The 115,343-nt window shown below is 67.5% G+C and carries 91 protein-coding genes and 1 tRNA gene (2 of these 92 running past the window's edge); 58 read left to right on the top strand and 34 right to left on the bottom strand.

Annotated elements, in window-relative coordinates; translation table 11 throughout:
- Nucleotides 1–1,104 carry the 3' portion of a protein kinase domain-containing protein gene (locus ACTWPB_RS27110; protein ID WP_446223320.1) on the top strand. It extends 444 nt beyond the left edge of the window, so the window shows 1,104 of its 1,548 coding nt (coding positions 445–1,548); its start codon lies off the left edge, out of view; it ends in the stop codon at nucleotides 1,102–1,104.
- A gap of 67 nt (nucleotides 1,105–1,171) precedes the next feature.
- On the opposite strand, the gene ACTWPB_RS27105 is transcribed toward ACTWPB_RS27110, so the two are convergent.
- The 3 genes from ACTWPB_RS27105 to ACTWPB_RS27095 all read right to left on the bottom strand — a co-directional run bounded on the left by ACTWPB_RS27105 (nucleotide 1,172) and on the right by ACTWPB_RS27095 (nucleotide 6,200).
- A complete protein-coding gene (locus ACTWPB_RS27105; RefSeq protein WP_446223319.1) occupies nucleotides 1,172–1,546 on the bottom strand; it encodes a hypothetical protein in 375 nt (124 codons plus the stop codon).
- A gap of 555 nt (nucleotides 1,547–2,101) precedes the next feature.
- Entirely contained in the window at nucleotides 2,102–4,150 is a 2,049-nt protein-coding gene (locus ACTWPB_RS27100; RefSeq protein ID WP_446223318.1) for a GmrSD restriction endonuclease domain-containing protein, read from the bottom strand.
- Nucleotides 4,151–4,196: 46 nt separating this feature from the next.
- Nucleotides 4,197–6,200 (bottom strand): hypothetical protein, encoded by a 2,004-nt coding sequence (locus ACTWPB_RS27095; protein ID WP_446223317.1) that lies wholly within the window; start codon nucleotides 6,198–6,200, stop codon nucleotides 4,197–4,199.
- 144 nt (nucleotides 6,201–6,344) lie between these two features.
- Between ACTWPB_RS27095 and ACTWPB_RS27090 the strand changes: the two genes are divergently transcribed.
- Nucleotides 6,345–7,652, top strand: a complete 1,308-nt coding sequence (locus tag ACTWPB_RS27090) for a protein kinase domain-containing protein (RefSeq protein ID WP_446223316.1) — start codon at nucleotides 6,345–6,347, stop codon at nucleotides 7,650–7,652.
- 40 nt (nucleotides 7,653–7,692) lie between these two features.
- Nucleotides 7,693–12,951: an AAA domain-containing protein gene (locus ACTWPB_RS27085; RefSeq protein ID WP_446223315.1), complete on the top strand. Its 5,259-nt coding sequence runs from the start codon at nucleotides 7,693–7,695 to the stop codon at nucleotides 12,949–12,951.
- A 214-nt stretch (nucleotides 12,952–13,165) separates the two neighbouring features.
- On the opposite strand, the gene ACTWPB_RS27080 is transcribed toward ACTWPB_RS27085, so the two are convergent.
- Both ACTWPB_RS27080 and ACTWPB_RS27075 read right to left on the bottom strand, forming a co-directional pair.
- Nucleotides 13,166–14,329: a hypothetical protein gene (locus ACTWPB_RS27080; protein ID WP_446223314.1), complete on the bottom strand. Its 1,164-nt coding sequence runs from the start codon at nucleotides 14,327–14,329 to the stop codon at nucleotides 13,166–13,168.
- Between the two features lie 537 nt (nucleotides 14,330–14,866).
- On the bottom strand, nucleotides 14,867–15,055 hold the full coding sequence (locus ACTWPB_RS27075; RefSeq protein WP_446223313.1) for a hypothetical protein: 189 nt from the start codon (nucleotides 15,053–15,055) through the stop codon (nucleotides 14,867–14,869).
- Between the two features lie 548 nt (nucleotides 15,056–15,603).
- Here ACTWPB_RS27075 and ACTWPB_RS27070 point away from each other — a divergent pair.
- The 3 genes from ACTWPB_RS27070 to ACTWPB_RS27060 all read left to right on the top strand — a co-directional run bounded on the left by ACTWPB_RS27070 (nucleotide 15,604) and on the right by ACTWPB_RS27060 (nucleotide 17,650).
- Nucleotides 15,604–16,146 (top strand): hypothetical protein, encoded by a 543-nt coding sequence (locus ACTWPB_RS27070; RefSeq protein ID WP_446223312.1) that lies wholly within the window; start codon nucleotides 15,604–15,606, stop codon nucleotides 16,144–16,146.
- Nucleotides 16,147–16,296: 150 nt separating this feature from the next.
- Complete coding sequence (locus tag ACTWPB_RS27065) at nucleotides 16,297–17,037, top strand: glucose 1-dehydrogenase (RefSeq protein WP_446223311.1); 741 nt, start codon at nucleotides 16,297–16,299, stop codon at nucleotides 17,035–17,037.
- Nucleotides 17,038–17,116: 79 nt separating this feature from the next.
- Entirely contained in the window at nucleotides 17,117–17,650 is a 534-nt protein-coding gene (locus tag ACTWPB_RS27060) for a hypothetical protein (protein ID WP_446223310.1), read from the top strand.
- A gap of 47 nt (nucleotides 17,651–17,697) precedes the next feature.
- Here the strand turns inward: ACTWPB_RS27060 and ppnP are convergent, their stop codons facing one another.
- From ppnP to sucB, 8 genes are all read right to left on the bottom strand, one after another.
- The gene (ppnP, locus tag ACTWPB_RS27055; RefSeq protein WP_446223309.1) at nucleotides 17,698–18,009 is read right to left on the bottom strand and encodes a pyrimidine/purine nucleoside phosphorylase; all 312 of its coding nucleotides are present in this window, start codon (nucleotides 18,007–18,009) and stop codon (nucleotides 17,698–17,700) included.
- Between the two features lie 28 nt (nucleotides 18,010–18,037).
- A complete protein-coding gene (locus ACTWPB_RS27050) occupies nucleotides 18,038–18,550 on the bottom strand; it encodes a hypothetical protein (RefSeq protein WP_446223308.1) in 513 nt (170 codons plus the stop codon).
- The gene (locus ACTWPB_RS27045) at nucleotides 18,537–18,836 is read right to left on the bottom strand and encodes a nucleotidyltransferase family protein (RefSeq protein ID WP_446223307.1); all 300 of its coding nucleotides are present in this window, start codon (nucleotides 18,834–18,836) and stop codon (nucleotides 18,537–18,539) included. The genes ACTWPB_RS27050 and ACTWPB_RS27045 overlap by 14 nt, the downstream gene beginning before the upstream one ends.
- Before the next feature lie 64 nt (nucleotides 18,837–18,900).
- Nucleotides 18,901–19,923: a lipoyl synthase gene (gene lipA, locus ACTWPB_RS27040; RefSeq protein WP_446223306.1), complete on the bottom strand. Its 1,023-nt coding sequence runs from the start codon at nucleotides 19,921–19,923 to the stop codon at nucleotides 18,901–18,903.
- Nucleotides 19,920–20,669: a lipoyl(octanoyl) transferase LipB gene (lipB, locus tag ACTWPB_RS27035; protein WP_446223305.1), complete on the bottom strand. Its 750-nt coding sequence runs from the start codon at nucleotides 20,667–20,669 to the stop codon at nucleotides 19,920–19,922. The genes lipA and lipB overlap by 4 nt, the downstream gene beginning before the upstream one ends.
- Nucleotides 20,670–20,714: 45 nt before the next feature.
- Nucleotides 20,715–21,218, bottom strand: coding sequence for an N-acetyltransferase family protein (locus ACTWPB_RS27030; protein ID WP_446223304.1), 504 nt, complete (start codon nucleotides 21,216–21,218; stop codon nucleotides 20,715–20,717).
- 4 nt (nucleotides 21,219–21,222) lie between these two features.
- Nucleotides 21,223–22,116: a TIGR01777 family oxidoreductase gene (locus ACTWPB_RS27025; RefSeq protein ID WP_446223303.1), complete on the bottom strand. Its 894-nt coding sequence runs from the start codon at nucleotides 22,114–22,116 to the stop codon at nucleotides 21,223–21,225.
- A 12-nt stretch (nucleotides 22,117–22,128) separates the two neighbouring features.
- Nucleotides 22,129–23,844 carry a 2-oxoglutarate dehydrogenase, E2 component, dihydrolipoamide succinyltransferase gene (sucB, locus tag ACTWPB_RS27020; RefSeq protein WP_446223302.1) on the bottom strand — a complete coding sequence of 572 codons (1,716 nt, stop codon included), beginning with the start codon at nucleotides 23,842–23,844 and terminating at the stop codon, nucleotides 22,129–22,131.
- A 233-nt stretch (nucleotides 23,845–24,077) separates the two neighbouring features.
- Here sucB and ACTWPB_RS27015 point away from each other — a divergent pair, with 233 nt between their 5' ends.
- Nucleotides 24,078–24,428 (top strand): oxidoreductase, encoded by a 351-nt coding sequence (locus tag ACTWPB_RS27015; RefSeq protein WP_446223301.1) that lies wholly within the window; start codon nucleotides 24,078–24,080, stop codon nucleotides 24,426–24,428.
- On the opposite strand, the gene ACTWPB_RS27010 is transcribed toward ACTWPB_RS27015, so the two are convergent.
- Nucleotides 24,429–25,937, bottom strand: coding sequence for a leucyl aminopeptidase (locus ACTWPB_RS27010; protein ID WP_446223300.1), 1,509 nt, complete (start codon nucleotides 25,935–25,937; stop codon nucleotides 24,429–24,431). It lies immediately after the preceding gene.
- A gap of 137 nt (nucleotides 25,938–26,074) precedes the next feature.
- On the opposite strand from ACTWPB_RS27010, the gene ACTWPB_RS27005 reads away from it, so the two are divergent.
- The 4 genes from ACTWPB_RS27005 to ACTWPB_RS26990 are packed head-to-tail and all read left to right on the top strand — an operon-like array spanning nucleotide 26,075 to nucleotide 30,733.
- Entirely contained in the window at nucleotides 26,075–26,860 is a 786-nt protein-coding gene (locus ACTWPB_RS27005) for a hypothetical protein (RefSeq protein WP_446223299.1), read from the top strand.
- A complete protein-coding gene (locus ACTWPB_RS27000) occupies nucleotides 26,857–27,942 on the top strand; it encodes a hypothetical protein (RefSeq protein WP_446223298.1) in 1,086 nt (361 codons plus the stop codon). The genes ACTWPB_RS27005 and ACTWPB_RS27000 overlap by 4 nt, the downstream gene beginning before the upstream one ends.
- Nucleotides 27,939–29,420, top strand: a complete 1,482-nt coding sequence (locus ACTWPB_RS26995) for a hypothetical protein (protein ID WP_446223297.1) — start codon at nucleotides 27,939–27,941, stop codon at nucleotides 29,418–29,420. Before ACTWPB_RS27000 ends, ACTWPB_RS26995 begins: the two co-directional genes overlap by 4 nt.
- Nucleotides 29,417–30,733 carry an AAA domain-containing protein gene (locus ACTWPB_RS26990; RefSeq protein ID WP_446223296.1) on the top strand — a complete coding sequence of 439 codons (1,317 nt, stop codon included), beginning with the start codon at nucleotides 29,417–29,419 and terminating at the stop codon, nucleotides 30,731–30,733. The genes ACTWPB_RS26995 and ACTWPB_RS26990 overlap by 4 nt, the downstream gene beginning before the upstream one ends.
- 113 nt (nucleotides 30,734–30,846) lie before the next feature.
- On the opposite strand, the gene ACTWPB_RS26985 is transcribed toward ACTWPB_RS26990, so the two are convergent.
- Together ACTWPB_RS26985 and ACTWPB_RS26980 are read right to left on the bottom strand one after the other, a co-directional pair.
- Entirely contained in the window at nucleotides 30,847–32,802 is a 1,956-nt protein-coding gene (locus tag ACTWPB_RS26985; protein WP_446223295.1) for a GMC family oxidoreductase N-terminal domain-containing protein, read from the bottom strand.
- A 112-nt stretch (nucleotides 32,803–32,914) separates the two neighbouring features.
- Nucleotides 32,915–33,412: a hypothetical protein gene (locus ACTWPB_RS26980; RefSeq protein ID WP_446223294.1), complete on the bottom strand. Its 498-nt coding sequence runs from the start codon at nucleotides 33,410–33,412 to the stop codon at nucleotides 32,915–32,917.
- A 138-nt stretch (nucleotides 33,413–33,550) separates the two neighbouring features.
- Between ACTWPB_RS26980 and msrA the strand changes: the two genes are divergently transcribed.
- The gene (gene msrA, locus ACTWPB_RS26975; protein WP_446223293.1) at nucleotides 33,551–34,066 is read left to right on the top strand and encodes a peptide-methionine (S)-S-oxide reductase MsrA; all 516 of its coding nucleotides are present in this window, start codon (nucleotides 33,551–33,553) and stop codon (nucleotides 34,064–34,066) included.
- A gap of 108 nt (nucleotides 34,067–34,174) precedes the next feature.
- The gene (locus ACTWPB_RS26970; RefSeq protein WP_446223292.1) at nucleotides 34,175–35,185 is read left to right on the top strand and encodes a hypothetical protein; all 1,011 of its coding nucleotides are present in this window, start codon (nucleotides 34,175–34,177) and stop codon (nucleotides 35,183–35,185) included.
- 55 nt (nucleotides 35,186–35,240) lie between these two features.
- On the opposite strand, the gene ACTWPB_RS26965 is transcribed toward ACTWPB_RS26970, so the two are convergent.
- Nucleotides 35,241–35,489 carry a hypothetical protein gene (locus ACTWPB_RS26965; RefSeq protein WP_446223291.1) on the bottom strand — a complete coding sequence of 83 codons (249 nt, stop codon included), beginning with the start codon at nucleotides 35,487–35,489 and terminating at the stop codon, nucleotides 35,241–35,243.
- Nucleotides 35,490–35,601: 112 nt separating this feature from the next.
- Here ACTWPB_RS26965 and ACTWPB_RS26960 point away from each other — a divergent pair, with 112 nt between their 5' ends.
- On the top strand, nucleotides 35,602–36,639 hold the full coding sequence (locus tag ACTWPB_RS26960) for a hypothetical protein (RefSeq protein WP_446223290.1): 1,038 nt from the start codon (nucleotides 35,602–35,604) through the stop codon (nucleotides 36,637–36,639).
- A gap of 65 nt (nucleotides 36,640–36,704) precedes the next feature.
- On the opposite strand, the gene ACTWPB_RS26955 is transcribed toward ACTWPB_RS26960, so the two are convergent.
- Together ACTWPB_RS26955 and ACTWPB_RS26950 are read right to left on the bottom strand one after the other, a co-directional pair.
- Nucleotides 36,705–37,361, bottom strand: a complete 657-nt coding sequence (locus ACTWPB_RS26955; protein WP_446223289.1) for a nucleotidyltransferase domain-containing protein — start codon at nucleotides 37,359–37,361, stop codon at nucleotides 36,705–36,707.
- An 83-nt stretch (nucleotides 37,362–37,444) separates the two neighbouring features.
- Nucleotides 37,445–39,124: a bifunctional phosphatase PAP2/diacylglycerol kinase family protein gene (locus tag ACTWPB_RS26950; protein WP_446223288.1), complete on the bottom strand. Its 1,680-nt coding sequence runs from the start codon at nucleotides 39,122–39,124 to the stop codon at nucleotides 37,445–37,447.
- 199 nt (nucleotides 39,125–39,323) lie between these two features.
- Between ACTWPB_RS26950 and gcvT the strand changes: the two genes are divergently transcribed.
- Together gcvT and ACTWPB_RS26940 are read left to right on the top strand one after the other, a co-directional pair.
- Nucleotides 39,324–40,424 carry a glycine cleavage system aminomethyltransferase GcvT gene (gene gcvT, locus ACTWPB_RS26945; RefSeq protein WP_446223287.1) on the top strand — a complete coding sequence of 367 codons (1,101 nt, stop codon included), beginning with the start codon at nucleotides 39,324–39,326 and terminating at the stop codon, nucleotides 40,422–40,424.
- Between the two features lie 54 nt (nucleotides 40,425–40,478).
- A complete protein-coding gene (locus tag ACTWPB_RS26940; RefSeq protein WP_446223286.1) occupies nucleotides 40,479–41,576 on the top strand; it encodes a branched-chain amino acid aminotransferase in 1,098 nt (365 codons plus the stop codon).
- A gap of 253 nt (nucleotides 41,577–41,829) precedes the next feature.
- Here ACTWPB_RS26940 and ACTWPB_RS26935 read toward each other — a convergent pair whose 3' ends face one another.
- The gene (locus ACTWPB_RS26935) at nucleotides 41,830–43,485 is read right to left on the bottom strand and encodes an ISAzo13 family transposase (protein ID WP_446221582.1); all 1,656 of its coding nucleotides are present in this window, start codon (nucleotides 43,483–43,485) and stop codon (nucleotides 41,830–41,832) included.
- Nucleotides 43,486–43,697: 212 nt separating this feature from the next.
- On the opposite strand from ACTWPB_RS26935, the gene ACTWPB_RS26930 reads away from it, so the two are divergent.
- The 8 genes from ACTWPB_RS26930 to ACTWPB_RS26895 all read left to right on the top strand — a co-directional run bounded on the left by ACTWPB_RS26930 (nucleotide 43,698) and on the right by ACTWPB_RS26895 (nucleotide 54,244).
- Nucleotides 43,698–45,023, top strand: a complete 1,326-nt coding sequence (locus ACTWPB_RS26930; protein ID WP_446223285.1) for an IS4 family transposase — start codon at nucleotides 43,698–43,700, stop codon at nucleotides 45,021–45,023.
- Nucleotides 45,024–45,077: 54 nt separating this feature from the next.
- Nucleotides 45,078–46,733, top strand: coding sequence for an ISAzo13 family transposase (locus ACTWPB_RS26925; RefSeq protein ID WP_446221582.1), 1,656 nt, complete (start codon nucleotides 45,078–45,080; stop codon nucleotides 46,731–46,733).
- A 310-nt stretch (nucleotides 46,734–47,043) separates the two neighbouring features.
- Nucleotides 47,044–49,200, top strand: a complete 2,157-nt coding sequence (locus tag ACTWPB_RS26920; protein WP_446226502.1) for a magnesium chelatase subunit D family protein — start codon at nucleotides 47,044–47,046, stop codon at nucleotides 49,198–49,200.
- 197 nt (nucleotides 49,201–49,397) lie between these two features.
- Nucleotides 49,398–50,012, top strand: coding sequence for a cob(I)yrinic acid a,c-diamide adenosyltransferase (gene cobO, locus ACTWPB_RS26915; RefSeq protein WP_446223284.1), 615 nt, complete (start codon nucleotides 49,398–49,400; stop codon nucleotides 50,010–50,012).
- Between the two features lie 160 nt (nucleotides 50,013–50,172).
- The gene (locus ACTWPB_RS26910; protein WP_446223283.1) at nucleotides 50,173–51,708 is read left to right on the top strand and encodes a cobyrinate a,c-diamide synthase; all 1,536 of its coding nucleotides are present in this window, start codon (nucleotides 50,173–50,175) and stop codon (nucleotides 51,706–51,708) included.
- Nucleotides 51,709–51,733: 25 nt separating this feature from the next.
- Nucleotides 51,734–52,237 (top strand): cobalamin biosynthesis protein, encoded by a 504-nt coding sequence (locus ACTWPB_RS26905; RefSeq protein WP_446223282.1) that lies wholly within the window; start codon nucleotides 51,734–51,736, stop codon nucleotides 52,235–52,237.
- A 67-nt stretch (nucleotides 52,238–52,304) separates the two neighbouring features.
- Nucleotides 52,305–52,370: transfer RNA gene (locus tag ACTWPB_RS26900), tRNA-Arg, on the top strand.
- A gap of 275 nt (nucleotides 52,371–52,645) precedes the next feature.
- The gene (locus tag ACTWPB_RS26895) at nucleotides 52,646–54,244 is read left to right on the top strand and encodes a TROVE domain-containing protein (RefSeq protein ID WP_446223281.1); all 1,599 of its coding nucleotides are present in this window, start codon (nucleotides 52,646–52,648) and stop codon (nucleotides 54,242–54,244) included.
- Nucleotides 54,245–54,307: 63 nt separating this feature from the next.
- On the opposite strand, the gene ACTWPB_RS26890 is transcribed toward ACTWPB_RS26895, so the two are convergent.
- Together ACTWPB_RS26890 and ACTWPB_RS26885 are read right to left on the bottom strand one after the other, a co-directional pair.
- Complete coding sequence (locus tag ACTWPB_RS26890) at nucleotides 54,308–55,399, bottom strand: hypothetical protein (protein WP_446226501.1); 1,092 nt, start codon at nucleotides 55,397–55,399, stop codon at nucleotides 54,308–54,310.
- A gap of 14 nt (nucleotides 55,400–55,413) precedes the next feature.
- Nucleotides 55,414–56,544: a phosphotransferase family protein gene (locus ACTWPB_RS26885; RefSeq protein WP_446223280.1), complete on the bottom strand. Its 1,131-nt coding sequence runs from the start codon at nucleotides 56,542–56,544 to the stop codon at nucleotides 55,414–55,416.
- Nucleotides 56,545–56,736: 192 nt separating this feature from the next.
- On the opposite strand from ACTWPB_RS26885, the gene ACTWPB_RS26880 reads away from it, so the two are divergent.
- A complete protein-coding gene (locus tag ACTWPB_RS26880; protein WP_446223279.1) occupies nucleotides 56,737–58,092 on the top strand; it encodes a DoxX family protein in 1,356 nt (451 codons plus the stop codon).
- A 13-nt stretch (nucleotides 58,093–58,105) separates the two neighbouring features.
- Here the strand turns inward: ACTWPB_RS26880 and ACTWPB_RS26875 are convergent, their stop codons facing one another.
- Complete coding sequence (locus ACTWPB_RS26875; protein ID WP_446223278.1) at nucleotides 58,106–58,552, bottom strand: nucleoside deaminase; 447 nt, start codon at nucleotides 58,550–58,552, stop codon at nucleotides 58,106–58,108.
- Nucleotides 58,553–58,660: 108 nt separating this feature from the next.
- Here ACTWPB_RS26875 and cobA point away from each other — a divergent pair, with 108 nt between their 5' ends.
- The 3 genes from cobA to ACTWPB_RS26860 all read left to right on the top strand — a co-directional run bounded on the left by cobA (nucleotide 58,661) and on the right by ACTWPB_RS26860 (nucleotide 62,259).
- Entirely contained in the window at nucleotides 58,661–59,902 is a 1,242-nt protein-coding gene (gene cobA, locus ACTWPB_RS26870; RefSeq protein ID WP_378912326.1) for a uroporphyrinogen-III C-methyltransferase, read from the top strand.
- A gap of 78 nt (nucleotides 59,903–59,980) precedes the next feature.
- Entirely contained in the window at nucleotides 59,981–61,441 is a 1,461-nt protein-coding gene (locus tag ACTWPB_RS26865) for an MFS transporter (RefSeq protein WP_446226500.1), read from the top strand.
- 233 nt (nucleotides 61,442–61,674) lie between these two features.
- Entirely contained in the window at nucleotides 61,675–62,259 is a 585-nt protein-coding gene (locus tag ACTWPB_RS26860) for a DUF1345 domain-containing protein (RefSeq protein ID WP_446223277.1), read from the top strand.
- A 51-nt stretch (nucleotides 62,260–62,310) separates the two neighbouring features.
- On the opposite strand, the gene ACTWPB_RS26855 is transcribed toward ACTWPB_RS26860, so the two are convergent.
- Nucleotides 62,311–63,648, bottom strand: a complete 1,338-nt coding sequence (locus ACTWPB_RS26855; protein ID WP_446223276.1) for an aminotransferase class III-fold pyridoxal phosphate-dependent enzyme — start codon at nucleotides 63,646–63,648, stop codon at nucleotides 62,311–62,313.
- Between the two features lie 132 nt (nucleotides 63,649–63,780).
- Nucleotides 63,781–65,271, bottom strand: a complete 1,491-nt coding sequence (locus ACTWPB_RS26850) for a CoA-acylating methylmalonate-semialdehyde dehydrogenase (RefSeq protein ID WP_446223275.1) — start codon at nucleotides 65,269–65,271, stop codon at nucleotides 63,781–63,783.
- Between the two features lie 109 nt (nucleotides 65,272–65,380).
- Between ACTWPB_RS26850 and ACTWPB_RS26845 the strand changes: the two genes are divergently transcribed.
- Nucleotides 65,381–67,000 (top strand): PucR family transcriptional regulator, encoded by a 1,620-nt coding sequence (locus ACTWPB_RS26845; RefSeq protein WP_446223274.1) that lies wholly within the window; start codon nucleotides 65,381–65,383, stop codon nucleotides 66,998–67,000.
- An 89-nt stretch (nucleotides 67,001–67,089) separates the two neighbouring features.
- Here ACTWPB_RS26845 and ACTWPB_RS26840 read toward each other — a convergent pair whose 3' ends face one another.
- Together ACTWPB_RS26840 and ACTWPB_RS26835 are read right to left on the bottom strand one after the other, a co-directional pair.
- Nucleotides 67,090–67,437: a hypothetical protein gene (locus ACTWPB_RS26840; RefSeq protein WP_446223273.1), complete on the bottom strand. Its 348-nt coding sequence runs from the start codon at nucleotides 67,435–67,437 to the stop codon at nucleotides 67,090–67,092.
- A gap of 22 nt (nucleotides 67,438–67,459) precedes the next feature.
- Complete coding sequence (locus ACTWPB_RS26835; RefSeq protein WP_446223272.1) at nucleotides 67,460–68,104, bottom strand: LysE family translocator; 645 nt, start codon at nucleotides 68,102–68,104, stop codon at nucleotides 67,460–67,462.
- 141 nt (nucleotides 68,105–68,245) lie between these two features.
- Between ACTWPB_RS26835 and ACTWPB_RS26830 the strand changes: the two genes are divergently transcribed.
- A complete protein-coding gene (locus ACTWPB_RS26830; RefSeq protein ID WP_446223271.1) occupies nucleotides 68,246–68,923 on the top strand; it encodes an NADPH-dependent F420 reductase in 678 nt (225 codons plus the stop codon).
- Between the two features lie 156 nt (nucleotides 68,924–69,079).
- Nucleotides 69,080–69,712, top strand: coding sequence for an HD domain-containing protein (locus tag ACTWPB_RS26825; RefSeq protein WP_446223270.1), 633 nt, complete (start codon nucleotides 69,080–69,082; stop codon nucleotides 69,710–69,712).
- A gap of 133 nt (nucleotides 69,713–69,845) precedes the next feature.
- Here the strand turns inward: ACTWPB_RS26825 and ACTWPB_RS26820 are convergent, their stop codons facing one another.
- On the bottom strand, nucleotides 69,846–70,535 hold the full coding sequence (locus tag ACTWPB_RS26820) for a type 1 glutamine amidotransferase domain-containing protein (RefSeq protein WP_446223269.1): 690 nt from the start codon (nucleotides 70,533–70,535) through the stop codon (nucleotides 69,846–69,848).
- A gap of 108 nt (nucleotides 70,536–70,643) precedes the next feature.
- Here ACTWPB_RS26820 and ACTWPB_RS26815 point away from each other — a divergent pair, with 108 nt between their 5' ends.
- Together ACTWPB_RS26815 and ACTWPB_RS26810 are read left to right on the top strand one after the other, a co-directional pair.
- Nucleotides 70,644–71,585: a LysR family transcriptional regulator gene (locus tag ACTWPB_RS26815; RefSeq protein ID WP_446223268.1), complete on the top strand. Its 942-nt coding sequence runs from the start codon at nucleotides 70,644–70,646 to the stop codon at nucleotides 71,583–71,585.
- A gap of 38 nt (nucleotides 71,586–71,623) precedes the next feature.
- Complete coding sequence (locus ACTWPB_RS26810; protein ID WP_446223267.1) at nucleotides 71,624–72,253, top strand: hypothetical protein; 630 nt, start codon at nucleotides 71,624–71,626, stop codon at nucleotides 72,251–72,253.
- A gap of 53 nt (nucleotides 72,254–72,306) precedes the next feature.
- On the opposite strand, the gene yaaA is transcribed toward ACTWPB_RS26810, so the two are convergent.
- The gene (yaaA, locus tag ACTWPB_RS26805; RefSeq protein ID WP_446223266.1) at nucleotides 72,307–73,050 is read right to left on the bottom strand and encodes a peroxide stress protein YaaA; all 744 of its coding nucleotides are present in this window, start codon (nucleotides 73,048–73,050) and stop codon (nucleotides 72,307–72,309) included.
- 392 nt (nucleotides 73,051–73,442) lie between these two features.
- Between yaaA and ACTWPB_RS26800 the strand changes: the two genes are divergently transcribed.
- From ACTWPB_RS26800 to ACTWPB_RS26775, 6 genes are all read left to right on the top strand, one after another.
- The gene (locus tag ACTWPB_RS26800; protein ID WP_446223265.1) at nucleotides 73,443–75,191 is read left to right on the top strand and encodes a proline--tRNA ligase; all 1,749 of its coding nucleotides are present in this window, start codon (nucleotides 73,443–73,445) and stop codon (nucleotides 75,189–75,191) included.
- Nucleotides 75,192–75,399: 208 nt separating this feature from the next.
- Entirely contained in the window at nucleotides 75,400–75,969 is a 570-nt protein-coding gene (locus ACTWPB_RS26795) for a YbaB/EbfC family nucleoid-associated protein (protein ID WP_446223264.1), read from the top strand.
- Nucleotides 75,970–75,977: 8 nt separating this feature from the next.
- On the top strand, nucleotides 75,978–76,304 hold the full coding sequence (locus ACTWPB_RS26790) for a type VII secretion target (RefSeq protein ID WP_446223263.1): 327 nt from the start codon (nucleotides 75,978–75,980) through the stop codon (nucleotides 76,302–76,304).
- Between the two features lie 9 nt (nucleotides 76,305–76,313).
- Entirely contained in the window at nucleotides 76,314–77,225 is a 912-nt protein-coding gene (locus tag ACTWPB_RS26785; RefSeq protein WP_446223262.1) for a WXG100-like domain-containing protein, read from the top strand.
- A gap of 108 nt (nucleotides 77,226–77,333) precedes the next feature.
- Nucleotides 77,334–78,113, top strand: coding sequence for a hypothetical protein (locus ACTWPB_RS26780; RefSeq protein ID WP_446223261.1), 780 nt, complete (start codon nucleotides 77,334–77,336; stop codon nucleotides 78,111–78,113).
- A 129-nt stretch (nucleotides 78,114–78,242) separates the two neighbouring features.
- Nucleotides 78,243–79,994 (top strand): acyl-CoA dehydrogenase family protein, encoded by a 1,752-nt coding sequence (locus ACTWPB_RS26775; protein ID WP_446223260.1) that lies wholly within the window; start codon nucleotides 78,243–78,245, stop codon nucleotides 79,992–79,994.
- A gap of 269 nt (nucleotides 79,995–80,263) precedes the next feature.
- Here the strand turns inward: ACTWPB_RS26775 and ACTWPB_RS26770 are convergent, their stop codons facing one another.
- Nucleotides 80,264–80,695 carry a ferritin-like domain-containing protein gene (locus ACTWPB_RS26770; protein ID WP_446223259.1) on the bottom strand — a complete coding sequence of 144 codons (432 nt, stop codon included), beginning with the start codon at nucleotides 80,693–80,695 and terminating at the stop codon, nucleotides 80,264–80,266.
- Nucleotides 80,692–81,447: a hypothetical protein gene (locus ACTWPB_RS26765; RefSeq protein WP_446223258.1), complete on the bottom strand. Its 756-nt coding sequence runs from the start codon at nucleotides 81,445–81,447 to the stop codon at nucleotides 80,692–80,694. Before ACTWPB_RS26765 ends, ACTWPB_RS26770 begins: the two co-directional genes overlap by 4 nt.
- A gap of 183 nt (nucleotides 81,448–81,630) precedes the next feature.
- Here ACTWPB_RS26765 and rimP point away from each other — a divergent pair, with 183 nt between their 5' ends.
- The 9 genes from rimP to ACTWPB_RS26720 all read left to right on the top strand — a co-directional run bounded on the left by rimP (nucleotide 81,631) and on the right by ACTWPB_RS26720 (nucleotide 89,297).
- Nucleotides 81,631–82,263: a ribosome maturation factor RimP gene (gene rimP, locus ACTWPB_RS26760; RefSeq protein ID WP_446223257.1), complete on the top strand. Its 633-nt coding sequence runs from the start codon at nucleotides 81,631–81,633 to the stop codon at nucleotides 82,261–82,263.
- Nucleotides 82,260–83,288, top strand: a complete 1,029-nt coding sequence (gene nusA / locus ACTWPB_RS26755; protein WP_446223256.1) for a transcription termination factor NusA — start codon at nucleotides 82,260–82,262, stop codon at nucleotides 83,286–83,288. Before rimP ends, nusA begins: the two co-directional genes overlap by 4 nt.
- A 69-nt stretch (nucleotides 83,289–83,357) precedes the next feature.
- Entirely contained in the window at nucleotides 83,358–83,669 is a 312-nt protein-coding gene (locus ACTWPB_RS26750; protein WP_378912298.1) for a YlxR family protein, read from the top strand.
- A gap of 108 nt (nucleotides 83,670–83,777) precedes the next feature.
- Nucleotides 83,778–86,804, top strand: a complete 3,027-nt coding sequence (infB, locus tag ACTWPB_RS26745) for a translation initiation factor IF-2 (protein ID WP_446223255.1) — start codon at nucleotides 83,778–83,780, stop codon at nucleotides 86,802–86,804.
- 92 nt (nucleotides 86,805–86,896) lie between these two features.
- A complete protein-coding gene (locus ACTWPB_RS26740; protein WP_056811534.1) occupies nucleotides 86,897–87,190 on the top strand; it encodes a DUF503 domain-containing protein in 294 nt (97 codons plus the stop codon).
- A 13-nt stretch (nucleotides 87,191–87,203) separates the two neighbouring features.
- Entirely contained in the window at nucleotides 87,204–87,650 is a 447-nt protein-coding gene (gene rbfA, locus ACTWPB_RS26735) for a 30S ribosome-binding factor RbfA (RefSeq protein ID WP_101466563.1), read from the top strand.
- A gap of 113 nt (nucleotides 87,651–87,763) precedes the next feature.
- Nucleotides 87,764–88,762: a DHH family phosphoesterase gene (locus tag ACTWPB_RS26730; RefSeq protein ID WP_446223254.1), complete on the top strand. Its 999-nt coding sequence runs from the start codon at nucleotides 87,764–87,766 to the stop codon at nucleotides 88,760–88,762.
- A complete protein-coding gene (locus ACTWPB_RS26725; RefSeq protein WP_446223253.1) occupies nucleotides 88,759–89,046 on the top strand; it encodes a hypothetical protein in 288 nt (95 codons plus the stop codon). The genes ACTWPB_RS26730 and ACTWPB_RS26725 overlap by 4 nt, the downstream gene beginning before the upstream one ends.
- Nucleotides 89,043–89,297, top strand: coding sequence for a hypothetical protein (locus ACTWPB_RS26720; RefSeq protein ID WP_446223252.1), 255 nt, complete (start codon nucleotides 89,043–89,045; stop codon nucleotides 89,295–89,297). The genes ACTWPB_RS26725 and ACTWPB_RS26720 overlap by 4 nt, the downstream gene beginning before the upstream one ends.
- Before the next feature lie 61 nt (nucleotides 89,298–89,358).
- On the opposite strand, the gene ACTWPB_RS26715 is transcribed toward ACTWPB_RS26720, so the two are convergent.
- Complete coding sequence (locus ACTWPB_RS26715) at nucleotides 89,359–90,522, bottom strand: MFS transporter (protein ID WP_446223251.1); 1,164 nt, start codon at nucleotides 90,520–90,522, stop codon at nucleotides 89,359–89,361.
- Between the two features lie 372 nt (nucleotides 90,523–90,894).
- Here ACTWPB_RS26715 and ACTWPB_RS26710 point away from each other — a divergent pair, with 372 nt between their 5' ends.
- From ACTWPB_RS26710 to truB, 4 genes are all read left to right on the top strand, one after another.
- Nucleotides 90,895–92,247 carry an MATE family efflux transporter gene (locus tag ACTWPB_RS26710; RefSeq protein ID WP_446223250.1) on the top strand — a complete coding sequence of 451 codons (1,353 nt, stop codon included), beginning with the start codon at nucleotides 90,895–90,897 and terminating at the stop codon, nucleotides 92,245–92,247.
- A 190-nt stretch (nucleotides 92,248–92,437) separates the two neighbouring features.
- Nucleotides 92,438–93,379 carry a metallophosphoesterase family protein gene (locus tag ACTWPB_RS26705; RefSeq protein ID WP_446226499.1) on the top strand — a complete coding sequence of 314 codons (942 nt, stop codon included), beginning with the start codon at nucleotides 92,438–92,440 and terminating at the stop codon, nucleotides 93,377–93,379.
- Nucleotides 93,380–93,649: 270 nt separating this feature from the next.
- Nucleotides 93,650–94,321, top strand: a complete 672-nt coding sequence (npt, locus tag ACTWPB_RS26700; protein WP_446223249.1) for a 4'-phosphopantetheinyl transferase Npt — start codon at nucleotides 93,650–93,652, stop codon at nucleotides 94,319–94,321.
- A 20-nt stretch (nucleotides 94,322–94,341) separates the two neighbouring features.
- The gene (gene truB / locus ACTWPB_RS26695; protein ID WP_446226498.1) at nucleotides 94,342–95,253 is read left to right on the top strand and encodes a tRNA pseudouridine(55) synthase TruB; all 912 of its coding nucleotides are present in this window, start codon (nucleotides 94,342–94,344) and stop codon (nucleotides 95,251–95,253) included.
- A gap of 45 nt (nucleotides 95,254–95,298) precedes the next feature.
- Here truB and ACTWPB_RS26690 read toward each other — a convergent pair whose 3' ends face one another.
- The gene (locus ACTWPB_RS26690; RefSeq protein ID WP_446223248.1) at nucleotides 95,299–95,727 is read right to left on the bottom strand and encodes a nitroreductase/quinone reductase family protein; all 429 of its coding nucleotides are present in this window, start codon (nucleotides 95,725–95,727) and stop codon (nucleotides 95,299–95,301) included.
- An 81-nt stretch (nucleotides 95,728–95,808) separates the two neighbouring features.
- Between ACTWPB_RS26690 and ACTWPB_RS26685 the strand changes: the two genes are divergently transcribed.
- Nucleotides 95,809–96,396 carry a TetR/AcrR family transcriptional regulator C-terminal ligand-binding domain-containing protein gene (locus ACTWPB_RS26685; RefSeq protein ID WP_446223247.1) on the top strand — a complete coding sequence of 196 codons (588 nt, stop codon included), beginning with the start codon at nucleotides 95,809–95,811 and terminating at the stop codon, nucleotides 96,394–96,396.
- A 191-nt stretch (nucleotides 96,397–96,587) separates the two neighbouring features.
- Complete coding sequence (locus tag ACTWPB_RS26680; protein ID WP_446223246.1) at nucleotides 96,588–97,418, top strand: hypothetical protein; 831 nt, start codon at nucleotides 96,588–96,590, stop codon at nucleotides 97,416–97,418.
- Nucleotides 97,419–97,453: 35 nt separating this feature from the next.
- Here the strand turns inward: ACTWPB_RS26680 and ACTWPB_RS26675 are convergent, their stop codons facing one another.
- Nucleotides 97,454–98,215 (bottom strand): metal-dependent transcriptional regulator, encoded by a 762-nt coding sequence (locus ACTWPB_RS26675; RefSeq protein ID WP_446223245.1) that lies wholly within the window; start codon nucleotides 98,213–98,215, stop codon nucleotides 97,454–97,456.
- Nucleotides 98,216–98,316: 101 nt separating this feature from the next.
- Here ACTWPB_RS26675 and ACTWPB_RS26670 point away from each other — a divergent pair, with 101 nt between their 5' ends.
- The 4 genes from ACTWPB_RS26670 to ACTWPB_RS26655 all read left to right on the top strand — a co-directional run.
- A complete protein-coding gene (locus ACTWPB_RS26670; RefSeq protein WP_446223244.1) occupies nucleotides 98,317–99,285 on the top strand; it encodes a bifunctional riboflavin kinase/FAD synthetase in 969 nt (322 codons plus the stop codon).
- A 127-nt stretch (nucleotides 99,286–99,412) separates the two neighbouring features.
- A complete protein-coding gene (gene rpsO, locus ACTWPB_RS26665; RefSeq protein ID WP_056811493.1) occupies nucleotides 99,413–99,682 on the top strand; it encodes a 30S ribosomal protein S15 in 270 nt (89 codons plus the stop codon).
- Nucleotides 99,683–100,097: 415 nt separating this feature from the next.
- Entirely contained in the window at nucleotides 100,098–102,371 is a 2,274-nt protein-coding gene (locus tag ACTWPB_RS26660; protein ID WP_446223243.1) for a polyribonucleotide nucleotidyltransferase, read from the top strand.
- A 594-nt stretch (nucleotides 102,372–102,965) separates the two neighbouring features.
- Nucleotides 102,966–115,343, top strand: the 5' portion of a protein-coding gene (locus ACTWPB_RS26655; protein WP_446223242.1) for a non-ribosomal peptide synthase/polyketide synthase. The gene runs 11,979 nt beyond the window's last position; only the first 12,378 of its 24,357 coding nucleotides appear in the window; its start codon is at nucleotides 102,966–102,968; its stop codon lies beyond the right edge, outside the window.

Below are 115,343 nucleotides of genomic sequence, written 5' to 3'. Positions count from 1 at the left end.
GACGGCTCGGTGAAGGTGATCGACTTCGGGATCGCCGCCATTCTGGATCAGAGCGCGGCCAAGATCACTCGAACCGGTCAGCAGATCGGCACGCTGCGCTATATGTCGCCGGAACGCATCCACGACCATCCGGTGACGCCGCGCTCGGATCTGTACTCGCTGGGGTGCCTCATGCACGAAATGGTGGTCGGCAGACCGCTTTTCGAAGCCGTTTCGCCCTACGAGGTGCAACGTATGCACATCGAGGTCGCTCCGTTGGGCCTGCGTGAATTTCGCGACGATGTTCCCGTGGACCTCGAGCGGCTCGTGCTGGCACTGGTGGCCAAGGATCCGCGCGACCGTCCTGCCGATGCGTACGCGGTCTATGAACGCCTGCTGCCATTCCTGCCCGCGCCGGGAGCACCGATCCCACCCGGTGAGCTGTACCTGCCGGGACTTCCCGACCCCACTCGGATCTTCCGCCGCCCCAACGCCCCACTGGAAACCTCGCAGGTCGAGCCGACCCAGGTGTCCACCGCGCCCGCACAGCCCACCGCGCCACTGACCCCACTGCACCTGCGCACTGCGATCGACACCGCCCTGCACCGATACGAGGAACTGGTCGAGGCCGACCGTTTCGCGCAGGCCGCGGATGCGTTGGTGGCGGTCATCGACAGTGCTGCCGACGCTCGGGGCGCCGACCACGTCGATGTGCTCGAGCTCCGCCGAAAGGTGGCAGGCGCATGGGTACTCGGTGGCGAATACCGCCGGGCTCGAACAGAATTGGAATCGCTAGCCGAAGCCTACCGGCGCACCGAAGGCCGGTTCAGCGAGTCGGCGTGGGAGATGCGTTCGATGGCTGCGAGTTGTCGCATGCAGATCGGCGATATCGACGGTGGTTTCGCGGTCATGAACCAGCTGCTGAGCGACATCGTCGTCGCGGGCGGCGACTGTAGCGAGGCGGCTCTGGAAATGCGGCTGTCGCTCGGTGAGCTGTACTTCGATGCCGGTGTGTCTGAGGACGCGCGCCGGATACTCGAGCCGCTGCGCGATGATCTGCTGGTGTTGCGTGGCCCGGATGATCCATTGTCCGCTCAGGTTGCGGCGTTGCTGAATGACTTCTAGAGATAATCGATCGTGACTGTTCGCTCCCAACCGGCGACACCGAGGCGAAAGCGGACGATCCTCGCGTCTAGCATTTCAGGAAAGTTGAGAACTTGTTCCTGGCTATGCTTCTATCCAAAATCCAGAAGGTCTCATCATGTTTCACCACGCCCACCTTGATCTTTCCGCTGACGAGGTAGGGGCACTGGGCAACAATTTGCCAGTTGCTACTCTCGAGAACCATCCGGCTCCGACGTCCATTTCCTAGGACGTCATTGGCAATATCGGAGACATCGAATGATCGAAATTCTTGCAACTCGGCATCGCTGAGGGTGAGAGCGAGAACTGTCGGTGCCGCAGTCTTGCCCGGCGGCATAGTAGTGGCGGCAGCAGGAATTGGGTCCGTCGGCCTGTAGAGGGCAACGAGGGTAACGCAGGCGCCGACAATTGTAATGGCGAACACGATCCCATACCGGCGCCAAGGTGACGGTGTCGACCTCGGCTTGGCATCCAAGAGGCGAGGAACGATGCAAAATAGCGCAATTATGTACGCGGTCTCGAAGGCGACCCCGATCGCAACGCGAGTCCATGAATCTAGGTCAACGTTCCACCAGTCCACTGCGATCCACGTCGACAGCCAGTACGGCCATGCCAATGCGGCATATATGGCAAGGAAACTGACCACGACGAGTGTTAATCCAGCCAACACACCGCCACCCGACTCCCGGCCGACAACGCCTGATTCGGGGCCGGCAAAGCCGGATGTATCCCGTGGTGGGCGAGGACTCCAACGGGCCGCACGGCGGTAATGAGCCCTGACCGGGTATCCGTTTCTCATGTGCGCGCGAACTCTAGGCATTTCGGTGACGACCCTTTGCTGGGTAGGTATGTTCGGAGGGCTCCGTCACATCGCAAACCGACAGCAGGACCCTCGGGTTTGTCGCTGGTCAGGGCGCAACGAAGGCACGGGATGATCGTGGCTTCTGCCCGTGATCGTCGAACGCTGTTGTTGCGCGTGTCAGACCGGGACCCCGTCGGACTGCAGCTGCTTCAGCTCGGTGGGGCTGAGGCGCTGGGTCGAGTCGGCGCGGCCGTACGAGGAGAATCGGACTCCCTCGGTTTCGAGGAGTTGACGGGGGTCGTCGGTGCAGTGCGGGTCCGGCCAGCTGAAACCTTCGGATACGGTGCCCAGGGAACCGAGAACTCGGTGAGCGTTGGGGGCCGGGTGGGACTTGAGGCGGTTACCGAGCGGCTGTGGCGCGGTGCCGAGTAGGACGGCGAGATCGCCGTAGGTCGTCCAACGTCCGGCGGGGATCGCCGTGAGCAGCCGGTTGAGTTCGGCCCAGGTGGGGTTTTCCGGGAAGACTGATTCGTCGGCGGGGCCCGGCCAGAACTTTGTGATCCGCTCGGCCAGCGCCAAGCTCCGCTTCTCGATTTGACCCGGGCCCCAGGATTCGTGGGCGGCGATGTCTTGGTTCATGCGGATGCTGCTCGCGCGCAGGGTTTCTCGTTTGCGGGCGAACTCGTGGTTGCTCAGGCTCTCGTTGTAGCCGGTGAGGGTGAGATTTCCGAGGGTGTGGACGTACTTCTCGTGCAGGGTGTCGATTTCGTCCACGCCGTATTCGGCGCTCAGGTCAGCACGCCATTTGGCCGAAAGAGATTGGGGCATCACATGTTCGATGGTCAGGGAATCCGGTGACACCGCTTCCTTCGACAGAAACATGCCTTCGATCCACGTCATCAGGATCTTGCGGTGCGCGCTGCGCCCGGTGAGGTAGAGGGGGCTCGAGACGATGGCCTCGGTCAGTTGCTTGTCGGATGCGTAGTGCTTGCGGCCAACCGAGAAGTAGACGTGCACGGCCGTGTCGACGGGCAAGCTGGGGTCGAGTTGGTGCGCGGCGTCGGCGAACAGTCGGTTCAGGCTCTGAGTGGAGCGGCCGATCAGGAAGCGTCGTACCAAAAGGGATTCGATGTACAGCAGGGCTCGGGCGACCTGTTCGCTGGTGGCTTCGTCGCGATCGCGCACAAGGAGCAGGTGCAGGATCAGGGGTGCTGGGGAGATCGAATCCCATTCGGCGAGGCGGGTAAGGCGCAGCCGCACTTCGGGATCGGACTCGAGTTGGGGTTCCAGCAGGAGCCGGTAGAGCTTGCCGAGTCGGGCGATGCGTTCGATCTCTGCGACGATATCGGACTCGGTGGTCAGCTTCTCCAGCCTGGCCTGTTGCGCGGCAAAGGTCTGGCCCTGCTTAACCCTCGGACGCTTGAGAACCATATCGAGCCAGAACAGGGTTTCGATGCGTTCGTTGTCCAGTGAGTCCTGCATCGGCGTCCAACGCGTGCGGTACACCTCGTCGCTGCGGGTGGGCAGGCGCATGAACAGGTAGTTGCGCAGCAAGTCGCCCTGGGTGAGCTTGAGGCCGGTGTTGTTGAGGGACTGAAAGATTCGGTGCACATTGTCGTTCGGGTGGGCGCTGATCGATACCACCGACAGGCCGGACAGGACGGCGTCGACGATCTGGGTGAGCCCGAAGGTGATGTCGTCGTTGTCGGCGAGCTCGGTCAGACGTGCGCGGAAGAAGCGGTAGGCGTGGCCGACCCGACTGTTGTCATCGGGTGTGGCGCCGTCGATGACCGCGACATAGGCCGCGCGATCCACCTGGGTTGGCAGGAGTTTCAGGCGATCCGGGTCGTCGTTGTACTGATTGGTCAGCATCTGGTTGTGGATGCGGTTGGTGTCACGGCTCTCGGCACCGTCGATCTCGCGCAGATAGTCGCGGATAGCGGCGAGCAGCAAGGTGAGGGTCGTCAATCGCTGCTGGCCGTCGACGACGAGGAAGCGCGTCACCGCGCCGGCGACACCCGCGGGAGTGGGGGCCAGTACCAGCGAGCCGATGAAGTGCGTCGCCTCCGGGCCGTCGAGTCGATCCTCGGCTAGCTGGAGGACATCGCTCCACAGCTCCTGCAATTGCTCATCACCCCAGCCGTACGGGCGCTGATACAACGGCACGAGGTACTGCGAGCTCCCCTCGAGGATTCTCTGCAGACTGGTTTCCTGTGCCGCTACCACTTACTTCCCCTTTGATTTGATGCTGCCGGACACCGATGGGTGCCGGTTACTCGAAGACGACGCCCTGCTCGGCTGCCGCCGCATCGATCAGCCGTGCCACATCTGTCAGTAGCGCATTCGATTCCAACGCACGTCCCGTTACCGGAAGGGGCGCACCGCGTTCCAGTATCCGGACATCGAGTGCGTGGGCTCGGCGGCTGACGGAGCCGTTGCCCGACATGGCGTACGCCTCGACCCACTCCGAGTGCGGTTCTTCGACGATCCGGCTTTCGACGAGGTCGGTGAGGCGGCTGGTGACGGCGATCATGAAGTTGTCGATCAGGATCTGGCGTTCTTCGTCGGTCGGCCTCGCGCCCAACCAGCGCTGGGGGTTCTGGACCACGTTCCAGACCTGTTCGTTCAGGGATTCGCGGAGTTCGGCGACCGGCTTGAGGCTGTCGTATTCGTTGTTGTCCCAGCGGTTGGCGACCCTGCGGGTGAGGGCTTTGATGCGGCTGCCGTGTTCGGGGAGGATCGAGGCGTGGTCCTTGAGTTTGAGGACTGCCTGCCACTTGTCGCGGAACTCGACTACAGCGTGTGAGATGCCTTGGGACAGCACATCTTTGCGGTAGACCGGGCGGGATTCACCTGCGCGGTTGGCGATCTCGGGGTCGGCGATCAGGGCAAGAAGCTTGTTGAGTTCGTCGATCGTGCGCCTGCCCGCGTTGTTCGTCGGCCTCAGCTGTTTGTGGATGCCGCCGACGAAGAAGGCGCCGTGTTCGAGGCGAAGTTGCAGGACACGCTCGGCTGATTCCAGAGCGGGGTTCACCTGGCGGCCTTCGGCGCGGAGCTGGCTGAGGACGTTGTGCAGGGACTGGCGGACGTGTTCTTCACGTTCGGTGAAGGTGTCGAGGTTGTCGCCCTTGACCTGGTCGAAGTGGGTGAACAGGAAGTGCAGTTTCGCCGAGTGACCGGAGATAGCAACGCTTTTCAGGGCCGCGGCAGCGGATGCCTGCATGGGCTGTTGGGCATTGTCGACGAGGAGGACAGCGTCGACTTGGTCGAGCTGGCGTGAGATGCGGGTCGACAGGGGAGAAGCGTGTGATTTCGCGTGGCCGAGGCCTTCGCCGTCGATGAGGACCAGACGGGGTGGGGTGTCGGCCCATTTGGGGAGGAAGGGGCCGCTCACGCGCACGGCGTTCACCAGCGGAGTGAGGAGGCGGCCGAAGAGTTTGGCGTTGTTGCCGGTGAATCGGGTGACGGTGGTGAGGAATTCGGCGCGGTCGGTGCTGGTCAAGGTCCACAGGATGGGCCAGCCGCGGGAGTCGTGGCGGAGTTCGCCGATGTCGAGGGCGGCGAAACGTTGCATCAGCTCAGCGAGCAACATATCGACGATCTGGGTGTAGCGAGGGTTGCGCGGCAGGTCTGAATCGGCGTTGCGCTCTACGTATTTCGCTACCTCGTCAGCAGGGAGCTGGAATCCGGTTTCGAGCGTGTACTCCTCGACCATCAGCCGGATCGACTGCACGGCGGACTTCAGCACGCGGGCCGTGGCGGCCTCGTCGATCGCGCCGAAGTCGTCGGGATCGATGTCGTCGTCGTCCTCGTCATCTTCGTCGTCATCGATGACATCGTCGGCGGTCACGGCCTGGATTCGGCCGAGGGCGTAGCTGAAGCGGAAGCGCTGGTTCACATGGTCGAGCAGTTTGCGGCCGACAACGGCATCGTCCTTGTCCGCGAAAGCGGCCAGTGCTGCTTCGACGACGTTCTCCTGGAGGTGGCCCTCGATAACGTCACGTGGTGCGAAGGTGACGGCGGCACGGAAGACCGGTTCGTCGCTGACGATCACCTCCATGTCGGCGACGGTGGTTTTCGCGGTCGAGGTCGACGGGAACTTCTCCGTCGTGGGGTTGGTCCCGAGCAGCTGGCGGACGACGGTGGTCTTGCCCGCACCGGTTGTGCCGAGTAGCAGCACCTTCCGGTAGCCGTCGGCGCTGCTCGGCAACGGTATGGACCGTTCGCGCAAGGCCAAGGAATCGGTCTTGGAAAGGTCTACGCCCCCGTTGCCCATGTGTAATGCCACACCTATCTCGACTGTTCCGGCGCCGTGAGTTTGCCCGAAGTGCACCCAGGGTACTCAAATGCGCCGACCAACCGCGCGCCGAAGTCCTTTCATCCGGTATTTTGAGCATCCAACACAGGGGCGGAGGCAATCGTGGGGCGGCAACCACAGGTCGTCGGCGGTCGGTACGAGCTGACCGGCCAGATCGGCGCGGGTGGGATGGGCCAGGTGTTCGCGGGCTACGACCGACACCTGGAACGGCCTATCGCGGTGAAGCTCACGCGGGCCGACCTCGACGCCGACCCGCAATGGACTCAGCGATTCATCCGCGAGGCCAGGTTGATGGCGCGATTGGTCCACCCTGGACTGCCCGCGATCCATGACGCAGGGGTCGAGCCTGGTCCGCAGGAGCGGCCTTACCTGGTCATGGATTTCGTGCAGGGGGTGACCCTCGACCACCTCGCGGAGTTTCGCAGTGAGCTGCCGGTGGGTGTTGTCGCCTCGATCGGAGCACAGGTGGCGGCGGTCTTGGCCGCGGCACATCGGCAGTTGATCTATCACCGTGACCTCAAACCGTCGAATGTGATGTTGTGTCCGGACGGCACTGTGAAGGTGCTCGATTTCGGGTTGGCCGTGCTGTTGGACACCGACGTCTCACGGCTCACCTCGACCGGAAATACTCTCGGCACACCGGCATACATGGCGCCCGAGCAGATCAACGGCGACCCGGTTGTCGCGCAGACGGACCTGTATTCGCTGGGCCTGGTCCTCTACGAACTGCTCACCGGGACTCAGGTGATCACCGGCAGCACTCATTTTCTGGTGTGGCGCAAGCAGATCGAGATGATGCCCGCGGAGATATCCTCGCGGCGTCCGGATATGCCGCGCGATTTCGCCGCGCTGGTGATGGACATGCTGGCCAAGGACCCGCGCCAGCGGCCACGTGACGCCGACGCCGTGCACCGGACCTTGGTGCGGCATGTGAGCGCTCTCGACGAGCTGGCCGACGTGCGTGAACCGAACAGTCCGTCGCGGATGTATGCGCAGGCGACAGTCTCGGAGCCCGGCTACCGGACGGCGGCGACACTGATCGCGCCGTCGATGGACTATGCGTTCGTCGACACAAGGCCGAGGGTGGGTCCGATGGTTCGTGCGGTGCCCGACTCGGGTCTCGAACGGCTCCAGATCGCCGACCGCCACTTCGATTCGGGCGAGTTCGAGACAGCCGGCGAGCTCTATCGGGAGCTCGCCGACGAGCTGTCCGAGGCCAATGGGCCCTATGACGAGCAGGCGATGTACTGCCACCAGCGGTTAGCCATCTGTCAACTGCGCCTGGGCAATCCGAAGGCGGCACTGAATCGGTTGAAGCGGTTGCACCAGCAGATGTCGGTTCGTTTCGGTGCTCGAGACGTCCGAGTCGTCGAACTGGCGACGCAGATCGACGGTATCCGCGTTCGCTGAACGCAACACACAGATCCACGCACACTGGAGGATTCGGGTAATGAACACGCCGGACGGGAACGCCATCCCCGCCGTTTCCGACGACCTGGCCGGTCGCGGCGCGCGCCTGTTCGACTTCCTCGCGCACGCGCAGCAACTGCGCGCGAGCCGGATCAAGGAACTGAGCGCATACCAGCGCGATGGGCAGGTTATCTGGATCGCTGATCTGCCGCAGGACCCGGCGGTCACCTATCGGTCCGCCGAGCCGGGAACCCCGTTCCTGGTTGTGGAGAAGGTTCAGGTGCCATCGGCGCCGGAGCCTTCGCAGCTGGTGCGCGAGTGGCTCGACGGTGCGATCGACGATCCCTATCGGGAGCCGCAGTTAGCTTCGCGCCGGCTCGACGCCGACGGCGCCGAGCTGCTGCTCGACGATCACCCAGACGTCGCCGAGGCCTATCCGCTGTGGTTGGCACGCTGGCGTGAGTGGGCCCCGGTCGCGGAGCGAAAGCTAGCCGCGCTCACGCTGTATCAGACTCTCTACGAGGTATATACGCGCTACGAAGGGGAGCGGGAAACACTCGAGGTCGTCTTCGGGATTGGCTTGCTGACCTGGCAGCACGGTACCGTCGGCTCGGTGCGCAGGCACGTGCTGACCGTGCCTGCGTCGGTGCGATTCGACTCGGGTTACGGTGCGCTGTCGGTGGCCTTGGACGCGACCGCCACCGGCTACACCCCGGAACTGCAAGAATTCGTCGATGCCGGGCTGATGTCGGCGCCCGGAGACCTGCAGCGCGCCGAGGAGGAAGCGCGCACCGGCAATGTCGGACCGTTCGAACGTGAGGACTTCGCGGCGCTGGTGCGCATGTTCGTCAACTGCATCAACCCCGACGCCGAATATCGCGACGTACTGGAACCTGGAACTTCGAGCAAGCACCCTCTCGCACACTATTCCCCGGCCATCATCTTGCGCAAGCGTTCCAATCGCGGGATGGTGAACGCGTTGCGGGCGATCGCCGAGAACATCCGCAGCACCGGCGCGGTTCCGACCGGGATGCTGAATCTGGTCGACCCCAACCATGAGTCGGTCGTTTCAGCCCCGGATACGGCGGGCGCGATCGTGCGTGACGGAGCCGACCAGTTCCTTCCGCTGCCGCTCAACCCGCGGCAACTGCAGATCCTGAACCATGTCGACAACCACGCGCACACCCTCGTGCAGGGGCCGCCCGGCACCGGCAAAACCCATACCGCGGCCGCGCTCATCACCCACCTGTTGGCGCAGGGCAAGCGTGTGCTGATCACCGCGCACACCGATCGCGCGTTGCACGAAGTGCGGCATCGACTGCCGGAAGACATCAAACCGTTGTGCGTCACGGTGATCGGCGATTCGCGCACCGAACTCGAAGAGCTCAAGATGTCGGTGAATCGGATCAATCTAGCTGCCACCGAACATGATCCGGCACGCAGTCACCGCACCGCCAACGCCGCCGCCGCGCGGATCGACGAATTGCGGCGCACTCGTGGCCAGTTGCACGCCGAACTTCTCGGGCTGCGCGAACGCGACATCACCGAGTTCCGAATTGGCGACTACCCCGGGTCGAGCGCGGCGATCGCAAGCCAATGGCGTGCCGACCGCGCGGAATTCGCCTGGTCGGTCCCATTGCTCGCGCCCGCATCGGATGAAGTCTGTCCGGTCGGTGCCGCCGAGCTGACCGAATGGCTCGGGCTGCTGCGAAACCAGGAGCTGGTCGACCCTGAAGTAGCCGCGCCGGACCTGGTGGCTTCAGCCGAGCTGCCCTCCGACGACGAGTTCACCAGGTGGCACACCGCAGAACGCCGCGCCGACGCGCGCAGGCACTCGTTCGAACACTATCGAGGTACTCAACTCGCCGGTCAGGTAACGGCGTTGGCCCCGTCGACGCGCGCGGACTTGGCCGCGATGGTGTCGTCGCTGGACCTCGCCGCCCGTGAGTTCGGCGGGCGGCACGAGGAATGGGTGCGCACCGCCGCGGAGGCGATGCGCGCTGAGCGGCCACACAGCTGGCAGGTGGCCGCGCAGTCGATCGACGCCTTGTTGCCGCAGGTCGACGCCGCGCTCGCGATAATCGGCTTCGCCGAGGTCGAAGTGACCGCGCCCGACCTCACGCCACTGCTCGGCCTCGCCGAGACCCTGCGCGTGCACATCGAAGCGCGCGGTGACCTCAAGCTCAAGGCCGACGGCACCCCGAAAATGGGTCTCACCACGGCGCGGGCAGTCAAAGACGCACAGCCGCTGTTCGATCAGGTGCGTGTCGACGGTCGGATCCCCACGCGGGTAGACCAGCTGACGGTGTTCCTCGAATCGGCGAACTGTCGCCGTCTGGTTCGTCAACTCGACTCCTCCTGGCCGCTGCCGATCCTGCCGCCCGGCGACGGCCCGATGCGTGACCGGGTAGCCGCACACCGCGCGGCCCGCGAGCTGCTCGACCGCGTTCTTGCCTATGGCGACCGACTACTCGCCGCGGACGCTCGGCTGTGCGAGCACGGCTTCGTGGCGCCCAACTGGGCGAAATCCGATGAGGTCACCTACTTCTCGGAGGCTCTCGCCGCCGCCGATGCCGAGTCGGCGTGGCAGCACGCGAACGCGCCGTTGGCTGAGCTGGGTGAGCGGCTCGCCACGTGGTGCCGCGATCCCCGGGCGACCGGCAATCTGCACGATCTGGCAGCGGCGGTGGCCAACCGGGACACGGCCGCTTATCGGTTGGCAAGCGAACGACTCCTCGAACTGCACCGACTGCGCCACGCTTTCGCTCGTCGACGCGTACTGAGCGCGAAGATCGCGCCGCTGGCCGATCTGCACGACGCCGTTTCAGCCGACCCGAATAATCCCGAGTGGCCCGCGCGACTCGAGCGCTTCGACGCGGCCTGGCAGTGGAGCGTGGCGGGGAGTTGGTTGACCGGCCAGAGCGTGGGCGCGGTCAACGACCTGTGCCGCAAGCTCGACGATGTCGAGGATCAGTTGCGGCGGCAAGCAAGCATCATGGCCACGACCAAGGCGTGGGACTGCGCGGTCGGTAGGTTGACCAATAAGGCGCGGTCGGATCTGCAGGGCTACTCGCAGTTGGTGAAGGATCTGGGAAAAGGCACCGGCCGGTTCGCTGACAGCAAACGAGCGTCCATCCAGCGGGCACTCGCCGACTGCCGCCCCTCTGTGCCGGTGTGGATCATGCCGATTTATCGCGTGGTCGAACAGTTCGAGATCAAACCGGACATGTTCGACGTGGTCGTGGTCGACGAGGCCTCGCAGGCCGGTGCCGCGGCGGTATTCCTGCAGTACCTGGCGCCGCGCATCGTGGTGATCGGTGACGACAAGCAAGTATCGCCCTCGGCGGTCGGCGCGAAAAAGGAGGAACTCGACAGCCTCGCCAAGCAGTATCTTGCGGGTAACCGGTCCGCCGACTACTGGAAGATGGCGACACGCAGTCTCTTCGACGAAGCGGTCATGCGTTTCCCACACAGGCTCACGCTGGTGGAACACCGTCGGTGTGTCCCGGAGATCATCGGGTTCTCCAACAAGATCGCCTATGAGGATCAGGGTGTGTCGCTGATTCCGGTGCGCCGCTACGGCAGCGACCGATTGCCGCCGGTGCGTACGGTCCATGTACCCGATGGACAGGAGGTGCGTTCGAAGGTCAACGAGGTCGAAGCCGACCGCGTCGTCGCCCAGATCGCCGCCTGCATCACCGACCCCGCCTATGACGGCAAGACGTTCGGGGTGATCTCGCTGCTGGGTCCGGAACAGGCGAAGGTGATCTTGCGCAAGCTGATCGCGGTGGTGCCGCCCTCGGAACTCGAACAGCGGCACCTGCACTGCGGTGCCGCCGCGGACTTCCAGGGCGCCGAACGTGACGTGATCTTCCTGTCCCTGGTCGCGGCCCCACGCGAGGGCGGGAAGTTGAGCGCGCAGGTCACCGATGTCACCGTGGAACGCTACAACGTGGCGGTTTCGCGGGCGCGAGACCAGGTCTGGCTGTTCCACTCCGTCACTCTCGACCACCTCGGCAATAGCGAGGATCTGCGGTTCAGGCTGCTCGACTACTTCCTCTCGGTCGAGGACTCCATCGACACCGGCGACATCGTCAGTGAGCGCTTCAGCGATGACACCCTCGTCGACCCTTTCGAATCGCTCTTCGAGCAGCAGGTCTACAACGGTCTGGTCGATCGCGGCTACCGAGTGCAGGCCCATCACACCGAAACGGCATGTGACCTTGACATCGTCGTGACCGGGCGTGGCGGTCAGCTCGCCGTGCAATGCGATAGTGATCGATGGCAGGGTGCCGAGGCGTATCGCGCGGAACTGGATCTGCAGCGGGATCTGGAACGGTGTGATTGGCCGTTCCATCGGATTCGGCAGGCGGAGTTCATTATTGATCCGGTGGGGTGCCTTGATCGGCTGTGCGATGTGCTGGAAGCGCAGGGCATCCGACCGATCGGAGACGATCCGGTCCCGGACGAGCCCGCCGAACTGGCTGCCACTACGCAGGTCGATGCTGTTGAGCCTGAGTTCGATTCGTCAGCTGAGGATGTCGTTGCCGATGCGGTCGGTGAGGAGTGGCCCGCAGCGGATCCGATCCCCGAGTCGATGGATCCGGGGATCGCTGTGCTCGATGAATTCGATTGGGAAAGGCCGCAACTGCCTCCTCCGGCGGGACCGATGCGCGATGCGGTCGGCGGGGATCTGGGCGCCGATCAGCTTGACCTCGACGACGAGGCGCGGTGGTTGAAACAACCCACTCCGGCGCGGTCGGAGGCCGAAGCGGGCGAGGGAGCGCCGGGTGAGATGGGCGGATACTCCGCTTTCGCCGCCGAATTGGAGAGCCCGGCCAGAGCGCCACACCACACCATCGTCGAAGATCTGTGCGGTGTTGTCGCGGCGGAAGGGCCGGTGACCGGACTCCGGTTGCGCGCGGCGTATGTCAGCGCGGCCAAAACACGAGAACGCGACAACGTGAAAGGTGCCATCGACCGTGCCCTGCACGCTGCGGTAGCGCATGGTCGCCTGCTCGTCGACGACCCACTCGACCTGGGTGATCCGGGCCTGATGGCCTATCGCACACCCCAGCAGCCGTTGTCGCGGCGGCGGGTGCTGGGACCGCGATCCATCGAGCAGGTGCCGCCTCGTGAGCTGGCCGAAGTGATGGCCCACCACGCCGAGACGCTCGGCTGGCGCAATCGAGTCGACCTTTTCCGTGCGGTGATCAAGGACTTCGGTCAAACTCGACTGACCGGCAATACGGCCGCGGCTCTCGATCGGGTCATCGGGTTGGCGCAATCTTTGAGGTGATCTCGGTCGGGTGCGGAAGGAGTTCTCACCGGGTCGAGGTGCTTGCAGGATCATCCCGAGAATCGGGTGAGTGGCGATCGATGCAGGACGATCCGCCGATTGCCCCGAATGCGTCTGTATGTACCAGTTGCGAGTTGCCAGGTCCCGACGAGTCGAGTGGGAGGTCCGCATTTTTCTGAGGTGGCGACCTCAGCGAGCGCGCGGCATAGCGGTTCTACGTGAGAAGGAAAGCCAAGAACGGGAAGATGCCAGCGGTGAAGATCGCTACGACCAGAGAGACCATTTTCCCCCTGGCGAGGCGGTGGAATCGGGTTGTCGCCCAGCAGTAGAGGCCGACTGAGATGAAGGCTGTGCCCCAGTAGATGAGGGCGCGGCTGGCTGGTTTTCCCAGCGGGACGAGAGTTCCGTCATCGAACATCAATGCCAGGAAGATGATGGTGAGACCGGCCGCAAGGCCCATGCCGAAGATCGCCCCGCCAGCGGTGCTGTTCATTCGGACCGCTGGCAGCTTGGAGGGAGAAATGTTCTGTGGGTCGGTGTGGTGGCTGCTGCTGGCGTCGCACAGCATGTCGAAGACGGTGCCGGGGTTGACTCGCTGACGTACCTCGGCGTTCACCTGGATCAAGGCGTGGATTGATTGGGCGGTTGCGTACGACGTGATGATGCCGCCACGCGAGGTTTTGAATCCGCCGTGGTCGCGGTGGGTCGGCGAAAGTTGCTGGTAATCCAGTAGTTCGGTGAAGCCGCTGCGGAATGCTGGGTGGAAGATCAACTGCTTTCGCGAAGTCGACAGCGCCATGATCGATTGTGGAAGTGTCGCGTGATACCACGTCTGGGTGACGTTGCCGCGACGGATCGGCTCCTCTTCGAGGGTGCCTGGTGCGGTCTCCAAATAGCGCAGTACATGGTCGACCGCCCGCGCGTGTGCCCGTGCGATGCGGGGATTGCCCATTTCCGCGAGTGGCCCGGTGCCGAGGAGACACGCAATTTTCGCGGTTGCGAAGTTGGTGGTCGCTTGCGGATCGTCATGTAGGAGCGCGTTGATGAGGAAGTCGCAGCCGCGGCGGATTGCGATGGTTGCTTCGGTGTCGGTGTCTGGGAGTTCCAGCAGTGCTCGGATCGCTGCCGTAGTAGACGTGACCGAGATGGGGGCAAGCCCGTCGGACATGGTCCAACCGCCCGAATGCTGGTCCTGTGCGGTGAGGAGGGCTTGGCGATAGGGGTGTACGTCAGGGAAGACTCCACCCGCGCTCAGCGCGACGAGTGCGCGCAAGCGCCAGGCCGCGTCGACAGGTGAGTCGAACGTCCACTCGCCCTGGGTGGCGTGGGTGACGCTGCCCAGACGTAGTAGGGACCTCACGCTGGACGGCTCCGGCACGTCATAGAACGGGGCCAGGAGGTGGACCGGGGTGTGTACCCGCGCGGCAGTCAACGCGCACACGGCTTCGGCTGTGTCCTGGGGGTTGGGGGACACATCGGGCGACCAACCCCAGCCTGCGTGCGCATCATCGACGCGTACAAGGTTTGCGTGCAACCAGCCAGCTGCTAGCACAATCCTGTCGTCGACTGTAGACACGCGGCCCCCTACTTCGCTACGGAACATGCTGTCCCGCAATGTATGCCCCAAACGAGCGTCCCTCACGACTGTACGTCGTGAGGATGGTGGCGGGTCCCCGGACGATCAGGTGGCAGTCAGGTTGTCCGCGAGTTCTGGTTGACCGCATTGAGTCGCTTGCGCGGCGAGCAGGCTGCGGAGCGGTGAGATCGGTGAGCTGGTCGCGGAATTCGTGTAGGGCGGCGGGTGGGAGGGGTGGCGAGGAAGTCCAGGTCGGCGGGGTCGCGGTCTAGAGCGCGGGCCAGTTTGGCGAGTTCGACGGTGGTGTGGTGGGACGCGGTCACAGTCCGAGCACCTTCTTCACGGCGGGGCGGGCCAGGCGGGGATTAGGCGCATGCCTGAGTCGAGGGCGCTGTCGAGGGCTGCCGTGCGGTGGTCGAGGGCGGCGCGGACGTAGTCGTCGAGGTGGGTCAGCTGGTCGGGGGGTGAGGGTGGCGAAGTCGGGTGGTGGTGGGACGCCAAGTGTTGCGGTGATCTGATCCAGAGCATCCGGCACGACCGACTCCTTCGACGCGGTGTTCAGCGTTCCGTACCGCTGGTCATGATCACGATACTGCCGGTACCGGTATGTCGTTGCGATCGTCGGGGTGATGAATCGTGCTGTGCGGTTTGTCGATGACCTGAGCAAGCGACAGGCGAATTCGATTGCAGAAGAGTGGAATTGGTGCCGGATACGGTTGAGCTGTGCTGCGCGGATCCGAGCTGGCGGCGGCCCGAGGGGTCGATCGTTGCGATCCTGGCGGCTCTGAAGGAGGGTTTCGGCGACGTTCGAGTGCATGAGGAATCGACGGCGCCGTACCTTCGCGTCCGCGACACGCGGGTGAGGGATTGCGCGAACGTTCTCGGTGATAGATGCTGGTCCAACTGTTGGCGTGTGTCTGGGCGTGACTTTTCCGCGACCATTTCGTAATCTGACAGTGACCTGCTCTCGACAATGACTGGTGATTGACAACGTGACTGCTTCGCATCGCAAACCGTCGGCTCCCAAGAGCCGGCTGCCGCTGGCCGTATGCAGTCTCGCGGCGACTGTTCCCGGCATGTTGCTGATGGCGTTGCGGCCCAGCGCTGGCATCGAGACTGTCGCTTCGGTGGAACCGCATGCGACCTCGGCCATCGAGCCCGACCCGATCGCCGCCGCGCCGACGCACGATGCGCCGCAACCGGGGCCGATTGTCAGGGCGGATGACGAGCTGGCGGCGTTGTCGGCGCTGAAGGTGAAGGTGTTGTGCGGGACGGAGTTCAACGGGACTCTGCCGCATGTGGCGCAGGTCGGTAACCTGCTGCAGAAGATGTTCGGGGTCAGCGACATCGGCGGCGCCAACGGCCGCTATGACGGTGACCATGGCGCGGGTCAGGCCCTCGACGTCATGACGCCCAACGCCGCGTTGGGCAATACGATCGCTGATTTCGTGCTGGCCAACAAGGCGCGCTTCGGCATCACCTACGTGATCTGGCAGCAGCGCTACAACGACGGTAACGGCTGGTCCTACATGGAGGATCGCGGCAGCCCGACGCAGAATCACTATGACCACGTGCACATTTCGTTCGAATCGTCGGGCGCGGCCAACATCGCCTGCTGATTCCAGCTCGCGGTCGGCTTGGTCGGCGCTCCCGTGAGCGCATTGCCGTCCATCGGGAAAAATTGGAACGTGTTCTAGCAATACTGCCCATTCGAGGGGCCGTCCTCATACGGTGTGAGGGGTTTCGGTTCTACGAAGGAGTATGCGGACATGGGACGGTTGGCCGGCAAGGTCGCGGTGATCAGTGGTGGGGCGCGGGGGATGGGAGCGGCGCATGCTCGGCGGTTTGTCGCCGAGGGGGCGTCGGTGGTGATCGGGGACGTGCTCGATGACGAAGGGGCCACCGTCGCGAAGGAACTCGGTGATGCGGTGGCGTACCGGCATCTCGATGTTCGTGAGCCGGAGCAGTGGGCGGGGAGCGTGGCGGCGGCGGTCGAGGAGTTCGGTGGGCTGCATGTGCTGGTGAACAATGCGGGAATCGTCAACGGGAATCTGCTGGTGGACTTCGCGTTGGATGAGTGGCAGCGGATCATCGATATCAACCTGACCGGGACGTTTCTCGGGATGCAGGCGGCCGTTCCGGCGATGAAGGCGGCTGGTGGTGGGTCGATCGTGAACATCTCCTCGGTGGAGGGGATGCGGGGCAGCCCTGGTCTGCACGGGTACACGGCGACGAAGTTCGCGGTCCGTGGGCTCACCAAGTCGACGGCGTTGGAGCTCGCGCCGCAGGGGATCCGGGTGAATTCGGTGCATCCGGGGTTCATTTCCACGCCGATGACCGAGGGGATTCCTTCGGACTTCTTGCAGATTCCGCTCGCGAGGGCCGCCGAGGCGGACGAGGTGTCGGCGCTGGTGGCGTATCTGGCCTCCGACGAGTCCTCGTACTCGACCGGCGCGGAGTTCGTGGTCGACGGTGGGCTCACCGTCGGTGTACCGCACAAAAGCTTCTGACCTGGCGCGCAGAGCGTGATGGGCGATCAGCTCACCCGAACGTGTTATCTCGGCGCGCGAAAGCGAGGAAGATGGAGGGATGGCCCCCAACAGTGCGAAATATCTGATCAGCAACGGCACCGACGACCGGGTGTCGCTTTTCGATGACGGGCGCGTGAAGGTTTGGTCGACCACCCACCTGTGGACCGAAGAAGGTCGCGAGCGGCACAACGCTCTCGGCGAGACTGTGCTGCTCGGCATCGGGCGCACGCTCGGTGAGCCCGGCCCTGTGGATCGGCGTCAGCAGTGCGATGCGGAGTTCGAGCTCGACCCGGAAAAGGGTCACACGATCGCCGCGACCGTTGGCGCGGATAACGGGACGTTCGTGCAGTTCTTCCATGACGGCCAGATCGCGGTCGGCAATGACGGGCGCGATGTGGCGACGGTGTTCAACGCGGGCCGGGAAACGATTTCAGCTCGTGGCACGACCGGTGTCGGCGGGTCGGTGATGGTCACCTTCGGTGGCAGCTACCGGCCGAGAACCAAGCGCGAGAGCGACTTTCAGGTGGAATTGAGCGAGGCCACCGCCCCGCGGCCCAACCGGCTGTACAAGGACGAGTTCCTTGTGAAGTAGATCCGGCGATCCGGGGCGACCGATCTGGTCGCCCCGGCTCCGGTTCGTCAGCCGTAGTAGCAGACGTAGTGCATGGTGTCGACGACCTCGATGTCGAACGAGCTGTCGCCGGGGATCTTGAACGACTCACCCGCACGGTAGGTGATGGCCTCGGTCGTCCCGGCCAATGTCACGTTGGCCTCACCCGCGACCAGCTCCATGATCTCCGGAGCATTGGTGGTGAAGGTGAGCGACGACGGCTGGATCACGCCGACCGACACCGAGGCGCCATCGGGCAACTCGAGGCTGTAGCTGACGCATTTGCCGTCGAAGTAGACGTTGGCCTTCTTGCTGACGGAGACGTTCTCGAACTTCGACATGGGTCCTTCCGAGGGGGTGAGGGGACCCTTAGTCTAGTTGAGGCGCTGCGGTCACATAGCGCACGACCCGATCGGCGCGGGGCTCGTAGCCGAACACCGGCAGACCTGCGGCGAGCTCCAGCGTGAGCACCGTGGGCTTGACGAGGTGCCGACCTACTGCGGCGACGAAGTCGCAGACGACATCCAGACGGGCTTGATCGAGAATCTCGCGGCCATCCAGGTCGAACTCGATCCAGGACGGCGCGAACGGCCGCACGATCACCAGGATATCGGGTGAGGGGTGGACCCGTACTTCGCGAGTGAGGTCATCCGAGGTGTCAAGAAACTCGGTGGCGGTCGGCCAACTATCCGCGGACGAACCATGGATGAACTCAGAGTCCCATGTCGACGCTGCGATCAGCGCCAGGAGCGAACCCCAGTCGGCCTCCGATGTGTCGGTGATTGTGACGTCCGGCAGGTATCCAAATGCGTCGGAGTTGAGATACTGGTGAATGTTATTCCAGCGAATATCATCGCAGGGCGGTTCATTACGACGCGTCATAAATGACCCTGGCTTCCGCGAGGACGGCATCACGAATGATCCGTTTCAGGTACTTCTTGGGACCCACGTCGACTATGCGGTGAAGCAACTCTTCGAGGTCGTCCTGGAACCCGAAGAACTCGATGCCCATGCGACTGCCCGGCTCACGCACATAGAGAAGGTCGACGTCACTATCCGGCCCGTCAGTACCTCGGGCAACGGATCCGAACACTGACAGTTCGATGACGTCGTACTTTTCGCACAGCTCTCGAAGTTGCGGCATCAGCGCGTCGAAATCAATCGCCATCGCGTCTCCTCGAACGACACCTCGCCAGCGTGGTTTCCCAGCTTAACCTGGCGGGCAAGCGCTTTCAGCTGCCGTAGCGGGCCAGGACCGAGCTGGCTTCCTGGGAGGCGGTGCCTTCCTGGGCGAGGTGGGCCATGGCTTCCGGGATCTCGCGGCCGTGGTGGGTCATCGCCTGGGCGTAGAGGCGGCCTGCCCGGTAGGAGGAGCGGACCAGGGGGCCTGCCATGACGCCGGCGAAGCCGAGTTCTTCGGCGACCTTGGAGTGTTCGACGAATTCCTCCGGCTTCACCCAGCGGTCGACCGGGTGGTGGCGGGGGCTGGGGCGCAGGTACTGGGTGACGGTGAGGATGTCGCAGCCCGCTTCGTGCAGGTCGCGCATCGCCTCGGTGACCTCTTCGGGGGTTTCGCCCATGCCGAGGATGAGGTTGGACTTGGTGACCAGGCCTGCCGCGCGGGCGGCGGTGATCACCGCGAGGGAGCGCTCGTAGCGGAAGGCGGGGCGGATGCGCTTGAAGATGCGCGGCACCGTTTCCAGGTTGTGCGCGAGGACCTCGGGACGAGTGGAGAAGACCTCGGCCAGCTGGTCGGGGTCGGCGTTGAAGTCGGGGATGAGCAGTTCGACGCCGGTGGCGGGGTTGATGGCCTTGATGGCGCGCACGGTCTCGGCGTAGAGCCAGGCGCCGCCGTCGTCGAGGTCGTCGCGGGCGACGCCGGTGATCGTGGAGTAGCGCAGGCCCATCGACTGGACGCTCTCGGCGACACGGCGGGGCTCGTCGCGGTCGAGGGCGGCGGGCTTGCCGGTGTCGATCTGGCAGAAGTCGCAGCGGCGGGTGCACTGTTCACCGCCGATGAGGAAGGTGGCCTCGCGGTCTTCCCAGCATTCGAAGATGTTGGGGCAGCCCGCTTCTTCGCACACGGTGTGCAGGCCTTCGGATTTCACCAGGCTCTTGAGCTCGGTGTATTCGGGGCCCATGGTGGCGCGGGTGCGAATCCACTTGGGTTTGCGCTCGATCGGTGTCTCCGCATTGCGCGCTTCGATGCGCAGCAGCTTGCGTCCGGCGGGGGCAGAGGCGTCTACGGAACTCACCGGACCGACTCTACGCTCGGGGCCTGCGCGTTCGCCGGTGCGGTGGTGCGATCAATGTCATGGGGCGTGACGGGAATTTCGCCGTCGAGCGCGGCAACAATCGCGGCGGCGACGAGGGGCTCGAGTTCGGCGACGGTGACTTCGCGGCCGAGTTCGCGGGTCAGGGTGGTGACACCGGCGTCCTTGATGCCGCAGGGCACGATCGCCTGGAAGCCGTCGAGGGCGGAATTGCAGTTCAGGGAGATGCCGTGCAGGGCGACACCGCGCTGCACACGCACCCCGATCGCGGCGATCTTGCGTTCGGCGAACAGATCGGTGGCGGGCAGCCACACACCGGAACGGCCTTCGATGCGGCCGCAGGTGATGCCGAGTCCGGTGACGACCCGGATCAGTGCTTCCTCCAGGCGCCGGACGTAGTGGACGACGTCGACGGGCTCGGCGAGGCGGATGATCGGGTAGCCGACCAGCTGACCGGGACCGTGCCAGGTGATCTTGCCACCGCGGTCGACCTGCACCACCGGACTGCCGTCGATCGGCAGATCCTCGGCCTCGGTGCGGCGGCCCGCGGTGTAGACCGACGGGTGCTCGAGCAGGAGCAGCCGATCGGCGCCTTCGCCTGCGGCGCGCTGATCGGCGATCTGCCGTTGCAGCTCCCAGGCGGTGTGGTAATCGATGAGTCCGAGATTCTCGACCACGATCGGGGTCGAATCGAATCGCGCGGACGCGGTGGAGCGCGTGTCGTTCACCGTTGCGACGTTACGCCGGGGGACCGACGAGTCCAAAGGACGGTGTCAGGGTTCGACCGGGAAGGTGCGCTGCATCAGGGTGAGGTCCATCCAGCGGCCGAACTTGTGGCCTACCTCGGGGAGTTCGCCGACGGTGTGGAAGCCGAAGCGTTCGTGCAGGGTGATGGACGCGCTGTTGCCGGCTTCGATGGCGGCGATCATCGCGTGGACTCGGCCGGAATCTGTTGCGCGCGCGATCAATTCGGTGAGCAGGGTGGTGGCTACGCCGCGGCGCTGGAAGTGGTTGTCGACGTAGACGGAGTTCTCGACGGTGAAGCGGTAGCCGGATTTGGGGCGCCACTGGCCGTAGGAGGCGTAGCCGGCGATCTCGCCGTCGATCTCGGCGACGAGGATCGGCATGGCGGCGGCGGTGCGGGTGGCGAACCAGGTGAGGCGGTCGTCCAGGTCGACTTCGTCGGTGTCCCAGATCGCGGTCGAGGAGGCGATGTTGGTGTTGTGGATGGCCAGCACGGCGGGGAGGTCGGCCTTGTCGGCGTCGCGGATCAGCATCGGCTCACCCTCGGCCGACGGCGGCGGCCAGCGCGGCGCCGATGGTCGGGTGCTGGTAGGTGTACCCGGCGTCTTCCAGCACCGAGGGGATGGCGCGTTGGCCGTGCAGGATCGAGTCGGCCAGCTCGCCGACCAGGGCATGTAGGGCGAAGCCGGGGACGATGAACGGGGTCGGCCGGTGCAGCGCACGGCCGAGGGCGCGGTTGAATTCCGCGTTGGTGACGGGGGCGGGGCCCGTGGCGTTGATCGGGCCGGAGATCTCGGGGTTGGTGAGCGCGAAGACGATGGCGCCGACCTCGTCGTCGAGGGAGATCCACGGGAAGTACTGGCGGCCGCTGCCGAGGCGTCCGCCCAGGCCTGCCCAGTACAGAGGGTGCAACGTGCGGAGCATGCCGCCGTTGCGGGCCAGCACCACGGCGCTGCGGATCAGCACGGTACGAACGCCTGCCTCGGATGCCGGTTCGGTCGCGGCTTCCCAGTCCCGGCACAGCGTGGCCAGGAAACCTGTTCCGGCGGGAGAGGTCTCGTCGACGATGGCGTCACCGGTGTCTACGCCGTAGTAATGCGCGCCGCTGGCATTGACCAGCGTCGGCACTCCAGCGGCGGCGACCGCGGTGGCCAGAACGTCGGTGGGGGTGATGCGGCTGTCGCGCAGCAACTGCTTGTAACCGCCGTTCCAGCGACGATCGGTGATGCCGGCACCGCAGAGGTTCACGACCGCGTCGGCCCCGCGCAACGCCCGCTCGTCGAGCTGGGCGCGCGCGGGATCCCACGCGAATTCGTCCGGTGCGGCGGGGGTGCGCCGCACCAGACGGGAGACCTGGTGCCCGTCGCGGCGTAGTGCCGCGACGAGCGCCGTCCCGATCAGGCCGGACGAACCGGCGATGACCACCTTCATGGAATTCCTCGGCTACAGGCCGAGATCGGCCTCGAACGCCGAATCTTCCAGCCGGTGCTTGATGGTGGAGACGAACCGGCCCGCGTCGGCACCGTCGATGAGACGGTGATCGTAGGTGAGCGGCAGGTACACCATCGAGCGCACGCCGATGGACTCGCCACCGGCCTCGTCGGTCACCACTACCGGGCGCTTCACGATCGCGCCGGTGCCGAGCATGGCCGCCTGCGGCGGAACCAGGATCGGGGTGTCGATGAGCGCGCCCTCGCTACCGATGTTTGTGATGGTGAAGGTGCCGCCGGAGAGCTCGTCAGGCTTGAGGCCACCGGTGCGCGCGCGGTTGGCGATGTCGGCGATCGCGCGGGCCAGACCGGCCAGCGACAGGTCGCTGGCGTTGTGGATGACCGGCGAGAGCAGACCCTGCTCGGTGTCGACCGCGATACCCAGGTGCACCGACGCGTGGTAGGTGATCTCCTTGGTGTCCTCGTTGTAGGACGCGTTCACGTTCGGGTGCACACCGAGCGCCTCGACGACGGCCTTCGCGAAGAACGGCAGGTACGTCAGGTTGACGCCCTCGCGCGCCTTGAACGAGGCCTTAGCGAGCTGACGCAGCTGCGCGATCTTGGTGACGTCGGCCTCGTGGACCTGGGTCAGCTGCGCGGTGCTCTGCAGCGATTCGCGCGTCTTGGTCGCGGTGATCTGACGGATCCGGCTGGCCTTCTGCGTGGTGCCGACGAGAGCGGCCAGCTTCGGGGCGGCGGACTGCTTGGCCGCGGGCGCGGCAGCAGCGGCCGGAGCCGGTGCGGCGGCGGGCGCCTTCTTGGCCTCGGCGGCGGCGAGCACGTCCTGCTTGCGAATGCGGCCGCCGACACCGGAACCGGTGAGGGTCGACAGGTCGACGTTGTTCTCGTCGGCCAGCTTGCGGACCAGCGGAGTCACGTACGGGGTGCTGCCGTTGGCCGAAGCCGGGGCAGGAGCGGACGCGGGCTTGGGAGCCGGTGCCGGAGCGGGCTTCGGCGCGGGTGCCGCGGCGGCGGGCGCGGGAGCCGGGGCGGGCTCAGGTGCCGGGGTGGGCTCGGGCGCAGGTGCGGGAGCCGGTGCCGGGGCGGCGGCCGCGGGCTGACCGCTACCGATCACACCCAGCTGACCACCCACATCGACGACGTCGTCTTCCTGCGCCGTGATCTCGAGCAGCGTGCCCGCGACCGGCGAAGGGATCTCGGTGTCGACCTTGTCGGTGGACACCTCGAGTAGCGGCTCGTCGACGGCGACGGTGTCGCCCACGGCCTTGAGCCAGCGGGTCACAGTGCCTTCGGTGACCGACTCGCCCAGTTCGGGCATCGTCACGGGCGTGCCGGATCCGGCGGACGCGGCAGCCGGGGCGGGGGCCTCGGCGGCAGGGGCCTGCGCGGCGGGCGCGGACTCGGGTGCGGGGGCCGGCTCGGGGGCGGCGGGTGCGGCAGCAGGCTCAGGTGCGGTGGCGGGGGTTTCGCCGGCATCGCTGATCACGCCGAGTTCACCGCCGACCTCGACGATGTCGTCTTCCTGGGCGACGATCTTGGAGAGCACGCCCGCGGTCGGCGACGGGATCTCGGTGTCGACCTTGTCGGTGGAGACTTCGAGCAGCGGTTCGTCGACCTCGACCGTGTCTCCTTCCTGCTTCAGCCACCTGGTCACCGTGCCCTCGGTGACGCTCTCACCAAGGGCTGGCATCTGGACGGAGAAGGCCATGTCCTCTGACTCCTGTCGAGTGTGTACCCGGCGGACATCCGTCGCGGGTCGCGGCTTTCGTCCACCCCGCCGGTCTCGGCGGAGCACCCGGGAAACGTTGGTTCTTGTTCCGGCAACCATCCTTGCACTCGTCCGTCGCGGGTGTAGCGCAGGGCGGCGATCCGGGCGAAGCTGGCACCATGGAATGTACGGCGGTGAGCAGAATTCCGCCGGAATGGAGGAGGTCGAGCCTGATGGGTTTGCTGGATCGTTTCCGTGGTGGGCGCGGTGCGCGCAGGTCAGTCGCTCGCGAGAGCGCGTCGGAGGTGAGCGCCCTGGCGGACTGGGCGCGGACGCGGCGTGGAGTCGAAGCGTTCATCGAACCCAAAACGACTGTGACTGATGTCACAGCGGTGCTGGTGGCCGCCGACGGTGAATGGACCCGCCGCATCGTGGGTGAGAAGGGCGCGCGCCGGTTGGCCGGTGTGTTGAAGATTCCGGTCTACGACGTCAACCGCACCGGATACCCGCAACGCATGCGCGACTTCGATGCCCGCCGCCGCATCGAGGAGCGGCGGGCTCGCGAAGCCGAGCTGGGGGAGTGACTACTCCGCGCCGATCTCCTCGATCACGGTGATCAGTGTGCGCACCGGGACCCCGGTGCCGCCCTTGCCGATATAGCCGAACGGGCCACCGGTGTTGTAGGCCGGACCTGCGACATCCAGGTGCGCCCACGGCAAGCCCTCCGGCACGAATTCCTTGAGGAACAGTGCGGCCGAGAGCATGCCGCCCCAGCGGTGCGGTGCGACATTTGCCAGGTCGGCGACCTTGGAGTTGATGTCGGCGCGCAGCTCCGCGGGAAGTGGCATCGCCCAGCCGTTCTCACCGACCGAACGCGAGATCGCGGCGACGCGGTCGCGGAACTCCTCGGTGCCCATCACGCCCGGAGTGCGGGTGCCGAGCGCGACCATCTGCGCGCCGGTGAGGGTGGCGACGTCGATCAGGTAGTCGGGCTCGTCCTCGACCGCGCGCACGATCGCGTCGGCCAGGATGAGGCGGCCCTCGGCGTCGGTGTTGATGACCTCGACGGTGGTGCCGCCGTACTGGGTGAGCACATCGCCGGGGCGCTGCGCGGTAGCCGATGGCATGTTCTCGGCCATCGGGACGGTCGCGGTGACGGTGACCGGCAGGCCGAGGCGCCCGGCCAGCAGTACGGTCGCGATGACCGCCGCGGCACCTGCCATGTCGGAGGTCATGTTCTCCATGTTGGCGGCGGGTTTGATCGAGATGCCACCGGTGTCGAAGGTGATGCCCTTGCCGACGAGCGCGATCTTCTTCGGGCCGCCCGCGTAGGTGATCCGGATCAGTCGCGGCGGGCGCGAGGAGCCCTGGCCGACGCCGATGATGCCGCCGTAACCGGCTGCGGCGAGAGCGTCTTGCTCGAGTATCTCGACCTCGAGGCCCGCTGCCTCGGCGAGTGCCCGGGCCCGCTCGGCGAACTCGGCGGGGTAGAGCGCGCTCGGCGGGGTGTTGACGAAATCGCGTGCGGTGGCGATGGCTTCGGCGACCAGCTGGGCGCGCAGCAGGTCGAGGGTGCCGAATTCCGGTGCGGGAACCAGCAATTCGAGGCGGACCACCGGGCGCTCGTCCGGCTTGGGCGCGCTCTTGGACTTGAAGGTGGAGAAGGTGTACGCGCCGAGGTAGAAACCTTCGGCCGCGGCACCCAGATCGATACCGGACAGGGTGGTGGCGACGAGTTCGGTACCGCTGAGCGCGCGCCCGGCGACACCGGCACTGCGGCGCACCTGTTCGGCGTCGATCTTGTCGGCCGCGCCGAGTCCGACCGCGAGCACGCTGGTGACGTCGGCAAGCGCCGACGGCGCGGGCACCCTGGTCAGTTCCTCGGGCTTGCCCTTGGCGCCCACCGAGCCCAGAGCGTCCAGCAGTTCCGCGCGAACCTCGGCGGTGAGCACGTCGCCGAACAGGTCGGCGGGGACGATGGCCGGTCCGTTCTCCGACGAGGTCAACCCGATCACCAGCACGTCGGTGTCCGGGGCGATGGTTTCGGTGCGCGCCAATTCCGGTCCGAGCGAACGATCTGCAGCAGCTGTCATTGCCCCAGGTTATTCGGTCGCTATCGGTGCTCGCATCACGAGTCCGGGTGTGCGGGTGTGCGGTGCGCATGGTCGGCGGTCGCAGGAATACCGGGAATTACTGGACAATACTGGTAGCTGTGGATACGCTCCGACTCGTGACGGACTCGGCCGAGGAGCTGGAGGTGCGCATCTCCGGTTTGCGGGCGCAGGTGCGACGGGCCGCTGCCGGTGGGGATCGGGCGGGGGCTCGGCAATTGCGCGCGGAACTGCGTCGGGCCGAATTCGCTTGGGATGCCGCGGTTCTCGGGTCGATGCCGGACGAGGCCGCCCAGGCGCCCGGGGTGCCGGTGCGCGAACACGTGCATCGCGCGTTGACCTTGCTGTCGGTGCCGTCCTCGCCGAAATTGGTACTCGCGACGCATGACGCGTTCTTCTCCGGCGAGCTGCTGCCCGCTCGGCTCACGAGTCTGCGTCGGGACGAGGAACGTTCCTTCCGGTCGGCACCGTATGCGCGCCCGTACTACCTGTGCGCCGCGCTCACCACCGATCTGCTCGCGCCGGCCCGTGGGTTGATGGCGGTGAGTTCGTGGCCACTGGAAAGGCGGATGGTCGGTCCGTTGAGTCCGCGGGTGGGGCTGCTGGTTTCGGCTATTCGCTTGGCCGAACATCTTTCGGCGCAGCCTGCGGGGGAAACGGCTGGATTGCGCGTACTGTGGCGGCTCGCCGTGTCGATTCCTGGCATCTGCACCGCCCCGGATTCGCTCGACCCGGTGACAGTGATCGAGGCCGCGCGGCGTGAGCTGGCGGTGCACGAGGACGAGGACGCGCGGCAGCGCCGCGCGGCCGCGCGACGGGCAGCGGATCAGCTGGCGGATCCGGCCGCACAACTATTCGGTGTTCGGCTCGGCGTAGCCGATCGGCGACGAATCGAGGTGGAATGAGCACTCTCGCAGCACAGTTGGACCGGTTGCGCGGACAAGCCCCCGCGACCAGGCACAATGCCCGCACCATCGCCGCGCTGACGGCCAATCCCGGCTGTGCCCGCCGCGCCCTGCTCGACGCGGCCGCGGTGGATAAGACCGTGATCGCCCAATCGCTGGGATTCCCACCACAATTCGGTCAGTCCCAGTTCGCCATCACGCGCGGCAATGCTTTCGAGTCGATGGTCAAAGCGAACGGTTGCGCGGAATTGCTCGCCTTGTTGCGCGAGAAACTGGGCTTCACGATTCCCGAAGTCGCCTACCACGACCTGAATTCGGTGGGGGAGAACACCGGCAACGCGGTGCGCTACCAACGCACCAGGCAATTGCTGAAGAGCACGATCGCGGCGGGCGAGGGCACCCTGTTCGATCACCCCATGCTGCGGCTCGATATCGCCGGTGCCACCGCCTATCTCGAACCCGATGTGGTGGCCGTGCAGTTGGACGGCAAGTTCCATGTGGTGGAGGTCAAGGCATTCCCGGTGATCGACGGGCAGGCCGATCCGGCACAGGTGGCGGCGGCCGCGCGACAGTCGGCGGTGTATGTGATCGCCTTGCGCGAGTTGATGGCCGAGATCGGCGAGCCGCCGGAGATCGTGTCGCACAATGTGATTCTGGTCTGCGCGAAGGACTTCTCGAATCGGCCGACCGCCGAACTCGTCGATCTGCGCAAGCAGCTCGCCGTGGTCTCGCGTCAATTGACCAGGCTCACCGCGATTCCCGATTTGCTCGACCTGTTGCCGCCCGAGGCCACGTTCGCGCCGGGGGAGAACCTGGAGAAGACGATCGCCGCGATTCCGGCTCGCTACGCGCCCGAGTGCATGTCGAGTTGTGAGCTCGCGTTCGCCTGCCGCGACGAGGCCCGCACCTGTGGCTCGGTGGACGCGCTCGGGCGCGGGGTGTGCGATGTGGTGGGTGGCATCGACAACATCCACACGGTCCTCGGCCTGGCCGACGGGACACTGGAACCGGGCCCCGAGCACGCCGACATCACCGCGATGCTGCGGACCGCGCACCGGCTGCGGTGGGAGATCGCCGGATGAGCGTGCTGGCGGCCCTGGCCAAGGCCGAGGCCGTGCGAGCGGGCCGTGCGCAGGCGACCGCGGCGGTGCGCCACCTCCATCTCGCCGAGCGGCCGCTGGTCGCCGTGCCGTTGCGGCTGGCGGGCGAGGCGGCGGCGCCGGTGGCGATCATGATCGGCACCTCGCCCGGCGACCAGAACGTCTTGACGGTGCCCCAGCCTCGCGACCGGGTACTGCGATTGCGGTTCATCGAGCAGTTGGCTGATGTTGTGCTGCCCTATCTTTCGACGTTTCTCGTCGACACCGAGGAACTCACCAGCAAGGCGGGCGAGACCTACACGCGGTGTCTGGACGCTCCGCAGATATGGACGCCCAATCCCGGTGGCGTGAATTTCCTGAAGCTGCTCGGGCGTTCGGTGCGGTTTCACCGTGTCGACGGGGACAACCCGGTGCCGGAGTCGATTCCGCTGCTCGGGCGCTGGCTCACCTGGTTCGGTGATCGGGCCGAACATCCCGGTTCGGCGGTGCTGCCCGCGATGACGTCGGCGCTGTCGGCGCACTGGGCATCGGGCCAATCCACGCTCGAAGACGGCAATCTCGCGGCGCTGCTCGGTTGGATCGATCCGCCGCCCGGGTTCACCGGCGCGCAGGCCGCCGCCCTGGCCGAGGATCCGCTGCTGTCGCCGCCCGCGGGTCCGGCCACCGATCCCGGATTCGACAACGAAGAACTCGCGCCGTTGATCGCCGCCTACAACGCCGCACCCGACGACTCGGCCAGATCTGTCGCTGCCGAACGGCTCGAGCGCTCCCTGCGTGGCCAGCTCGAACCCACCTGGCAGCTGATGTGGCGGTCGATCGAGCTGCTGAGCGCACTCGGGGAAGGTGCCAGCGTCGAGAACCGGTGGACCGACGATCGCGGTGCCTTCTCCCGCTTCGCCGCCGATGTCGCAGAGGGGATTCCGCAGGCCCGCCGCGATTCCGCCGTCCCCGCGGTGCGCAGGCTACTCGAGCGGGAACGGGCTTTGGAAGCCTTGCGGGGGCAGTGTGCTTTCGATGATCCGCTGCTCATGCTCGAACATCGCGTGAGTGGCGCCGCTTTTCGCGGCACCGTCGTGCACAGTGAACCGGAGCGCCTCGACCGGTCGGGGTCGCGTCCGAAACTGCGCCCGCACATCCACCTTCGCACCACCGATCCGTTCATCGCGGTGGTCGGTGAGGAACTGACGTGCGTCGAACGGCCGAAACAGACCGGACTTGTTGTCGAAATCGATGGCGACACCATGATTCTCGAACTGTCCGGCGGGATGGGACGCAAACTCATCGCCGAACCGGGCAGTGTCCCCGCCGAAGGCGATGACCTCGGTTTCGCCCGCTTCACACCGGCGCCGTTCAACGGGATGCTGAATTTGCCCGCGCGCGAGGAGACGCCGTGGACGCACGGTGGTCCGCCGCCGGAATGGACGCCGCCGACCGACGACGAGGGGGAACAACTCCAGTGACCACACCGGACGAGGCCGTCGCGGGAATTCTCACCGACCTGCGCGACGAGAGCCATCGCGCGATCGTGGTCGACTCCCCACCGGGAGCGGGCAAATCCACGCTGGTCGTGCGCGCGGCCCGCCAGCTCGCCGAGGACGGCGATCAGCGGATGATCGTCGCCCAGACCAACGAGCAGGTCGACGACCTCATCGACCGCTTGGCCATCGCCGACCCCGAGCTGCGGATCGGGCGGTTGTCCAGTGCCGCCTACGTGGTGAGCGACCGTGTCGACCGGCACGGCAATGTCCGGGTCGCCAAGCAGCCGGGCGACCTCGAGGATCGAACCATCGTCATCGGCACCGCGGCCAAGTGGGCCACCATCAGCGAGGGCAGCTGGTCGCACGCGATCATCGACGAGGCGTACCAGATGCGCTCGGACATGTTGTTGCGCATCGCGAATCGGTTCGATCGTGGCCTGTTCGTGGGTGATCCTGGCCAGCTCGATCCGTTCGCGACCGTCGAGACCGCGCGCTGGGCCGGTCTCACCTGGGATCCGACCATGAGTGCCGTCAGCGTGATGCTGGCCAACAACGACAACATCCCCACCCACCGGCTGCCGGTGTCCTGGCGCCTGCCCGCCACCGCGGCGCCGGTGGTGTCGACAGCGTTCTATCCCTTCACCGCATTCCAGTCCGGCACCGGTTTCGGTGACCGGCGCATGGACTTCACCACCCGCGGCATGGGTGGACCGATCGACTCGGTGCTGGAGGAGGCGGCCGAATCCGGCTGGGGCTGGTACGAATTGCCCGCCCGGCACACCCTGCGCACCGACCGGGAAGCCGTTGCCGCGATCGCCGCGATCGCGGCCCGGCTGATCGAACGCGGCGCTAACGCCCACTCCGAATCCGGCAGCCATCCGGTGACCACCGACCGGGTCGCGATCGGCACCGCACACCGCGACCAGGCCGACGCCATCCGCACCGCCCTGCGCGGTACCTGCGCCGAACCTGTCACCGTCGACACCGCCAACCGTCTCCAGGGGCGCGAATACGACGTCACCCTGGTGCTGCACCCACTCTCGGGGCGCCGCGACGCCAGCGCCTTTCACCTGGAGGCAGGCCGACTCTGCGTGCTGGCTTCCCGGCACCGCCACGCCTGCATCCTCGTGGGCCGCGCGGGAATTCCGGAACTCCTCGACGCGCACCCCTCCGCCGACCCGGTCCATCTCGGGGTCCCGGTGAAGTTCCCCGACGGCTGGGAGGCGAATCAGGCTGTGCTGAGCCACTTGTCGAGCCATCGCGTCCGCGCGGCGGCGCAAGAGAGACACGCGTGACGCCGCGCTGAATCCCGACGGTTCCCGCGAGGATATGGCAGCGTGTCCGCTACACAGTCACCCTGCGTCGCGGCGCTCGACGAGTCGCCCGGGTGGTGCCGACGGCGCGGGTCCTAGCTCAGCTTGGCCGCGAGCCGTTTCGCGTTCATGTAGCCGATCGCCTCGATGGTGACCATCGGGTTCACGCCGGGCGCGGTGGGGAAGCTCGATCCGTCGGCCACCACGATGTTCGGCACATCCCAGGTGGCGCCGTCCGGGTCGGTCGCCGAGAGCTCCGGCGTGCCGCCCATCCTGGCCGAGCCCATGATGTGCAGGGCGCCCATCGAACACCGGCCGGGCCCGTAGCCCGCCTTCGCGGCGGCGGCGTCGAACTCCGCCAGCGAGCCGCGCGTACCCGGCTCGAACGAGACACCCGCCTGGTGTCCCGAGTAGATCCGTTGCGCGCCAGCGGCTTCGAGCACCGAGGCCGCGCCGACGATGCCGGTGTGCAGATGGTGGGCGTCGTAGCCGGACAGCCGGTACCTCACCACCGGTTCACCGCTGCCGTCGATCGACACGGTGCCGGGATCCCGGTCGCGGGTGATGACGCCGACCGAGCTCGTTCGCGCGAAATCGAGCAGGCGGGTGCGATATTCGGCCGCGCCACGCCAGCTCATGAACCCGGTCGCCAGGCCGGGGTGATTGGGCCCGGTCTCGTAGATGACGCCGTACCCGTTGCCGTCGAGATTCGCGTGATGTCTGCTGATCCGGGCCTGCAGCGCGCCCTCCCACGGCCTGATCTCCTCCTCGAACACCCCGAACACCGCGGCGGCCGGATGCAGCCGCAGATGCTGTCCGATGTTGTTGTTGCGCAGGCCGGATCGTCGCAGCAGCGCGGGCGTCTGGATCGCGCCCGCGGCGACCACGACCGCCTTGGCACGGACGGTGATCTCGACTCCGGTGGCGGTGAGCGCCGAAACAGATTCGGCCCGACCAGCTTTCACGGTGATCGCGCGGACATCGGCGTCGACCACAAGGCGCGCGCCGTGCTCGGCCGCATCGGCGAGCCAGGTCTTGGTCGCCGACTGCTTGGCGCCGAGCCGACAGCCGTAACCGCAACGTCCACACTCGATTCCGGCATCGCAGGCATCGCTGACATTGCGCGGCAACGTATCCACATCCCAGCCGAGCGCACGCGCGCCGCGTTCGAGAATGCCGTCGCGCGCCGAGAGCGGCGATTTGCGGTCGGTGACGCTGATCCGCTTCTGCACCGCGGCCAGCGCGTCACCGAATTCGTCGGAGGCGAACTGCGCGAGGCCGGACTCGGCCCATTCGGCGCGGACCGAGTCGGGGGTCGGCAGCGAGGTGCTCCAGTTGACCACGGTGCCGCCGCCGAGGCAGGTGCCCGCGACGAGGGTGATCTGGCCTTCCGCCGACGCGGCGGGGCCGGGTGCGTACAGGGTGGTCAGCGCGTCGAGTTCGCCGTTGCCGAAATCCTCGTCGTCGTAATAGTTTCCGCGTTCGAGCACGATCACGTCGAGGCCCGCTTCGGCCAGCACCGCCGCCGCGGCGCCACCACCGGCGCCGGAGCCGACCACCACGACATCGCAGTCGAGCGCGGTGGATTCGGCGAACCGCAGTGGCGAGAGCGGCGGTTTCGGGGCGGTCTCGAGGCGCCCGACCGGCGCCGGGTAGCCGATCTCCTGCCACAGCGGATTCGCCCCGGTGGGACCGGGACTCACGGTGTAGGCGAGCAGCGAAGCCTGCTTCAGCGCCTGGAAGATCGCCCGGGCCGGGGCGAGACCGGAATCGGCGAGGCGCAGCAGGGCTGCCTCGCGCTGCTGCGGCGAGAGCGTGGAGAACCGGCGCGGGCCGCTGCCGGTGAGCAGGCCGAAGACGCGAGAGTCCCACAGTCCCAACAACATTGCCAGCTGCTTCGTTTCGGCTTCGCGGAGATTGCGCGCCAGGATGCGCAAGATCGTGTCGACCGCGCCGATCTCGGTCGCGGCGGGCAATCCGAGTCCGTCGCCGGGGAGAAACGTATCGCAGATCATGCCCAGCGCGGCCCGCTGTTCGGCTGTCGGATCCATGCGGAAACCACCCCTTTTCACTCTGGGGTGAGTTCTATCACGGGACACGTGACCGCGCTGGGAGTCAACGGGTTTCGGGCTCGGCAGCGTTTACCCCGCCCGACCGTCGCGATCAGTCGGCGGTGAATTGGATCGTTTTCAGCGACGGAGTCGCCAGGTCGATATCGGCCTTGATGATCGACCGCGCCGCCGAGTCGTTGCGGTACGCGGTGAGCTGATAGCGGCCGGGTTGCAGTCCGCGGAAACTCACCTGGCCGTTGGCGCCGGTGGACATGTGCCGGTGAACAGTGTCGCCACACGCGTCGAAGCCGGTGAGGACGATCTTTCCGCCCGCGATCGGCTTCCGGTCGGTCGCGGTGATCAGCACCGCGTCGATCTGGCCCGCTGCCGCCGGGGTAGCCGCGCGGACTCCCCGGTCGTTCTGACGCGCCTGTCGTACCTGTTCGCAGGGCGCCGCGTCCTGCGCGATCGAGTCGTCGGCGCCGGGGTGCGCCACCGCGCTGCCCACCGCCGACCCCATCAGAGCTGTTGCCGCCAAACCGATCGCCAAACACTGGGAAATGACAAACCGTGGCATCGCGCCGTCTTCCTCCTGCTTCTCGCCGGACATGAAAGTGCACTTCGACATTGCTGAGGTAACGCTGCGGCGGCAACAATACTGACGGGAATTCCGTCGCTGAAACCGGTGTTCCATAGAGGCGGTTGTGGCCGATCTGTGCGACCGTTGAGCCCTCATGAAGGAGGATGTGTGAGCGACACTCGTAAGGCGATTCTGGCCGGTGGATGCTTCTGGGGCATGCAGGATCTGATCCGTCGCAGGCCCGGCGTGCTGGCCACCAGGGTCGGCTACACCGGCGGGACCAACGACAATCCCACCTACCGCAATCATCCGGGCCACGCCGAGGCCGTCGAGATCGAATACGACCCGGCGCAGACCGATTACCGCGCGTTGCTCGAGTTCCTGTTCCAGATCCACGATCCGACCACCAAGGATCGCCAGGGCAACGATCTCGGTGACAGTTACCGTTCCGCGATCTTCTATCTCGACGACGATCAGCGCCGTATCGCGCTCGATACCATCGCCGATGTCGACGCCTCGGGGCTGTGGCCGGGCAAGGTCGTCACCGAGGTGACCCCGGCGAGCACGTTCTGGGACGCCGAGCCCGAGCACCAGGACTACCTGATTCGCTACCCCGACGGCTACACCTGCCATTTTCCGCGCCCCGGCTGGAAACTCCCGAAGCGCGAGAACACCGGCAAGTAGCGTTTTCCATATGTCATGATCGGCTGTGTCGGCGTGACCGTGACGTCGGATCGGAGTACTCATATGAGCGGCATCGGCCGTCTCGAACGATGAGGGGAAGCGATTCGGATGACATATGGACAGCAGCAACCCGGTTATCCCCCGGCAGGACCGACGCTCGGTGTCGGTGACGCCATCGGATACGGCTGGACGAAATTCAAAGACAACGCGCTCGTGTGGATCGGGATGGTGGTCATCGCCTTCCTGATCCAGGCGGTGATCAGCTTCCTGTTCGGGCTCGGAAACACCGGCGACACCGATTCCGACGGCGGTGTCAGTTTCGGGTTCGGGCTCTGGCAGATTCTCGGCACCATCGTGAGCACCGTGATCGGATATCTGATCTCGGCGGCGTTCGTGCGTGGCGCGCTGCACGAAACCGATGGGAACAAGCCCGGATTCGGGTCGTTCTTCAAGTTCACCAATGTGGGTGCGGTGATCGTGGCCGGCCTGCTGGTCGGTCTGGCGACCGGTATCGGCCTGCTGCTGTGCATTATTCCGGGCCTGGTCGTCGCATTCTTCACCTGGTGGACAATGCAGTTCGTGATCGACCGCGACCAAGACGGTGTCACCGCGATCAAGTCGAGTTTCTCGGCGATCTCGAGTAACGCGGGAACGTTGCTGCTGCTGGCACTGGCGCTGTTCGGTATCAATATCGTCGGTGCGCTGCTCTGCGGCCTCGGCCTGCTCGTCACCGTCCCGTTGACGATCATCGCCTCGACCTATGCGTACCGGGTCGTCACCGGTGGGCCGGTCGCTGGTGCGCCGACCACTCCTGAGCCGGGCTACCCGCAGCAGTACGGTGGGCCCGCGGGCGGATTCGGTGGGCAGCCGGGGTACGGCGGTCCGGAAGGCGGGCAGGGTTTCGGCCCCGGGTACGGCGATCCTCGAGGTGGACAGGGTTACGGCGGGCCGGGTTACGGCGGCCCCGCTGGTGGGCCGGGTTACGGCGGCCCCGCTGGTGGGCCCGGTTACGGTGGTCCGGGCGCTGGTGGTCCGGGTTCCGGTGGTCCCGGGTACCCCGACGGTCCTGATCTGGGCAAGCCCGGTGATCAGGGCTGGGGACCCGAAGGCAACCGCTGAGGGGTTGATCGGCGAGGGGCGTGCGATGTCGTTCATCGCACGCCCCTCGTGCTGTTCACTCGCAGCCGATGCCGTCCCCGTCGCGGTCGAGGCCGTAGTCATCGGGGCCGATCACCTTCACCCGGCCCGTGTAGACGGGGCCGTTGCCGTTGCCACCCTCGCAATCGACATCGCTGACGATGGGCAGGCACGGGGTGTAGGAGTCGTGGCAGTTCGAGGGCTGCGCTGCTGCCACGGTCGGTGTGGCGATCGCGAACGCGAAGGCCGCGATGGCGGCGGAACCCAGGGTTACGGCGAATTTCATTGTGCTCCATTCAACTGTCTAGCGGCGCACAGTGTTTCACGGGTAGGTGATTTGTCGGAAATTTGCTTGTCGGTACCTGTCGGTAGCATCGGGGGATGTCGAACGAGGGGGAATGATGCGGGGGAAATGGCGGGCGTGGTCGTGGTGGGTGCGTGGTGCGGTGATCGCGCTCGTGCTGGTTGTCGTGGTGTCCTTACCGGTGGCGGGGGTGGTGACGGCCCTGCTGGTGTACAACATCGGCGATCAGTCCGAACAGGCGCGGACCCGAGGCAAAGACGCGGTCTGGCTGGGGCATGCCTGGGTGGACGGGCGCAAGACCGATGCCGATATCGACGGGCTCGTGAAGTTGCTGGCAGGTACCGGAGTCCGGGATCTGTATGTGCACACGGGGCCGTTGGAGCACGACGGGAGTCTGCGCGACGAGCTGGCGCCGCGGGCGCAATGGTTCGTCGATGCGGTGCACGCGCGATTACCGGGGATTCGGGTGCAGTCGTGGCTGGGTGACGTCGTCCAGCCCGAATTCGATGGGCTGGACGTGGAATCGGCGGCCTCGCGCGAGCGAGTAGTGGCATCGGCACGGCGGGTGCTCGCCTACGGATTCGACGGCGTGCACTACGACCTCGAACCCGTTCGGTCGGGGTCGCCGGGGTTTCTCGCGTTACTCGACGCGACGCGGGCCGTGACCTCGGCGGCGCGCGTTCGGCTGTCGGTGTCGGCACCGGTGATCGATCCGCTGCCGGGTTTGCATTCGGTGGGGCTGGCGGTCGCCGATCACGGAAAATGGTGGAGCCAGGCTTATTTCGCTGAGGTGGCGCGTCGATCCGATCAGGTGGCGGTGATGTCCTATGACACGGCGATGCCTACGCGGGCGCTGTACAGCGGGTACGTGGCGCAGCAGACTCACCTGGCCGCCGAGGTGACCCCCGACGGTGTCGACCTGCTGATGGGCGCCCCCGCGTTCTGGGCCGACGACCCGGGTCATCACGGAGCCGCCGAGACCGTTGCCGCGGCGGTGCGGGGAATTCGCCTCGGCCTGACCCGGACCGACGTGAGCCGAACGAACTTCGGCGTGGCGATGTACGTGGATTTCGCTGCCACACCGCAGGATTGGGCCGACTATCGAAGAGAGTGGTGTCGGATGGCCGACTGAATTTCCGATCGCGCCGAGCTACCGGATCGGGCTGGGCCGCAGCCGCCTGGTCGTCGCGCGCCGAACTATTCCGTGGGAGAGGAGCTGATGGCGGGCGCGCAGATCTCGGTCAACCATGGGTGGTCGGGGTGGAGCTGGGTCAGCCACGAGTTCAGGCGGGCGAGCCGGTGCTCCGGGAGCAGTGGGACGACGCGGTGGAAGTCGCTGTCGTCCTTGGGCCGGTTGGCTTTTGCCTTGAACAGCAGCACGACCTCGGGAATCAGATACGGAATCCCAGTGGTCGTGGTGCGGATGAGTTCGGTGTACGGGAGGGTGATGGCTGGGTCGCGGCGGCAGATCCAGGTCTCGCCGTCGTGCGGCTCGCGGAACACGTCGAGGTGGAACGCGCCGGTGAAAGGGTCACGGAGCCAAGTTTGGTGGAGGTCGGGGCGGGTTGCGGCCGAGGAATAGGGCCAGAGCCTGCCCTCGCCCACGATGTCCCACTCGTACTCGGGGAACGCGGCGGCGATCTGCGGGAAATCCGTTCGGGGAACGGTGATTTCGATGTCGTCATGGGCTCGGGAGATGGCGCCGGCGAACAGGTCGAGGGCCCAGCCGCCCGCGACGGCCCACGGTGCGGGACAGGTCGCGAGGCGGGCGGCGACCACGCTCGGGGTCCACGGGTCCCAGCGACGGTCGGCTTCGGTTGCGGTGATCGGACGTCCACCGTCCGGCGAGCTCATCTCTCCATCCTCGGCACCGGTGGCTCGGGGCGCAAGGTTGTTGTGGGCGATGGTGATCGAGACGAGACGGGTTTGTGAGGAAGTCAGCGGCGGCGATCGGTGAGCCAGGCCAGTGGCCTGCGGTGGTGGGGGCGTGGCCGGCTTTCCCAGCGGGGGTTGTCCTCGTCGCGGCGGTAGACCGGGATGCGGCCTGCTATGGCGAAGCGGAAAGTGGTTGCGATGCCGACTACTTCGCCGTCGGCGGCTACGGCGACGGGGGTTTTCGAGGTGACGGTGAGTGCGTGCATCTGGCGTTCGCCGTAGACGCGGCTGTGGCCGATGGCGGCGAGCATCAGGGCGATGACGGCGCGGGTGCGGGAGAAGCGGACGTCGGCGCGTAGCCAGCGGACGTCGAGGAGGCCCTCGTCGAGGTGGGAGCGGAAGGCGGGCACAGCGCCGTGCGGGTGGTAGGGGCCGTTGCCGATGAACAGGAACCACATGTCGTGCCAGCGGTCGTCGAGCCGGATGTGGATCGGTTCCGCGCGGTGCAGGGTGACGACGAGGGCCGCGGCGAAGGCGGGCCACTTGCCCCAGCGGTCTTCCCACTTCTCGCGCAGGCGTACCAGCTCAGGGTAGGCGCCGATGCTCGCGGTGTTGATCCAGTGGTGGGTGTGCGGGCCGTCGGAGGTGTCGAATTCGACTGCGGCGATGTCGACTTCGACAGCCTCGCCGGTGCCGGTGGCGTCGGCTACCTCGCGCAGGTCGTAGACGCCGAGGTCGCGGGCGAAGTGATTCAGGGTGCCCGCGGGGATGACGACCAGCGGCAGGTTGTTGCGGACCGCGACGGCGGCTGCCGCGGCGATGGTGCCGTCGCCGCCCGCGGCGCCGACCGCGAGAACCGAGGTGCGGCCATTTGCCGGGCGGGCCGCGATGTCGTCGGTCGGGAGGTCTGAGGCGTCGTCGCCGATCGCCCCGCCGGCAGCGACCGCCCCGCCGGCAGCGGCGTCGTCGCCGATTGCCCCGCCGGCAGCGGCGTCGACGGCTTCCTGTAGCAGTTCGACGGCGTCACGGCCGGGCTCGGTGCGCACCAGCGTCGCCGCTGGCAGTGCCTCGGCGATGTCGTCGGTGGGGTCGTAGCTGGAGTCACCCGAGCGCGGATTCACCAGCAGCAACAGACCTTTGCCATCGGCGAGGATCGGGGCGTCGTGCACGACGTGCGCGTCGGCCTCATCGGATTCGCGGATCGGCCACCAGCGGCGGGTAGTGAGCGCCACCGCGGTGCCGACGCTCGCGCCGACCAGCACGTCGGACGGCCAGTGCGCGCCGGTGTGGATGCGTGAATAGGCAACAGCGGCGGCCACCGGCGCCACGGCGAGCGCGGTGCGCGGACTCTCCAGGGCGACGGCGGTGGCGAAGGCCGCGGCATTGGCGCTGTGGCCGGACGGGAAGGACGACGACACCGGCGCGGCGACCAGCCTGCGGCCGAGCGGCATCAGTTCGGCCGGCGGCCGCCGGCGCGGGATCAGCGTCTTGAGCACGAGGTTCACGACGAAGCTGCTGCCACCCAGCGCGATGACGCCGCGCAGGGCGGCCCGTCGTGGCGGACCCGGCTTCACCGCGAGCGCCGCTGCGACGGCCAGCCACAGGCCGCCGGTGTTGGCCGATCTGGTCAACCGCAGCATGCCGCGATCGGCTGCCGATTCCGGTATGCGGGACACCGCTCGGCTCATCGTGTCGTCCATCCGGGCGACATGGCCGAACCGGGCGCGGGGCAAATCACTCACAGACAGAACCCTACCGCCGTTGAGCGTCACTATCTTTCGACGCGGACAGCGTGAGCCATGCACCCCTCGACGGCGGGGTGGCGTGGTCCATGTCGACAGGCCATACTGTCGCACCGGGATCGAGGGCGGGTTGCAGTCCGCGGTGGCGAGCAGCGCGGGGGCAGGATGCGGCAGCGACGCCGCCCGATAAACTCGGCCCATGACCGACACCGCGCTGCTCGAGGGCCCCATCCACGCTGTTCATGTCGAGCTCGGAGCCACCTTCGCGCCGTTCGGCGGGTGGGAGATGCCCGTGCAGTACGGCGGCACGGTCGGCGAGCACACCGCGGTCCGCACCACGGTCGGGCTGTTCGATGTGAGCCACCTCGGCAAGGCGACGGTCGCGGGGCCGGGTGCCGCGGCGTTCGTGAACTCGGCGCTGACCAACGACCTGAGCCGGATCCGGCCGGGAAAGGCGCAGTACACGCTGTGCTGTGCCGAAGACGGCGGCGTGATCGACGACCTGATCGCCTACTACGTCAGCGACGACGAGGTGTTCCTCGTGCCGAACGCGGCGAACACGGCAGCGGTGGTCGCGCAGCTGCGGACGGTGGCGCCGGCGGGGATCACCGTGACCGACCAGCATCGCGACTACGCGGTGTTCGCGGTGCAGGGACCCAAGGCCACCGAGGTGCTGGCCGCCCTCGGCCTGCCCACCGAGATGGAGTACATGGCCTACGCCGACGCCGAGTGGGAGGGCAGGCCGGTGCGGGTGTGCCGGACCGGCTACACCGGCGAGCACGGCTTCGAGCTGCTGCCGAAGTGGGCCGACGCGGAGCCGGTGTTCCGCGCCCTGATCGCCCGGGTCGAGGCGGCCGGTGGCCAGGCGGCCGGGCTCGGCGCGCGCGACACACTGCGCACCGAGATGGGCTACCCGCTGCACGGGCACGAACTGTCCCTCGACATCAGCCCGAACCAGGCCCGCACCGGCTGGGCCGTCGGCTGGAAGAAGCCGGAATTCTGGGGCAAGGCCGCGCTGGAGCAGGAGAAGGCCGACGGCCCGCGCCGCACGCTGATGGGGCTCAAAGCGCTCGATCGCGGCGTGCTGCGGCAGGGCCAGACCGTGCTGCGCGATGGCGAGCCGGTGGGCGAGACCACCTCGGGGACGTTCTCACCGTCGCTGAAGGTCGGCATCGCGCTGGCACTGCTCGACACCGACGCGAAGCTGGAACCCGGCGACGAGGTGGAGGTCGACGTGCGCGGACGCAAGCTGCGCGCGACGGTCGTCAAGCCGCCGTTCGTCGACACCAAGACGAAGTAACTCCTCCGTAGTGGGGGCGAGACAGCACCGAATCGGCCCGGATAGGATCGCATCATGACAGTCGCCGCACAGTTCACCCGTATTCCGCACCCCGCGCCCACTCCGGCGCAGCAGCGGGAAGAGGTACTGGCGGCCCCCGGTTTCGGACGGTTCTTCACCGATCACATGGTGTCGATCGACTACGCCGACGGCCAGTGGGGCAATGCGCGCGTCGAACCGTACGGCCCGCTCTCGATGGACCCGGCGACGATGGTGTTCCACTACGGGCAGGCGATCTTCGAAGGGCTCAAGGCCTACCGTCAGCCCGACGGCGAGATCGCGACGTTCCGCATCGATGCCAACGCCGCGCGGTTCCGCCGCTCGGCCGCGCGCATGGCGATGGCGGAGCTGCCCGAGGAGCTGTTCGTCGAATCCGTGCGCCAGCTCCTCGACGTCGACGCCGACTGGGTGCCCGCCGCCGGTGGCGAGGATTCGCTGTACCTGCGGCCGTTCATGTTCTCCACCGAGGCGGGCCTCGGCGTGAAGCCCGCTTCGGCGTACAAGTACTTGCTGCTCGCGTCGCCCGCCGGTGCCTACTTCCCGCGCGGTGTGAAGCCCGTGCGGGTGTGGCTGTCGACCGAATACGTGCGCGCGGCACCCGGCGGCACCGGTGAGGCGAAGGTGGCGGGCAACTACGCCGCGTCGCTGCTCGCGCAAGCCCAGGCCACCGACGAGGGCTGTGACCAGGTGGTCTGGCTGGATGCCTGCGAGCGTCGCTACGTCGAGGAGATGGGCACCAACAACCTGTTCTTCGTGTTCGGCACCGGCTCCGAGGCACGACTGGTGACCCCCGAACTGTCCGGTTCGCTGCTGCCCGGTATCACCCGTGACTCGCTGCTCACCCTGGCCGCCGACTCCGGCTACCAGGTGCAGGAGCGCAAGATCTCGGTGGAGGAATGGCGCAAGGGCGCCGAATCCGGTGAGATCAGTGAGGTTTTCGCGTGCGGGACGGCCGCGGTGATCACGCCGGTCGGGTGGGTGAAGTCGGCTGAGGGCGAATTCGCCATCGGCGGTGGGGAGCCCGGTGAGGTGACGATGGCGCTGCGCGACACGTTGACCGGAATTCAGCGCGGTACGTTCGCTGATACGCACGGGTGGATGCGGACGCTGTAGTCGGAGCGCTTCTCGGGCTGGTCGGGGACCGGGGTTCGGTAGTCCCAGACGGTTTGAGGCTGTGTTTGTTGGCGCGCTGGCGCGCGCGTGTCCGCGGCCCTGAGGGGCCGCCGGTTAGCGCTCGAGACTAGAGCCTTCGGCTCTGCGCTTTCGAGCGCTAACCGGCGGCCCGGCCGCGGACCGGCCACTTCGTGGCCGTCCCTCCCTAAGGGCAATGCCGCGCAGTTAGGGCCTGTAATTAATTAACCCGAAATTACTCGGATTCGGTTGTGGTGTCGTGGTATTGGATGACCGATTGGGCGTCGGCGAGGGTGATTCCTGTCGGCCCGGTGGTGTGTGCGGCCAGGTCGAGCAGAGGTCGGGTCTGCTGGATCGTTGTGTGGATGGATTGCTGGGTGACGTCGAACAGCACGGCCAGGGCTCGTTGGCGTGTGGCGAACCGCAGGTGAAGTAGGGTGATGGCGACACGATCCTCGAGAGTGAGGACGGATTTGCGGCCGGTTCCGGGCGCGGCCTGGCGGGTGCCTCCGCGTCGCTGATGCAAGTGGAGTTCGCGTTGGGCGTGACGGGTCACGGTCAGTTTGTTGATGAGCGCGTCCCACTGCGGGGGAGTCAGTCCGGTCAGTGCTGGGGTGCGCAGCCAGGCGGTGTCGGGTCGAGTCGGTTGGGGTGCGCTGTCGCCATCAGCCATGATGAGGCGGACGGGTTCGGGGCCGATGGTGTAGTTCCAGTCGCCGTGCCAGTCGTGGCGGGTGATCGACACGGCGGCGAACTGGTCGTCGGTGATCTTCACACCCTTCGGGTACTCGCCCTGGTCGAGTTCGGCGTGAACCCGTAACCCGGTGCGGGTGGTGGTGGCCGCGATCGAGTTGACGACGACCTCGTGGCTCGTTAGTGGTTGTCCCCGCCAGTTCATCGAGATGTGTGAGAACAACCGGTGTTCGATTGTGTTCCATTTGGAGGTGCCGGGCGGGAAATGGCAGACCGTGACCTTCAGGCCGGTCTCGGCCGCGAACCGGGCGAGTTCGGTTTTCCAGGCCCTGGTGCGATAACCGTTGGAGCCCCCGGCGTCGGCCGTGACCAGCAGTTCGGTAGCGCCGGGATAGGCGGCGGCACCGACACCGCGCCACCAGCGGCGCACCGACTCCACGGCGAACGCAGCGGTGTCGTGGTCGGTGCCGACATTGACCCATCCCGTGTTGTTGGTCATGTCATAGACCCCATAGGGCGAGACCTTGCCCGAGTCACCGGGAAAGTCGTGGTCGTTGACCTCGACCGGATGGCCCTTGCGGCGCATCGTCTCACCGGCGTTCTTGTACTGCCCGATCAATTCCTTCTTCTTGGTGTCCACGCTGATGACCGGCTGTCCCGCCGCTTGGCGGGCCTTGACCTGCTCGTTGATGTAACGGAACTGCGCGTCACGATCCGGGCTCTGCTTGCCCTCCAACGTCTTCGCGTTGGCCTGCAAACTGAAACCCAACGCCCGCAACAGATTCCCCACCAAATCTGCCGCCGCCGGATGCCCGCGGGCCGTCAACTCGTCGGCAAGGTTGCGGGTCGACCGGATCGTCCACCGCAACGGCGACATCGGATCCCCCCGCATATCGGGCTCCACCAACTCCAACAACGCCGCGACCAACCCCTCGTCAACCACCGTCGCGGGCTTGCGGCCGCCCCCGACCCGACGAGCCCGCTCCAACGGAGCCTCCCCGGACTCCAACTCCTTCGCCCCCAGCGATACCGTCGCCTCTCGTACCCCGGCCGCACTGGCGACCAACCGGCCCCCACCCCGCCCGAGCATCCGGGCATCCGCACCCAGAAGCAACCGGCGCTGCCGCTCATTCAGGTGCGGAAACAACACCTCATACTTGAACGCGAGGTCATCGACGGTCACCACGAAATCACCCATACCACAACATCTTTCAAAATCTCGGGATGTTACGGGTTGATTAATTACAGGCCCTTAGCGGATGGATAGACCTGTCAAGCGAGTTGCCCTGTCAGACTTGACCATTCACCAACTAGAACAGCGGAACCACTGGTAGAGAGGTTTTGTCCTCCAAGACAAACCACTCACCAGGAGTTCCGCTGCCTACTCAGTCTGCCATCAATCCTGTGTCCATGGTCGCGTCCGGGGCATTCGCGCCCGGACATGTGGGCGAGCTGACCCAGATCGTGCCCTTCGAGATGGTCGATGCCGCGTTGGAATCGACCACGACCGGCCCCACCCGAGTCCGCGAGCTGCCCTCCCGAGTCGTGGTCTATCTGCTGATCGCCGCAGCACTGTTCGCCGAGCTCGGATACACGCAGGTATGGGCGCGGATGGTCTCGGGTCTGGACGGGCTGACTGTCGCCAACCCAGGGTCCTCGGCGCTGGCTCAGGCCCGACGCCGAGTCGGGCCCACTCCGCTACGAGAGTTGTTCGGTCTACTCGCCGGTCCAGTCACGGGCGCGACACGCTGGCGGGGATTGCTGGTCTGCGCCATCGACGGCACCTCCATGTCGGTCCCCAACAGCGACCCCAACCGTGGCGCCTTCTACCGACTACACAGCGGCGATCTCGATTCGGGATATCTGATGATTCGATTGGTGACCGTGGTGGCGTGTGGCACCCGCACCGTGATCGATGCCGTGTTCGGTAGTTTCGGTGTCTCCGAGATCGCCTACGCCCCAAGACTTTTCGCCTCGTTACGCGAGGGCATGGTGGTGCTGGCCGACCGGAACTTCGCGGTCGCGGCGTTGATCGGGGCGATCGCGGAAACGAAAGCTGACCTGCTGATCCGTGGAAAAGCAGGACACACGATGCCCATGATCGAGCGGTTAAGCGATGGTTCATGGCTCAGCGTGAAAGGACCAGTCGTGGTGCGGGTCATCGACGCCGAGATCGTCGTGGATACCGGCGGAGCCGCCCGCACGGTGCGGTACCGGTTGCTGACCACTCTGACCGACTACCGCCGCTATCCAGCGATGGAGTTGGTGCGGCTTTACCACCAGCGGTGGGAGATCGAGACTGCCTACGCCGAACTCAAATCGAGCATGCTCGGTGGTCGGGTGCTACGCGCTCGGACTCCCGCCGGAGTCGAGCAGGAGGTCTATGCGTTGTTGATCGCCTATCAAGCGTTACGGATCGCTATCGCTGATGCCACTCTCACCGATCCCGGTGTCACACCGTTGCGGGGTAGTTTCGGTATCGCTGTCAATACCGCTCGTGACCAGCTCGTTCACGCGGCCGGTGTCGTGGCTGGAACGAGCATCGACCTCGTCGGCAAGATCGGCGCGGCGGTCTTGGCCGAGCTATTGCCGCCGCGACGATCACGCCAATGCCCGCGCGTGGTGAAACGGGCATTGTCCAAACACCGGGCTAAAGGCGCCCTCGATCGCACCAACTACTCGTCTGTCTCGATCTCGATCAGCTTGTGTGAGTTGACATCGACCATGGCGCCTTAAGGGCCTGTAATTAATCAACCCGTAACATCCCGAGATTTTGAAAGATGTTGTGGTATGGGTGATTTCGTGGTGACCGTCGATGACCTCGCGTTCAAGTATGAGGTGTTGTTTCCGCACCTGAATGAGCGGCAGCGCCGGTTGCTTCTGGGTGCGGATGCCCGGATGCTCGGGCGGGGTGGGGGCCGGTTGGTCGCCAGTGCGGCCGGGGTACGAGAGGCGACGGTATCGCTGGGGGCGAAGGAGTTGGAGTCCGGGGAGGCTCCGTTGGAGCGGGCTCGTCGGGTCGGGGGCGGCCGCAAGCCCGCGACGGTGGTTGACGAGGGGTTGGTCGCGGCGTTGTTGGAGTTGGTGGAGCCCGATATGCGGGGGGATCCGATGTCGCCGTTGCGGTGGACGATCCGGTCGACCCGCAACCTTGCCGACGAGTTGACGGCCCGCGGGCATCCGGCGGCGGCAGATTTGGTGGGGAATCTGTTGCGGGCGTTGGGTTTCAGTTTGCAGGCCAACGCGAAGACGTTGGAGGGCAAGCAGAGCCCGGATCGTGACGCGCAGTTCCGTTACATCAACGAGCAGGTCAAGGCCCGCCAAGCGGCGGGACAGCCGGTCATCAGCGTGGACACCAAGAAGAAGGAATTGATCGGGCAGTACAAGAACGCCGGTGAGACGATGCGCCGCAAGGGCCATCCGGTCGAGGTCAACGACCACGACTTTCCCGGTGACTCGGGCAAGGTCTCGCCCTATGGGGTCTATGACATGACCAACAACACGGGATGGGTCAATGTCGGCACCGACCACGACACCGCTGCGTTCGCCGTGGAGTCGGTGCGCCGCTGGTGGCGCGGTGTCGGTGCCGCCGCCTATCCCGGCGCTACCGAACTGCTGGTCACGGCCGACGCCGGGGGCTCCAACGGTTATCGCACCAGGGCCTGGAAAACCGAACTCGCCCGGTTCGCGGCCGAGACCGGCCTGAAGGTCACGGTCTGCCATTTCCCGCCCGGCACCTCCAAATGGAACACAATCGAACACCGGTTGTTCTCACACATCTCGATGAACTGGCGGGGACAACCACTAACGAGCCACGAGGTCGTCGTCAACTCGATCGCGGCCACCACCACCCGCACCGGGTTACGGGTTCACGCCGAACTCGACCAGGGCGAGTACCCGAAGGGTGTGAAGATCACCGACGACCAGTTCGCCGCCGTGTCGATCACCCGCCACGACTGGCACGGCGACTGGAACTACACCATCGGCCCCGAACCCGTCCGCCTCATCATGGCTGATGGCGACAGCGCACCCCAACCGACTCGACCCGACACCGCCTGGCTGCGCACCCCAGCACTGACCGGACTGACTCCCCCGCAGTGGGACGCGCTCATCAACAAACTGACCGTGACCCGTCACGCCCAACGCGAACTCCACTTGCATCAGCGACGCGGAGGCACCCGCCAGGCCGCGCCCGGAACCGGCCGCAAATCCGTCCTCACTCTCGAGGATCGTGTCGCCATCACCCTACTTCACCTGCGGTTCGCCACACGCCAACGAGCCCTGGCCGTGCTGTTCGACGTCACCCAGCAATCCATCCACACAACGATCCAGCAGACCCGACCTCTGCTCGACCTGGCCGCACACACCACCGGGCCGACAGGAATCACCCTCGCCGACGCCCAATCGGTCATCCAATACCACGACACCACAACCGAATCCGAGTAATTTCGGGTTAATTAATTACAGGCCCTAACTGCGCGGCATTGTCCCTAGGGGTCGGGAGTGCGGGGCTGGTAGTGCGGTCATGGCGGGCTCGGGGTGTGGGGTGTGGCTGGTAGTGCGGTCATGGCGGGCTCGGGGTGTGCGGTGTGGCTGGTAGTGCGGTCATGGCGGAATCAGGGTGTGGGGTGTGGGTGGGGGAGTGTGGTCGTTCACCTCGCTGATGCCCGAGGGGTGGTGGGGTTTGCGGCCCGCATAGAGTTGGGGGGTGCCTGGTTTTGCTGATGTTGCCGCTGGTCCGCACACCGTCGCGCGTGTGGCGGGTGAGGCGGGGTTCCCGTTCTCCGCTGTGGTGGGGCAGGAGCGGCTGCAGCTGGCGTTGATCTTGTCGGCCGTGCATCCCGGGATCGGGGGGGTGCTGGTGCGGGGTGAGAAGGGCACGGCGAAGTCGACCGTGGTGCGCGCGCTCGCGCAGTTGCTGCCGCCCGTGGTCGACGAGACCGGAGCTCGGCCGGCTCGGCTGGTGGAGTTGCCGGTCGGTGCCACCGAGGACCGGGTCGTCGGCTCGCTGGATCTCGAGCGGGTGCTGCGCGACGGGGAACAGGCGTTCCGTCCGGGGTTGCTGGCCGCGGCCCACCACGGCGTGCTCTACGTGGACGAAGTGAATCTGCTGCACGACCATCTGGTGGACGTGCTGCTCGACGCGGCGGCGATGGGGCGGGTGCACGTCGAGCGTGACGGTGTCTCGCACTCGCATCCGGCGCGATTTGTTCTGGTCGGGACGATGAACCCCGAAGAAGGGGAGTTGCGGCCGCAGTTGCTCGACCGGTTCGGGCTCACCGTCGACGTGGCGGCCTCGCGCGAGGTCGACGTGCGGATGGCGGTGGTGCGCCGTCGCCTCGACTACGAGGCCGACCCCACCGCGTTCGCCGCCCGCTATGTCGACGCCGATCAGGTTGTGGCCGAACGCATTCTGACCGCGCGCGACCGGTTGCCCCGGGTCGCGCTCGACAACTCGGAGCTGCGCCGGATCGCGGCGCTGTGCGCGTCCTTCGATGTCGACGGGATGCGCGCCGACCTCGTGGTCGCCAGGACCGCGACCGCGCACGCGGCGTGGCGCGGACGGGATCGGGTCACCGAGGACGATGTGCGGATCGCCGCGGAACTCGCGCTGCCGCATCGTCGTCGGCGGGATCCGTTCGACGAGCCAGGGATCAGCGAGCAGCAGCTCGACGAAGCGATGGATGCCGCGGCCGCTGAGGTCGAGAAGGCTTCGGGGGATGAGGAATTCGACGGTCCGCGTGGATCGGGCGAGCAGGGGAACGGTCGTCGGGACGAGGACGAACTCCAGGCCGACGGCAGTGATTCGGGCCGCCCGGATGGGGTGGACCCCAGTGATCCGGGCGATGAGAGGTCGCGGGGCAGCGGCGGCGATGGTGGCGGACCGGATGGCGAAGGTCCGGACGACCAGGGGCCTGATGGTGGTCCCGACGACCACGGTCCCGGCGGCGGACCGGACGGCGGCGGACCGGACGGTGGTGGACCGAGTGGTGGTGGACCGAACCGTGCCGGTTCCGGCGGCGACCGGTCGGACGGTTCCAGTCCTGACGGCGCAGGCAACGGTTCGCGACCCGGACCCGAAAGGTTCTCGGGCACACCGACTTCGGCAGCGAAGCCCGCCCCACGCTGGGAAGTCCCCGGTATCGGCGAGGGTGCACCCGGCCGACGTTCGCGCGCCAGGACCAGAACCGGCCGCACCGTCCGCCCCGACGCGGACCCGTCCACGGGCTTGCACCTGCTCGGCACGGTCTTCGCGGCCGCACCGAAGCAGTTCGAGCGTGGCAGGTTCAGTGGTCCGCTCGCCCTGGAAACCGAAGATCTGCGCGGCGCGTATCGCGAAGGCCGAGAAGGCAATCTGGTCGTTTTCGTGGTCGACGCGTCCGGCTCGATGGCCGCCCGCGACCGCCTCACCGCCGTGACCGGCGCCATCGTCACCCTGCTGCGCGACGCCTACCAGCGCCGCGACAAGGTGGCCGTGATCAGTGTCCGCGGCAGTGAAGCAGACCTGGTCCTGCCGCCCACCTCTTCGGTCGACATCGCGGTGCGCCGCCTGGCCGGGATGCGCACCGGCGGCAAAACGCCACTCGCCGCGGGCCTGCTGAAGGCCCGCGAGGTGATCGCCCGCGAACACGTCCGCGACCCCCGTCGTCGCCCGATGCTGGTCTTGCTCACCGACGGCCGTGCCACCGGCGGCACCGACCCGCTGCCACGGGCTCGCACCGCCGCCAGGCTGCTCGCCGCGGAAGGCCACACCGCCATGGTGATCGACTGTGAGCGCGGCATGATCCGCCTCGGCCTCGCCGCCGAACTCGCCCATGACCTACGTGCCCGCTACCTGCGTTTGACCGAACTCACCGGCGACACGGTCGCCGATGTAGTCCGCGCCACCGGCCTGCCCGCCCGCGCGGCGTAGCGCTTCCCCGCCTCGTCCGCTGCGGGGGTCGAGCCCTGCGCGTGTCTCGGGCGCACCCTGATAGAAAGGGTCACGAACCGGCACGCGCGGTCGACCCCGGTGTTGGTTGCGGGCCCCGAGATCCGAGCGTGCGACAGATATAGACCGCGAGGTCGTGCAGAACGCGCACACCGCGTGCGTCGAGAAGAGGAGTTTCCGTGCCCAAAGGTGTTCCGGAGAGCGTCCCCGAGGACGGTCTGACCACCCGGCAGCGGCGTAATCAGCCGGTGCTCGCCGTGCACACCGGACCGGGTAAGGGCAAGTCCACCGCGGCGTTCGGGATGGCGTTGCGAGCCTGGAATCAGGGCTTCGACGTGGCGGTCTTCCAATTCGTGAAGAGCGCCAAGTGGAAGGTCGGCGAGGAAGCCGCCTTCCGGACCCTCGGCACCCTGCACGAGAAGACCGGCGTGGGTGGCGCGGTCGAGTGGCACAAGATGGGCGAAGGCTGGTCCTGGACCCGCAAGCACGGCACCGAAGAAGACCACGCGGCCGCCGCCCTGTCCGGCTGGCAGGAGATCTCCCGCCGCCTCGCCGCCGAACAGCATCGCTTCTACGTTCTCGACGAGTTCACCTACCCGCTCAAATGGGGCTGGGTCGACATCGACGAGGTCGTCGATACACTCACCCACCGCCCCGGCAACCAGCACGTGGTCATTACCGGCCGTGACGCGCCACCGGCCCTGATCGAGGCCGCCGACCTCGTCACCGAGATGACGAAGGTCAAGCACCCGATGGACGAGGGTCGTAAAGGTCAGCGCGGTATCGAATGGTGACGGTGCCGGCCGCCCGGACGATCGTGATCGCCGTCGCGCACTACGCCGTCGGTGCTACCGGTCGGTGCGAGACGGGCCGCGCGGCCGCCGCGTCGTCCATCCCGAACCGTCAGCGCTGCCGTCGAATCGGTGTGGGTGGAGTCATCGGCGAGGATCGGTAATGAGCGCTCCCGCGGTGGTGATCGCCGCCCCGGCGTCCGGTAGCGGGAAGACCACCTTGGCCACCGGACTGATCGGTGCGCTGCGGCGGGCCGGGCATCGGGTGGCGCCGTTCAAGGTAGGACCCGACTACATCGACCCTGGCTATCACGGGCTTGCGGCCGGGCGGCCTGGGCGCAATCTGGATCCCGTTCTGGTGGGCGAGGATCGGGTGGTGCCGCTGTATCGGCACGGCGCGCAAGACTGCGATATCGCGATCGTCGAGGGCGTGATGGGCCTGTTCGACGGGCGGATCGACGAGAACCGCAGCGACGCGATCGCCGAGGGTTCCACCGCGCAGGTCGCCGGGCTGCTCGGGGCGCCGGTGGTCCTGGTGGTCGACGCCCGCGGTCATTCTCAGAGCCTCGCGGCGCTCCTGCACGGTTTCGCCACCTACGACTCCTCGGTCCGCCTCGGCGGGGTGATCCTCAATCGCGTCGGCAGCGAACGCCACGAACAAGTCCTGCGAGCGGCCTGCGACCGCGTCGGCCTTCCCGTTCTCGGTGCCCTGCCCCGGATGGCCGAACTGGAAGTCCCCTCACGCCATCTCGGCCTGATCCCCGCCGTCGAACACGGCGCCGCCGCCACCGCCGCCGTCGACGCGATGACCGAACTCGTCGCGGCACATGTGGATCTGCGCGCGATCGTCGCGCTGGCGGGTGGCGCTGTGCAGGGTGCCGCATGGGATCCGCAGGTCGAACTGGCCGTCGCTGCTGAATGTGCCTCGGGCGGAACAGGATTGCCGCATACGTCGGCCGAGGTCGATGGGAGCGAGGACGACACGCAGACATCGGACTCGGCGAAAGCCCGTCATCAGTCGACCTCGCTCGAACCTATGGCGATATCCGCTGCCTCGTCGTCGGCCGCGCGGTCTGATGTCATCTCGGGCCGGGAGCCACTGATCGCGATGGCGGGCGGTCCGGCATTCACGTTCGGCTACGCCGAGCATCGGGAACTGCTGGTTGCGGCCGGTGCTCGGGTGGTGGTTTTCGATCCACTCTCCGACGAACTCCCGGTCGGCACAGCGGGATTGGTACTACCCGGCGGCTTCCCGGAGGAGCATGCCGGGCAGCTCTCAGCCAACGAGCGCCTCCGCACCGCAGTAGCCGACGGTGCGTCGAAGGGCCTGCCGATCCATGCCGAATGCGCGGGCCTGCTCTACCTCACGCGCTCCCTCGACGGCCATCCGATGGCGGGGGTCATCGACGCCGACGCCGAATTCGGCCCTCGCCTGACCCTCGGCTACCGCGACGCCGTCGCCCTGCACGACTCGGCGCTGTGGCGTGCTGGAACTCGAGTCCGCGGTCACGAATTCCATCGCACCCGCCTGGTCCGCACCGGCGCGGAGAACCCCGCCTGGGGTTGGCGCACAACGGGTTCCGTCGCCGAAGGTGCTGTGGTGCGCCAGGTCCACGCCTCCTACCTGCACACCCATCCGGCGGGACATCCCGACGCCATCACCCGATTCGTCACCGCCGCACGACGTTTCGATCACTGATGGCGCGAATTGGTATGCGGCGCCGATGACGATCTCCGACGGTGTGCAACGACCTGACCGGTGCACCAACTCGACGGCGTCACGGTGGGTGAATTCGGCCGGTGCGACCGAGACGGAGGGGCGCAACCGGGTAGCCGGTCGCTATCGATCGACCGGTGCCGAGGGCGTGGCAGTGGCCGTCGGCATCGGTGTACGGCCGGATACCGAGGCGGATCGGATCATTCGCGCGGTGCGCGCGGTGGTCGGCGACACCACCATCGTGTGCCTGGCGACGCTGGATCGGCGAGCAGGCGAACCCGGTGTTCGCACCGCCGCAGCCGATCTCGGTGCCGCCGTGATGGCGTTCACCGCCGAGCAGTTGGCCGAGGTAGACGCGGTGCGGCACCGTTCGGACCGGGTATCGGCGGCGGTCGGCACTCCCAGCGTCGCGGAAGCCGCGGCGCTGCTCGCGGGCGGCGGCGAACTCGTGTGCGGCAGAACAATTGTCGATGGGATCGTCGTCGCCGCGGCATCGGTATCGCCTCGGTAGCAGTCGCCGAATTAATTCGCTGGGCAAGATCGATCGACCGCAGTAACGTCATTCCCAGCAGTTGCACGGCGGACCGGAACTGATCGGTTACCACTTCTAATGGGGATGTCGCAGGTTCGAATCCTGCCCGCCACCGCAAGGTGGCGGTAGCTCAGCCTGGTAGAGCGCCTTCCGGTCGGAACACACACGTCCGCCGAGCAATTGCCCACGGAGATGAGCAGGGCGGACCGGATTCGGTCGGTTACCTGGCACGACGCATAGTCCAGCGGGTTCGAGCCCCGCGGCGGAAAGCGATTTCCGTTCTTCGGCCGTGAACACACGTCCGTCCGCTCATCACGTCACCACATGCCCCCGGTCGGGTCCCGGGGCCGAAACATCAACGCCGGTACACGTATCGGAGGGGGAACAATGAACATCTTGTCGCGTATTTCTCGTCGCAGCACGCCGCAGACCATGCCCGCCGATACCCGGCAGGTCGTCAACAACGCGGGCGGCTACGTATTCGAGATCAGCCCGCAGTCGCGGGTGCGTCGCTTTCTCGTGCTCGGAACAGAATCCGGAACGTTCTACGTCGATGCCAAGGCTTTGACGGCGGACAACGCCGAATTCATCATCGAATACGCCGCTGAGCACACCGCTGACCTGGTTCGCGAGATCGTCGAGATCTCCACCTCCGGGCGCGCGCCGCGCCAGAACCCGGCCCTGTTCGCGTTGGCCGCCGCCGCGTCGCTCGGTGATGTCGACGGTCGCCGAGCCGCGTTCGCCGCGCTGCCGCTGGTCGCGCGCACCGGGACGCACCTGTTCCTGTTCGCCGGCTACGCCGAGCAGTTCCGGGGCTGGGGTCGTGGGCTGCGGCGCGCCGTCGCGAACTGGTACCTGGACAAGCCGATCGACGACCTGGCGTTCCAGGTGGTCAAGTACCGGCAGCGGGAGGGCTGGTCGAACCGCGACCTGCTGCGCCTGTCACACCCGGCGACCACCGAAGACGATCGGCGCAGGCTGTTCGACTGGATCTGCGGTCGCGCAACCGAACTCGATGGTGTGGCATTGCTCGACGGCTTCCAGCGCGCGCAGAGCGCACCGGTGGAGCGGGTGCCGGAGCTGGTGCGCGAATACCGGCTCAGCTGGGAGATGCTGCCCGACGCGGCGCTGAACACCGCGCCGGTGTGGGAAGCGTTGCTGGACAACGGCATCCCGCAGACGGCACTGCTGCGTCAGCTGCCACGCCTGACCCGCCTCGGCCTGCTCGATCCGCTCGGACCGCGCACCGCCGCGATCTGCGCGCAGCTCGCCGACCCGGCACGACTGCGCAAGGCTCGGGTGCACCCGGTGTCGGTGCTGATCGCGTTGCGCACCTACGCTTCCGGGCGTTCGGCGCGTGGCTCGGGCACCTGGACGCCGTCGGCCCCAGTCGTCGACGCCCTCGATACTGCGTTCTACGCGGCCTTCGAGTCCGTGCGGCCGACCGGCCTACGTCACTTGCTGGCGTTGGACGTGTCGGGTTCGATGATGAGCGGGATCGGTGGGCTGCCGATCTCGGCGCGCGAGGCCTCGGCCGCGCTCGCCCTGGTCACCGCACGCACCGAGCCCCAGCACCAGATCGTCGGATTCACCTCCGGCGGCAAGGGGTGGCAGGGCGCACGCGGCCTGTCCCAGCTGTCGATCTCGCCGCGTCAGCGTCTCGACGACGCCGTGCGGGCAGTGTCGGGCTTGCCGTTCGGCGGCACCGACTGCTCGCTGCCCATCCTGCACGCGCTGGACAAGGGCATCGAGGTCGATGTGTTCTCGATTTTCACCGACAACGAGACCTGGGCGGGTTCGGTGCACCCGCACCAGGCGCTGGCCCGGTACCGCCGTGAGGTGAACCCGCGAGCCAAGCTCGTGGTGGTCGGCATGACCGCGACGAACTTCAGCATCGCCGATCCCGACGACGCGGGCATGCTCGACGTCGCCGGATTCGACGCCGCGGTGCCGTCGCTACTGGCCGACTTCGCCACGGCCGCATAAGAAATCGGAGCCGCCGCGACCTCGTTGTCGCGGCGGCGCCTTTTCTTCTCGCGCGAAAGTCCGTCAAGGGGCGACGGAGGACCAATCGGCGAAACCTGTGGGGTCGTGGCGGCCCATGGAGGCGTGTTCGAACAGGCCCCAGCCTTCGAGGTCACCGCAGCGGGCGTGGCCGATGTGGTCGATCACGCCATACGGGGTGCGGGCCTTGATCGCGGGGTCGGTGAGGTCGTAGGCGCTCGACAGCGACCAGTTCTCGCCCATCCAGCGGCCGTGGGTCCAGTCGGGGTCGGCGCCGTAACCGCAGCCGACGTGCAGGGCGATGCCGGGGCGGGATTCGACCTCCACCTCGAGCGGTTTCCCGTCGGGCGTGGTCATGTCCAGGCGCACCGACTTCGGGTGCCGGGTGCCGGGCTCGTAGGTCCAGTGCATGCGGGGCCAGCCGAGCTGTTCCTTGCGGCCGTCGTTCCAGATCCGGACCGCGTTGTTGAGCGTGCGGGTGCCGTCGGGTTCTTCCTGCACGATCACCACGATCGAGAAGTCCTGGAACCGCAGCGGCGCGTACAGCCACCAGAAACCGTCCATGCCGGTCGGTCGACCGGCGGGTTCCGGCTCACCGGAGGGCCGGATACCCCATGACCGGTCGCGACTGCCCGTCCAGACCGCCGGGTCGACCGGGTAGTCGATGCCGTCGACGGCGAGAGTGCCCTCCCACGAACCCAATTGGGCGAAGCGTGAGGCCTCGATGATCGGCCGCGTGCCGGACAGGATCAGGTGCGGCTGTTCCTGCACCGCAGGCTGCGCGCCGGTCCAGGTCAGGTCGACACCGAGATCGTCGTGCTCACACACCACCCGCAGTTTCCGCAGCGGCTCGATCACCTCGATCCGGTAGCCACCGACGGCGGTGTTCAGATCGCGCGAGGTGAGCGCGTCGGAGAACCGCACGCTGCGCTGGGTGTTCCCGTGGCGCACCGTCGCGAACGCGTCGACGACACCCAGATTCGGGTACACGCCGAATCCGGTGATCAGCATCGCCTCGCCCGCGGGGTCGAAGGCGTTGAAGTAGTAGCGGTCGTAGAAGTTCCGGTCGCTGGTGGCCACCCTGGCCAGCGACAGCGGGGTCTGATGGACCGGGTATTCGTCCAAGGGGACGGGCATGATCGCGCTCACAGTCAGTCCCACTCGTAGGTGCCGTCGAGCAGCGCCTCGAGGCTGAGGCGATGCATCACGTAGTCGTCGAGGTCGTCGGGCACGGTGTCCTCACCGAAGTGGATCATCCGGCGCTTGATCCGTCCCATCACGATCGCGTGCCGCAGCGCGGCGTAGATGATGTAGAAGTCCAGATTCTGAACCGTATGCCCGGTCAGCTCTTCGTATTTCGCGACTACCGCGTCGCGGCGCAGGAAGTCGGGCAGGCCGGGCTGGTCGAAGCGGGTGGCGATGTCCTGGAAGAAGCGGTGGATGAAGATCACCCAGCCCAGATCCAGCTCGCGCGGGCCGAAGGTGGCCATCTCCCAGTCCAGGACCGCGGCGGGGGTGAAGCCGTCGAACAGGATATTGCCGGGGCGGGCGTCGCCCCAGTTGAGCACCTCGGGGCCGGTCTCGTCGGGCCAGTTCGCTTCCAGCCACCCGAAAGTCCGCTCGATGAGCGGGATCTCGACACCGTCGTCGGTGAGCGCCCACTTGTACCAGGCGCGCTGGGCCTCGAAATGCCTGCGCAGCGCGCACCCTTCGCCATCGAGCGAGGGGAACCGCGCGGCGATGTCGTCGATCGCGTGCACCTGCGCGATCACTTCGACGGTCGAGTCGGCGATCTGCTCGCGCTCGGCCACGGTCGCGTCGAAAACCCAGCCGAAGAACACATACGGCGGATTGTCGGCCGGCACCCGGCCCTCGACCTTGTCCATCACGAAAAAGGGTGTGCCGAAAAAGGATTCGTCGAGTTCGAGCCAGCGCAGCGGCGGCACCGCGACATCGGACCCGGCGGCCACACCGGACATCACCTGGTGCTGCAGCGACAGGTCATAGGACTGGAACACCGGGAACGAACCGTCCTCGGGAGCCATCCGCGCGACGAACGAACCGCTCTCGACCACACCGCCCACCGACCACTCGGCATCGAAGAGGATGGTGGTGCTCGACATGCCGCCGGTGGTCGGCTTGCTCAGGTCGGAGACCTTCGCGGATGTGTCGGCGCCGACCTTGCCCGACAACCACTGCGACAACTGCCCGGCGAGCTCGTCGAGATCACGCTCGGTGACGGTGAGCGAGTGGTGCGCGGTGTGGTCCGGATCGTCGGACATCAGTGCGTTCCCCTTTTCGACGATTTATCACGCGTTGCAGTACTGGCGTACCGGAAGACCGTCCGGAATGTAAGCCTGGCGTCGGTGAGTGAGATTCAGGGTTGACAGGGCAAAGATCGGGGTTTTCCCGGACGCGTCCGGGGGCGACACCGATTAGCTTCGGTATCAATCGATCTCGACGGGGAGGCACGGGTGTCGGCAGTGACCACGGAGCGCACGCACGACGAAATCACGAGCGCACCGCCACCGGCCCCGACCTGGCATCCGGTTACCCGGCTCGCGTTCCGGTTCAGTGTCGCCTACCTCGGTCTGTTCTGTGTGTGGATGGCCCAGATCACCTTCGTCTTCCTCGGTGTCTTCGCGCTGTGGTTGCCCGAGGAGGTCATGCTCTGGCAGATGATCGCGCTCGAGCCGGTGAGCGGCTGGATCGGCGAGCACGTGTTCGGGGTGCGGGCCGAACTGGCCATGAACGGCAGCGGTGACCAGGCGGCGATCTGGATTCAGTGCGGACTGCTCGTGGTGGTGGCGGTGCTGATCACCCTCGTGTGGTCGGTGCTGGATCGGCGCAGGCGCGCGTATCCACGGCTGCTGAGCTGGTTTCTCACCGCGATGAGGTTGTTCGCCGGCGGGCAGATGCTGTTCTACGGCTTCGCGAAGCTGATCCCGACGCAGATGCCGGAACCCTCGCTGATCGTCTTGCTCACTCGCGTCGGTGATCTGACGCCGATGGCGATGTTGTGGACGCAAGTCGGATCCTCACCCGCCTACCAGATCGCGTTGGGCGCGGCCGAAGTACTCGCCGGGCTGCTGCTGTTCTGGCCGCGCACGGCGACGCTGGGCGCCATGCTGAGCGTGATCAGCATGGCGCAGGTGCTGCTGCTCAACCTGACTTTCGACGTGCCGGTGAAGATGCTGGCCGGCCACCTGCTGCTGATGGGGCTGGTGCTGCTCGCTCCGCAAGCTCGCAGGATCACGAATTTCCTCGTGCTGGAACGGGATTCGGGACCGGCTGTGCAACCACCGCTGTTCTCGTCCCGGCGTGCGAACCGGTGGGCCGCCGTGGTGCAAGTCGCGGTCGGGCTGTGGATCACCGTGGGGATGATCTATGCAGGCACGGAGAGCTGGCGCGAATACGGCGGCGGCGCACCGAAACCCGAGCTGTACGGCATCTGGGAAGTCGGCGAGTTCAGCCTCGAAGCGACGCCGATCCCGCCGCTCGCCACCGATCCGGTGCGCTGGCAACGCCTTGTCGTCGACGTGGGCTCGGCCGGCTACCAGCGGATGGACGACACCATCGTGCCGGTGCTGGCCACGACCGACCTGACAGCGAACACGATGATCCTCGTCGCCGTCCCCACCGGCACGGACGAACCTCCCGCGCCCTACGCGACATTCACCGTCGACCACCCCGCGCCCGACCGGCTGACCCTGCGTGGCGAACTCGACGGCCGACCCGCCACGATCACCCTCGAACGCCTCGACCTCGAGCGTTTCCCCTTGCGCGGCAAGGACTTCCGCTGGGTCCAGAATCAGCCGCACTTCAGCTGAGATCGAACGAACGCTAGACCACCCCGATGTCCTCGAACCACAGGTCGGGGCGGTCGGCGATGAACTCGCTCATCAGCGCCACACAGCGCGGATCGTCGAGCACACGCACCCGGACCCCGTGGTCGGCGAGCCAGTCGTGGCCGCCGTGGAAGGTCTGCGCCTCGCCGATGATCACGGTGCCGATGCCGAACTGCCGCACCAAGCCGCTGCAGTACCAGCACGGGGACAAGGTGGTGACCATGATCGTCGGGCGATAGTCGCGGCGACGGCCCGCGGCGCGGAAAGCGTCGGTTTCGGCGTGGACGCTCGGATCGTCGTTCTGCACGCGGCGGTTGTGGCCGCGCCCGAGCAGGGTGCCGTCGGCGTCGAACAGCGCCGCGCCGATCGGGATACCACCCTCGGCCAGGCTCTGCAGGGCTTCGTCGTAGGCCACGTCCAGGAGTACATCCGGCTGGGTCATGGTGTCTACTGTCCTGCCTGCGCGCCGGGTCGGCAATGCGAGACCCGGAGTGCGACTGTCGGCGGGTGAGTGCTGGTCGCACCGAACCAGCAACTAGGCTGGGGCACTGTGCCGAACACCGCTGACACCGCATCGACCCCGCCCGCAGGCGACCCGAACTACCTGGTCGGGCTCGATCTGCGTGGACGCAGAGTAGTCGTGGTCGGCGGCGGGACCGTCGCCCAGCGCCGGCTCGGGCTGCTCGTGGCCGCCGGTGCGGATGTGCACGTGATCAGCCGCGCGGTCACCCCGGCGGTCGAGGGCATGGCTACGGCGGGGCAACTCGGCGTCGAACTGCGCGCCTACGCCGACGGCGATCTCGACGGCGCCTGGTACGCGATGGCCTGCACCGACGAACCCGAGACCAACGCCGCCGTGGTCGCCGAAGCCACCGCCAAGCGCATCTTCTGCGTCCGCGCCGACATCGCCCGTGACGGCACCGCGGTCACCCCCGCGACCGCCCGCTACGACGGACTCTCGCTCGGCGTGCTCGCCGGCGGCGCGCACCGTCGCTCGGCCGCGGTGCGCAACGGTCTGCTCGAAGCGCTGCAATCCGGTGTGGTGACCGATGATTCGGAACCGGTGCCCCCCGGCGTCGCGCTCGTCGGCGGCGGCCCCGGCGATCCCGACCTGATCACCGTGCGCGGTCGCAGGCTCCTGGCCCGCGCCGATCTGGTCGTCGCCGATCGGCTCGCCCCGCCGGAACTGCTCGCCGAACTGGGCCCGCACGTCGAGGTGATCGACGCCGCGAAGATCCCCTACGGCCGGTCGATGGCGCAGGAGGCGATCAACCTCGCGCTCGTGGAGGGTTTCAAGGCGGGCAAGTTCGTGGTCCGGCTCAAGGGCGGCGACCCGTATGTGTTCGGCCGTGGGTACGAGGAACTCGAGGCGTGCACCGCGGCCGGTATCCCGGTGACGGTGGTGCCCGGCGTGACCAGTCCGATCTCGGTCCCCGGCGCGGCCGGTATCCCGGTGACCCATCGCGGGGTGACCCACGAGTTCGTGGTCGTGAGCGGACACGTCGCCCCCGAGCACCCCGATTCGCTCGTCGACTGGTCGGCGCTGGCCAAACTGCGCGGCACCATCGTGCTGATGATGGCGGTCGAGCGGATCGACAAGTTCGCCGCCGCCCTGCTCGAAGGCGGTCGCCCGGCCGATACGCCGGCCGCGGTCATCCAGGAGGGCACCCTGCGCACCCAGCGGGTGGTGCGCGCCGACCTCGCCACGGTCGCCGACCGGGTCAAGGAAGAGGGCATCCGCCCGCCCGCGATCATCGTCATCGGCCCCACGGCCGGCTTCGGCCTCGACTAGCTTCGCGGGCCGCGCGCCCTCGCGTTGCCGTCGCGCCAATTACACTGCCTCGTTGTGCTCGATAAACCCGCTGCGACGATGCAGTATCCGGTGACGGGGCGGGCCTTCGGTCTCGCCATCCTCGTACTGAGCGGCCTGCAGTTCATGGTCGTGCTCGACGGCACGGTCGTGATCTTCGCGCTGCCGCGGCTGCAGGAGGAGATGGGGCTGTCCAGTTCGGGCAGTGCCTGGACGGTGACCTCCTACGGCCTGACCTTCGCCGGACTGATGCTGCTCGGTGGCAGGCTCGGCGACGCGTTCGGGCGTAAACGGATGCTGATCATCGGCGTCGGGGTGTTCACCGCCGCGTCGCTGGCCTGCGGTCTGGCCAATAGTGAGGCGATGCTGCTGATCTCGCGCGCCTTCCAGGGCGCCGGTGCGGCGATCGCGGCGCCGACGGCCTTCGCGCTGGTCGCGACCACCTTCGCGCCGGGACCCGCGCGCAATCAAGCCATCGCGATCGTCGGTTCGATGGCCGGTATCGGGTCGGTCGGCGGCCTCGTGGTCGGCGGTGCGCTCACGGAGTTCTCGTGGCGGTGGATCTTCCTGATCAACGTGCCGATCGGCGCGCTCATCGTGGCAGGCGCGGTCTACAAGCTGTCCGACACCGAGCACCATCGCACGCCACTCGACATCAAGGGCGCGATCCTGGGAACCCTGGCCTGCGCGACGATCGTGTTCGGCGCGACCGAGGGCCCGGCCATGGGCTGGACGAGCCCGGTCATCCTCGCCTCGCTGATCGGCGGATTCGCGCTGCTGGTGATCTTCGTGTTCACCGAACGCCGCGAGGCCGATCCGCTGCTGCCCTGGTCGCTGTTCGACAGCCGCGACCGGGTCGCCACCTTCGCGCTGATCTTCCTGGCCGGTGCGGTCCTCGGCGCGATGACGTTCTTCGTCGCCCAGCTGCTGCAGAACGTGCTCGGTTACAGCCCGTTGCAGGCCGGTATCGCCTCGATCCCCTTCACTGTCGGCATCGGTGTGGGCGGTGCGGTCGCGTCGAAGCTGGCGCTGCTGGTGGCGCCGCGCTGGTTGCTCGCCTCGGCCTCGGTCGTGCTGGCCATCGGGCTGCTGTTCGGCTCCACGCTGGACCGGCACGTGCAGTACCTGCCGACCCTGCTCGGCTTGCTGGTGGTGATCGGCTTCGGCGTCGGTGTCGCGATGGTGCTGGCACCGCTGTGCGTGCTCGTCGGGGTGCCGCAGTCGAATATCGGCCCGCTCTCGGCGGTCGGTCAGATGTTCATGAACCTGGCGACCCCGATCGCGATCGGTCTGCTGAGCCCGATCGCTGCCTCGCGCACGCTCTCGCTCGGCGGGCGCGACGGCCGAGCCGCGGACATGTCGCCCACCGAAATCGACGCGCTGAACAGCGGATACACCCTGGTTCTGTTCGTGTGCGCGATCCTGGCGGCCCTGGCCGCCCTCGTCGCGCTGACCCTGCGGTTCACCCCGCAACAGCTGGTGCAGGCACAGCACGCGCAAGAAGAGGCCCAGCGGAGCTGACTGCGCCGGGCGTGCCGCTCAGATGCGTCCGGTGGTCTCGGTCGGGGCGACGCGGATGACGACTCGTTCGGCATCGTTCACCGCGCCCGCCCCGGCCCGGGAATTCCCGCGCACCGATGACTTCACGGAGGTCGTCCTAACTCCTCCACTCGGTCCGATGGGTGAATTCGGTGACGTGCCCGACGGGCGCGGTGCCGGTGTCTCGCCGCCGTGGCGTGGTAGACGTGGCGGCCATGAGTCGCACGGTGGTGTGGGTACTGGAACTGGGGCTGACCGCCCTCGGCGTCGTCTGGTTGCTGCTGTTCTCGTGGACCAGCGGCGGGATCGGCGTGCTGCTGGTCTGGAATCTCCTCGCGGTGGCCTATGTCGCGGCAGGATGGCTGCTGCTGCACCGCGACCTACCCGACGACTCCGTCGAGTGGATCGGTCCACGCTGGTACACAACCACTTTCGCGATGATGGCCAGCGGTGCGGGGCTGGCGGCGGGGATGATCATGATCGGTTCCCGCGACAGCGAGGCCGACAACGCCGTCGCGGCGGCCACGGTGCTGATGTCGTGGTTGCTTCTGCATACCGCGTTCGCGCAGATCTACGCCCGGGCCCAGTTCGCCGACGGGGGACTGCGGTTCCCGGAGTGCCCGGTACCGCAACTGGCGGAGTTCGTGTACTTCTCGTTCACCATCGGCACCTCGTTCGCGGTGTCGGATGTGACTGTGGTGAATCGGTCGATGCGTCGGCGCGTCACCGCCCACAGCGTGCTGAGCTTCTTCTTCAACGCTGCCGTCGTCGCCATCGCGATCGACTGGCTCAAGGGGTAGCGACGGGGAATCACCTACGCGGCGGGCGCATTCCGCCTGCCGCGGGACCCCTCAGACGGTGTGCGCGTCGGCGACGGTGAGTGCCTGGTCGAGGATCGCGAGCCCTTCCTTGGTCTCGGCTTCGGTGATCACACAGGGTGGGACCACATGCAGGCGGTTGAAGTTGACGAACGGCAGCAGGCCGCCGGCGCGGCAGGCGGCGACCAGTTCGTTCATCGCGGGGCTGGTGCCGCCGTAGGGGGCGAGGGGTTCGCGGGTGGTGCGGTCGCGGACCAGTTCCAGTGCCCAGAAGACACCGAGCCCGCGGACTTCACCGATGCTCGGATGCCGTTGCGCCAGTTCGCGAAGGCCGGGGCCGATGACCCTCGCCCCGATATCGGCGGCGTTGTCGACGATGCGCTCTTCGGTCATCGCGTTGATCGTCGCGACGGCCGCGGCGGTGGCGAGCGGATGGCCCGAGTAGGTGAGCCCGCCGGGATAGGCCCGGGTGGCGAAGGTCGCCGCGATGGCCGCGCTGATCGCCACGCCGCCGAGCGGGACATACCCGGAGTTCACCCCCTTGGCGAAGGTGATCAGATCGGGCACGACATCGAAATTGTCGATGGCGAACCACTTTCCGGTCCGCCCGAAGCCCGACATCACCTCATCGGCGATGAACACGATGCCGTGCTTGTCGCACAGTTCGCGCACCCCACGCAGGTATTCCGGGGTCGGCACCATGATGCCCGCGGTGCCCGGCACCGACTCCAGGACGATCGCGGCGATGGTGGCCGGACCCTCCATCTCGATCGTGCGCGCGAGGTGCGCCACTGCGCGCTCGGTTTCCTGCGCCTCGTCGGTGGCATGGAATTCCGAGCGGTACAGGAACGGGCCGAAGAAGTGCACGGTTCCGGTGTTGCCGTGGTCGTTGGGCCAGCGGCGCGGGTCGCCGGTGAGGTTCACCGCGGTCTCGGTGCCGCCGTGGTAGGAGCGGTAACGCGAGAGCACCTTGTAGCGGCCTGTGTGCAGTCGCGCCATCCGGACGGCGTGCTCGACCGCGTCCGCGCCGCCGTTGGTGAAGAAGATCGTGTCGAGGTCGCCGGGGGTGCGTTCGCTGATCAGGCGGGCCGCCTCGGAGCGCGCGTCGTTGGCGAATTGCGGTGCGACAGTGCACAGTTTGCCCGCCTGCTCCTGGATCGCGGCGACGACCTTCGGATGCTGGTGGCCGATATTGGTGTTCACCATCATCGAGGAGAAGTCGAGCAGGCGATTGCCCTCGCCATCCCACACGTAGCAACCCTCGGCGGCGGTGAGCACCGTCGGCGTGAGAGCCGCTTGCGCGGACCAGGAATGGAAGACGTGGCGGCGGTCGAGTTCGTAGGCGCGAGCGGCCTCATCGGAAAGCGTCATCGTGAGTCTCCTGTGTCTATTTGCGGCTGGCGCCGCGGTTCTCGGCCCTGTAACCGCGACTCTTCCCTCCCTACGGGCATTCCTTCGTCGCACCCTTCGGTCAGTCCAGAGTCGGGGGCGGGCCGCGAACGGTCACTTGTTCTGTGGGAAGCCGAGTTCCAGCCCACCGTGGCTGGGATCGAGCCAGCGGGCGGTGACCGCCTTGGTGCGGGTGAAGAAGTGCACGCCGTCGGTGCCGTGCGCGTGCGAGTCGCCGAACAGGGAGTTCTTCCAGCCGCCGAAACTGAAGTAGGCCATCGGCACCGGGATGGGGACGTTGATGCCGACCATACCCACTTCCACCTCGTGCTGGAACCGGCGTCCCGCGCCGCCGTCGTTGGTGAAGATGGCGGTGCCGTTGCCGTAGCGGTTCGCGTTGATCAGCGCCACCGCCTCCTCGTAGGTGCCGACCCGCACGACCGACAGCACGGGGCCGAAGATCTCGTCGGTGTAGACGCTCATGGTGGGCGTCACCTCGTCGAGAATCGTCGGGCCGAGCCAGAATCCGTCCGGCGCACCATCGACGGTGAGGTTGCGACCGTCGAGAACCACACGGGCACCGGAGTTTTCGCCCGCGTCGATGTACTCGGCCACCCGGTCGCGGTGCGCGCGGGTGATCAGCGGGCCCATCTCGGCGCCGCTGGTGCCGTCGCCGGTGACGATGCTCGCGGCCCGCGCACTGATCTTGGCGATCAGTTCGTCGGCCACCGCGCCGACAGCCACGACCACGCTGATCGCCATGCACCGCTCACCCGCCGATCCGAAACCGGCATTCACGGCGGCGTCGGCGGCCAGGTCCAGATCGGCGTCGGGCAGCACCACCATGTGATTCTTCGCGCCGCCGAGTGCCTGCACCCGCTTGCCCGCCACGGTGCCGCGCTGGTAGACGTACTTGGCGATCGGGGTGGAGCCGACGAACGACACCGCCTTGATCCCCGGGTTGTCCAGCAGTTCGTCGACGGCGACCTTGTCACCCTGCACGACGTTGAACACACCGTCGGGCAGCCCGGCCTCCTGCCACAGCCGCGCCAGCCACAGCGCCGCCGACGGATCCTTCTCGCTCGGCTTGAGCACCACCGTGTTGCCCGCGCCGATCGCGAGGGGGAAGAACCACATCGGCACCATGGCGGGGAAATTGAACGGTGCGATGATCGCGACCGGGCCGAGCGGCTGACGGATCGAGTAGATGTCGACCTCGGTGGAGGCGTTCTCGGTGAACCCGCCCTTGAGTAGATGCGGTATGCCACAGGCGAATTCGACGACCTCGAGACCGCGGGTCACCTCGCCGAGCGCGTCGGCGGCCACTTTGCCGTGTTCGGACGTGACGATCGCGGCCAGTTCCGTTCGGCGTTCGGCGAGCAGCTCACGGAACCGGAACAGCACCTGGGTGCGGCGGGTGAGCGAGGTGTCGCGCCAGGAAGCGAAGGCCACCGTCGCGGCGTCGATCGCGGCGCGGGTATCGGCCACATTCGCCAGCGCCAGCTCCCCGGTGACGACACCGGTGGCGGGATTGGTCACCTGGGCGGTGGTCTCGCTGGTACCGCGCACCGATTTGCCGTCTATCCAGTGGCCGATGGACTGCATGGATGCCTCGTTTCGCCGAGTGGTGTGATGCTTCCACCCTGGTCTATCCCGAGGCGGGTAGGGGGCGACGATTTGTACACAATCACCGGATTCGTATTACGATTCGTCAGTGCTGTTGACCGTGGCTGATGTGCTCGCGACGCCGGTGATGCAAGCCGGGCAACCCGAGGTCATCTGTGCCGCGAACCTGGACCGGCCGGTGCGCTGGGTGCATGTCAGCGACCAGGCCTCGGTGGCCGACCTCCTGGTCGGCTCGGAGCTGATCCTGACCACCGGGCAGGCACTCGCCGCTCCCGAACAGGCGCGGATCACCTACCTGCGATCCCTGTCCGCCGCCGGTATCGCGGGACTTGTCGTGGAACTCGGCAGCTATGTGAGTGAACTCGGGCCTGTCGTCGCGGCCACGGCCGCCGAACTCGGGCTGCCGGTGATCGTGCTGCATCGGGTGACCCGCTTCGTGGAGATCACCGAAGCCGTCCACCGGGCGATCGTCGCCGACCAGTACGCCGAACTCGAGTTCGCGCGCACCGTGCACGAGACCTTCACCGAGCTGAGTGTGCGCCGCGCCGCGCTGGCCGAGATCGTGCAGACCGCCGCGAGCATGCTCGACGCGTCGGTGGTGCTGGAAGATCTCTCGCATCGGGTGCTGGCAGCCACTGCCCGCCACATCAGTTCGGCGGCGCTGCTGGAGGATTGGGAGTCGATGTCGCGGCTGCTGCCCGACGGGTCCGGCGTGGTCGGCGTCGGACCGCACACACAGCGCTGGGGCAGGCTGATCCTGCGCACCGGCCGAGCCCCTACCGCGCGGGTCGCCATGGTGCTCGAACGTGCCGCGCAAACCATCACCCTGCACCGGATGATCGACAAGGACCGCTTCGGGCTGCACCGGCAAGCCCAAACCGGCCTGATCGCCGACCTGGTGGAAGGGCGGGTCACCGACGAGCGCGACGCACAGGCCCGCGCGGCCGCCCTCGGGCTGCACCGGCGGGCCCGCTACGTGCCGCTGGCGATCGAGATCGACACCGAGTCGACGACGGATCCGGTGGCGGCGCAACGACGCAGCGAGTCGATCGTCGAAGCGGTGACGCACGCTCTCGGCCTGGTCGACGCGTCGGCGCTCAGCGCGGCAGAACACCGGCGAACGCGCGGTGGTACCGACGGGGAGCAGGTCATCGTGATCCTCGCGGTGTCGCGCGGCGGCGATGTCGATGATCGTCTCGCGCCGGTGTGTTCTGCGGTACTGGCCGAGATCCGCCGGGTCGAGGGCGTGCGTCGTGCGGTCATCGGAGTCGGCGCCGATTCCGATTCTCTCCTCGATACCGCGGGCAGGCTCGCGCACGCGGCGGGGGTTGCCGAGGTGGCCCAGTCGATGACGACGGTGCCGAGCCGAATGTTCTTCCGCAGCGCCGATATTCGCCTGCGCGGCCTGCTCTCGTCGATCCGCGACGAGCCGGGCGTGCAGAGCTTCGCCGAGTCCGAACTCGGTGCGCTCCTGCGCTACGACATCCGCCACAGTGCCGACCTCACCGGCACCCTGCGCCGCTTCCTCGATCTGGCAGGCAACAAGACCGACCTCGCCAAAGCGCTCGCGATCAGCCGACCCACCCTCTACGACCGCCTCGCCCGCATCGAACGCATTCTCGCTGTCGACCTCGACGACGGCGAATCGCGCACCTCCCTGCACGCCGCCCTGCTCGTGCGCGACCTCACCTCGGGCGACAAGCTATAGGCCGTCCGCGGTCAGTTCTGAAACGACGCAGGTGAACCCGTGTTGTCCTGGGGTCTCACAGGTCGATAACGCGCTGGACAGCGGCGAGGTCAGCGAGCGAGGGCTCCGCTCGATTCGACGGTGGCGACGATCAGGTCCGCGACGCCGCGCTGCCCGGCGAGGGTGGGGTGATAGCGGAGCAGGGTCTGATCGGCCAGCATCGGATCGAACCAGCGGGTCGCCGGATCGGCGCACATCCCGAACTCGCGCGAGGCGGCGACGGTATCGATGTACACCGCGCCGTGGTCGGCGGCCGCCCGCGCGACAACGGTGTTGAGGCGTTCGAACTTGGACTGGATGTAGGCGGCATCGGCGGGGAGCAGGCCGAGCATGGCCGGGCAGCTGGTGTTCGTGAGATAGGTGGGCCAGCCGTCGACGAAGACGGTCGAGCTCCTCATCGAACATCCTGACGGTCGTAGTTCAGTCTTTGCGGCCGGTGAGAGCAAGTGAGGTGCCTAGCCCGATCATCACCAGGCCACCGGTGCCGCCGATGGCGGCGAGACGGCGTGGTGAACGCGCGAACCAGGACCGTGCCGACCCGGCCACGAGCGCCCAGAGCGAGTCGAAGATCAGCCCGAACAGCGGGATGCAGAGCCCGAGGATCAGCATCTGTTGGGGCACCGAACCACTGGTGGTGTCCACGAACTGGGGCAGCAGGGCGGCCAGGAAGACAATGGTCTTCGGGTTGGCGGCCCCGACAATCAATCCGTCCCGAAACGCCGTCATCGGACTGTGGGAATCCGCGTGCTGTTCGGCGTGAAAGGCCGTTCGCAGGGCGTCGCGATGCCGAATCGCCTGCACACCGAGGTAGACCAGATAGGCGGCCCCGACGAGTTTGATCGCGGTGAACACCGCCGCCGACGCGGCCACCACCGCGCCCAGCCCGAACGCGACAGCGACAACCTGTCCGTACACCCCGACCGAATTGCCCAGCACGGTCATCAGCGCCGATCGCCGTCCCACGGTGAGCGCACGACCGATGGTGAACAAGACGCTGGGGCCGGGCACGATAACCAGCAGAAACGACAACCCCGCGAACGAGGCCAGATGAGCCGAAGACACCATCGTCACACGCTATCCGGCGGCTCGAGCGGCGACAATGGTCCACAGGAGCCGGGAACCCGACGGCACATCGTTGGATCGGACCATCGCACACTGGTGGTCGGGCCGGGGAACAACCGTGCGGTGGGGGCGGTTGTTCTGCGCATGACGACACTCGGATTGATCGGTAGCGGACATATCGGTTCCACCGTGGCGCGGCTGGCGGTGGACGCGGGCTATGACGTGGTACTCAGCAACTCGCGTGGACCGCAGACCCTGGCGGATCTGGTCGCCGAGCTGGGTCCGCTGGCACGGGCGGCTACCCCGGCCGAGGCGGCGGCCGCCGGTGATTTCGTGGTGGTGACCGTGCCGTTGAAGGCGTATCGGGAGGTGCCGGTCGCACCGCTCGCGGGCAAGGTCGTGGTCGACACCAACAACTACTATCCCGACCGCGACGGTGCGTTCCCTGAACTCGACGCCGACGAGACCACCACCAGCGAACTGCTGCAACAACACCTTCCCGCATCGAAGGTGGTCAAGGCGTTCAACAACATCGTCTACGCCAACCTCGCCGAACTCGCCCGCCCCGCCGGTGCCACGGACCGGTCCGCGCTGCCCATCTTCGGTGACGACGCCGACGCCAAGAAGCTCGCCACCGACCTCATCGACGCCCTCGGCTATGACGTGGTCGACGGCGGTACCCTCGCCGAAAGCCGCCGCTCCCAACGGGATACCCCGGTCTACGTCCACCCCTACGCCGTCGCCGACGGCAACTGGCCGCCCGCCTCGAAGCGCGGTAGCGCAGAGGAGGTCCGCGCGGCCCTCGCCGCCGCCGAGGTCTGAGCGCCGAAGCGTCGCCCGGCTGTCGCGGCCGGGCGAGCAAGGCCTGTTCAGGGCGAGCGCGGGGCGGCCACGAGTCGGCTCGTCGGCCCGTTCAGGGCGCGAGACCGGCAAGAATCGGGGGTTGTGGGGGTCGGTACCGACGACGAAACTTGTTGGATGAGTGCGTTGTCGCAAAACCTGATGGACCGGTGGATAGCGTTGGCCGGGGTCGAGGCCGAACAGATCGGTGCCGGGGTGGTGGGGCGCTACAGCGAGCCGCACCGTCGCTACCACACCGGCACGCACCTGGCGGTGATGCTCGCGGCCATCGACGAATTCGCCGATGCCGCAGCCGATATCGACGCCGTGCGCTACGCGGCGTTCTTCCACGACGCCATCTACGCCGTCGCGCGGGCCGACAACGAGGAGCGCAGCGCCGACCTGGGCCGCGACATCCTCGAATCACTCGGTGCCGCACCGGAATTGGTCGAGGAGGTGGTGCGGCTCGTGGTGCTGACCCGCGGGCACAAACCGCGGCCGGGCGATGCGAACGGCGCGGTCCTCTGTGATGCCGACCTTGTTGTGCTCGGCGGCACACCCGAGGAATACGGCGCTTACACCACCGCGATCCGCGCCGAATACGCCCACGTCCCCGACGACCTGTTCCGCGCGGGCCGCGCCTCGGTACTGCGTAACCTGGCCGACCAGCCCCGCCTGTTCCGCACCGAGCTCGCCCACGACCGCTACGAGGCCGTCGCCCGCGCCAACCTCGTCGCCGAGCTCGCCGAACTGACCGCGACGATCAGCTGACGGGACCGGCGGCCGTTCTCGACCGGCGTCATCGTGCAATGCGATGTCTCGCAGTCGGATATCTGACTGGAACGACGCCGATCGCACGACTACGCCAGTCCAACAGGCGCCTGACGACCTGCGAACGGTCGTGTCAGAGGGCGGTGAGCATCTCCGCGGCCAACGGGGCCGACGACGCGGGATTCTGGCCGGTGTAGAGGTTGCGATCCACCTCGATGTGCGGAGCCCACGGGTCGCCTTCGCGGTAGTCGACGCCGAGGGCTACCAGACGGTCCTGGAGCAGCCACTTCGCCTTGTCGGCGAAGCCCGCCTGGGTCTCCTCGGCATTGCTGAACGCGGTGAGTCGGTAGCCGGCGAAGGGGGAGGTGCCCGTTTCGCCGGTGGCGAGGAGGGCGGCCGGGGCGTGGCAGACGATGCCGAGCGGCTTGCCCGAGGCGAGGATGTTGTCGAGCAGTGCGCCGGAGACGGGGTCGACGGCGAGGTCCTGCATCGGGCCGTGGCCGCCGGGGTAGAAGACGGCGTCGTAGTCGGCGAGGTCGAGCTTGCCGAGCGACAGTGGGCTCCGCAATGCGGCGGCGCCGGCCAGGATGTCGGCGACCGCTGCCGCGCCGTCGGCGCCACCGTTGACGTCGGGGGCGAGACTGGCCCGATCGACGGTGGCGACCACGCCGTTCGGAGTCGCCACGGTGACGGTGTGGCCCGCACCGGTGAATGCCGCGTACGGTGCGGCGAATTCCTCGGCCCAGAACCCGGTGGGATGCTCGGTGCCGTCCGCCAAGGTCCAGTGGTCGGCGCCGGTCAGGACGAACAGGATGTGTGCCATCGGATTCCTTCTCCATTCAACGGGTTCGGGGCGAGCACCGATGTCGTCGTCGGGTCGCGTCGACCACGCTAGGGTCGGTGGCATCTTCTGACCAATAGGATGGTCTATATGAGACATAGGTCAGCCGATGGCTCGATGGATCTGGTGCAGTTGCGGACCTTTCTGGCCGTGTTCCGCACCGGCTCGCTCACCGCGGGGGCGGTCCAGGTCGGGCTGTCGCAACCGACCGTGACCACGCAGATCCAGGCGCTCGAACGACACCTCGGCAGGCCCCTGTTCGAACGCCTGCCGCGCGGGGTGACACCCACCGCCGCCGGGCACGAGCTCGCGGCGCGGGTCGGCGGTCCACTCGAGGAGTTGGAGGCGGTCCTCAGCGGTGCGGCGACCGACCGCGGGGCCCCGCCTGAGCCGCCGGTGTTGCTCGGCGGACCGGCGGAGATGCTCGCCGCCAAGATCGTGCCCGCGTTGTCGCCGTTGGTCGCCGACGGCGTGCGGCTCACTGTCAGTACCGGGATGACCGACGAGCTGCTCACTCGATTGCATTCGGGGGCACTGGATCTGGTCTTCGCCACCACTCGCCCGCGGGGGCGGACCGTGCTGGCCGAACCGCTCGTCGACGAGGAATTCCTCCTCGTCGCCGCCCCCTCGATAGCCGAGCGCATCGATACCGAACGTCTGCGCGCCGAGGGCCCGATCGCGCTGGCGGGCATCCCGCTCGTCAGCTACGCCGCCGATCTGCCGATTCTGCGCCGCTACTGGCGCCACGTCTTCGAGACCCGCCTGGAAACCGAGCCTGCCCTGATCGTCGGCGACCTCCGCGCGGTACTCGCCGCGGTCGCCGCGGGGGCGGGGATCAGCGTGCTCCCGCACTATCTGTGCGGCCGGGAACGGGCCGACGCAACGCTGGTGACACTGCTCGATCCCGCCGACCCGCCGATCAACACCGGTTTCCTCGCTCGCCGGGTCGGCGCGCCGTCTCGACCACACGTCGACCTGGTTCGTGCCCGATTGGTGGAGGCGGCACGAGGCTGGGCGGGGTGCGGCGCTTGACAGGCAATCGAGCGCTTGTATCCGGGTACAACTTTCCGGTGCCGCTCGATGTGATGACGTGGCGCCTGTACGTCGATCGCGTCGCGCGCAAGCGTGAATTGCGAAACACTGTGCTAGTGAACGGATCTCAAGTAACAGCAGCTCTGATCGCGGCCGGTGTCACCACAGTGCTCGGCTGGTTGGCAGCGCAGCGGGCTCAGTACGATCGCGTGAAGGACGTCGTAGCATTCATTGCGGCTCAGGAGGTTTCGGCTGCGCGGCATCGACTCGGTCTGTTCATCCATGGAGCCCCGAATTCGAATATGGGCCAGGAGGAACGGGTCAGGGATCTGTTTACGGTGTTGTGGGCGTTCAGTCAGGTCAATGCCGTCCGCGCAACGTTGAGTCCACGGTCCGGTCCGCTGTCTGGTCCGCATCGGTTGCTTCAGCTGAGCGTCGGTCCCTGGGCAAAGTACTGGGTCGAACAGCTCGAACTCGAGTATGGCAAAAGTGCTACCAGCAGGTTCGGCCATGGAATCGACATCGATGGGTCGGACGTCGGACTTCGAGAATTGCAACGGGCATGGTTTGCACGACCTCCGGCCTGGGGCGTTCTGTACACGGTCGTGGGCTTGCGCAGCCTTTTCGCCCTACGGGCCGATGTGCAATCCGGCACCGCTGGGTCGTGACAGGTCGAATTCGGATCGGACGACGATACTTCAGGCGTCGTTGCCCCACGGAGTCAGGTAATGACGAGAAGCTCGGTGGGGGAGGCGATTTCGGCTCGCAGGCCGGCTTTGGTCGCTACCCGGGCGACGGCGCGGATGTCGGTGGGGTCGGCGCGGGTGAGGACGAGGGCGCGGGCGAGCAGGCCCTTGTGATGCTTGTTGAAGTGGCTGACGACGGTGCGCGAGCCGTCGGGGTGTTCGGTGAGGACGTTGGCGGTGATGGCGCCGGGGACTCGGCCGAGTTGCTGGTAGGTGCCCGAGCGAAGGTCGATGACGAGTTCACCCGCGGCCTCGGTGTAGAGGGCGTCGGGCAGAACATCGCGCCACACCGCCGAAAGTGTCGGCAGCCCTGGGAGTTTGGTGCCGCCGGAGAGGCGGTAGGCGGGAATCGGGTCGGCGGCGCGGACTGCCCCGAACAGGGCCGAGCCGATCCCCAAACGTGCGTACGCCTTGGTTCGTTGCACTTTGGTGAACGACTTCGCGTCCAGTGCGTCGTAGAGGACGCCGGTGTAGCGCTCCAGGGCGGGGCGGGTCGCCGACGTGCGCAGGCTCGCGTTGCGGACTATCTCCGCATCGGCGCCCTTACCCAAGCCGAGCACTGCGGCGGAGCCGGCCGGGTCGGCCGCCAGTTGCACCACCTCGGTGATCAATGTGTCGCGAACCGCGCTGAGCTGCGGCATCGCGAGATCGGCGAGGTCGAGCGGCGCGCCCGATCCGCCGTCGGACTTGGTTTCAGAGGGAGGCAGCAGCACCAGCACGATCGACAACGGTAATCGCCGCCGAAACCGCCACCGCGCCCCGCCCCGTCGCGGACCGGGCGGCCGCCGTCAGCGGTCTCGTACGGCGCCCACCCCCGCCTCGAGCTGCGATCAGCTGCCGAGCTCAGCGCAAACGAATAGGGCGCCAAGGGTAGCGTCGCCGCCACCAATTTTCTGTTGTAAGTGCGTAATTGATTTATCGAGAAAACCTGGTCATCTATGAATTGTCAGGTGTGATTACGTTATCAGGTTGTTATCTGATGATTGAAATAGATTTGTCATTGGCAACCTGATATGCGCCCGTTTGCCGGAACTGGTATCCGGGTCTGGCGCAGCGCTCAGGTGGTAATCGGTTGTCGCCCGGCCCGGACCAGGGACTACCCTGTGCATCCGTGATCACCCGCCTCTCCCGCCTGTTCCTGCGCACCCTGCGAGACGACCCCGCCGACGCCGAGGTGCCCAGCCATAAACTGCTCGTTCGCGCCGGCTACGTCCGCCGGGTCGCCCCCGGCGTGTACTCGTGGCTGCCGCTCGGTCTGCGCACGCTGCGCAAGATCGAGGACGTGGTGCGCCAGGAGATGGACGCCACCGGCGCCCAGGAGATCTCGCTGCCCGCGCTGCTGCCGCGCGAGCCCTACGAGACCACCAACCGGTGGACCGAGTACGGCCCCGGCCTGTTCCGGCTCAAGGACCGCAAGGGTGGCGACTATCTGCTCGGGCCCACCCACGAGGAGCTGTTCGCGCTCACCGTGAAGGGTGAGTACAACTCCTACAAGGATCTGCCGGTCACCCTGTACCAGATCCAGACCAAGTACCGCGACGAGGAACGTCCCCGCGCGGGCATCCTGCGCGGGCGCGAGTTCGTGATGAAGGACTCCTACTCCTTCGACATCGACGACGACGGTCTCACCAACAGCTACGCCACCCACCGCAAGGCCTACCAGGCGATCTTCGAACGGCTCAGCGTCGAGTACGTGATCGTGGCCGCCACCTCCGGTGCCATGGGCGGCAGCGCGTCCGAGGAGTTCCTCGCCGCCAGCCCCGTCGGTGAGGACACCTACGTGCGCTGCGTCGAGTCCGGCTACGCGGCGAACGTGGAAGCCGTGGTCACGCCCGCGCCCGCGCCGCTGCCCATCGAGGGTCAGGCCGCCGCGGTCGAGTACGACACCCCGAACACCCCCACCATCGCGACGCTGGTCGACTGGGCCAACGAGGCGAAGGTCCTCGACCGCACGGTGACCGCCGCCGACACGTTGAAGAACGTGATGGTGAAGCTGCGCCACCCCGACGGCAAGACCGAGATCCTCGGCATCGGCGTCCCTGGCGACCGCGAGGTCGACGACAAGCGTCTCGGCGCGGCCGTCGAGCCCGCCGAGGTGGAAATGCTCACCGAGGCCGACTTCGCCGCCAACCCGTTCCTCGTGAAGGGCTACATCGGCCCGAAGGGCTTGGCCGCCAACGGTGTTCGCTACCTCGTCGACCCTCGCGTCGTCGACGGCACCGCGTGGATCACCGGCGCCGACGTCTTGGGCAAGCACGTGGTCGGCCTGGTCGCCGGTCGTGACTTCACCCCCGACGGCACCATCGAGGCCGCCGAGGTCCGCGACGGCGATCCCTCGCCCGACGGCGCGGGTCCGTTGGTGTCCGCGCGCGGCATCGAGATCGGTCACATCTTCCAGCTCGGCCGCAAGTACACCGACGCCTTCGACGTCGACGTGCTCGGCGAGAACGGCAAGCCGGTCCGGCTCACCATGGGCTCCTACGGCATCGGCGTCTCCCGCATGGTCGCGGTGATCGCCGAACAGCAGCACGACGAGAAGGGCCTGCGCTGGCCCGCCGAGGTCGCCCCGTTCGACGTGCACGTGGTGATCGCCAACAAGGACGGCGCCGCCCGCGACGGCGCCGAACACGTCGTCGCCGGCCTGGACGCCGAGGGCCTAGAGGTCCTGTTCGACGACCGCACCGCCTCACCCGGCGTGAAGTTCAAGGACGCCGAACTGCTCGGCATGCCCTGGATTCTCGTCATCGGCCGCGGCTGGGCCGAGGGCAAGGTGGAACTGCGCAACCGCTTCACCGGCGAAGCCGAAGAGATCCCGGCCGAAGACGCTGTCAGCGCGGTAACCGCCAAGATCCGCGGCTGATCTCGTTTCACGAATCATGCTGTCCCCTTCATGTGGGGCAGCGCGATTTGCTGTTTCAGGCGCCGAGGCCGGCTGAAACTCGTTGGAACCGAATGGGTCTACGGCGCGTCTAATCCAGTGGACGGAGCCGAAAGAACGTCTCAAGATTTGCGTGGTGTGTGTTTCGTTGACAGAGTCTGGTCCGGAAGTTGTTGTTAGGGAGGTACCGATGGTCGGTTTCGATCCGAGCCGTGCCGCAGAGGAATTGGCGCGGTTCGCAGCCGATTTGGAGCAGAAAGCTCAGCGGTACGAAGAGCTGCAGGGGCAGATGGCCATGACGTCGGCGACCGCGTCCAGCGCGGGCGGGCGCGTGAGCGTCACGGTGGACAGCACCGGCGTGCCGACGGCGATCGGTCTGGGACCGAGTACGCGGAGCATGGACCCTGACGCACTGTCGGCGGAGATCCTGGCGTGTATGCGCAAGGCACAGGTGACATTGCGGTCCGAGGTCGCCGAAGTCATGCATCGGGTCGTGGGCGAGGACACCGTCGGCGAGTCGATCCTTGACATCCTCGCCGAGCGATTCCCGGACGTCGAGGCAGAGCTCGCGGGCGAGTATGTTCCGCCCCAACCCACGTATGTGCCGCCGCCAGCCAGTTATGCGCCTGCGTCGCAGTCGACATGGGAACCGCCTGCCACAGGAACGCTCAGCCGTAAGCCGGATCGGGATCAGATCGTCACGCCTGACGAGCCGGATGAGGATGACGAGTACTTCAGCAAGAAGTCATGGCTGGAATGAGGACGTAGATGTGGAACAGCGATGATGTCGTCGTCAAACCGGAGAGCGTGCGTGCGCACGCCGGCGCGGTCGAATCGACGCTCGGGAACCTCAGTGCGGCCAAACAAGCGGCCGACTATCTGTCCAAGTTGGATGACGGCTATGGCCTTTTCGTCGGCTGGTACGCGGACCTGACGGTGAGCTCGCTGCACGATCGGATCACCGACAGCCTGCAGAAGATCGTCGAAACGACCGAGACGCTGCCGAAAACGCTGCGGTACTGCGCGGACACATTCGAAACCCTCGATGCCGACCGTCAGGCCGCGATCGAGCGTCAACAAAGCCAGATCAAATAGGGGGAAACCATGCCGTTCGACGACGCCGCCCCGCCCGCGGGCAATGAACTGATCGACGGGAAAGTCGACGACGACGAGGCTTATGGGTTCGATCAGAAGGCTCTGCTCCCCAGGATCAACAGCGATGGCGCTGAATCAGGCCTGTTCAAAGGCACACCGGTGGGTGATGCTTGGGAAGCCGGCGGGCTCGTCAAGGAAGCGGTGAATGGGGAAGATCCGGTCAAGAACCTGTATGGTGCAGCCCTCAAAGCCTCCGCGGTCGCCGTGGCCGCCGCGGACGTGTTGGAGTACCAGAAGCGCATGGCAACAGGGGTTCCCCTGGCGAAGTTCGATCCGTTCAATATTGTGGGTGCCCTGCTGATGGGCTGGATGCTGGAGAACGTCGAACCACTGCGCAAGGGGCTCGATTGGGTCACCGGTAACCCGGATATGGTCAAGGCGTATTCGAAGTCTTGGGAGAACATCTCCACGGCACTGACGGAAGCCGCGGCGACATGGAACACCGAACTCCAGAAAGACGTCAGCGAATGGGGCGGCGCCGCCAGCACCGCCTACAAAACCAAGGCCGACGCGTTCATGGCGGACATCGAGGCCCAGTCCTCCCTCGCCTCCTCGCTGAGCAAAGTCAACGCCGCGCTCGGTGACCTGGTGGAGGGGGTTCGCGGTGTCGTGATCGAACTCCTGAACTGGCTGGCCGGCGTACTCGTCGAGGCCGCGGCGATCATCATCTGCACCGGGGGGACAGCATCTTTAGGGGCCGTCGCACGCGCCAGTCTCAGCATCTCCGGTGCGGGCTCGAAGTTGTCGCAGATCCTGCTGGCGCTCGCGAAGGAAGCGTCGACGATCATCGGCATGGTGCCGAAACTTATCCAAGCGGTGCAAGGCGCAACAGAGGCCGGAATCAGATCCGCGAGCGCGTAGGCGTGGTGGATGGCAGTGGGGGGCATTGTGGGTAGGTATCGGAGTACGTCCGATTTGCCGTTGCCGGGGGAGTGGAAGCGGAATGCGTTCGGCGCGTATCGCTCTGCGGTGTTGCCGTTCGCGTGTGCGCTGGTCTTGTGGCCGGTGACGCTGGGGCTGGTCTCGACGATGGTGGCGGAGCCGGGATCGGTGGGGCCCGGACTCTTCGGGCTCGTGCTGCTCGGTCCCCTGACTGCTGTGTTCACCGGCTGGGCATGGTCGGAGATCCCACGAGCCGCCCCGGTGGCCGCTGATATTCGTGCTACCGCCCACGGTCCGGCACTCGTGTTGCCGGTGCCGCGGCCGTCCTCGACCGGCAGTCTGGTGGCGATAGCGTTCGGAGTGGCCGTGCTCGGGGCTGGGCTGTGGCAGTTCATCGCATCGTTGGACGCCGACTGGTCGATGGGAGCCGCGCTCTTGTTTCTCATGTCCCTGCCGGCATTGGTTGCCCTGCTCCTGGGCTTCGGCACATACCGCCCGCGCAAGACCCTCGGCAACGTCGGCATCGAACTCACCCCGCAGCATATCTCGATCGACTACGGCAACGGCCCGACCAGCGTCGCCTGGCAGGACGTCTCGGCGGTCGGCGCCCGCAGCCGCCGGGAAGCGTTCCGATTCGGCAGCGGAACCAATGTGATCAGCCTTGTCACCGGCGATGCCGGTACGGGCTACCGAACCATCGACATCGTCCACACGGACCTCGAGACCGACCCGACCCGGGTCTACCACCTGTTCGTCTTCTCCGTGCGCAACCCTGGGAGCCGAGCGGAGCTCGGGACCGAACTCGGACTGGATCGCTTCCGGCGCGCCGGATATGTCGGCGAACACCCGACCCCGGCGACGCTGTGATCGCTCCAGCACTGGGTGTCGCCGAACAGGAGGCCAGGCGGTTCGAACTTACGGCTACGTAGGCGAAAGTGCTGGTAGTGGGTGCGAGGGTCGGCGTGGCGAGTGGGCGGCGCTGCTAAGTTAACGGGCATGACGAGTTCGCCCAGCCTGCTGTTCAACCCGGCCACCTACGACCCGCAGCATTTCGATGCCGAGACGCGGCGGCTGCTGCGCGCCACCATCGAGTGGTTCGAGTCCAAGGGCAAGGCACAGCTGCTGGTCGAGGATCGCGATGCGGTGTGGACCGCGGAGTTCCTCGAGTTCGTCGGCAAGGAAAAGCTGTTCGCGACCTTCCTGACCCCGGCCGCCTACGCCGACGGCGACCCGAACAAGCGCTGGGACGCGGCACGGAACGCGGCCCTGGCGGAGATCTTCGGGTTCTACGGGCTGGCGTACTGGTACGCCGAGCAGGTCACCATCCTCGGCCTCGGCCCGATCTGGCAGAGCGACAACGAGATCGCCAAGCGCAAGGCCGCCGCCGACCTCGACGAGGGTCAGGTGATGGCGTTCGCGCTGTCCGAGCGCGATCACGGCGCCGATATCTACAACACCGACCTCATCCTCGCCCCGAGCGAACCCGGCAGCGCCGACGCCGAGGCGGGCATCCTGTTCCGGGCGAGCGGCGAGAAGTACTACATCGGCAACGGCAACGTCGCCTCGATGGTGTCGGTGTTCTCCCGGCGCGGTGATGTCGAGGGCCCCGAAGGCTACGTCTGGTTCGCCGCCGACAGCCGCCACGACAACTACCACCTGATCGAGAGCGTCATCCACGGTCAGATGTATGTCAGCCACTTCCGGCTGGAGAACTACCCGGTGACCGCCGCCGACCTGCTCCACGAAGGGCCCGAAGCCTTCTCGGCCGCGCTCAACACCGTCAACGTCGGCAAGTTCAACCTCTGCCACGGCGGCATCGGCATGGTCGAGCACTCGTTCTTCGAGGCCATCACCCACGCCAACAACCGCATCCTCTACGGCAACCCGGTCACCGACTTCGGCCATGTGCGTGGCAATTTCGTCGACGCCTACGCGCGGCTGATCGCGATGAAGCTGTTCAGTGATCGCGCCGTCGACTACTTCCGCAGCGCCTCGCTCGAGGACCGCCGCTACCTGCTGTTCAACCCGATGACCAAGTCCAAGGTCACCTCCGAGGGCGAGGTCGCGATGACCCTGCTGCTGGATGTGCTGGCGGCCAAGGGTTTCGAGAAGGCCACCTACTTCGCGCAGGCCTCGCGCTACATCAACCACCTGCCGCGCCTCGAGGGCACCGTGCACGTGAACGTGGGCCAGATCCTGAAGTTCATGCCGAACTACCTGCTCAACCCGAAGGAATACCCGGCGATCGGGACCAACCTCGAAGCCGGCGACCAGCCGTTCTTCTGGCAGCAGGGTCCGGCACGCGGAGCGGGCAAGGTGCAGTTCGCCGACTGGACCCCCGCCTACGAGCAGGCATCCGAGGTCCCGAATGTCGGCCGGTTCTACGAGCAGGCCCAAGCGCTGCGCAGCCTGCTGCTCACCGCGGCCCCCGACGCGGCCCAGCAGAAGGACCTGGACTTCATGCTGACCATCGGTCACCTGTTCTCCACGGTGGTCTACGGCCAGCTGATCCTCGAGCAGGCCGAGCTCACCGGGCTCGACCGCGATGTGCTCGACCAGATCTTCGACTTCCAGATCCGCGACTTCAACACCCATGCCACGGCGGTGCTCGGCAAGCCGTCGGTCACCGAGGCTCAGCGTGCATGGGCGATCGGGGCCCTGCGCAGCCCGGTCGCCGACGCCGAACGGTTCGACCGGGTGTGGCGGCAGGTAGCGGCCTACGACGGCGCGTACGCGATGCGCCCGTAGTCGGGCCCTGTGGTTCCGGGTGGGTCGCTGATCCACCCGGAACCGCGTCCGAACCGTCGAAGGAGCAACGCCGACCTGGGCTGCGCGAGGCGTCATCCGTCGATCGGTTCGGCCGAAGCCGAGCGAGGTCACCAGACCCGCCACGCGCCGAGGTGGCTGCCGAGACGACTCCGGACATCTTGATGGGACCATCGACCGGATCACCCACGGCGTCTGGTCGTCGTCTGTGCTGGACGCGGACCGGGATCGGCACCGTGTCGGCTCGTTGCCTACGCCCGCCCCGGGAAGGTGACGGTGACCGGGACTGAGCCAAGAATCGTTTGCCAGCGGGCGCGGCGGATAGCGGCCTCGGTGAGCGCTTCCGTCGCGGTGGCGCGCACCGATTCGTCGGTCGCGTTCTCAACCACCGCGTACCACGCTGCGGCGCAATCGGATTCGACGCTCACCGCCAGATGTGCCGCCGGGATCGGGTCGTCGACCGGTGCGGGCGGGGTATAGGCGGCGCCGGGGGCGTTCGGTGCCGTGCCGTCTGCTTCGAGCAGCTCGACCGTGGCGTCGCGGCGTGCTCGATGCGCGGCGCTGAACTCGGCGACCAGGCGGGCCCGGTCGGCGTTGGCGTACGCGGCGATCAGGCCGTAGGAGTAGACGGCGGCGTACTCGGCATCGAGCGCGTTCTGCAGGAACTTTCGCTGTTCGGTCATGTCAGCAGGACTCCTGCCTGGGTGGCGCAGGCCGCACTGATCGACGCGAGAAGTCCTGCGCGATAACCGGATTCGGTGCGGGCCAGGGCGGCGGCGGACTGTTGGGAGCGGACCAGCTGATCACGCAGCTGCGCGACGGTGGCCGGCTGCGCGGCCGCGGTCTCGACTTCCGAAGCGGGCACCGGGGAACCGTCGGGACCGGGCACGGTCAGCGAGGCTGTGCGATGGACGGGGGTGGTGCCGTCGCCGTAAACGCCGATCACCCGGTCGATTTCGGTGCGAAGCGCGTCGGCATGGGCGGTGCGCTCGGTGGCGATCGTGTTCAGCGCGGCGTTGGACTGCGGCGCCAGCGCGATCGCGGCCGTCGCGGCGGCGGCATCGGCTCGGGCCAGAACCTCTTGGGCGGCAAGAGGATCCGGCGCGTGCACGGTATCGTCCTCAGCGCAGGCGGCCAGCGCGGCCACCGCGGGAATGCCGATGGCGCTCGCGCCGACCAGTCGGAGCAGTGTGCGGCGCCGCCAGATCGACCGTGTGCCGACCGGATCGGGCGCCGGCGAGGAAAGCTGCTGCGCCGGTGTGGGATGCGGCACTGTGGCGGACAGGTGCGACGGGGTCGCGCCGGTGGGGGCCGGCGTCGATCCGGCGAGGTGCGCGGTGGCAGGCTCGACCCGCAAGTGATCGGGTTCGTGCCGGTCGGAGCGCATGCCGGAAGGTCGCCCGGCTCTCGGCGGGACGGTATGGCGGTGGGGCACGTGCACCATCGTGCCAGATCGCGCGCGGGTAGTTCGCGCGCGTGGTGACACGCCTCGGGCACGCCGAGCCGGACCGGTGCGCGGTGCTCAGCGCCTGGTCCTTTACACTCTCTGAGCGCGTTACGCTAGACCTTCGGCGTAGATATTTCCGATCGCGTCACAACTGAACCAGGAGCCGCCCATATGCCGATGCCCACCGAGGAAAGGGTGAGCCAGCTTGTCGCTGAGCTCGTCGCACGCCGGGGATTCGACCTCGAGGGCGTCGCGATCGTGGCTGCGGGCAACGGCGAGTTGGCTCCGGTTCGGGTGAAGGTCACCGTCGACAGCGACGGCCCGGCGAACCTGGACGCCATCGCGGCGCTCAGCCGTGAGATGTCCGAACTTCTTGATGCCGCAGGCGATTTCGGCGAATCCGCCTATCTGCTCGAAGTGACGACGCCCGGCGTGGAGCGCCCGCTCACCACCGAACGGCACTGGCGGCGCGCACAGGGCCGCAAGGTCCGCGTCAAGCTGGCCGACGGTGCCGAGCGCATCGAGGGCAAGGCCCGTTTCGACGCGCGCGTCGGCCGGCTCGCCGACGACGCCGCCACCATCGCACTCGTCATCGGCGGCAAGGCGAAGCCGCATCGCGTTCCTGTTCCACTCGCCGATATCGCCGAGGCTGTCGTCCAGGTCGAATTCAACGCACCGGGCGCCGCCGAACTCGAACTCGCCGGCGGCATCGCGCCGGGCCGCCCGGTACCGGGCGAAGAGCCCGCCGACCTAGCCGCGCCAGGACAACACCTTGACACTCCCACCGAAGGGGTTGCGGAATGAATATTGAAATCGAAGCCTTGCGGGCGATTGTCGCCGACAAAGGCATCTCGATCGAGACCGTGATCTCGGCGATCGAGTCGGCGCTGCTCACCGCTTACCGGCACACCGACGGCCACGAGGCCAATGCGCGCATCGACATCAACCAGAAGACCGGTGTGGTGCGGGTGATGGCGCGCGAACTCGACGCCGACGGCAACCTCGTCTCCGAATGGGACGACACCCCGGAGGGGTTCGGCCGCATCGCCGCGACCACCGCCCGCCAGGTGGTGCTGCAGCGGCTGCGTGACGCCGAGAACGAGAAGTCCTTCGGTGATTTCGCCACCCATGAGGGCGAGATCGTCGGCGGTGTGGTCCAGCGTGACGCCAGGGCCAATGCCCGCGGCATCGTGGTGGTCCGGATCGGCAGCGAGGCCACCGGCGCCGAGGGGCTGATCCCGCCCGCCGAACAGGTGCCGGGGGAGACCTACGAGCACGGCGACCGGATCAAGTGCTACGTCTACGGGGTCTCGCGTGGCCCGCGTGGCCCGCAGATCCAGCTTTCGCGCACCCACCCGAACCTGGTGCGGCGGCTGTTCTCGCTCGAGGTGCCCGAGATCGCCGACGGCTCCGTCGAGATCGTCGCCGTGGCCCGCGAGTCGGGACACCGGTCCAAGATCGCGGTGCAGTCCACTGTGCCCGGCGTGAACGCCAAGGGCGCGTGCATCGGCCCGATGGGCCAGCGCGTGCGCAACGTGATGAGCGAACTGGCGGGCGAGAAGATCGATATCATCGACTACGCCGAGGATCCGGCGACCTTCGTCGGCAATGCGCTCTCGCCGTCGAAAGTGGTATCGGTCACTGTCGTCGATCCCGACGCCAGGGCGGCGCGGGTGATCGTGCCGGACTTCCAGCTCTCCCTCGCCATCGGCAAGGAGGGCCAGAATGCCCGCCTGGCGGCCCGTCTGACGGGCTGGCGCATCGATATCCGCAGCGACGCGGCGCCGCAACCGGACGACTCCACCCGGCCGGAAGCGCACCGTAGTTGATCCAGGCACATCGAATCCCTGCCTGCGGATGACATGTTGGTAACTTCCGGAGGGGAGGGGTTCGTCGTTATGACCGGGTCACCGGTAGAGTGGGTACAGGACCGGCCCGCGCAATCCGTTCGCACCTGTATCGGATGCCGTCAGCGTGAGCCATCTGCCGACCTGTTGCGGATCGTTGCGCAGCATCGGAACACCGATGTCGCGATTGTTCCCGATCCGCGGCGCAGACTGCCCGGACGGGGTGCCTGGCTGCACCCCGTTTCAGCTTGTTTGCGTTCCGCAGAGCGGCGCCGAGCATTCGGCAGAGCCCTACGAGTGTCCGGAAATCTGGATATCTCAGCCCTGGAGCAGTACCTCGAGAACAGGCACGAGCACTCATGAGCACACCGTGAAGCACCAACGATGAACGTCCATCGGAGATAACCCGAGGTCGTGCGGGCCCGCCTTACCTAGGCGGCGTCACTGCTCGGCCTCTCAGTGAGGAGAGCAGTGGCAGGCAAGGCCCGCGTGCACGAGTTGGCTAAAGAGCTCGGTGTCACAAGCAAGGAACTACTCGCGAAGCTCAAGGAGCAAGGCGAGTTCGTGAAGTCGGCGTCCTCGACGGTGGAAGCACCCGTCGCACGTCGTCTGCGCGAATCTCTGGCGTCGAAGTCCGCTCCGGCGGCCGATACCAAGTCGGCGGCCCGTCCCGGCCCGTCGTCGGCAGCAGCAGCCCGTCCGGCTGCCAAGCCCACCCCCGGCGGCCCCCGCCCCGGCCCGCGTCCGGCTCCGGCCGCTCCCGCCCCGGCAGTTGCTGCTGCCGCGCCGGCTGCGCCGAAGGCCGAACCGGCCGCTCCGGTCGAGGCGAAGCCCGCTACTCCGGCACCCGCGAGCCCCGCTCCGGCCGCCGCGCAGTCGGCTCCGGCCACCAAGCCCGCAGGCGCCCCCGCGCCGGGTCCGCGTCCGGCTCCCGCCGCGCCGCGTCCGGCACAGGCTCCCGCCGCGGGTCAGACCCGTCCGGGTCAGGCCACCCCCGGTGCGGCCGCACCGGGTCCGCGTCCGGCAGGTCCCGGCCCGAAGCCGGGGCCCAAGGCTCCGCGCGTCGGCAACAACCCGTTCAGCTCGGCGCCCGATCGTGAGCGTCCGGCACCGCGTCCCGCCCCGCAGGGTGGTCCGCGGCCGACTCCGGGTCAGGGCGGTCCCCGTCCGGCTCCCGGTCAGGGTGGCCCGCGTCCGGCTCCCGGTCAGGGCGGTCCCCGCCCCGGTCAGGGTGGCCAGGGTCAGCGTCCGGCCGCCGCGCAGGGCGGTGCCCCGCGTCCCGGTGGTCCCCGTCCCAACCCGGGTTCGATGCCTCCGCGTCCGAACCCCGGTGCCATGCCCGCACGCTCCGCACGTCCCGGCCCCGCGGCCGGTGGCCGTCCGGGTCGTCCCGGTGGCGCTCCCGGCGGTGGCGGCGCAGGCCGTCCCGGTGGTGGTGGCGGCGGTGGCGGCTACCGCGGTGGCGGTGGCGGTGCCCCCGGCGCTCCCGGCGCCGGTGCCGGTGCTCCCGCGGCCGGTGGTTTCCGTGGTCGTCCCGGTGGCGGCGGCGGTCGTCCCGGTGGTCCCGGTGGCCGTGGTGGCGCGGCAGGCGCGTTCGGTCGTCCCGGCGGCGCTGTCCGTCGTGGTCGCAAGTCGAAGCGGGCAAAGCGCGCCGAGTACGAGAACATGCAGGCTCCCGCCGTCGGTGGCGTGCGGCTGCCCCGCGGCAACGGCGAGATCATCCGTCTCGCCCGCGGTGCGTCGCTGTCGGACTTCGCCGAGAAGATCGACGCGAACCCCGCAGCTCTGGTGCAGGCACTGTTCAACCTCGGCGAGATGGTCACCGCGACCCAGTCGGTGAACGACGAGACCCTCGAGCTGCTCGGCGGCGAGATGAACTACGTCGTCCACGTGGTCAGCCCCGAGGACGAAGATCGCGAACTGCTGCAGTCGTTCGACCTCACCTACGGCGAAGACGCCGGCGGCGAGGACGACCTCGAGCACCGTCCGCCGGTCGTGACCGTCATGGGTCACGTCGACCACGGTAAGACCCGACTGCTCGACACGATCCGTAAGGCCAACGTCGCTGAGGGCGAGGCCGGTGGCATCACCCAGCACATCGGTGCCTACCAGGTGCTCACCAACCTCAACGAGGAAGAGCGCCTGATCACCTTCATCGACACCCCGGGTCACGAGGCGTTCACCGCCATGCGTGCTCGTGGTGCGAAGGCCACCGATATCGCGATCCTCGTGGTCGCGGCCGACGACGGCGTCATGCCGCAGACGGTGGAAGCGATCAACCACGCGCAGGCCGCTGATGTGCCGATCGTCGTCGCGATCAACAAGATCGACAAAGAGGGTGCGAACCCGGACAAGATCAAGCAGCAGCTCACCGAGTACGGCCTGGTCACCGAGGAGTACGGCGGCGACACCATGTTCGTCAACATCTCGGCCAAGCAGGGCACCAACATCGACGCGCTGCTCGAAGCGGTGCTGCTGACCGCGGATGCCTCGCTCGACCTGCGGGCCAACCCGGACATGGACGCCCAGGGTGTGGCCATCGAGGCGCACCTCGACCGCGGCCGTGGCCCCGTGGCCACCGTGCTCATCCAGCGCGGCACGCTGCACGTCGGTGACTCGATCGTGGCGGGCGACGCCTACGGTCGCGTCCGCCGCATGGTCGACGAGCACGGCGAGGACGTCCACGCGGCGACCCCGTCGCGCCCGGTCCAGGTCATCGGTTTCACCTCGGTGCCCGGCGCGGGCGACAACCTGATCGTGGTCGAGGAAGACCGCATCGCCCGTCAGATCGCCGATCGCCGCAATGCGCGCAAGCGCAACGCGCTGGCCGCTCGCAGCCGCAAGCGGATCAGCCTGGAAGATCTGGATGCCGCACTGAAGGAGACTTCGGAGCTCAACCTGATCCTCAAGGGCGACAACTCCGGTACCGTCGAGGCCCTCGAAGAGGCCCTGCTCGGTATCGAGATCGACGACGAGGTGCGTCTGCGCGTCATCGACCGCGGTGTCGGTGGCGTCACCGAGACCAACGTCAACCTGGCGTCGGCCTCCAACGCGATCATCATCGGCTTCAACGTCCGCGCGGAGGGCAAGGCCACTGAGCTGGCCAACCGCGAAGGCGTGGATATCCGGTACTACTCGGTGATCTACCAGGCGATCGACGAGATCGAGAAGGCCCTCAAGGGCATGCTCAAGCCGATCTACGAAGAGGTCGAGCTGGGCCGCGCCGAGATCCGCGCGATCTTCCGTTCGTCGAAGATCGGCAACATCGCCGGTTGCATGGTCACCTCCGGCTCGGTCAAGCGCAACGCCAAGGCGCGCCTGATCCGTGACGGTCGAGTGGTCGCGGAGACGATGACCATCTCCTCGCTCAAGCGGGAGAAGGACGACGCTCCTGAGGTTCGCGAAGGTTTCGAGTGCGGTATGACCGTCACCTACAGCGACATCAAGGACGGCGACATCATCGAGGCTTACGAGCTTCGTGAAAAGCCGCGCGACTGATCAACGCACTATCGCCGCACCCACGCCGCATCCGATTCTTCGGGTGCGGCGTGGGGTCTTGCGGTAACCCATCTACCAGGAGGTGAGCACCGCTGTTCATCGGTGCGCTCGAATTCGATCTACTGCTCGGTGACGTGCATTCGCTCAAGGAGAAGCGGTCGGTGATCCGGCCGATCCTCGCCGAGCTACAGAAGCGCTTCGGCGTGAATGCCGCCGAAGCCGGAGATCAGGACCTGCACCGCCGGGCACTGCTCGGTGTGGCCATGGTCAGTGCGGAAACGGGACACCTGAACGAGGTGCTCGACAAGTGTGAGCGGCACGTTGCCGCGCGTCCGGAGATAGAGTTGCTGGCAGTACGCCGCCGGATCTTCGGACCCGAAGACTAGAGGAGGAACTCCCATGGTGGATCAAGCCAGGGCACGCCGACTCGCCAAGCGGATTTCCGCGATCGTGGCTACCGCGATCGAATACGAGATCAAGGATCCGCGGTTGCGGTTCGTCACTGTCACCGATGCCAAGGTGACCGGCGATCTGCGCGAGGCGAACGTGTATTACACGGTGATGGGCGAGACCATCGACGCCGAACCCGACTACGCCGAAGCCGCCGCCGGACTGGACGCGGCCAAGGGTGTGTTGCGGTCCAAGGTGGGCGCGGGTACCGGAGTGAAATTCACCCCGATCCTGTCTTTCACTCTCGATAAGGTGCCCGAGGTGGCCCGCGAGATGGAAGAGTTGCTCGCCAGGGCTCGCGCCATCGACGACGAGGTGGCCAAGGTCGCCGCCAACGCCAAGCACGCGGGCGAGGCCGACCCGTACAAGGCCGATCGCGACGACGAAGACGAGTAGGCAGGCATGTCCGGTGATCGCCCGGTAGCTCGAGTGACCACGCGGGGCGCCGAGTCGCGCCCGGTGGGCACCGCCATGCCCGGCCGAGGGTCGGTGGCCGTCGTGGACGCCGGATGACCAGCGTCCGCGACGGGACCGAACTCGGCACGGCCGTCGCCGCATTGGCGGCGGCGCGTTCGGTGACGATCCTGTGCCACGTGCAGCCCGATGCCGACACCGTCGGGAGCGGGCTGGCGCTGGCGTTGGCGCTGCACCGGCGCGAGGTACCGGTGTGGGTGTCCTTCGCCGAGCCCGCTGAGCTGCCCGCTTCGTTACGCACGCTGCCCGGTGCGCAGTTGATCGTGCCGCCGGCGCGGGTGCCCGGCGAGGTCGACCTGTTGATCGTCGTAGACTGCGGCGCGCGCAGCCGCCTCGGTGCGCTCGCCGACCGATTGCCCGGTGCGACAATGACATTGGTGATCGATCACCACCGGGCCAACGACGGCTTCGGCACCGTCGACCTGATCGACGAATCCGCGGCCTCGACCACCGAACTGGTGACCCGGCTACTCGACGCCTGGGGCGTGGAGATCGACGCCGCCATCGCGCACTGCCTGTTCGCGGGCTTGGTCACCGATACCGGCTCGTTCCGCTGGGCCCGAACCGGCAGCCACGCCATGGCCGAGCGCCTGCTCGCCACCGGCATCGACGGCACCGAGATCACCCGTGTCCTGCTCGACACCCACCCCTACGCCTGGCTCCCGATGCTGTCGAAGGTGCTGTCCACCGCCGTGGTCGTGCCATCCGCCGCCGGTGTCGGCCTGGTCTACGCGCTGGTGCGCGCCGCCGATACCCACGACGTGGGCCCCGAAGAAGTCGAAAGCGTCATCGACGTCATCCGCACCACCGCCGAAGCGGGCATCGCCGCCGTCTTCAAGGAAGCCCGCGGCCACAACGACCGCTGGACGGTCTCCCTTCGTTCCCGCGACTCCGCCCCCGGCCGCACCGACGGCATCGACGTCGCCGCGGTAGCCAGCGGTTTCGGCGGCGGCGGCCACCGCTTCGCCGCCGGCTACACCACCTACGGCAACGCCGAAGATGTTGTGCGCGCACTGATCACCGCACTGGGATGAGCTCTCGGTACTGGGCCGCGGCGACTGCGTCCACAACTGCTGGTCTTGTCTGCGCGTTGATAGTGCTGGCCGGCGCAGCCCGGTTGGACGACCGTGACATCGGTCGACTCCCCATGTTCGCCTTGATACTCAGCGGGATCGTCGCCGTCGCCACCGCCGCGACTCTCCGAGTGAACGCGGGGTCCGTGCGCGCGGGTATCCGGCGGGGGATGTTCACCACGTCCGCGCTGCTGGCAGGAAGTGCGGTGCTGGCGGCTTGGCTGTACGGAGGATTCTGGCAATGAGCGGCGAAGCCTTCGATCGGTCGACATTCCGCGCGGCTACGGCGACGCTGACGGTAGTGGCGCTGCCGGTGTTCTTCGATCCGTTTCTGTGGGTGATCACCGCAGTAGTCGCAGTGTTCGCTGGTGTTCTCGCGGGCGTGCTGGTGGTGGTTCCGGGTCAGGGGCGTCGGATCGGACTCGGGGTCGCGATCGGGCTGACGGGCGCGGTGATCGGTGTCGGCGCGGCCATCGCGATCTTCTTCGGAACCTGAGTGGTGTCCGGCGATGTCACCGCGCGACTGCCGCCCCCTCAGCGTCGTTCGGTGGTTGTGGTCAGCGGGCGGGCGCAGGGTCGCGGCGTAGGCGCAGCGTCAGCGGGACGCCGAGGATCGTTGCGGTGGCGCAGAGGGTGAAGGCGAGGGCCGGTTGGTCTACGAGGAGGCCGGTCAGGCCTGCTACGACGAGGCCGCCGAGGTTGCCGGTCATCCAGATGAGGCCTGCGGCGGTGCCGTCGGCGGCGCCGGCGTGGCGTTCGGCCATGGCCAGGACGATCGGGAGGGCGGGGAGCAGGGTCAGGCCGAGGAGGACGAAGGCCAGGAAACCTGTTGCCAGGCCGGGGGCGAGGGCTACGAGCAGACAGGCGGCGGCGCTGGCGGTGAGGCCGACCAGCACGGCGGGGAGTTCGACACCGTGGCGCAGGACCGCGACCGGGATCACCGCGCAGCCCACTACACCGGCCAGGACGTTCACCAGCAGCACGATGCTCGCCGCGTCGGCGCTGACACCGGACGGTTCCAGCAATGCCTGGCCGAAGGTCGCGAGCGCGACGAAAGTGCCGAAGGGGAAGAACACGGCGACGCAGAGCCGGCGTACATACCGGTCGCCGATGGTCGCTCGCAGCGCGGTCAGCGAGGTCGAGGTGCTCGCCGCGGGCCCGGTGCCCGCGCGCATCAACTCGATGGTCAGCGCTATCGCGGCCAGCGCGGCGAAGAGGGTGCCGACGGCGGTGAGGGTGGTGAGCTGGTTTTCCGCGGGGAGCGCGGCGCCGAGTACGAACGCCGCCGCCATCCCGGCGAAAGTGCTGGCGGTGCCCACCGCGATACCGGTCGGCCGGTCCTTCTCGTCGAGATAGTGCCCGGCGATGCCGGTGATCGCGTTGAGCACCAGCGGTTGCGCGATCGCGACGACGGTCTGACCGATGAGCACGAGCGCGAAACCGCCGTCGAGCAGCCGCAGCGCCGCACCGATCGCGGTGAGGACCGCTCCGGCGATCAAGCTGGGGCGGAAGCAGCGATCCAGCGCGATCCCGGCTGGCACCGCCAGCACGACGTAGAGCAGCGGGAACATGTTCGCCAGCCACCCGATCGCGGACTCGGACACACCGAAATGCTCCGCCGCCACGGTCGTCACCGGCGCATAGGTGAGCCACACCAGCTGGGTCGCCGCGCCGACCAGGGCGAACGCCGTGATCACCCGCCATCGCTGCACAAACACCATGGTCGATCCTGAGTTGTTTCGGGCGAACCGGGCGTTCGCGGCGTGACATCGTCCACCTGAGCTGGGCGGACGACCAGTATTGTCGCTCATCCTGCCCGCCGTCCACATTTCAGACCTGCGATTCATGCGGATCGGGTGGTGCGTCCGCAGTTCTGTGCGGACGCCGGCCTGATCGACAGTTCGTGTGGTGGAGGCAGGCCGAGAACTCGACTGCAGGGCGGCGATCAGGCACGGCGGTCGGCGAGATCGTCCGATGGCGATGCACTCGATGGGCGATGTTGTCGGTGGCGTGTGCCACCATCGGCAGGTCGATAGCGCGTTCGCGCCCAAAGTTCGTGACCGTGGGAGGTCGGTGTGGGGTCCGCTGAACCGGTGGATGAAGCCGTGACCGGCGGCGAGTTCGACCGGGCCGGACCACGGCGCATTCTCGGCATCGCCGTGCCCACGCTGGGCGTGCTGGTTGCCGAGCCGCTGTATCTGCTCTTCGACATCGCGGTGGTCGGCAGGTTGGGGGCGCTGGCACTGGCCGGGCTGGCGGTCGGCGCGGTAATCCTCGGCACGGTGAGTACCCAGCTGACGTTCCTGTCCTACGGGACAACCGCGCGAGCGGCCCGCAGACACGGTGCGGGGGACAGGACGGGCGCGGTCGAGGAAGGCGTGCAGGCCAGTTGGGTAGGTGTCGCGGTCGGTCTGGTGATCGTCGCGGTGATCCAGCTGTTCGCGGTGCCCTTGTGTTCGGTGCTGTCCGGCGGTGGTGAGATCGCCGACGAGGCTCTCAGCTGGGTACGGATCGCGCTGTTCGGCGTGCCGCTGATCCTGCTGTCGATGGCGGGCAACGGGTGGATGCGCGGTGTGCAGGATGTGCGACGACCGCTGACCTATGTGGTTGCGGGACTGGCACTCTCGGCGGTGCTGTGTCCGGTCCTGGTGTACGGACTGCTCGGTGCGCCGCGGATGGAACTGGCCGGTTCCGCGGTGGCCAATCTCGTCGGCCAATCGGTCTCCGGTGTCCTGTTCGCCTATGCCCTGCTGCGGGAACGTGTTTCGCTGCGCCCGCGCATCGCGGTGATGCGGGCTCAACTCGTGCTCGGCCGCGACCTCATCGTGCGCAGCCTGTCCTTCCAGATCTGCTTCGTCTCCGCCGCCGCGGTGGCCGCCCGTTTCGGCGCCGCGTCCGTCGCTGCCCACCAACTGGTCCTGCAACTCTGGAATTTCCTTGCCCTGACCCTGGATTCGCTCGCCATTGCCGCCCAGACCCTGGTCGGCGCGGCCCTCGGGGCGGGAAATGCGCACGGCGCCAAAGGCATCGCCCGCAGGGTCACGGTCTGGTCCGAGATCTTCGCCCTGCTGCTGGCTGCCGCCTTCGCCGCAGGCGCGACCGTGATCCCCCTGCTGTTCACCGACGACCCCCAGGTTCTCGACCGCGCCAACGTCATCTGGTGGTTCTTCGTCGCGATGATCCCGGTCGCCGGCGCCGTGTTCGCCCTCGACGGCGTCCTGCTCGGCGCGGGCGACGCCGCCTTCCTCCGCACCGCGACCCTCGCCGCCGCTCTGACCGGCTTCCTCCCCGTGATCTGGCTGTCGCTGAACTTCGACTGGGGCGTGGCCGGAATCTGGTCGGGTCTGGTCGCTTTCATGCTGCTGCGATTGATCGCGGTCCTCGCCCGGGCGAAGTCGGGTCGCTGGGCCAAGGTGGGCGCCGATGTGCCGAGCGGGGCGGCGTGACTCAGGGCGCCCGGACCGGCAGGTGAATTTCGGCAATCGCAGCACCGCGGTCTTGCGGCGGGCCGAGCTCGACGCGCGGTTTCCCGGGCTGCTCGATCTCCTCGTCGCCGAGGCCGCGGGCGCGCGGGGGTGAACCCACCGGTGCCGTGCGCCCGGGGTGTGCCACTGTGGATAGGTGAATCCGAAGTTGATGGCGGTCAGCGATGTGCATGTGGGGCATCAGGGGAACAAGCCTGTGGTGGAACAGATCGTGCCCGATTCGCCCGAGGACTGGTTGATCGTCGCCGGTGATGTGGGGGAGAAGGCCGAGGAGGTGCGGTGGGCGCTGGAGTTTCTGCGCGGCCGCTTCGCCAAGGTCATCTGGGTGCCGGGCAACCACGAGTTGTGGACCACGCCGAAGGACCCGGTGCAGATGCACGGCGCCGCCCGCTACGACTATCTGGTGGCGATGTGCCGTGACCTCGATGTCGTCACCCCGGAGGACCCGTTCCCGGTGTGGACGGGTTCGGGTGCCGAGAAGTACGGCGGCCGGGTCACCGTGGCGCCGATGTTCCTGCTCTACGACTACTCGTGGCGCCCGGCGGGCACAAAGACCAAGGCGGAGGGTTTGGCGCTGGCCCGCGAACGCAATGTCGTCGCCACCGACGAGTTCCTGCTGACCCCCGACCCGTACCTCACCCGCGACGCCTGGTGTCACGCCCGCGTCCAGTACACCCAGCGCCGCCTCGACGCGCTGCCCCCGGAAACCCCGCTGGTGCTGATCAACCACTTCCCCCTGGTCCGCCAGCCCACCGACATCCTGTTCTACCCGGAGTTCTCGCTGTGGTGCGGCACCGACCTGACCGCCGACTGGCACACCAGCTACAACGTGGTCTGCTCGGTGTACGGCCACCTCCACATCCCCCGCACCACCTACTACGACGGTGTCCGCTTCGAAGAGGTCTCCCTCGGCTACCCCCGCGAATGGAAACGCCGAGGCATGCCGAACCCGCTCCTGCGCCAGATCCTGCCCGACCCGGTCTACGCCGACGGCGACCTGAACGCCTGGGGCGGCCACTTCAGGGTAACCCCGGAGATGGAAGCTGCAGCAGCGGAAATGCGCAAAAAGGCCGAACGCAGACGAGGCGTCTAACTAGCGAATTTGCGTGATATCTCTACGCCTGATTTGGTATGGACATCGGTAACTTGCCGGGCACGAACAAACACGCGTACTCGCCAGCCGTCAGACGCCAACGCTGCCCTGACCAGTACGTGAGTCTGGCCAGAAACGCGGGGAGGCGGGCAAGCACATCGGTAACTCACCGGGCACGAGCAAACCCGCCCACCCCGGTACCGCCAGACGCCAACGCTGCCCAACCAGCGCCTAGATCTGGCCAAAATACGCGGAGAGGCGGAACAGCACTTGCTGGAGAGGATATTGCCGAGGAGTGTGGCTTCGGCGGAGTTGCTGGTGTTTCCGGAGGAGTTGACCGCGCATCCCGCCGAGGAGCACCTCATCGCCAAATCCGTGGAGAAGCGTCGCCGCGATTTCATCGGTGCCCGGCACTGTGCTCGCCTCGCCCTCGAACAGCTCGGTGAGCCGCCCGTCGCGATCGGCAAGGGTGAGCGCGGCATGCCGCTGTTCCCGCGCGGCATCGTCGGCAGCCTCACCCATTGCGACGGCTACCGGGCCGCCGCGATGGCGCACGCGCTGCGTTTCCGTTCGGTCGGCATCGACGCCGAACCGCACGACACCCTCCCCGAAGGCGTGCTCGATTCGGTCAGTCTGCCCGCCGAACGCGAGTGGCTGTCCGACACGCCCGGCGAGGGCCTGCACCTGGATCGGCTGCTGTTCTGTGCCAAGGAGGCCACCTACAAGGCCTGGTTCCCGCTGACACTGCGCTGGCTCGGTTTCGAGGACGCTCATATCACCTTCGAGATCGGCTCCCGCACAGGCGATTCGGGCTCGGGTACCTTCCACACGAAGCTGCTCGTGCCCGGCTCGACGAACGACGGCGGCGCCGCGCTGACAGAGTTCAACGGCAAGTGGCTGATCGCCGACGGGCTGATCCTGACCGCGATCGCGCACGGCTGATGGCGGCGCGAGTGTCGCGGGTGGGCGAGCTCGGTGGTCTCGTGATCGTCGACAAGGACGGCGGGCTCACCAGCCATGATGTCGTGGCGCGCAGCCGAAAACTGTTGCAGACCAAGAAGGTCGGCCACGCGGGCACCCTCGACCCGATGGCCACCGGTGTGCTGGTGCTCGGGGTGGAGCGGGCCACGAAGCTGCTCGGCCAACTCCTGCTCACCACCAAGGCCTACACCGCGACCATCCGCCTCGGCCAGGCCACCGATACCGATGACGCCGAGGGTGAGGTCATCGCGAGCACGTCCGCGCTGCACATCACCGACGACGAGATCGCGGCCGGTGTCGCGGGCCTGACCGGTGACATCGAGCAGGTCCCCGCCACGGTGAGCGCCATCAAGGTCGACGGTGAGCGGGCCTACGCGCGGGTGCGCGCCGGCGAAGAGGTGCAACTGGCCGCCCGGCCGGTCACGGTGTCGCGCTTCGACATCCTGGCCCGGCGCGACGTCACCGACGGTGCGTTCGTGGATCTCGACGTTGCTGTCGAATGCACCTCGGGCACCTATATCCGCGCCCTGGCCCGCGATCTCGGCGCCGCCCTCGGGGTGGGCGGTCACCTGACAGCCTTGCGCCGCACCAGGGTTGGCCCCTTCACCCTCGAACATGCCCGCACCCTCGAACAACTCGCGGCAGCCGCCGAGGCCGAGCAGCCTCTGCTCAGCCTCGATATCGACACCGCCGTCCGTACCGCCTTCCCGCTGCGCGAGATCGACGAATCCCAGGCCACCGACCTGCGCACCGGTCGCTGGCTCGAACCTGTCGGCATCAAGGGTGTCTACGCCGCGATCGACCCGCGCGGCCGGGCGATCGCACTGCTCGAGGAGAGCGGCAAACGCGCGGGTTCGGTGATGGTGGTGCGCCCGCGCGGAATCGGCGACTGACCAGACAGGCGACGCCCGACACCCCACGGAGCCCGTGGGTGGATGTCAGATGCGTTGGTGCGCTGCGGTGGGGTCCAGATCGATGCGGATCGTGAGTAGGTCCGTGCCGAGCGCGCGCACCATCATGCTGTTGAACCGGGGCAGCCGGCGAAGTCGAGCGCGTGAGTCGTCGGCGGGGAGCGGGTGGGCGGTGCCGGTGTGCCAGCGGGCGCGTAGCCGTAGCCGCACCCGCGGATCCGCCTCGATATTGCGGACATAGGCCGAGGCCGTGCCGTGGTCGCTGACCAGCCAGAACGAGTCGCCCACGCGCTTGCCGCCGATCGGAGTGCGGCGGGCGAGCCCGGTGCGACGGCCGGTGGTTTCCAGCAGCGCGGTACCCGGCATCACCCGGCCTGCCAGATGGCGGGTCACCGGATTGACGACGTATCGGTGGCACCACGTGACGACGCGGCGTTTTACCTGCGGTGATGTCATGGCGACCTCGCTTGTCGAGACGGTGAGTCTCCACAAAGTATTGTCGAGACTAACGGTTCCGTCAACCGTTACGATGGTCGCGTGGAACCGGGCAAGGCGGTGCGCGCCCATACCGGGCGCAAACGAAACGACGCGGCCAAGCAGGCGATCCTGCGGGCGGTCCCCGCCGTGCTGGCCGCGGCGGACCGCATCGATATCACGATGAGTGAGATCGCCGCCGCCGCGGGTGTCGGCAAGCAGACGATCTACCGGTGGTGGCCCTCGCGAGGCGCCTTGCTCCTCGACGCGATGAGCGAATGGGCCAGCGGCGCCGTGCCCGAACCCGATACGGGCAACCGGCGTGCGGACGTCGCCGCGTTCCTGCGAGCGACCTTCGCCGCCGCCTCCGCACCGCCCGCCGACGTGCTGCTGCGCGCGATTCTGGCTGACGCCCAACGTGATCGGCAGGTGGCCGACCTGCTCGCCGAGTTCGTCGCCGTCCGCCGGGGCGTGCTCGCGCGCATACTCGCCCGCGACGGGGCGGACTCCGACGACGTGGAGTTGCTGGTCGACCAGGCCTTCGGCGTGCTCTGGTACCGGCTCGCGGTGACCCGCGCCCCGCTCGGCGCTGATCTGGCGGACCGTCTGGCCGACTCGTTGTGCGCCGCACCCGCTCCGACGAATCCGTAGCGTGACGGATGGCCGATCGACGATCGGGGACGGCTCCCGAATTCCGGTGCTGCTGGGTTCCTGTCGCGTGGACGGTGATGCGCCCCGGCCGACGGCGGCACCGGCTGTCGGGGGTGCTGGACGGGGGTTAACGCCCTGCTGGGAACGGCCGATAGCGAAGATGTATAGCTTGCGCGTCGGAGGGGTAGAAAATGACTGCGATCGGGAAGACTTGGCTCGGTGTCGTCGCCGGTATGACGGTATTGCTCGTGGGCTGTGGCAGCGGTGATCCGCAGCGGCCGGGATCGAGCCCGGCGCGCCCGACGACCACGATCAGCGCGCCGATCTCGGTCGCAACGCCCAGTGCTGCTCCCGCTCCTGCGGGCCGTCCGAGCGCCACTTCTCTTGCCGGACGACCGACTTCCGTGGGTGTGTCCACCACCCCGGCCACCACTGCCCAGTCACCCGAACCTGCCACCGGTACTGTTGTCCTGCGCACCGTGACCCTGTCTGGGATCCCCGTTCCCGGTGTGCCGGTGCACCTTTCGCTGCAGCAGCCATGTGATCCTTCGAGCAAGGACATCCCCCTCGGCGAGACGATGGAAACCCTGCGCCGCGACGGTGTCACCGACGAGCAAGGCCGGGCGTCCTTCATCACCGAAATCGGTTGCTATCGCTTCGGGATGACCGCGCCCGCGGGAACGAACCCGGTCCCCGAAGGCATGCACACGCTGTTCCTGGTCACCGCGGGCGGCACGGCCACCGGTCAATTGCGCTTCCAGGACACCGCACCCGAACCCGCCTGCGCCGAAGCCACTATCGAAACCGAACTCGGCGTCGATCCGGGACCGGTCGCCACCATCCCCGACTGTGACGGGCAGTGGGGTGTCATCCGCTGGGATACCCCCGGCGACAACCAGCGCGTCATCACCCGCGCCTCAGGAACCTGGACCACCTACGTCCGGTTCCCTCACGACATCTGCTGGTCCAGCGCCTCCGCCGATGGCGTACCGGAACGCCTGCGCAGCTATTTCAGCTGCTGATCACCCACCCGGCTTCTCGACATGATGTCGATGGACTACGCGGTGAGCCAAATAGCTTCGGCGGCAAGGGTTCCCAGCTCGGTAGGGGTTTCGGCCGAGGCGATGCGGACGGCGATGGTGCCGGCGAAATCGCGGCGTTCGGCTACTTCGATGGCGGTGTCGAGGGCGATGCCGACGGAGTCGAAATAGCGCAGCATCGCGGGGTCGGAATCGGAGATGCGGGCTACCCGGCCGAATTCGCCCGCGGCGAAGTCGCTGAGCTGGCGGGCGGGCGGGGTGGGGACGGCGCCGTCGACCGACGGGATGGGGTCACCGTGCGGGTCGCGGTCGGGGTGGCCGAGTTTCGCGTCGATGCGGGACATGAGCAGGTCCGAGACAGCGTGTTCGAGTACTTCGGCCTCGTCGTGCACCTCGTCCCAGCCGTAGCCGAGTTCGTTCACCAGGAACGTCTCGATCAGGCGATGGCGGCGCACCATCGCGATCGCGGCGCGACGGCCGTGTTCGGTCAGGGTGATCGCGCCGTAGCGGGCGTGTTCGACCAGGCCCTGATCGGTGAGCTTGCGCACCGCCTCCGACACCGTCGAAGCCGACACGCCGATCCGCTCGGCCAGCAGCTTGGTCGACACCTTCTCCTGCGACCACTCCTGGGCGGTCCAGATGACCTTCAGATAATCCTGTGCCACCGCCGATAGTTCGGGCGCGATCGGGGCGGCGAGTTCGGCCTGCTCGGCGGGCTGCGTCAGCGCGCTACGGGTCGCGACATCTCGTTTAGCTGGCACGTCACCAATGTTAGGCATCCCTGGCCCGAATGACACATCGGCGAACCGGCACGGCGCGCACCGGTGATCCGGTCAGACCGGAATTCTGTTCGGGCACCGCTTTGCGTAGGCTTCGCTCTGTGCAGAGATGGCGAAGTCTCGACGACGTGCCCGCGGACTGGGGGCGTTGCGTTCTCACGATCGGCGTGTTCGACGGGGTACATCGGGGGCACGCGCAGCTGATCAGCCGCGCGGTCGCCGCGGCGGGCAAGCGTGGCGTTGCCTCGGTTCTGATGACCTTCGATCCGCACCCGATGGAAGTGGTGCGACCCGGTTCGCATCCCGCACAGCTGACCACGCTGACCCGCCGCGCGGAGCTGGCCGCCGAACTCGGAATCGACGTGTTCTGCGTGATGCCGTTCACGCAGGATTTCATGAAGCTCACCCCGTCCGGATACGTGCACGACCTGCTGGTCGAACGTCTGCATGTCACCGAGGTCGTGGTCGGCGACAACTTCACCTTCGGCAAGAAGGCCGCGGGCACCGTCGACACGATGCGCGACCTCGGTGCGCGGTTCGGCTTCGAGGTCGACGGGGTGACCCTGCTCGGCGAACACGCCGTCACTTTCTCCTCCACCTATATCCGGGCCTGTGTCGAGGCGGGCGATATGGCCGCGGCGGCCGAGGCACTCGGGCGACCGCATCGTGTCGAGGGTGTCGTCGTGCACGGCGACGGTCGTGGTCGCGGGCTCGGCTTCCCGACCGCCAACGTCGCACCGCCGATGCACGCCGCGATTCCGGCCGACGGGGTGTACGCGGGCTGGTTCACCGTCCTCGGGTCAGGCCCGAGCATCGGTCAGGCCGCACCCGGCGAGCGCGCGATGGCCGCGATCTCGGTCGGCACCAACCCCACGTTCTCCGGCCGCTCACGCACCGTCGAAGCGTTCGTTCTCGACGGTGAGGCCGACCTCTACGGCCAGCATGTCGGTGTCGATTTCGTCGAACAATTGCGCGGGATGCGCAAATTCGACTCCATCGACGATCTGGTCGAGGCCATGGGCCGCGATGTCGAGGCCGCGCGCAAAGTTCTCACCGCCGCCGACGCCTGAGCCCGGATTCACCTCGCCACCACGTGTCGAGTACAGTGGCTCCTCGGGTTTGCTGCGGTCCGCGGTGGCGCCCATCCCGGGTAACCGGACCTTCGAGCGCGGAACTGAAAAATAGGAGTCGAGCCACATGGCGCTGACCACTGAGCAGAAGTCGGCAATTCTCGCCGAATACGGCCTGCACCCCACCGACACCGGCTCGCCGGAGGCGCAGATCGCGCTGCTGTCGAAGCGGATCTCGGACCTGACCGAGCACCTGAAGCAGCACAAGCACGATCACCACACCCGGCACGGCCTGCTGGCCCTGATCGGTCGTCGTCGCCGCCTGTCGAAGTACCTGCAGGCCAACGACATCAACCGCTACCGCTCGCTCATCGAGCGCTTGGGTCTGCGTCGCTGATCTGAATCAGACACGCCTCCTCGTCGAGGCGGTCGACACCTGGCCAACGGGAAGAAGTACACTTCTTCTCGTTGGCTATTCGTGTATTCGGGGACCATCGGGTTCTCGGCTGCATTACAACATGTGACAGCCGTATGCATTCGTCCGCGTGGCGTCGGTCTTCGGTAGTGGCCTTTCGGCAGGCGTTCTTCTCGCCGCCGTCGGGCTTCGATCGATGATCGCCTCCGCGTCGCCCCTCTTGTGGAATGTTCCAGCCAAGGGGATTCGGCCGGGTGCTGCGCGTGGAGGCCAGGAGGATTTCCACGTGTCCGTGTCCGGTACGGCTGACGACAGCTGGGTTCGCGCCCACCAGGGGAAAAGTACGCCTGGAAACGGCAGCGCGACCAGCGAGACGAGAGGTCGAGAGAAGAGAATTATGACGCAGACAACTGAACGTACGTCGACTGCGGTCGAGGTCGAGCCCGGTGTTTTCGAGTCGGTCGCGCTGATCGACAACGGTAGCTTCGGCACCCGCACCATCCGCTTCGAGACCGGCCGTCTGGCCAAGCAGGCCGCGGGCTCCGTCGCCGCCTACCTGGACGACGAGACCATGCTGCTGTCGGCGACCACCGCAGGCAAGTACCCCAAGGACCAGTTCGACTTCTTCCCGCTGACGGTCGATGTCGAAGAGCGCATGTACGCCGCGGGTCGCATCCCCGGCTCGTTCTTCCGTCGCGAGGGCCGCCCCTCCACCGACGCGATCCTGACCTGCCGCCTGATCGACCGGCCGCTGCGCCCGACCTTCATCGACGGTCTGCGCAACGAGATCCAGGTCGTCGTGACCGTGCTCAGCCTCGACCCGGCCGACCTCTACGACGTGGTGGCCATCAACGCCGCCTCGGCGTCGACCCAGCTCTCGGGCATCCCGTTCTCCGGCCCGATCGGTGGCGTGCGCGTGGCCCTCATCGGTGACCAGTGGGTCGCGTTCCCGACCGTCGAGCAGCTCGAAGGTGCCGTGTTCGACATGGTCGTCGCGGGCCGCGTCACCGACACCGGTGACGTCGCCATCATGATGGTCGAGGCCGAGGCCACCGACAAGGTCATCGCGCTGATCGAAGACGGTGCGCAGGCGCCGACCGAGGCCGTGGTCGCCCAGGGTCTGGAGGCCGCCAAGCCGTTCATCGCGCGCCTGGTCCGCGCCCAGGCCGACCTGGCCGCGCTGGCTGCCAAGCCGACCCAGGAGTTCCCGCTCTTCCCGCCGTACGGCCCCGACGTGTTCACCGCTGTCGAGGGCACCTCGAAGGTGGAGCTGAACGAGGCGCTGAGCATCGCCGACAAGCAGGCCCGCGAGGCCCGCATCGACGAGATCAAGGCCGAGGTGCTCGGTCGTCTCGGTGACGACTTCACCGGTCGCGAGAAGGAACTGGGTGCCGCGTTCCGCTCGGTCACCAAGAAGCTGGTTCGCCAGCGCATCCTCACCGACGGTTTCCGTATCGACGGGCGTGGCCTGGCCGACATCCGTCAGCTCTCCGCCGAGGTCGACGTGATCCCGCGCGCCCACGGTTCGGCGCTGTTCGAGCGTGGCGAGACCCAGATCATGGGTGTGACCACCCTCGACATGGTGAAGATGGCGCAGCAGGTCGACTCGCTCGGCCCGGAGACCTCCAAGCGCTACATGCACCACTACAACTTCCCGCCGTTCTCCACCGGCGAGACCGGTCGCGTCGGTTCGCCGAAGCGTCGCGAGATCGGCCACGGCGCGCTCGCCGAGCGTGCGCTGATGCCGGTGCTGCCCTCGCAGGAGGAGTTCCCCTACGCCATCCGTCAGGTCTCGGAGGCGCTGAGCTCCAACGGCTCCACCTCGATGGGTTCGGTCTGTGCCTCGACCCTGTCGCTGCTCAACGCCGGTGTGCCGCTGAAGGCGCCGGTCGCGGGTATCGCCATGGGCCTGGTGTCGGACACCATCACCAACGACAAGGGTGAGGACGAGGTCCGCTACGTCGCGCTCACCGACATCCTCGGCGCCGAGGATGCCTTCGGCGACATGGACTTCAAGGTCGCGGGCACCCGTGACTTCGTCACCGCCCTGCAGCTCGACACCAAGCTCGACGGCATCCCCTCGCAGGTGCTGGCCGGTGCGCTGAACCAGGCGCACGACGCCCGCACCACGATCCTGGACGTGATGGCCGAGGCCATCACCGATCCGGACGAGATGAGCCCCTACGCCCCGCGCGTGACGGCCATCAAGATCCCGGTCGACAAGATCGGCGAGGTCATCGGGCCCAAGGGCAAGATGATCAACCAGATCACCGAGGAAACCGGCGCCAACATCTCCATCGAAGATGACGGCACTGTTTTCGTCGGTGCGACCGATGGGCCGTCGGCCCAGGCCGCGATCGACATGATCAACGCCATCGCCAACCCGCAGCTGCCCAAGGTCGGCGAGCGCTTCCTGGGCACGGTCGTCAAGACCACCGCCTTCGGTGCGTTCGTCTCGCTCCTGCCGGGTCGCGACGGTCTGGTGCACATCTCCAAGCTGGGCAACGGCAAGCGCGTGGCCAAGGTCGAAGACGTGGTCAACGTCGGCGACAAGCTGCGTGTGGAGATCGCCGATATCGACAACCGCGGCAAGATCTCGCTCGTCCCGGTCGAGGACGAGGCCGCCGCTGCCGAGCCGGCCGCCGTCGAGGAGACCACCGAAGCCGAGTAGGCCTCGCTCCCGCTGACCGACGAAACCCTCGCCGTTGTACGGCGGGGGTTTTGTCGTTTTCCGGCGCCGAACGGGTTCGTGATCTGGATCACGATGATGCAACGGTGATGCAACGTTGTCTCGCTTAGTGTGTCCGGACACAGTAAGAATCTGTGTCGACAGCCGTGGCGCCGCCCCTCGGGAGCTGCGCGCCGACCGCTGTCGGCTCGGCGTACGCGGTCGGATCGCTGGACCGTTCTCAGCGTCGAAAAGTGTGTCGTCAAGCCGTGATTTTGACTGAATCTGGTCCGGTTTATTATTGAAACGAATACGCTTCTCCTCGTGTTCGAACGCGTGGTTCTGGTGTCGGGGTTGACGAGGAGGTCGGGGAGATAACCGAGTCATTGCTGGTTGTATGGCGGCGAGCCGGATTGCCGCGATCGTGTCATAGCCGATCGCACTGAATCCGGTGTGAGCGGGTGGATTTCGGGCAGGGTGCCCGAGGTTGGCCACCCCTGCGCCGATCCACCTCACCCCAGGTGTGAGCCGGGGAGTTCCGAGAGTTTGTGCGGCCGCGTGGCGTTACCCGCGGCCGGTAATGGAAGGCAGTGTGCGATGACCAACCCCACTCCGGCGCGCGCGGAAACAGAACAGCTGGCAGCGCTGGTGGCGACGGTCGCGGCGATGGATCCGGCGCGGATCGCGGTCGAGTTCGACGGCACCGCGGTGTCCTATGCCGACCTCGACGCTCAGCTCACGCTGATGGCCGAGCTGACCGGTGGGGCCCTGGACGCGGACACGCTCGTGCAGGTGGTGCTCGCCGAGGTGTTCCCCGGCGTGGTCGATGCCGCCGAGGGGGCCTTCGGTGTGCTGCTGGATTCTCTGGCCGGTGATGCGATGGCGGCATTGGGGATGGAAGTCGCGGCCGCCGCGACGCTGGTCGACCGGTTCGCCGCGCAGGTGGCGCGGACGCCGGATCGGGTCGCGGTGCAGTTCGGTGCCGATGTGCTGACCTACGCGGAATTCGACGCCAGGGTGCGGGTGCTGGCGGCGCGGCTGGTCGAGATGGGTGTCGGCCCCGAGACGCTGGTCGGGTTGGCGCTGCGACGCAGCGTCGAGTTGATCGTCGCGGTGCACGCGATCGTGCGGGCGGGTGGTGCGTATGTGCCGCTGGATCCCGACCATCCGGTGGACCGGCTGCACTATGTGCTCGAGGTGGCGCGCCCGGTGGTGGTCGTGACGCGTGCCCGCGATGAGCCGGATCTCAACGGCGCGCCGGTTCTGCGCACCGATGACATCGACTGGGACGCGGCGCCCGGCACGGTGGTTTCCGGGGTGTGCGCCGGCAATACGGCCTACGTCATCTTCACCTCCGGTTCCACGGGCCGCCCGAAGGGCGTGGCGGTGACCCACGCGGCGATCGTGGCGAACCTGGATTGGCGGCAGCGCCGCTACGCCATGACCGATGCCGATGTGGTGTTGCAGAAGACGCCCTACACCTTCGATGTGTCGGTGTGGGAACTGTTCTGGCCCTTACAGATCGGCGCCCGGCTCGTAGTCGCCGAACCGGGGCGCCACGGTGATCCCGCGTATCTGGCGTCGTTGATCGCGGCGCATGGAGTCACGGTGACTCACTTCGTGCCGTCCATGCTGGCCGCGTTCGTCGGTGAACTGGGTCCCGAGGTGGATCTGTCGTCGTTGCGGATGGTGTTCGCCTCGGGCGAGGCGCTGCCCGCTGCCACCGCCGCGCGGCTGCGCACGCTGTCGTCGACCGCGCTGCACAACCTGTACGGGCCCACCGAGGCGGCGGTCGACGTCACCGCGCACGAGGTGACCGCGCTCGATGAGGTGTCGGTGCCGATCGGTGGTCCGGCCGACGACACCGGGCTGCTGGTGCTCGACGAGAACCTCGATCGGGTGCCCGCCGGGGTGGTCGGCGAGCTGTACCTGTCGGGTGTTCAGCTGGCGCGCGGTTATGTGGCGCGGCCCGGTCTGACCGCGGACCGGTTCGTCGCCAACCCTTACGGCGTGGCCGGTGCGCGCATGTATCGCACCGGTGACCTGGTGCGCGAATCTCGTGGTGAACTGGAATACCTGGGGCGCACCGACTTTCAGGTGAAGCTGCGTGGTCTGCGGATCGAGCTGGGGGAGATCGAGGCTGTGCTGGCCACGCACCCGCGGGTCGGTAACGCGGCGGTGGTGCTGCATCGGCATGCCGCGGGTGAGGCGCTGGTCGGCTACGTGGTGAGTGTCGATGGCGAGGCGATCGACGAGGCCGAGTTGCTCGCGCACGCCAAGGCGTCGATGCCGGAGTACATGGTGCCGTCGCTGCTGGTGTGCCTGGACGCGATGCCGATCAACGCCAGCGGAAAGCTGGACCGAAAGGCGTTGCCGGAACCCGATTTCCGGGTGGCCGCCGCGGAATTCCGGGAGCCGCGTACCGCGACCGAACGTCGCGTCGCCGCATTGTTCGGCGAGCTCCTCGGGGTACAGACCATCGGGTTGGACGACGACTTCTTCCGCCTCGGTGGCAACTCGCTGATCGCCACCCGCGCCATCGGCCGGTTGCAGGCCACGTTCGGTGTGCGCGTGGATGTTCGTGACTTCTTCGACAGTCCCACCGTGGCGGTGCTGGCGAAGCTGGTCGACGGCGGGGTGGTCGACGATCGGCCCGCGCTCGTCGCGGGTCCGCGTCCCGCGGTCTTGCCGCTCTCGCCGGCTCAGCAGCGCATGTGGTTCCTGAACCGGTTCGATCCGGCGACCGGGGCGTACAACATCCCGATCGCGGTGCGGTTGTCGGGTGCGCTGGACCGGGCCCCGCTGCGGGCGGCGGTGGGTGATCTGATCGCGCGGCACGAGGTGCTGCGCACGGTGTACCCCGAGGTCGACGGGGTGGGGACGCAGCGGGTTGTTCCTGTTGCCGAGGCGCTCGAATTGCTCGCAGCCGAACTGCATTCGGGCCGCGACGACGGCGCAGCGGCGGCAGCCGACCAGGCCGATGCCGGTCGAGGCCCGGGGGCTATCGGTGCTGAAACCGGTTCCCGGCGCTCAGGGCCGGACGTTCCCGCTGCGGCGCCGCAGCTGTCGACGCTGCTCGACCCCGTGAGCATCAGCGCTCAGGAACTGCCCGGCACCTTGGCCGCCGTGATCCTGCGTGGATTCGATGTCACCGCCGCGCCCCCCGTGCGAGCGAGGCTGTTCGAGGTCGACGGCGATCACGTGTTGGTGCTGGTGGTGCATCACATCGCCTCCGACGGATGGTCGGCCGGTCCGCTGGTGCGCGACACGATGACCGCCTACTGTGCGCGCGCCGAAGGTGCGGCGCCGCAATGGAATCCGCTGCCCGTACAGTACGCCGACTACGCCCTCTGGCAACGTGCTGTGCTCGGTGCGGAGGACGATGCCGACTCGCGGGCCGGGCGGGAGATCGCGTTCTGGCGCGACTCGTTGGCCGGGTTGCCGGATGAGTCGAGCCTGCCGACCGATCGGCCTCGCCCCGCCACCGCGTCGATGCGGGGGCGCCGGGTCTCGTTCGAGCTCGATGCCGAGGTGCTCGCGTCGCTGAACGCGGTTGCCGCGCAACAGGGTGCGACGCTGTTCATGGTGCTGCACGCGGCCTTGTCGGTGCTGATCGCGCGCCTGTCGGGCAACACCGATGTGGCGATCGGCACGCCGGTCGCCGGGCGCGGTGCCGCCGAACTCGACGACGTCATCGGCATGTTCGTCAACACCGCCGTGCTGCGCACCCAGGTGCGTGGCGCCGAACCGTTCGCCGACCTGCTCGGCCGCGTCCGCGCCGGGGACCTGGCCGCCTTCGACCACACCACCTTGCCGTTCGAGCGGCTCGTCGAGGTGCTCGCGCCGCCGCGTTCGGCCGGTCGCCATCCGCTGTTCCAGGTGGCACTGTCGCTACAGAACCTGCCGACGACGACCTTCGAACTGCCCGGTCTGCGCGCTGCCGCCGTCGACTTGCCCTATGACGTCGAGAAGTTCGATCTCTCACTGACGCTGCGCGATTCCGCGGCCGATGGTCTGTCCGGCGAATTCTCCTACGCCACAGATCTGTTCGACGAGCAGACCGTCACCCAGATGACGCGCCGCTTCACCGGTCTGCTCGCCGCGATCGCCGCCGCCCCGCGGACTCCGGTAGCCGATCTGCCCCTGCTGATCGACACCGAGTTCGGTGAGCTGACCACCCGCACCGGCGGCCCGTCGACGCCGGCTCCCCTGCTGCCGGCGGTGCTGTCGTGCGCCGCCGCCGATCCCACCGCGATCGCGATCCGCGATGGTGACCGCACCCTCACCTACGGCGAGCTCGACGCCGCCTCGTCCCACCTGGCCGCCCGCCTGACCGCCCTCGGCGTCGGCGCGGGTGACCTCGTCGCCGTGGGCATCCCGCGCTCGGCCGACTCGGTCACCGCGGTCTGGGCCGTCGTGAAGTCCGGGGCGGGATTCCTCCCGGTCGACCCGAACTACCCCGCCGACCGCATCACCCACATGCTCGCCGATTCCGGTGCGGCAGCGGGTATCACGACCGACGCGGTCCTGGCGGACCTGCCCACCACGGTGAACTGGCTCGTGATCGACACGTCGGCGACCAGCGTCGAGACGACGGAACACGGTGCTGGAACGGCCGATTCGAGGATCGCCGAGCGGGTGGTCGGTGCCGAGGCACTCGCCGCTGAGGCTCGCGGCGATTCCGCGGATTCGCTCGTCGACAACGGCGTCGACCGACGGGGCGCTGTAGGTGGCCGGGCGGTGGATCCGCTGGATCCCGCCTACGTCATCTACACCTCCGGCACCACCGGACTGCCCAAGGGTGTCGTGATCACGCACGGGGCGGTCGCGGCCTATCTGCCGGTGCAGGCGGGGCGGTATCAGGCGTCGGCGGACGCGCGGGTGCTGCACGTGGCCTCGCCGTCGTTCGATATCTCCGTGGCCGAGTTGCTGCTGACCGTGACCGAGGGGGCGACGATGGTTGTCGCGCCCGCCGGGGTGTTCGGTGGGGCGGAGCTGGGTGAGTTGCTGCGGGTCGAGCGGGTGACCCATGTGGTGATCACGCCTTCGGCATTGGCCACGGTGAACCCGGAGGGGCTCGACGAACTGCGCGTGGTGGTGGTCGGTGGTGAGGCATGCCCCACGGAACTCCTCGCACGCTGGACGGCCGCGATTCCGGGCCTGATCTTCCGCAACGGCTACGGTCCGACCGAGACGACCATCGTCACCAACATCAGCGAACCACTCAGTGCGACAACACCTGTCACGCTGGGGGCGCCGGTGGAAGGCACGACCGAACTGGTACTCGACGAGCGGCTGCGGCCGGTCCCGGTCGGCGTCGTCGGCGAGCTGTACATCGCGGGTGCGCAGCTCGCGCGGGGCTACCATCGCAGGCCCGCGCTGACAGCGGGGCGGTTCGTCACCAATCCCTATGGTGCGCCCGGTGATCGGATGTACCGCACCGGCGACACCGTGCGCTGGGTGCGGCGCGCTGATTCTTTCGACCTGGAATACCTGGGCCGCAACGACTTCCAGGTGAAGGTGCGCGGTTTCCGGATCGAACTCGGCGAGATCGACGCGGTCCTCGCCCGGCATCGGGCCGTCGACTTCGCCGCGACCGTCGGTCACCGCACCGACGCGGGCGCGACCGTGCTGGTGTCGTACGTGGTCGGGGTCGCCGGTGCCGCGATCGACACCGCGGCGCTCATCGCGCACACCGCCGCGCACCTGCCCACCCACATGGTGCCCGCAGCGATCGTCGTGCTCGACGCGGTGCCGCTGACCCCCGTGGGCAAGCTCGACCGGTCCGCACTGCCCGCACCGGTCTTCGAAGCCGCTGTCTACCGGGCGCCGGAAACGGCCGCCGAGCGGGTCGTGGCCGACGCTTTCGCCGAGGTGCTCGGACTGGACCGGGTCGGCCGCGACGACGACTTCTTCGACCGGGGCGGCAACTCGCTGCTCGCCACTCGGGTGATGGCGCGCATCGGTACCGACCTCGACATCCGCGTGCCCATCCGCCAGCTCTTCGACACCACGACGGTGCTGGCGCTGGCCGCGGCCGCCGACCGCCTGCGCGGCACCGGCACCGGTCCCGCGCTGGCCGCGGGGCCACGCCCCGACCCGCTGCCGCTCTCGCCCGCCCAGCAGCGCATGTGGTTCCTGAACCGCTTCGACCCCGGTTCCGCCACCGACAACATCCCCCTCGCGGTCCGCCTTACCGGCAGTCTCGACATCGCCGCACTCCAGGCGGCGATCGTCGACGTGCTGGACCGCCACGAGGTCCTGCGCACCCGATACCCGGAACTCGACGGCAACGCCATCGCCGAGATCCTTCCGGCGACCGGCCTCATTCCCGAGGTTCACCCCCATATCGTGGACGCGGCCGACCTGTCCGATGCCGTGCGTGCCGTCGTCGCCATCGGCTTCGACCTCACCGTCGACGCACCGATTCGCGCGACCTTGCTCCGCGTTGCCGCGAACAGTGCCTCGGCACAGGCGGATTCGGCGGAGTCCGGCCCGGCTACCCCCGATCTCCCGGCGCAACGCGCCGGCGCCGTGGAACAACTCGAGCATCGCGCCTCGCGTGACGGGGCCACCGGGCCTGCTGCTGCGTCGCGCTCCGCCGGTGCGGAGTATGTGCTGGTCATCGTGTTGCATCACATCGCGGCCGATGGTTTCTCGTTCGGGCCGTTGATCCGGGACGTGCTCACGGCCTACGGCGCGCGCGCCATCGGAGAGGCCCCGAGTTGGGCGCCGTTGGACGTGCAATATGCCGACTACGCCCTGTGGCAGCACGCGGTGCTCGGCGACGCGGCCGACCCGGAATCGGTTGCGGCCGAGCAGCTCTCGTTCTGGCGCGCGGCGCTGGGGGGAGTGCCCGAGCAGCTGGAGCTGCCCACCGACCGGACCCGGCCCGCGGTCGCGTCGCGGCGTGGTGCGCTGCACAACGTCGAGATCGATGCCGGCACCCATCAAGCGCTGACGGAATTCGCTCGCGCACAGGGTGTCACGGTGTTCATGGCGGCGCACGCGGTGTTCGCGGTGCTGCTGGCGCGGTTGTCGGCGACCGCCGATATCGCGATCGGCACCCCGGTGTCGGGACGTGGCGAACGCGCGCTCGACGATCTGGTCGGCATGTTCGTCAACACCCTCGTCCTACGCACCGAAGTCGCGCCCGCGACCCCGTTCACCGAGCTGATCGCCCAGGTCCGCGATACCGACCTCGCGGCCTTCGGTCACGCCGGCGTCCCGTTCGAGCGCCTCGTCGAGATCCTCGATCCGGTCCGCTCCACTGCCCGCAACCCGCTGTTCCAGGTGATGCTGTCGCTCAACGAGGACACTCCGGGCGAACTCGTCCTCCCCGGTCTCACCGTCGCCGGCTTCGATCTGCCGACCGGCGTCGCCAAGTTCGACCTGGAGCTCACCCTCACCGAACACCGCGACGACAACGGCTCTCCCGCAGGCATTTCCGGCGCCTTCCTGTACGCCACCGACCTGTTCGACGCGACCACGATCGCCGGTTTCGCCACCCGTCTGCACCGCGTACTCACCGGTGTTCTCGCCGACCCGGCCCGCCCCGTCGGCGACGTCGATCTCCTCGACCCGGCCGAGCGGACCCAACTCCTGACCACATGGAACGACACCGCCACCGCCACCGACCACGCCGCGACTCTCGCCTCACTCCTCGCTGACCAAGCTGCCGCAACTCCACACGCCATCGCGGTGGTCGTCGACACGGACCCCGCCGCGGCCGGTGACGCGCCGACGGCCACGGGCGCCGCTGCGACGCGCGCGCTCGATACGTTGCCCGCAGCCGGGTCGAGGGACGAATTGGTGACCAGGCGTCATGCCCTGGAGTCGGCGGCATTGCCGGGTTGTCCACCGGCGAGCACGTTCGATGCGGGCACGCCGGCCAAAGATGGCGCTCGAGTAGCCGCGGATGGCGCGCTCCTCGGAATCGGAGCGTCATCGAACGCGATTTCCCGGCTCGAGCACGCGGCAGTCGACGCGATCGTCGCACACCACGCTGGAGGTGCGTCTCCTGAGGTTTCCTTGGGTGGCGCCGACGATGCCACGGCAGCAGTGGAGCTTTCGTACGCGGAGTTCGGTGTTCGAGTCGCACGGCTGGCCCGTCATCTGATCGGGCTCGGGGCGGGACCGGGCTCGCTGGTCGCGGTGGCGATGCGCCGTGGCGTGGAGCAGCTGGTCGCGGTGCACGCGGTGCTCGCGGCCGGTGCGGCGTATGTGCCGGTGGATCCGGATCATCCGGCCGAGCGGACCGCCGATGTGCTGGGGCAGACGGCACCGGTCTGTGTGCTGACATCGGCTGGAAGTGATGTGGCCGAGGGGGATTCGGTGCTGGAGGTCGACACGCTCGACCTGTCGGGACTGTCCGGCGATCCGATCACCGATGACGAGCGGGTGGCACCGCTGCGCCCCGAGCACCTCGCGTACGTGCTGTTCACGTCGGGCTCCACCGGCAAGCCGAAGGGCGTGGCGGTGCCGCACAAGGCCGCGGTGAACCAGTTGCTGTGGTTGCAGCGGGAATACCCGCTCGGGGCCGACGACGTGGTGCTGCAGAAGACACCGTTCACCTTCGACGCGTCGGTGTGGGAACTGCTGTGGCCGTTGCAAGCCGGGGCGCGGCTGGTGCTCGCCACCGCTGATGGGCATCGTGATCCGGCGTACCTGGCGGCAGCCACCGTGCGTCATCGGGTGAGCGTCGTCCAGTATGTGCCGTCGGTACTCGCCGCTGTGGTGGCGGAACCGGTTGCCGCGCAGGCGCAATCGCTGCGACTGGTCTTCGCGGGCGGTGAAGCGCTGACAACCGACCTGGCCCGCCGGGTGCGCGCGATCACCGGTGCGACGGTGGTCAACCTGTACGGCCCGACCGAAACCGCCATCCAGGTCACCACACACGAGGTCGGTGACGAGCCCGGCGCCACGGTGCCGATCGGCGCACCGGTCGCCGATACCCGTGTGTATGTGCTGGATTCGCGCCTGCGTCCCGTCCCGGCCGGTGTTGCGGGGGAGCTGTATGTGGCAGGCGCGCAGCTCGCCGATGGCTATCACGGCCGCACCGATCTCACCGCCGAACGCTTCGTCGCCGACCCCTTCGGCGCGGGCGAGCGCCTGTACCGGACCGGCGATCTGGTCACCTGGCGCACCGGCCCGGACGGCCCGGCGCTGCACTACCTCGGCCGCACCGACTTCCAGGTGAAACTGCGCGGCTTGCGCATCGAACCGGCCGAAATCGAAGCCGCGATCGCCTCGGTCCCCGGCGTCAGCCGCGTCGCCGTCCTGGTGCGCTCGGACGAAGGCCGACCCGACCAGCTCGTTGCCTACGTGGTCCGTGCTGCCGGTGCGCTCCCGGTCGCCCGGGGTTCCGAATCCCTCACCTCGGCATCGCCCACGTCCGGTGACCTCGATGCCGCGATCGCCGCGGCTCTGCCCGCATACATGATCCCCGGCGCCTACGTCTTCCTCGACGAATTGCCCGTCAACGCCTCCGGCAAGCTCGACCGTCGGGCACTGCCCGCGCCGCAATCACGGCAGCTCGACTACCGGGAGCCCGCGACCGCCACCGAGCGGATCGTTGCCGCGACATTCGCCGGGGTGCTCGACCTCGACCGGGTCGGTGCCGGTGACGACTTCTTCGCACTTGGGGGCAATTCCCTGCTGGCAACGCAGCTGGCGGCGCGGCTCGGTGCCGCGCTCGATGCTCGGGTGCCGGTGCGGGAACTGTTCGAGGTGAGCACGGTCGACGGACTCGCCGTGCGGCTGGACGCGCTGCGTGGCACCGGTAGCAGGCGTGGACCGGTGGCAGGTCAACGCCCGCAGCGGATTCCGCTCTCACCCGCGCAGCAGCGGATGTGGTTCCTGCACCGCTTCGACCCGGACTCCGCCGCGTACCACATCCCAGTCGCGATCCGGCTCAGCGGCGAGCTGGATTCGACGGCGCTGCGTGGCGCGCTGGGTGATCTGATCGCCCGGCACGAGACTTTGCGCACCACCTATCCCGAATTCGACGGGCAGGCGACACAACTCGTCGGTCCGGCGTTCATGCCCGAGCTCGCCGTCGTCGACGTGGCTGCCGATGACGTGCCCGCGGCGGTGGTGTCGGTCCTCTCCGGTGGGTTCGATATCACCATCGAGGTGCCGGTGCGCGCCGCACTGCTCCGGGTGGCGGCGACCGAACACGTGCTGGTGCTCGTTGTGCATCATATCGCGGCAGACGGCTGGTCGATGGGGCCGCTGATCCGGGATCTGGTGGCCGCCTACGCCGCACGCGTTGCGGGTGCGCAGCCGCGGCTGCCAGCGTTGGCTGTGCACTACGCCGACTATGCGCTGTGGCAGACCGAGGGGCTCGGCAGTGCTGACGACCCGGACGCACCGCTGGCCCGCCAGCTCGGGTACTGGACCCACCGGCTCGCGGACTTGCCCGATGTCTTGACGCTGCCCGCCGACCGGCGCAGGCCGCTGATCGCCTCCAACCGGGGCGCCACCTTCACCACCACCCTCGGTGCCGACCTGCATCGCGGGATCGAGGAGCTGGCTCGGGCGCACCGCGCCACCCCGTTCATGGTGCTGCACACGGGCCTTTCGGTGCTGCTGGCGCGGCTCTCGGCCGGTGCCGACATCGTTGTCGGTACACCCGTGGCCGGTCGCGGCCATCGCGAGCTCGATGACATCGTCGGCATGTTCGTCAACACGCTGGTGCTGCGTGCGCGGGTCCACGCCGATGCCCGCTTCGGCGATCTGCTCGACGAGGTCCGCGCGGACGATCTCGATGCCTTCGACAATGCCGATGTGCCGTTCGAAAGCCTGGTCGATGCCCTGAATCCGGCTCGGTCACAGGGCTATTCGCCGCTGTATCAGATCTCGCTCGCACTGCAGAACCAGCGCAGAACCGCGTTCGAGCTGCCGGGTCTCACCCTGTCGGGGCTGACCCTGCCGGACGCGCCGATCGAAGTGGATCTGGACTTCACCTTCGTCGACCGCTTCGCGCCCGACGGTGCGCCCGACGGCCTCGACCTCGAACTGCGCTACGCCACCGACCTTTTCGACGCCGACACCATCGCCACGATGGTGGGGATGCTCGAGCGGGTGCTGCGGGACGCGGTCACGGCACCCGGCACCGCCGTCGGTGACCTCGCCCTGCTCGCGGACACCGACGAGGACGCGCTGCCGGCGGGTCCCCACGGGGAGGTGGTCGCACTCGACGGCGCACTGGCTGAGCTGGGCGTGCGTGCCCCGCTCGCGGCGCACCTGCTCGATGCGGCGGCCGCGCGTGATCCGCAGGCTGTCGCGGCGGTATTCGAAGGTGCCGAGATCACCTACGGCGCGCTCGCCGCCAGGGCCAACCGCTTCGCCCGCCGGTTGATCGACTGCGGAGTCGGGCCGGAAACGCCGGTGGCCGTTGCTGTTCCGCGCGGCATCGAACTGCTGGTGGTGCTGCACGGTGTGCTCGCCGCCGGTGGCGTGTACGTGCCGATCGATGCGGGCCAGCCCGCCGAACGCATCGGGCATGTGCTGGCGACCGCTTTGCCGCGACTCGTTGTTGTCGCATCCGCCGGCGACCTCGATCATGTGGACAGCGGCATCCGATCTGCCACGGCATCGGTGCATTTCGCCGCCGCGTCGCGCTCCGGATTCCCGGTGCTCACCGTCGCCCAGCTCGAGGAATCGGTGCGTGGCAGTGTCTCGGGAGCTCCGCTCACCGATGCCGAACGCCTTGCGCCGCTGCACCCCGAGCACCCGGCGTATGTGCTGTTCACCTCCGGATCCACCGGCACACCGAAGGGTGTGCTCATCTCCCATCGCGCCGTCGTCAATGAAATCTGCTGGCTGCGTGGTGAATACACCATGACAGCAGCGGACCGTTTCCTGCAGCGCGCGCCGCTCACCTTCGACGTCTCGCTCTGGGAACTGCTGGCTCCCGCCCTGCTGGGTGCCCCGCTGGTGCTGCTGCGTCCCGGCGGGCACCTCGACCTGGCATACCAGGCGCGGGTGGTGCGTGAGCAGGGCGTCACCATCATGGAGATCGTGCCGTCGGTGCTGGCCGCGATGCTGGCCGAAGGGCTCGGTGACGCGCTGAGTGGGCTGCGGATGCTGCACGTGGGCGGCGAGGAACTGCCCGCCCCGCTGGCTGCCACCGTGCTCGCCGCGATCCCCGGCGAGCTGCACAACACCTACGGCCCGACCGAAGTGGCGATCACCAGTACTTTCCAGCCGATCACGGCGCCGGTCGAGCAGACCGAGCTGCCCATCGGCAGGCCCACCTGGAACGTGCGCGCCTATGTCCTCGACGAGCGCCTGCACCCGGTGCCCTGCGGTGTGGCGGGAGAGCTGTATCTCGCGGGTGACCAGCTGGCCCGCGGCTATCTCGGCAGGCCCGATCTGACCGCCGACCGCTTCGTCGCCGATCCGTTCGCGGCGGTATCCGAGGACCCTGCGGGATCGCCCTCGGCGGGCGCGGTCGGCGCCCGCATGTACCGCACCGGCGACCTGGTTCGCCGCGATCGCGACGGTGCGCTGGTCTATCTGGGGCGCAACGACTTCCAGGTGAAGATCCGTGGACTGCGGATCGAGCTGGGCGAGATCGAGGCCGCGCTGGGCGAGGCTCCCGGTGTGACCCACGCGACCGTGCTGCCCGCCACCGACGATGCCGGTCGGCAGTGTCTGGTCGGGTATGTCGCGGGCCAGGTCGACAGCGTGGCGGTGCGGGCGCACGTCGCGGCCCGGGTGCCCGCGTACATGGTGCCCTCGCACCTGGTCGTGCTCGACACCGTGCCGCTCAACCCCGCGGGCAAACTCGACCGGGCCGCGCTACCGGCCGCCGGCCTGTCCACCACCACCGAATATGTGGCACCGCGACCGGGTGCGCAGACCGTTCTCGCGGGCGTGATCGGTGACCTGCTCGGGGTGGCGCGCATCGGTGCAGACGACGACTTCTTCGCCGTCGGCGGCAATTCGCTGCTCGCGATGCGGCTTGTC

The sequence above is a fragment of the Nocardia sp. IBHARD005 genome (genome assembly GCF_052814245.1).
The sequence above is the reverse complement of the archived record's forward strand: the minus strand, read 5'-3'. Positions and strand labels throughout refer to the sequence as shown.

Coding starts and splice junctions, on each gene's coding strand:
- ACTWPB_RS27095 (WP_446223317.1), bottom strand. CDS start 6,200: ATGGGCAACGGGGGCGTAGACCTTTCCAAGACCGATTCCTTGGCCTTG.
- ACTWPB_RS27085 (WP_446223315.1), top strand. CDS start 7,693: ATGAACACGCCGGACGGGAACGCCATCCCCGCCGTTTCCGACGACCTG.
- ACTWPB_RS27075 (WP_446223313.1), bottom strand. CDS start 15,055: ATGCTCTGGATCAGATCACCGCAACACTTGGCGTCCCACCACCACCCG.
- ACTWPB_RS27070 (WP_446223312.1), top strand. CDS start 15,604: ATGTTGCTGATGGCGTTGCGGCCCAGCGCTGGCATCGAGACTGTCGCT.
- ACTWPB_RS27065 (WP_446223311.1), top strand. CDS start 16,297: ATGGGACGGTTGGCCGGCAAGGTCGCGGTGATCAGTGGTGGGGCGCGG.
- ACTWPB_RS27060 (WP_446223310.1), top strand. CDS start 17,117: ATGGCCCCCAACAGTGCGAAATATCTGATCAGCAACGGCACCGACGAC.
- ppnP (WP_446223309.1), bottom strand. CDS start 18,009: ATGTCGAAGTTCGAGAACGTCTCCGTCAGCAAGAAGGCCAACGTCTAC.
- ACTWPB_RS27050 (WP_446223308.1), bottom strand. CDS start 18,550: ATGACGCGTCGTAATGAACCGCCCTGCGATGATATTCGCTGGAATAAC.
- ACTWPB_RS27045 (WP_446223307.1), bottom strand. CDS start 18,836: ATGGCGATTGATTTCGACGCGCTGATGCCGCAACTTCGAGAGCTGTGC.
- ACTWPB_RS27030 (WP_446223304.1), bottom strand. CDS start 21,218: ATGCTGATCCGCGACGCCGACAAGGCCGACCTCCCCGCCGTGCTGGCC.
- ACTWPB_RS27025 (WP_446223303.1), bottom strand. CDS start 22,116: ATGAAGGTGGTCATCGCCGGTTCGTCCGGCCTGATCGGGACGGCGCTC.
- sucB (WP_446223302.1), bottom strand. CDS start 23,844: ATGGCCTTCTCCGTCCAGATGCCAGCCCTTGGTGAGAGCGTCACCGAG.
- ACTWPB_RS27015 (WP_446223301.1), top strand. CDS start 24,078: ATGGGTTTGCTGGATCGTTTCCGTGGTGGGCGCGGTGCGCGCAGGTCA.
- ACTWPB_RS27010 (WP_446223300.1), bottom strand. CDS start 25,937: ATGACAGCTGCTGCAGATCGTTCGCTCGGACCGGAATTGGCGCGCACC.
- ACTWPB_RS27000 (WP_446223298.1), top strand. CDS start 26,857: ATGAGCACTCTCGCAGCACAGTTGGACCGGTTGCGCGGACAAGCCCCC.
- ACTWPB_RS26995 (WP_446223297.1), top strand. CDS start 27,939: ATGAGCGTGCTGGCGGCCCTGGCCAAGGCCGAGGCCGTGCGAGCGGGC.
- ACTWPB_RS26985 (WP_446223295.1), bottom strand. CDS start 32,802: ATGGATCCGACAGCCGAACAGCGGGCCGCGCTGGGCATGATCTGCGAT.
- ACTWPB_RS26980 (WP_446223294.1), bottom strand. CDS start 33,412: ATGTCCGGCGAGAAGCAGGAGGAAGACGGCGCGATGCCACGGTTTGTC.
- ACTWPB_RS26970 (WP_446223292.1), top strand. CDS start 34,175: ATGACATATGGACAGCAGCAACCCGGTTATCCCCCGGCAGGACCGACG.
- ACTWPB_RS26965 (WP_446223291.1), bottom strand. CDS start 35,489: ATGAAATTCGCCGTAACCCTGGGTTCCGCCGCCATCGCGGCCTTCGCG.
- ACTWPB_RS26960 (WP_446223290.1), top strand. CDS start 35,602: ATGATGCGGGGGAAATGGCGGGCGTGGTCGTGGTGGGTGCGTGGTGCG.
- ACTWPB_RS26955 (WP_446223289.1), bottom strand. CDS start 37,361: ATGAGCTCGCCGGACGGTGGACGTCCGATCACCGCAACCGAAGCCGAC.
- gcvT (WP_446223287.1), top strand. CDS start 39,324: ATGACCGACACCGCGCTGCTCGAGGGCCCCATCCACGCTGTTCATGTC.
- ACTWPB_RS26940 (WP_446223286.1), top strand. CDS start 40,479: ATGACAGTCGCCGCACAGTTCACCCGTATTCCGCACCCCGCGCCCACT.
- ACTWPB_RS26935 (WP_446221582.1), bottom strand. CDS start 43,485: ATGGGTGATTTCGTGGTGACCGTCGATGACCTCGCGTTCAAGTATGAG.
- ACTWPB_RS26930 (WP_446223285.1), top strand. CDS start 43,698: ATGGTCGCGTCCGGGGCATTCGCGCCCGGACATGTGGGCGAGCTGACC.
- ACTWPB_RS26925 (WP_446221582.1), top strand. CDS start 45,078: ATGGGTGATTTCGTGGTGACCGTCGATGACCTCGCGTTCAAGTATGAG.
- ACTWPB_RS26910 (WP_446223283.1), top strand. CDS start 50,173: ATGAGCGCTCCCGCGGTGGTGATCGCCGCCCCGGCGTCCGGTAGCGGG.
- ACTWPB_RS26905 (WP_446223282.1), top strand. CDS start 51,734: ATGACGATCTCCGACGGTGTGCAACGACCTGACCGGTGCACCAACTCG.
- ACTWPB_RS26895 (WP_446223281.1), top strand. CDS start 52,646: ATGAACATCTTGTCGCGTATTTCTCGTCGCAGCACGCCGCAGACCATG.
- ACTWPB_RS26890 (WP_446226501.1), bottom strand. CDS start 55,399: ATGCCCGTCCCCTTGGACGAATACCCGGTCCATCAGACCCCGCTGTCG.
- ACTWPB_RS26885 (WP_446223280.1), bottom strand. CDS start 56,544: ATGTCCGACGATCCGGACCACACCGCGCACCACTCGCTCACCGTCACC.
- ACTWPB_RS26875 (WP_446223278.1), bottom strand. CDS start 58,552: ATGACCCAGCCGGATGTACTCCTGGACGTGGCCTACGACGAAGCCCTG.
- ACTWPB_RS26865 (WP_446226500.1), top strand. CDS start 59,981: ATGCAGTATCCGGTGACGGGGCGGGCCTTCGGTCTCGCCATCCTCGTA.
- ACTWPB_RS26860 (WP_446223277.1), top strand. CDS start 61,675: ATGAGTCGCACGGTGGTGTGGGTACTGGAACTGGGGCTGACCGCCCTC.
- ACTWPB_RS26855 (WP_446223276.1), bottom strand. CDS start 63,648: ATGACGCTTTCCGATGAGGCCGCTCGCGCCTACGAACTCGACCGCCGC.
- ACTWPB_RS26850 (WP_446223275.1), bottom strand. CDS start 65,271: ATGCAGTCCATCGGCCACTGGATAGACGGCAAATCGGTGCGCGGTACC.
- ACTWPB_RS26840 (WP_446223273.1), bottom strand. CDS start 67,437: ATGAGGAGCTCGACCGTCTTCGTCGACGGCTGGCCCACCTATCTCACG.
- ACTWPB_RS26835 (WP_446223272.1), bottom strand. CDS start 68,104: ATGGTGTCTTCGGCTCATCTGGCCTCGTTCGCGGGGTTGTCGTTTCTG.
- ACTWPB_RS26830 (WP_446223271.1), top strand. CDS start 68,246: ATGACGACACTCGGATTGATCGGTAGCGGACATATCGGTTCCACCGTG.
- ACTWPB_RS26825 (WP_446223270.1), top strand. CDS start 69,080: ATGAGTGCGTTGTCGCAAAACCTGATGGACCGGTGGATAGCGTTGGCC.
- ACTWPB_RS26820 (WP_446223269.1), bottom strand. CDS start 70,535: ATGGCACACATCCTGTTCGTCCTGACCGGCGCCGACCACTGGACCTTG.
- ACTWPB_RS26815 (WP_446223268.1), top strand. CDS start 70,644: ATGAGACATAGGTCAGCCGATGGCTCGATGGATCTGGTGCAGTTGCGG.
- ACTWPB_RS26795 (WP_446223264.1), top strand. CDS start 75,400: ATGGTCGGTTTCGATCCGAGCCGTGCCGCAGAGGAATTGGCGCGGTTC.
- ACTWPB_RS26790 (WP_446223263.1), top strand. CDS start 75,978: ATGTGGAACAGCGATGATGTCGTCGTCAAACCGGAGAGCGTGCGTGCG.
- ACTWPB_RS26785 (WP_446223262.1), top strand. CDS start 76,314: ATGCCGTTCGACGACGCCGCCCCGCCCGCGGGCAATGAACTGATCGAC.
- ACTWPB_RS26775 (WP_446223260.1), top strand. CDS start 78,243: ATGACGAGTTCGCCCAGCCTGCTGTTCAACCCGGCCACCTACGACCCG.
- ACTWPB_RS26770 (WP_446223259.1), bottom strand. CDS start 80,695: ATGACCGAACAGCGAAAGTTCCTGCAGAACGCGCTCGATGCCGAGTAC.
- rimP (WP_446223257.1), top strand. CDS start 81,631: ATGCCGATGCCCACCGAGGAAAGGGTGAGCCAGCTTGTCGCTGAGCTC.
- nusA (WP_446223256.1), top strand. CDS start 82,260: ATGAATATTGAAATCGAAGCCTTGCGGGCGATTGTCGCCGACAAAGGC.
- ACTWPB_RS26750 (WP_378912298.1), top strand. CDS start 83,358: ATGACCGGGTCACCGGTAGAGTGGGTACAGGACCGGCCCGCGCAATCC.
- rbfA (WP_101466563.1), top strand. CDS start 87,204: ATGGTGGATCAAGCCAGGGCACGCCGACTCGCCAAGCGGATTTCCGCG.
- ACTWPB_RS26730 (WP_446223254.1), top strand. CDS start 87,764: ATGACCAGCGTCCGCGACGGGACCGAACTCGGCACGGCCGTCGCCGCA.
- ACTWPB_RS26725 (WP_446223253.1), top strand. CDS start 88,759: ATGAGCTCTCGGTACTGGGCCGCGGCGACTGCGTCCACAACTGCTGGT.
- ACTWPB_RS26720 (WP_446223252.1), top strand. CDS start 89,043: ATGAGCGGCGAAGCCTTCGATCGGTCGACATTCCGCGCGGCTACGGCG.
- ACTWPB_RS26715 (WP_446223251.1), bottom strand. CDS start 90,522: ATGGTGTTTGTGCAGCGATGGCGGGTGATCACGGCGTTCGCCCTGGTC.
- ACTWPB_RS26705 (WP_446226499.1), top strand. CDS start 92,438: ATGGCGGTCAGCGATGTGCATGTGGGGCATCAGGGGAACAAGCCTGTG.
- ACTWPB_RS26690 (WP_446223248.1), bottom strand. CDS start 95,727: ATGACATCACCGCAGGTAAAACGCCGCGTCGTCACGTGGTGCCACCGA.
- ACTWPB_RS26680 (WP_446223246.1), top strand. CDS start 96,588: ATGACTGCGATCGGGAAGACTTGGCTCGGTGTCGTCGCCGGTATGACG.
- ACTWPB_RS26675 (WP_446223245.1), bottom strand. CDS start 98,215: ATGCCTAACATTGGTGACGTGCCAGCTAAACGAGATGTCGCGACCCGT.
- rpsO (WP_056811493.1), top strand. CDS start 99,413: ATGGCGCTGACCACTGAGCAGAAGTCGGCAATTCTCGCCGAATACGGC.
- ACTWPB_RS26660 (WP_446223243.1), top strand. CDS start 100,098: ATGACGCAGACAACTGAACGTACGTCGACTGCGGTCGAGGTCGAGCCC.